The following is a 112460-nucleotide window of genomic DNA, read 5'->3' on the forward strand; positions in this document are numbered from 1 at the left end:
GCGTACGGTGCAGCGCAGCCCGAGGGCGGCGCCGATGCAGGCCATCGCGTACGACAGCACGGGTGTCAGCCAGCCGAAGGTGGCGTGGTCCAGGTGTCCCATGACTCGGGGACGCTAGTGCGCACCAGGGGGCGCATCGGGGGCGCATTTCGAAAGCTGTTGGAATATGACGGAGAGAAGTTCCGGATCGATCGGACATCGTTCGAACGTGCCCACAGAACGTTCACACTCACGGGTGGGCGATCATGAGTGCATGAGCGATGACCCCACAGATGTCCGAGCATTCTTCGCCATCCGCGCGGCCGACTGGGACCGCCGCTTCCCCGACGACGGCCCCGCCTACGCCGCCGCCGTGGCCGACCTGGGGCTGCGTCCCGGGGACGCCGTGCTCGACGCGGGGTGCGGCACCGGCCGCGCGCTGCCCCCGCTCCGCACCGCCGTCGGCCCTGCGGGCACCGTGCTCGGCGCCGACCTCACCCCGGAGATGCTGGCCGAGGCGGTACGCAGCGGCCGACGCGGCCCGCAGGGCGCTTCCGCGCTGCTCCTCGCCGACGTCGGCCGGCTGCCGCTGCGGGACGGCGCGCTCGACGCGGTCTTCGGCGCGGGGCTCGTCTCCCACCTCGCCGATCCCGTCGCCGACCTGCGCGAACTCGCCCGCGTGGTACGGCCCGGAGGGCGGCTCGCGCTCTTCCACCCCATCGGCCGTGCCGCCCTCGCGGCCCGCCACGGCCGGCAGATCACCCCGGACGACCTGCGGGCCGAACCCCGACTGCGCACCGTGCTCGCCGAGGCCGGCTGGCGGCTCGACTCGTACGTGGACGAGGACACCCGCTACCTCGCCCTGGCGGTACGGGCGGGTTGACACCTGGATCGTGAAGGGCGGATCGCGGATCCGAACTCCGGGATCTTGGATCCCCGATCCAGACGACCGTATCCAGGATCCTGGATACCGGATCCTGGATACCGGATCCAGACGACCGGATCCTGGATGCCTGCCGACGAGCCTGATGGGCCCTCAACGCCCCCTTCTGTCGCGGCACTTCACTGTCTACCGTGGTCGTGCCGGGCAGCCGTGCCCGGGGAAAGGCGGCCGGCCGTGGCACGGATAGCGGAACGCATGCGCAAGCTCCTCCCCTCCGCCCGACGCGCGTCCGGGAGCGGGGCCGCCCCTCCCCCGGCTCGCTCCGGGCGCCAGGGCCGCAACCTCTTCGAGGCGGCGGCGGTCTATGTGGCCGCCTGCGCCGAGGACGACCAGGAGCGGATGGACGAGGCCGCGACCTGGGTCTCACCGGGGCAGCTCAGCTTCGGCGTCAACGAGCTGGCCTGCCGCGCCCTGCTCACCCTCGCCCGGGAACGCGACCAGACCCCCGAGACCGTGGCCCGCGCGCTGCTCGGGATCAAGGGGCGCTGAGTCTCACACTCCACAGGCCCTCGACGCATGGATTACTCGGTAGTAGGGTGCGCCGACGATCCGATGGCGAGCGAGTGAGGGAGCGTGTGGTGGCGGCTACGGAACCGGCGGCGGGCGACGACGCGCTGTACGTGCTGACCGCGTGTCTGCTGACGCCCGCGCGCTTCCCGAGCGTGCTCGGCGACGACTATCCGGCGGCCTGCGCGGCCCTCGGCCTCGAACCGTACGAGCAGGGGTACGGGCTGATCTTCGGCCAGGACGGGCTCGGCGCGCGCTGGACGGTCGTCATCGACGACGTCTCGCTGGTCGCGGTGGCCATCGCCTCCTGGGACTGCGGCATGGCCTACGACCTGTCCCCCGACGAGGAGTCGGTCGTCGCCGGGCTGCCCGGCTGGCCGCTGCCCGTCGCCACCCAGGCCCCCGGCGTCCCTGACCCGCACGACCCCGAGCCGGAGGAGGGCGACCCCGCCCCGCTGGCCCCGCCCGCCGAGGACGCGTGGACCCCCGCCCACCGGCGGCTCGGCGCCGACGAGGTGGCGCTGCACTGGAACGCGTGGCGGGAGCAGATCGGGCCCCGGCCGACCGCGGAGCGGTCGGCCACCGCCGACGCGGCCCCGGGGGCCGCGCCTTCCGACGGCGCGGCGCCCGACGCGTACGCCGGTGTGCGCCGGGCCATGGACGAGCTGCACGGCTATCTGGAGGCGCCGCCGCCGGTGGGCCGGGTGCGGTCCGACGCGAGCGGCGAGGGCGTGCGGACGCTCCGCGCCGACGGCCCCGGCTGGTCGCTGGTGGCCCGCACCGACGACATGGCCTTCTTCCTCCTCGACGAGCTTCCCCGCGAGGTCCTCCCGGTGGCCCCGGGCCCCCGGCTGCCCGCGCTGCTCGAAGGGCTCGACGCCATCGCCGTACGCCCTTCCTGAGTCACCCGCCCCCGCCCCACCTCGAAGGGGAGGGCGTCAGACGCGCTCCAGCGGGCGGTGCGGCTCGGCCGGGAGTCCGACGCGGATCGGGTCGCCGGGGCGCACCTCGCCGCCGGTCAGGACGATGCCCATGATCCCGGCCTTGCGGACGAGCGCGCCGTCGGCGTCGCGGCCCACGACCTGCTTGAGGAGTCCGTGGCGGAAGCCGTCGATCTGGGCGCAGGGGTTGCGCAGTCCGGTGATCTCGACGACGGCCTCCGCGCCGAGGTGGAGTCGGGTGCCGGTGGGCAGGGCGAGCAGGTCGACGCCGCGGGTGGTGACGTTCTCGCCGAGGTCGCCGGGGGCCACCGCGAAGCCGGCCTCGGCGACCTCGTCGAAGAGTTCGGCGTGGATGAGGTGGACCTGGCGGAGGTTCGGCTGGGTCGGGTCCTGGGCGACGCGCGAGCGGTGCTTGACCGTGACGCCGGCGTGGACGTCCCCGTCGACGCCGAGCCCGGCGAGGAGCGTGATGCTCTCCCGGTTGGGCTTGGTGAAGGAGTAGGTGCCGTTGCTGCTGACCGTGGTGACGGTGCCGTCGTCCATGTGCGACCCCCCTGGTGCGCGCTGCTGACCGGATTCGCGTTCGACCCTACTCCGGCCGGCCCGCGTGCTCCTCGCGGAGGGTGGCGCCGACGTCGTGGAGGTGGCCGAGGGCCTGCCGGTAGGAGTCGACGAAGCCGGTCTCGGTGTACGGGATGCCCAGGGCCCGGCAGTGGGCGCGGACGGCGGGCTGGACGAGGCGCAGGTGGGGGCGGGGCATCGACGGGAAGAGGTGGTGCTCGACCTGGTAGTTGAGGCCGCCGAGGAACCAGTCGGTGAGGGCGCCGCCCCGGATGTTGCGGGAGGTGAGGACCTGGCGGCGCAGGTGGCCCCAGCTGTCGCCGTCCTCGTGCTCGTCGGGCCGCTCCATGCCCTTGTGGTTGGGGGCGAAGGCGAGGCCGAGGTGGACGCCGAAGAGCATCTGGTGGACGAGCGCGAAGACCAGCGCCTGGGCGGGCGTGAGGGCGGTGAGGAGCAGCGCCGCGTATCCGGCGAAGTGGAGGACGAGCAGGGCGGCTTCGGTGAGGCGTGCGCGGCGGGTGCGGTACGGGCCCTCCTTCGCGAGCAGGGCCTGCACGCCGTACAGCTTGAGCGCGAGGCCCTCCAGGGTGGTCAGCGGGAAGAACAGCAGGGCCTGGTGGCGGGTGAGGAAGCCGCGCAGGCCGGTCCGGCCGGCGGTCTGGTGCTCGGCGAAGACGAGGACGTCGGCGGCGACGTCGGGATCCTTGTCGAGGTGGTTGGGGTGGGCGTGGTGGCGGTTGTGCTTGTCGTTCCACCATTCGCGGCTCATGCCGAGGAGGAGGTTGGCGTGGACGAGCTGGATGACGCGGCCGGCCCGGCGGTCGGCGGTGATCTGGGCGTGGCCGGCGTCGTGGGCGAGGAAGGCGGCGCGGGCGGAGAGCAGTGCGAGGGGCACGGCGAGCAGGACGGACCACCAGGCGGGGCCGGTGAGGAGGAGGGTTCCGGCGACGGCGGCGAAGCCGAGGAGGGTGACGGCGATGTCCCGGGCGTACCAGCCGGGCCTGTGGTCGAGGAGTTTCTGGCTCCGTACCAGGCGCAGGAGCGGGGAGAACTCGCTGCCGGCGGCCCGGTTCCGTGCGGCGGGCGGCGCCGGGGCGGGTGCGAGGGCGGTGGCCTGGGACATGGGAGGGCTCCGGCTTCTGTGAGGTGGGCTGCCGCCGTCCGCGCCGAGGGCCGTCCGCGCCGGGGCCGGTGACAGGTCTTCACCGTAGGAATCGGTGACGGGGCGGAGCCATGGCGTCACCACCCGGCCGTGGGCGGGGGCGGACCGGGGGCGGGGGGTGGGGTGTTCCCCACCCCCGCCCCCAGAGCGCCGGATCCCACCCGCCGAGGCACGGGTTCCCGCTCCGGCCAAGGCGGTGCGCATGTGTCGGGTGTCACGCACGGATGTGCGCGGTCGGGGGCAAGGGTGGGGTAGGGTCGGCCGCTCCGTCTCGCAGGTAGTCATATGTGGGGAATGTGTTGACGTCGTCGCTCCGCTCGTCCGGCCCCGGTTCCGAATCCTCCGTCCCGCCCGTCACACCCCTCCCGCCGCCCGGTGCCGGTGCTCCGGCCGCCGTCTTCCTCCCCGCCGACCCGCCCCGGGCCGGCCGGATCGCGCTCTGGTCGCCCGCCGGCGAGCCGCTGTACGCGCCGCCGGGGGCGGTGGAGGACGTGCTCACGGTGGTGGACGACGCGGACCTCCGGCCCGTGTCCGTCCCCGCGGCGCTGCTGCCGGTACGGGACGCGCTGCCGTTCCTCGCCGGTGCCCGGCTCTCCGGCGGGGCCGATCCGGCGGCCGCGTTCTGGGGCGGTGCGGCGCTCCTCGCCCTGGACCTCGTCGCGCGCGGCCTGCTGCTGCCCGGGGTGACGGCGGACGGTCACGACGCGTGGCGGGCCGGGCCGTTGGGGCCCGAGGACCTGGAGCGGCTGCGGACGCTCGCCGCGTCGATGCCGCCCACCGCGCACGCCGTCCCGCTCGCCCCCGTGGAGGGGGCTCAGGGGGCGGAGGACTGGCTGCTGCCCGAGCCGGAGGAGCTGCTGCGGGCCTTCCTCGACGCGGTCGCCGACGCCCTCCCCCGTACCCCGGCCGCCGCACTCGCGGCCGGCGGCCCGGCGTTCGCCGCCGAGGAGGCGCAGTCCGTGCCCGAACAGCGGGCGTGGGCCGCCGATCTGGCGGCCGGTCACGACGCGGGCGTACGGCTGTCGCTCCGCCTCGAACTGGTCGGCGGCGACGCGGCCGGGGCGGAGGCGCCGGGCTTCGCGCGGTGCTCCAACTGCAATCCGCCGCCGATCCCGCGGTGGTCGTGGACGCGGCCGACGCCTGGTCGGGCGTCGGACCCGCGGCGGCAGCGCTCGGCCCGCGCGCCCGGATGGACGCGCTGCTCGCGCTGCGGCGGGCCGCCCGCGCCTGGCCCGCGCTCACCCCGCTGCTGACGGCCGCCGTGCCCGACTCGATGGAACTGGCCGACGAGGAGCTCGTGGAGCTGCTCGGCCCGGCGTCCCGGGCGCTGGCCGCGACCGGCATGCGGGTGCACTGGCCGCGTGACCTGACGGACCGGCTGACCGCGCGCGCGGAGATCGGGCCGATGGAGGCGGCGCCGGGAGCCGGTGTCGCGACCGGACCCGGGACCGGTCCGGGGGTCGGTGCCGTGACCGGTCCGGAGGCCGGTGCCGTGGCCTTCGCCCCGTACAACGAGGACGCGGACGGGAGCGGGGGCGCGGGAGCAGGCGCGGGCGGTGTGCCGTCGTTCCTCTCCGCCGACGCGCTGCTCGCCTTCAACTGGCGTTTCTCCCTGGGTGATCGGGAGCTGACCCGGGAGGAGCTCGACCGGCTCGCCGAGGCCGGGCGGCCGCTGGTGCGGCTGCATGACCGGTGGGTGCTGGTCGATCCGGCGGAGGTGCGGCGCGCCCGGGAGCGGCAGGACCGCAAGGTGACGCCGGTCGACGCGCTCGCGGCCGTGCTCACCGGCACGACCGAGGTCGACGGCCATCGGTTCGAGGTGGTCGCGAGCGAGGCCCTGGAGCGGCTGCGCGAGCGGCTCGCCGACCCCGAGGGAGGGGCCCGTGAGGTGGCGCAGCCGGCCGCGCTCGCCGCCACCCTGCGCGACTACCAGCTGCGCGGCCTGAACTGGCTGCACCGGATGACCTCGCTCGGTCTCGGCGGCTGTCTCGCCGACGACATGGGGCTCGGCAAGACCATCACCGTCATCGCGCTCCATCTGCACCGGCAGGACGAGCCCGCCACCGCGGGGCCCACGCTGGTCGTCTGCCCGACCTCGCTGATGGGCAACTGGCAGCGGGAGTTCGAGCGGTTCGCCCCCGGCACGCGGGTGCGCCGCTTCCACGGCGCCGGCCGCGACCTGGACGGGCTGGGTGCCGGGGACGTCGTCCTCACCACGTACGGCACGATGCGGCTCGACGCCGAGCGGCTCGCCGCCCGGGCGTGGGGGCTGCTGGTGGCGGACGAGGCCCAGCACGTGAAGAATCCTTACTCCGCCACCGCCCGCCGGCTGCGCACGATCGATGCACGCGCGCGTGTGGCGCTGACCGGCACGCCGGTGGAGAACAACCTCTCCGAGCTGTGGGCGATCCTCGACTGGACGACGCCGGGGCTGCTCGGCGGGCTCGGTGCCTTCCGGCGCCGGTACGCGGCCGCCGTCGAGGGCGGCGGCGACCCGGCCTCCGTGGAGCGGCTCGGCGCCCTCGTCCGCCCGTTCCTGCTGCGCCGCCGCAAGTCCGACCCGGGCATCGCGCCGGAGCTGCCGCCGAAGACCGAGACCGACCGGGCCGTCTCCCTGACGCCGGAACAGGCCGGCCTGTACGAGGCGGTGGTGCGCGAGAACCTCCTGGCCATCTCGGCGGCCGAGGGGATGGCGCGGCGCGGTCTCGTGGTGAAGCTGCTGACCTCGCTCAAGCAGATCTGCAACCACCCCGCCCAGTACCTGAAGGAGGAGCGGCCCCGGATCGCCGGCCGTTCGGGGAAGCTCGAACTCCTCGACGAGCTGCTCGACACGATCCTCTCCGAGGGGGCGAGCACCCTGGTCTTCACCCAGTACGTGGGGATGGCCAGGATCCTGGAGGCGCATCTGGCGGCGCGCGGGGTGCGGACGCAGTTCCTGCACGGCGGCACCCCGGTGGCGGCGCGGGAGGCGATGGTCGCGCGCTTCCAGGAGGGCGAGGTGCCGGTCTTCCTGCTGTCGCTGAAGGCGGCCGGGACGGGGCTCAACCTCACCCGGGCCGAGCACGTGGTGCACTACGACCGCTGGTGGAACCCGGCGGTGGAGGCGCAGGCCACCGACCGGGCGTACCGGATCGGGCAGACGCGTCCGGTGCAGGTGCACCGGCTCGTCGCCGAGGGGACGGTCGAGGACCGGATCGCGGCGCTCCTCGCACGCAAGCGGGCGCTGGCCGACGCGGTGCTCGGCGCGTCCGGTGACACGCCGGCGGAGCTGACCGAACTGACCGACGCGGAACTGGCGGAACTGGTCTCCCTGCGCGGGGACGACGTCGCGAACGGGGACGGACGATGAGCGGGTACGGGACGACGGACGGGTACGGGACGACCGGCGGGTACGGGACGACCGGCGGGTACGAGGCAGAAGACGGGTACGAGGCGAACGGCGGGTACCGGGCGGCGGGCCAGGGCCAGGGCCGGGACCGGGGCCGGGACCGGGGCCGGGGCTCCGAGGAGCTCACCTTCGCGGCGGCGCCGCCGGTGCGCGGCGGGGCGTTCACCCGCACCTGGTGGGGCCGGGCATGGCTCAAGGCGCTGGAGGACACGGCGCTCGACGGCCGGCAGGTGAAGGAGGGCCGGAGGCACGCGCGCGCGGGGGCCGTCGGCGCCGTGTCGGTGCGGCCCGGGCGGATCACCGCCGTCGTGCAGGACCCCGACGGCACGGCGTACCGCAGCGACGTGCTGGTGCGCACCCTGACCGACGAGGAGTGGGACCGGCTGCTCGACCTCGCCGTCGACAGCGCCGGGCACATCGCCGCGCTCCTCGACCGCGAGATGCCGCCGCACCTGGTGGAGGACGCCGCGGGGGTCGGCGTCGACCTGCTGCCGGGCATCGGGGACCTGGAGCCGGAGTGCGGCTGCGAGGCGTGGGACCACTGCCCGCACACGGCGGCGCTCTGCCACCAGGTGGCGCGGATCCTGGACGAGGACCCCTTCGCGCTGCTGCTCCTGCGGGGGCGGGGTCAGGAGGCGGTCGTGGACGCGCTCCAGGCCCGCAGCGCCGCCCGCGCGGGCGGCGGGACGGAGGCGGGGGCGCCCGGGGACGCGGAGGCCGGGGCCGGGACGGGGGCCGGGGGCGTCGGCGGGCCGCGGGGCGTGTCGGCGGCGGAGGCGTACGCGCTGCGGGACATCCTGCCGCCGCTGCCCGCCGTGCCGGTGCCGGACGCGGCGCCCGGGGAGCCGCCGGCCCTCGACACGGAGACGGATCCGGAGCCGGGGGTGGAGCCCGCGGCCCTGGAGTTCCTGGCCGCGGACACCGCGGCCCGCGCCCACCGGCTGCTGACCGAGCTGCTCGCCGACCGCCCTATCGCCCCGGCGGGGGGTCTTTCGGTCGCCGAGGACGCGGTGCGGCTCGCGGCCGGCGGGCCGCCGGCGTGGGTGGCGGGGCGGCTCGCCTCGGGCACCGGGCGTTCGCGCGCGGAGCTCGACGTGGCCACGCGCGCGTGGCGGTGGGGCGGGGCCGCGGCCCTCGCCGTACTGGAGGGGTCGTGGACGCCGGACGGGGCGGCCGTGGCCCTGGCGGAGGCCCGGCTCGCCGAGGCGTGGGAGGACGGCGACGCTCCGGAGCTGGGCCGGTCGGGGACGCGGTGGACGGTGGCGGGCGGACGGGCGCAGCTGCGGCTCGGTGACGACGGCCGCTGGTGGCCCTACCGCCGAACCGACGGCAGCTGGGTTCCGGTGGGTCCCGCGGACCGGGATCCGGCGGCGGCGCTCACGACGGCGACGGTCGAGGGCGATCGGGACGACGAGCCGGAGGGCGCGGACTCCGGCTCGCGCGGCCTTTCGGAATGACCGGTAAAACCCTCGCAGTCTGATCATTTATTGTCATTTTCGATACGCATTCCCGCCCTCTTATAGGGCCAGTTTGATTGATAGAACCCTTCCTTCCATCGAGGTCACACGCCAATCGCGAACTGACTATGCTCCGCAGATGTGTTGCGCCGCGCTCACAGCGAGTCATGAACGCTGGGAGCGGGCGCCGACGGAGCACGGCCGCGAGGGGATGTTCGAGCACCTGTGCGTGATCGATCGCATGTCCGCTCTTTTTCCTGACGGTACGTCGCCCCACTTCAGTCCTTTCCCATTTCCGGACGTCGAGGGAAACCGTTGATGGTACGCGCAGGTTCAACTTCCAGAGCCAGGCCGGGTGCGATGGCTCCGGTGTGGCTCGTCCCACCGGGGGTGCTGGCCGCCCTCTTCGCCATAGGGCTGCTCTTCGCGCCTGCGCAGATACGGACTCCGGTGGCCTGGTACGGCTTCGCGGCGGTCTCCCTCACGCTCGGCAGCACCGCCCTGACCGTACGCCTCACCCGGTCGGCCGAGGAGGCCCGGCACACGGGGGCGCTCCGGGCGGCCCGGCAGGCCCACGCGGAGAGCGAGGCCGCGCTGCTCGCGCGCCTCGCCGACCAGCGGACGGCCACGGTGTGGATGGCCGAGCAGCTGCTCCCCGCGGCCGTCGCCCGGCTCCAGAAGGGCGACTCCACCTCGGAGATCGTGAACTCCATCCGAGTCGGCGAGCATCTCGACGAAGGCTTCACCCAGGCGCTCAAGGGAGCGCTGAGGACCCTCCTCCTCGCCGTCGAGGCCGAGGAGAACACCCGGGACTCCTCCCAGCGCGCCCTGGTGGCCGTCGCCCGCCGCGTCCAGGCGATCGTCCACCAGCTCGCCAAGGACCTCCGCGAGATGCAGATGGTCCACGGCACGGACCTCGTGCTCGCCCGCGGCCTGCAGGACGTCGACCACCGCAACGCCCTGATCGGCCGTCTCGCCGCCAGCATCGCCGTCCTCGGCGACGCCCGCCCGGGACGCCAGTGGTCGAAGCCCATCCCCCTCTACGACGTGCTGCGCGGCGCCATGTCGCGCATCGTCGACTACCCCCGGGTCAAGCTCCAGTCGGTCACCGAGGCCGCGGTCATCGGCCCCGGCGCCGAGCCGCTGATCCACCTCCTCGCCGAACTCCTCGACAACGCGACGACGTTCTCGCCCCCGCACTCCCCCGTGGAGGTGAGCGCCGTCGAGGTGCCCTCGGGCATCGCGATCGAGATCGAGGACCGCGGCGTCGGCCTCACCGAGGAGGTCCGCCAGCGCATCAACCGCGTGATGACGGACTCGACCTCGGGCCTCTTCCTCGCCGGCCTGGGCGAGGTGACCCAGCTCGGTCTGCCGGTGGTGAGCCGACTGGCCCGCGAGTACGGCTGCGACGTCGACCTGCGCCCCTCCGCCTACGGAGGCGTACGGGCCGTGATCCTCGTCCCCCGGCGCCTGATCACCACGGTGGAGAAGCCCGTCGTGAGAACCCCCGAACCCGCCCGGAAACGCGCGACCGGGCCCGTCCGGCCCCTGCCGTCGCGCGGCGGCGCCGCGGTGCCGTCGCCGGCTCCCGAGCCGCTGCCGGTCCCGCCGCCCACCCCCATGCTCCCCACCTCCTTCGACGAGGGCGCGGCGCCCTACATCGACGGGACGACCCTCAACGGGCTGCCCCGCCGCCGCCGCGACTCCCCCGTCCCGACGCCGGTCCTCCGCACCGGCCCCGAGCCCGCCCCCGCCCCCACCTCCACACGCCAGCCCGGGCTGATGTGGGAGGCCTTCAACGGCACCAAGCGACCGGACTCGGACTCCGCATCCCCCAACCCGCACAGCCAGCCGTCTGATGAGGTCGAATAACATGCAGCCACTGCCCAACATCGACTGGATGCTCACCGAGCTCGTGGGCGGCGTTCCGCACGTACGACACGTCGTCGTCCTCTCCGCGGACGGCCTCAGCATCGGCCAGGCCAACACCGCTCCCGACACCGCCGACGCCATCGCCGCCGCCTGTTCCGGCATCCAGAGCCTCGCCCGGGCGATCGCGCAGATGTTCCCGCACGGGAACGGCACCACCCACATGGTCGGGATCGAGGCCGACGGCGGCTACTTCTCCCTGATGGCGGCCGGCCCCGGCGCGTACCTCGCCGTCCTCGCCGACGCGGAGGTCGACGCGGGACTCCTCGGCGACCGTATGCGGACGCTCGTCACCAGGATCGGCCGGCACATGACGAGTCCGCCGCGTGAAGACGTCCGGCAGGCGATGTGACCTCGGAGAATCCGAAGCCCTGGGAGGAGGGCACCCCCGTCCCGCTGTACGTCATCACCGGCGGCGAGGGGTCCTCGGCCAAGACCTTCGACCTGGTCACGCTGATCGCGACGAGGTCGGCGCCGGACCCCTCCATGCAGCCCGAACAGGCATCCATCCTCACCATGTGCGAGTACCCGCTGTCGGTGGCCGAGGTGTCGGCCTACCTCAGCCTTCCGTTCAGCGTCGTCACCGTGCTGCTGTCCCAGCTCGTCGACGACCAGCGCGTCGAGGCGATTGCACCCGTCCCCGTCGCGGCCTTCCCCGACCGGGGCCTTCTGGAGGCGGTGATCCATGGACTACGCAGACTCTGACACGCTCAGGGCACCAGGCCGGCGCGAGACCGACCTGCTTCTTCCGCACGGCGCCCGGGGCGTCAAGGTCGTGGTCGTCGGCGGCTTCGGCGTCGGCAAGACCACGATGGTCGGCGCGGTGAGCGACATCCCGCCGCTGACCACCGAGGAACGCATGACGCAGGCCGGCGTCGGGATCGACCACAACCCCGGCGTCACCGGCAAGAACACGACGACCGTCGCGATGGACTTCGGCCGCATCAGCATCAACGAGGAACTGATCCTCTATCTGTTCGGCACACCGGGACAGGAGCGCTTCTGGTTCCTGTGGAACGGCATCTTCGAGGGCGCGCTCGGCGCCGTCGTCCTCGTCGACACCCGCAGGATCGAGGTCTGCTTCGAGATCATCACGCGCCTGGAGGACCGCCGCGTCCCCTTCGTGGTGGCCGTCAACACCTTCCCCGAGGCCCCCCAGTACCCGCTACCAGAACTGCGCACGGCCCTGGCCCTCAGCGACTCCGTCCCCCTGGTCACCTGTGACGCCCGCGACCGGGCGTCCTGCCGGGACGCCCTCCTCTCGCTGATGGTCTACCTGTGCACCCTCGCCGCCCAGGAGACCGCATGACCCTCCCCGCCCACGAGCACACGACACCGGCCGCGGGGCTCGTCCCGCCGCCCGGCTGCCCCGCCCACGTGGCCGACGGCCCCGGCGGAGCGACCCGGCTGTACGGCCCCGCCGCCGAGACCGACCCCATGGGCCTGTACGAGGAACTGCGCGCCGTCCACGGTCCGGTGGCGCCCGTCCTCCTCGACGGCGACGTCCGCGCGTGGCTCGTCCTCGGCTACAACGAGAACCGTGACGTGGCGACCCGCGCCACCCAGTACTCCCGCGACCCGCGGGTCTGGCACGGCTGGAGCACCGGGGAGATCGACCCCGCCACCTCCCCGCTGATGCCGATGATCGGCTGGCGCCCCGACTGCGTCTGCGCGGACGGCGAGGAGCACCAGCGGCTGCGCAGCGCGGTCACCGCCTCGCTCGACCAGTTCGACCACCGGGGCATCCGGCGCCGCATCAACCGCTTCGCCCACGAGCTGATCGACACCTTCTGCGAGGACGGCGAGGCGGAGCTGGTCGACCGCTTCACCGAGCACCTGCCGATGCTCACCCTCATCCACCTGCTCGGCATGTCCGACGAGGCGGCGCCGAAGCTGGTGCAGGCCGCGCGCGACCTCTTCAAGGCGACCGAGACCTCGCTCGCGAGCAACGCCTTCGTGGTCGAGAGCCTGGAGGGGCTGGTCCGCGAGAAGCGGCTGCGCCCGGGCATGGACATCGCCTCCGCGCTGATGTCGCACCCGGCGGGGCTCACCGACGAGGAGGTCGTGCACCACCTGCGGCTGATCCTCCTGGCCGGCTACGAGACCACCGCCAACCTGATGTCGAACGTGCTGCGCATGGTGGTCACCGACCCGCGGTTCCGCGGTTCGCTGGCCGGCGGTCAGATGACGCTGCCCGAGGCGGTCGAGCAGGTCCTGTGGGACGAGCCGCCGCTGATGGTCTGCCCCTCCCGCTACGCCAACGGGGACACCACGCTCGGCGGGCAGCGGATCATGGCCGGCGACATGCTGCTGCTCGGTCTGGCGGCCGGGAACATGGACCAGGTGGTACGCCCCGATCCCGCGGCGCCGGTGCACCACAACCGCGCGCACCTCTCCTTCAGCGCCGGCAGCCACGAGTGCCCCGGGCAGGACGTCGGCCGCATCATCGCCGACACCGGCATCGACATCCTGCTCACCCGGCTGCCCGACATCGCCCTGTCGATCCCGGAGGAGGAACTCACCTGGCGCTCGTCCACCTGGGCGCGGCACCTGACGGCGCTCCCGGTCGTGTTCGCGCCGCGGGCGCCGAGGGGCACGCAGTACGAGGAGCCGCTGCCGGAGGCCCCGGCGCCGCACGCCGCCGCGGTGCCCGGACCGGCCGCGGCGCCGGAGTCGGAGACCGTGACGGAGACCGCGACCGGGACGACGGCCCAGGGCGGGCCCTCCGATCCCGGGCCCGCCGCCCGGCCCGGGGCGTCGCCGTCCTGGTGGGAGCGGCTGCTGCGGCTGGTGCGGCTGCGGTAGTCCTGTCATGGCTCGGCGTCGAGGCCGAGCCCGACGGCGGAGGGGGGTGTGGCCGCGTGCCGGCCGGACCCCCCTCCGTACCACTCCCCGGGAGGCTCGGCGGGCAGCCGCTGGTCCGGGAAGGCCGGGTCGGTGGGGACGTACCGGGGGGCACCGGTGTACCAGGCGTGGAGGCCGGAGAGGAAGCTGCACGCCCCGCCGAGCCAGGTGTCGAGGCCGGACTGCTCCTCGGGGGTCAGTCCGGCCCTGCGGGCGAGCAGCGGGACGTCGTCCTCGCGGAGCTGCTCGAAGTCGCGCATGCGGGAGTTGACGAGGTGGACGGAGGCCGGGACGGCCTCGCGGAGGGGGATCCCCAGGGAGGTGCCGAGGACGACGACGAGGTTGTTCACGTCGTGCTCCTCGTGGACCTCCCGCTCGTAGGAGGCGATGTCGTTCGCCAGCCCCATGACGTCCATGAACGCGGCGACGAGTCCGCGGACGGTCCGATGGTGGCGGATCCGCTCCGGTATTCGGGCGCCCGTGGCGAGCTCCACCGAGTAGGGCGCGGTGTGGGCGGCGAAGCTCTCGCGGCGGAAGGGGGCGTAGTCGATGAGGTGGGGGACGCGTCCGGTGCGGCTGTTGGCGAGCTCCTCGACGCCGGCGTCGACGTAGCGGGCGAGGGCCCGGCTGAACTCCTGGCGCCAGTGGGCGAGTCGGGGCGGGAAGAGGTGCCGCTGGAGGTCGGCCATGCCGCGCTCGACGGCGTTGACGGGCTCGGGGAAGCGGGCGCCCTCGTCGGTGCGCAGGAAGCCGTGGAGGCGGACGGTGAAGTCGTGGGCGCCCTGGAGGTCGCTGGTCCGCTTGAAGGAGTGGGCGAAGTAGTCGTCCCAGGCGAGCGCCCAGATGTTGAAGCGGTGGTTGAGCCGGAGGGCGGCGGGCGAGGCGTCGGGCAGGGTCCAGGCGGTGAGCAGGTCCACCGTCATGGCTCGGAACTGGGTCGGGGTCCAGATCGGGCGGCCGTCGGCCCGTCCGTCGCCGTCGTCCAGCATGCCCATCTCGCGGGCCCAGGTCTCGCTCTCGGCGCGCAGGCCCGGCAGGTGCGGATTGACCTTGAGCGGATGAGGCATCCACAACTCGGGGATCTCGACGGCATGCAGGGGCATGGTCGCTCCACCTCCTTCAGTCCTCGGAATCCGTTTGTATGTTGCCGCTGTCACTGACGGCCGACAATTCCCGCCACGCAACGCTGCAAACCTGCCCGCCCGAACCGGCCCACAACCCCCGGACCGGACGGGTCCGGATCACGGTAACCCTGGCGTCTTGCTGGGCAGTTGTGTTCTCCTGAAGTCCCGGGGTCGTTCGCTGACCGCTGACGCGCGGTCGTCGACGGTCCTGACGACCATGGCCAGTTCCGGCTGGGCGGGAGACCCCGGCGCGGGGTCAGGCGACGCCGCGCGGGCGGAACTGGACGCTGATGCGGGGCCCGACGGCCCGGCCGGTCTTCGGCACCGCGTGGTCCCAGGTGCGCTGGCAGGAGCCGCCCATCACGACGAGGTCGCCGTGGCCGAGCGGGAGGCGGAGGGCGACGGGGCCGCCGCCGCGCGGGCGGAGCGCGAGGTCGCGCGGATCGCCGAGGGAGAGGATGGCGACGATCGTGTCGTGGGCGGCGGAGCGGCCGGTCCGGTCGCCGTGCCAGGCGACGCTGTCCCGCCCGTCCCGGTAGAGGCAGAGACCGGCGGTGGCGAAGCCCTCGCCGAGCTCGGCGGCGTAGTGCGCGCCGAGGGCGTCGCGGGCCTCGGTGAGTGCGGGGTGCGGGAGGGGCTCGCCCTCGCGGTAGTACGCGAGGAGGCGCGGTACGGCGACGACGTCGTCGTACATCCTCCGGCGCTCGGCCCGCCAGGGCACCCGTCGCGCCAGCTCTTCGAACAGCGCGTCGGCCCCCTGGAACCATCCGGGCAGGTGATCCACCCAGGCCCCGCCGGCCAGCGGCGTCCGCCGCAGGTCGCCCAGGGCCCCGGGCCCGGGCTCGTCGCCCTGGTCGAACAGGGAGCCCTGGAGGCCGGGGAGGTCCGGTGGTGCCGTGGTCATGGATCCAGGATAACCACGAAACCGAACAGATGAGCGATTCTATGGTCGGGGAGGAACGGGGCCCGGGAAGGCCGGGGAGGGCCGGGGATGATGGGGGCATGATGACGCTCGCCGAGGTGGACGCGCTGGCCGACCGCGCGCACGCCGGACAGGTCGACAAGATCGGGGTCCCCTACGTGGCACACGTACGGGCCGTCGCCGCGGGACTCGCGCCGCTCGGGACCGAGCTGGAGATGGCGGGGCTGCTCCACGACGTCGTCGAGGACACGGAGTGGACGGCGGAGGAGCTCCGGGCGGCCGGGGCGCCCGAGCGGGTCGTCCGGGCCGTCCTCGCGGTCACCAACGAGCCCGGCTGCCCGTACGAGGAGAAGATCCGGCGCGTCGCCCGGGACCCCGACGCCACCCTGGTGAAGATCGCCGACAACGCGCACAACAGCCGCGCGGACCGGGCGGCGGGGCTCGCGCCGGAGCAGCGCGAACGGCTCGCCGCCAAGTACCGGGCGGCGCGGCGGGTCCTGTGGGCCGCCGCGGAGCCGGAGCGGATCGCGACGATCCTGCGGATCGTCAACCCCGACCTGCTGCCGGAACTGACGGGGCCGTAGGGCCCGGGAGGGTCGCGGCACGGTCCCGGCGGGGGCGGGCGGCGCATCGGGGTGGTGCGGGGCGCGGGGCGGCGCATGGGGGGCGCGGCGCGACCGGAAGCCGCCGGTGCGGACCGGCGGCGCGAGCCGCGGGACGGTGGTGGACGGCAGCGCCACCACCGTCCCGGACCGGCGGGGAAGACGACGCGGCCCCCGCTCGGCCGGTCCACGGGCGCCCGGGGCGCCGGCGGCGCGGGGGCTTCGCGGCGGGTTTCGAGGCGGTCAGGCCCGGCAGCGGAGGAGTTCCAGCGGGGGATGGGCGAGGAGGTCGGCCCAGAAGTCCTCGCCGTAGGCCTCGTACCCCTCCGCGGAGATCGTCATCGGCACCCACTCGACGTCGGTGAAGCCGGCCTTGGCCAGGGCGTCCTCGTAGACCTCGCGGCGCGGGGCGGAGCCCACGATGGTGAGGGGGTGCGGGTCGAGGAGGGCGGTGACGCGGACGCGCGGGCCCGTCTCGATCTCCTCGCCGGTCGGTTCGCAGCGGAAGCCGTACGTCTCCAGGGAGGCGCAGTCGAAGGCGTAGTCGGGCTTCTGCGCGAAGACGTAGAGCCGGCCGCCGGGGACGAGGCCGCGGTGGATGTGGGCGCACATCCGCTCCAGCTCGGCGATGGATCCGGCGTAGTTGAGGCACTGCACGGCGAGCGCGAGGTCGAACGGCTCGGCCGGCGCGGCCAGTTCGGCGACGTCGCCGACCTCGTAGCGCAGACCGAGGGGGTCGCGGGCCTCGATGGAGCGGGCGGCGGCGATCATCTCGGAGGAGATGTCGACGCCGAGGACGTCGGAGGCGCCGCGCCGCTTGAGTTCGCGGCTGTAGAAGCCCGTGCCGCAGGCGAGGTCGAGGACGGACTTGCCGGTGACGTCCCCGACGAGTTCCAGAACGCTGGGCACCTCTCCGTAACGGCTGAGCGGCAGGGCCTTGAATCCCTCGAACGCCTCGCCGATCCCGTCGTACTGCTGCACCGTCATCGTGCGCCTCCCCCTCGTGGTCCTCGGGTGGTGGTTCCGTCAGGCACCGAGTCTGCGTCGCCCGCGCCCGCCCGTCGTACTGTCGGATGCCACGAGAAGCGGGGTCGCGCGCGCTCGTATCACCCAAGTGAATGCCCTGATCAGGGAGTTGATCAGAGAGTTGATCAGGGTGAGGTGGTGAGACGTCCGGCGTCGAGGGCGGCGGTGCGGTCGGCGAGGGTGTCGGCGGCGGCGCGGTCGTGGGTGATGAGGACGAGGCCGAGGCCGCGGCGGTCGCGGAGTTCGGCGAGGTGGGCGAGGAGGGTGTCGCGGGTGGCGGGGTCGAGGCCGGAGGTGATCTCGTCGCAGACGAGGATGGCGGGCTCGGCGAGCAACGACCGCGCGACGGCCGCCCGTTGGAGTTCTCCGCCGGAGAGGGCGCCGGGTCGGTGCCGGGCCGTCGCCTCGGCCAGGCCGAGCCGTTCCAGGGTGCGTACGGCGGCGCGGTGGGCGGTGTGGCGGTCGGCGCCGCGCAGGCGCACGGCGGTGCGGGCCACCTGGTCGAGGACCGGGCGGTGTTCGTCGAAGGCGGCCTTCGGGTCCTGGAAGACGTACTGGACGGCGGCGAGCTGGGAGCGGCTGCGGGCGCGCAGGCCGCGCGGGAGCGGGGTGCCGTCGAGCAGGAGGGTGCCGTCGTGGGCGGAGTGGAGGCCGGCCAGGCAGCGGCCCAGGGTGGTCTTGCCGCTGCCGGAGCGGCCGGTGACGGCGAGGCACTCCCCCGGTTCGACGGCGAGGCCGAGCCCGTGGAGGACGGGGAGCGGGCCGTGCCGGGCGGTGAGGTCGCGGACGACGAGCCGGGCCGCGGCCGCCGGTCCCCTCGGCCGGCGGGGCGCGGGGGCCGGGGCGGCGGGCAGGACCTCGGCGGTGGGGCCGCGGCGGGTCACGCGGCCGGCCGTGAGGACGACCGTCTCGTCGGCCAACTGGCGGACGACGTCGTGGTCGTGGCTCAGGAGCACGACGGCGACGCCCTGGGCGGCGACGTGGGCGAGGGTGTCGACGAGGCCCTGCCGGGTCGCCGGGTCCTGGCCGGTGGTGGGTTCGTCGGCGACGATCAGGCGGGCGCCGAGCAGCAGGGCCTGGGCGAGGACGACCCGCTGCTGCTGGCCGCCGGAGAGCTGGTGCGGGTAGCGGCGCAGGACGAGGTCGGGGTCGGGCAACTGGGCGTCTCGCAGGGCCTGTTCGACGCGGGCGCGGCGCTCCGCGCGGGTGCCGGGGCGGAGGGCGGCGATGTCGGCGAGGAGGGCGCCGGCCCGCCGGACCGGGTGGAGGACGGCGGCGGGGTGCTGGGGCACGTATCCGACGGCTCCGGGGCCCGGGGTGCGGATCGTGCCGGTGACGCGGGCACCGGGCGGGAAGGTGCCGAGGAGGGCGAGCCCGGTGGTGGTCTTGCCGCTGCCGGAGGGGCCGACGAGGGCGGTGATCCGGCCGGCGCGGGCCGTGAGGTCCACGCCGTCGAGGAGGCGGCGGCCGTGCACCTCGACGGTCAGTCCGGCGGTCTCGGCGACGGGGTTCATGTCCGGTCCTCCCCGCCCGGGCCGGGCGTCGGGGTGCGCAGGGCGGCGTCGAAGAGCAGGTTGGTGCCCATGGACAGGGCGGCGACGAGGAGGGCGGGCACGACGACGGCCCACGGCTGGAGGAAGAGGCCGGTGCGGTTGCGGTCCACCATCACGGCCCAGTCGGCGGCGTCGGGTGCGACTCCGGCGCCGAGGAAGGCGGCGGTGGCGACCAGGTAGAGGGCGCCGGTGAGCCGGATCCCGGCGTCGGCGGCCAGGGTGCGGCGCATCGACCGGGCCACGTACCCGAGGGCGGTGCGGGCCCAGGACTCGCCCTGCATACGCAGGGCTTCGACGGCGGGCCGGGCGGCGATCTCGGTGGCCGTGGCGTGGACGACGCGGGCCGCGTCGGGGGCGGCGGCCGCGCCGACGAGGACGGTCAGTCCGGCCGGGCCCGGGGCGAGGGTAGCCGCCACCAGGAGGACGAGGAGCAGGGAGGGGACGGCGAGCAGGACGTCGAGGGGGCGCATCAGGGCCTCCTCCAGCCAGGCGCGGCGGGTGAGCGCGGCGGCCAGGCCGAGCGGGACGGCGATCAGGTAGGCGAGGGCGGTGGCGGAGAGGGCGACGAGGACGACGGAGCGGCCGCCGAGGAGGACCTGTCGCAGGACGTCCCGGCCGGCGAAGTCGCTGCCGAGCGGCCCGGCGGCCGGGTCGAAGGAGACCGTGCGCGGCCCGGCGGGACCGGCGGCGTACGGCCCGAGGACGGCGAGCAGCAGGGGTACGGCGACGAGCGCGGCGCCCAGGGCGTAGCGGGCGGCCGGGGTGGGGCGGTTCACGCGGCGACCTCCGCGCGGGGTGCGAGGCGGCGGGCGACGAGGTCGGCGCCGAGGTTGACGAGGACGGTGACGGTGCCGAAGACGACGGCCGCGCCCTGGAGGACGGGCAGGTCGCGGGCGGCGACGGCGTCGACGGTGACGGTGCCGAGGCCGGGGATCACGAAGAGGGCCTCGACGACGATGACGCCGCCGAGCAGCCAGTCGCAGGTGCGGGCGAGCTGCTGGGCGGCGGGCGCGAGGGCGCCCGGCAGGGCGTGGGTCCAGCGGACGCGGGCGCCGGGGACGCCGTACCGGATCGCCTGGGCGACGTACGGGGAGGCGAGCGCGTCCACCATCCCGGCGCGGACCAGGCGGCTGAGGGTGCAGACGGGGCGGGCGGCGAGCACGAGGACGGGCAGGACGAGGACGGCGGGCGCGGCGAGCGGGTCGACGCCGACGGCGGTGGGCGGCAGCCAGCCGAGCCACAGGCCGAAGGCGGTGGCGAGGAGGACGCCGAGGGCGAACTCGGGGACGGAGTGGACGGCGAGGGTCAGGGCGCTGAGGGTCCGGTCGAGCGGTCCGCCCTCGCGCCGGGCGCAGGCGACGCCGAGCCCGACGGAGAGCGGCACGAGGAGGACGAGGGTGGCGGCGGCGAGGAGCGCGGTGGGGCCGAGCGCCCCGGCGAGGAGTCCGGCGACGGGCCGGCCGCTGACGAGGGAGGTGCCGAGGTCGCCGTGGAGGAGGGCGGTGAGGCGGTCGAGGAGGCGGTCGGTCAGGGGCCGGTCGAGGCCCAGTCCGGCGCGGATCGCGGCGATGCGGTCCGGGTCGGGCTGGTCGCCGGCGAGGGCGACGGCCGCGTCGCCGGGCAGGGCCTCGGTGAGGAGGAGGACGAGGAGGACGACGGCCGCCGTCTGCGCCCCTCCGAGGAGCAGACGGCGGCCGATCCAGGGGAGGTGTCGGGTCACGTCAGCCAGGTCTTGTCGAAGCGCGCCCAGTCGAGGGTGTTGGCGGGGGCCTCGGTGTCGACGCCGTGGAGGCCGGGGGCGGTGCCGACGATCCAGTCGGAGAAGCCCCAGATCAGGAAGCCGCCCTCGTCGTGGAGGCGGCGCTGCATCCGCTCGTAGAGGGCGGTCCTGCGGGCCTCGTCGGGGGTGGACTGGGCCTCGCGGTAGAGGGCGTCGAAGTCGGCGTGGCGCCAGTGGGTGGCGTTGGTGGTGGAGCCGGTGAGGAGGCGCTGGGAGATGTGGGACTCGATGGGCATGGCGCCGGAGCGGTAGGAGGCGAAGGTGCCGCCGTCGAGGATGTCCTTCCAGTACGTGTCCTTGTTGCCGACCTTGACCTCGACGGTGACGCCGGCCTTGGCGGCCTGTTCCTTGAAGATGCCGGCCGCCTCGACGAAGCCGGGGGCGGCGGGGGCGGTGTCGAGGGTGACCTTGAGGTGTTCCTGGCCGGCGGCCTTGAGGAGGGCGCGGGCCCGGTCGAGGTCCTGGGTGCGCTGCGGGATGCCGGACGCGTAGTACTTGTAGCCCTTGCCGAAGAGGTCGTTGCCGATCTCTCCGGCGCCGGAGAGGGCGCCGTCGACGAGTTCGCGCCGGTCGGCGATGAGCTGGAAGGCCTGGCGGACCCGCTTGTCGTCGAAGGGCGGCCGGTCGGTCTTCATGGCGAAGCCCTGGAGGGAGCTGCCGGGCAGCCGGACGATCCGGATCCGGCCGCCGTGTTCGTGGGTGCGGGCGGTGGCGGGGGCGAGTTCGTGGGCGTACTGGACCTGGCCGGCGAGGAGGGCGGAGCTGCGGGCGGACTCCTCGGAGGCGACGACGAACTCGACCCGGTCGAGGTGGGGCGCGCCGTCCCAGTAGGCGTCGTTGCGGGTGACGACGAGGGAGCGGCCGGGGGTGAAGGAGGCGAAGCGGAAGGGGCCGGAGCCGACGGGTCGGTCGAAGGCGGTGGTGCCGGCGGGGATGATGCTGGTGCCGAACGCGGCGAGGACGTTGGGGAATTCGGCGTAGGGGCGCTTGAGGCGGAATTCGACGGTGCTCGCGTCGAGGGCGCGGCTGGCGGCGAGGTCGATGGGTTCCAGGGAGGCCTTGGCGCGGAAGGCGGCCTTCGGGTCGGCGATGCGGCGGTAGCTGGCGAGGACGTCGCCGGCGGTGACGGGCCGGCCGTCGTGGAAGCGGGCCGGGCGGAGGGTGATCTTCCAGGTGTCGAGGGTGCGGTTGGGTTCCCAGCGGGCGGCGAGCCGGGGCACGGGGGCGAGGTCGGAGCCGAAGTCGGCGAGCTTGTCGTAGAGGGCCTTGGCGCGGGCGGCGTCGACGAAGAGGTTGGCGGCGTGCGGGTCGAGGGTCTCGGCCGCGCCGCCGCCGGCGAAGGCGGCGCGCAGGGTGCCGCCGCGCTGCGGGCCTTCGGCGGCGGCGCGGCCGTCGGCGGTGCCGGGTCCGGTTCCGGTGGCGCAGCCGGCGGTGAGGGCGAGGGCGGCGGTGGCGAGGAGGAGGCGCCGGCGGGTGCGGGCGACGAGGAGGCGGGGGCTGGTCACGGTGTGCTTTCTCCCGGGGTGGGGCGGTGGAGGCGGGCGACGAGGTGGAGGCGGTCGGCGCTCAGGCGGGTGCCGGGCGGGTCGTCCTCGCGCCAGGGGGGTTCGGTGCGGGGGCCGGGGCCGTCGTACAGGGCGAGGACGTCGAAGCCGGCGACGGCGAGGAAGTACCGCAGCTCCTGCGGGAAGAGGAGCCGCCAGGCGGTGTGCTCCTCGTGCGGCGGGGAGCCGTCGTCGGCGGTCCAGGCGCGGTGGCGGCGCAGGAGTTGGGCGGGGTGGTCGATCCGGAGGGTGGTCGTGGAGGTGTGGGTGGTGGGGCCGCGCCGGAAGGTGGCGGTGACGGGTCCTTCGAGGAGGGAGGGGTCGCCGAGGAGGTGGGCGCCGTTGCGCATCTCGGCGACGAGGAGGCCGCCGGGGGCGAGGTGGCGGGCGCAGACGGCGAGGGTGGCGGCGAGGTCGGTGTTGGTGTGGCAGTGGAGGAGGGCGCTGTCGAGGCAGAGGACGGCGTCGAAGACGCGGCCGAGCTCGGCGTCGCGCATGTCGGCGTGGCGGTAGTCGGGGCCGGGGTGGTGGCGGCGGGCGTGGGCGAGCATGGGCGCGGCGGTGTCGACGGCGGTGACCCGGCGCCCGGCCCGGTGGAGCCAGGCGGCGTCGCGGCCCGTGCCGCAGCCGAGGTCGAGGACGCGGGGGCCGGATCCGTACCGGCGGAGGGTGGCCTCGGCCCAGCGGGCGGCGAGGCGTTCGGGGTCGGGGAACCGCTCCTCGTACAGCTCGGGGTGGTCGGTGAGGAGGTTGCCGGTGGTCATCGGGTCTCGCTGCGGGGTCGGGGCGCTTCGTGGGCCGGGGCGGGGGGTTCGGGCAGGGCTCCGCGGCGGTGGAGCAGGGCGACGGCCAGGGCCGAGGCGAGGCCGAGGGCGGTGCAGCAGGCGTACGGGAGCCAGGCCGGGCCGCCGCGGGCGGCGGCGTCCATGGCGGCGCCGACGCCGACTCCGATGGCGGCGGCGGCCACTCCGGAGACGGCGTGGAAGAGGCCGTAGCGGGTGCCGGTGAGGTCCGCCCTGCCGAAGGCGGGGACGAGTTCCATGACGAACGGCTGGGCCGTCATCAGCCCCGCGTACAGCAGCAGGACGCCCACGAGGACGGGGAGGAGGCGGGCCGGGTGCGGCTCGCCCGCGCCGGCGACGAGCAGCGGGGGCAGGAAGCCCAGCCCGGCGAGGGCGATTCCGGCGGCGACCCAGCGGCCCCGGCCGCCGCCCCGCGCGGTGAGCCGGCGGGTGAGCCGGAGCTGGCCGAGGAGTCCGGCGAGGGTGCCGACGACGAAGAGGAGTCCGACGGCGCCGGGCAGCCCGGTGACCTCCCGGACGGTGTGCGGCAGCAGCAGGTAGAGCTGGCTCTCCAGGCCGTAGAGTCCGGCGGTGGCGAGGGCGAAGGCGGCGAAGCGCGGGTCGGCGGCGGCCTCCCGCCAGTCGCCGAGGACGGTGCCGGCCGGCGGCGGCACGGGCCGGGCGGGCAGCACGGCGGCCTGGGCGACGGTCAGCAGCGCGAAGACGGCGGCGGCGGTCACGGCGGCGGTGCGGAAGCCGCCGAGGAGCAGCAGGCTGCCGAGGAGCGGTCCGAGGAGGGCGCCGGTGGTGGCGAAGACCTGGAAGAGGGCGAAGGCCTCGGCCTTGCGGTCGCCGGCCTCCTGGGCGAGGTAGGTGCGCACGGCCGGGTTGAAGAGGGCGCCGGCGAGGCCGCTGAGCACCGAGGCGGCGACGAGGACGGGCAGTCCGTCGCCGAGGGCGAAGAGGCCGAAGCCGAGGGTGCGCAGCGCGCAGCCGGCGATGATGACGCCGCGGGCGCCGAGGCGGTCGGCGGCGGAGCCTCCGATGAGGAAGAGGCCCTGCTGGCTGAGGTTGCGCAGGCCGAGGACGAGGCCGACGGCGACGGCGGAGAGGCCGAGGTCGTCGGTGAGGTGGACGGCGAGGTAGGGGACGAGCAGGTAGAAGCCGGTGTTGACGCCGAGCTGGTTGACGAGCAGGAGCCGTACGGCGGGCGGGAAGCCCTGGACGGCTGCGGGGAGGCCGTGGACGGCGGCGGGGAGCCTCACTTCGGCGCCTCCCCGGGTATCGGTTCGCCCGGGGTGCGGGGCCGTACGCCGAGGCCGGGTCGCTCGGTGGTGCGGACGGTGCCGTCGGTGCCGCCGATGCCGGTCCAGGGGTCTTCGGCGAGGAGGAGGTGGCCGTCGAGGTCGACCCAGCGGGCCCGGTCGGCGAGGTGGACGGCGGGCGCGAGGCCGAGCGAACTCGCCGTGAGGCAGCCGAGCATGAGCGCGGTGCCGCTGCCGCGCAGCGCCTCGTGGATGCGGAGGGCGGCGCGGACGCCGCCGCACTTGGCGAGTTTGACGTTGACGCCGTGGACGCGGCCGGCGAGGGCGACGGCGTCGGTGTGGGTGACGGCGTCCTCGTCGGCGATGACGGGGACGGGGGACGCGGCGGCGATCCGGGCGAGGCCGTCGGGCCGGCCGGGCGGGACGGGTTGTTCGACGGCGGTGACGCCGAGGGCGGCGAAGTGGGGCAGCAGGGCGAGGGTCCGCTCCTCGGTCCAGGCGCCGTTGGGGTCGAGCAGCAGGCTCGCGCCGGGGGCCGCGTCGTGGACGGCGGCGACGCGGTCGAGGTCGTCGGCGGGGTCGGGGGAACCGGCCTTGACCTTCAGGACGGTGAACCCGGCGGCGGCGAGGCGGGCGGCCTCGGCGGCGGCCCGGTCGGGCGGCATGATGCCGAGGGTGCGGGCGGTGGGCGCGGTGGGCGGGCGGGGGCTGCCGAGGAGGCGGTGGGCGGGTCGGCCGGCTCGGCGGGCGGTGAGGTCGAGGACGGCGGACTCGACGGCGGTGAGGACCCCGGCGGGCAGTCCGGCGCCGACGGGGCCCTCGGGGGCGAGTTCGGTCCAGGCGGTCTCGGGGTCCGGGAGCCGTTCGACGGCGGGGCGGACGGCGGCCAGGTGGCGCAGGAGTGCCTCGGTGGGCAGTCCGAGGTAGTCGCTGCTGACGGCTTCGCCCCAGCCGTCGAGTCCGTCGTGCGCGAGGCGGACGTGGACGGCGTCGCGGCGGGCCGTCACGGAGCGGGAGATGCGGAGCGGTTCGGCGAGGTGGAGGGTGGTGGTGGTCCAGGTCAGTCTCATACGGCGCCTCCGGGGGCCGACGGCCGGGCGGCGGGAACGGGGGCGGGGGCGGGCCCGTGGATCGGTGCGGGGGTGCGGCAGCGGGTCCAGCCGACGGCCTCGGCGGCGCGCGGGTGCGGGATCTCCAGCGGCCGGGCGGCCGGGGTGGTGCCGGTGAGTCCGTGGGCGTGGCAGAAGTCGTCGTCGTAGACGGTCCCGAGGTAGCGGTGGGGTCCGTCGGGGAAGACGGTGGCGACGGCGGCGCCGGGCTCGGCGCGGGCGGCCCAGGCGGCGACCAGGGCGACGGCGCCGGTGCTCCAGCCGCCGGAGACGAAGCTGCCGCGGGCCAGGCGGCGGCAGGCGTCGACGGCCTCGGCGGGGCCCACCCAGTGGATTTCGTCGAAGAGTTCGGGGTGGACGTTGCGGGGGCTGATGCTGCTGCCGAGGCCGCGCATCAGCCGGGGCCTGGCGGGCTGGCCGAAGAGGGCGGAGCCGACGGAGTCGACGCCGACGACCCGGAGGCGGGGCCAGCGGCGGCGCAGCGGGCCGATGAGTCCGGCGCTGTGGCCGCCGGTGCCGACGCTGCACACGAGGACGTCGACGTGGTCGAGCTGGGCGACGAGTTCGGCGGCCATGGAGCGGTAACCGGCGGGGTTGTCGGGGTTGTTGTACTGGTCGGGCCAGTAGGCGTCCGGGGTTCCGTCGAGGAGTTCGCGGAGCCGGGCGAGGCGGGCGGCCTGCCAGCCGCCGCGCGGTGCGGGCCGGTCGACGAGTTCGAGGCGGGCGCCGTGGCTGCGGAGCAACTGCCGCATGGACGGTTCGAGTTCGGTGTCGCCGACGAGGACGACGGGGTGGCCGAGGGCCTGTCCGGCGTAGGCGAGTCCGAGGCCGAGGGTGCCGGAGGTGGACTCCACCACGGGGGCGCCGGGGCGCAGTTCGCCGCGCCGGCGGGCGCCGGTGAGCATGGAGACGGCGGCGCGGGCCTTCATCCCGCCGGCGCCGAGGCCTTCGAGTTTGGCCCAGAAGCCGGGGTGGGGGTGGGGCAGCGGGGTGTGGATCCGGGCGACGGGCGTGCGGCCCACCAGGGAGAGCAGCCCGGGTTCGGCGGGCGGCGGGCCGGAGCGGGACAGGGGTGGGGCGGGGGCGAGCGTCATGCGCGGTCTCCGTAGCGGTGGAGGGTGCCGGGGCCGCCGTCGAGCCAGAAGAAGGGGTACGGCTCCGCCGACACGGCGGTCACGCCGGCGCCGAGGAAGCGGGGCAGGACGGCGCTGCCGGTCTGGGCGAACATCACCAGGGGCTTGCCGGTGCGGGCGGCGTGGTCGAGGAGGCCCTGGAAGGTGCCGTTGCCGAGGGTCATCCCGGAGGCGAGGACCGCGCCGCAGCGGTCGAGCAGTCCCGTGGCGTCGGTGTGGACGGCTTCGCCCCACTCGGTGGTGCCGCCCTTGAGGTCGCAGGGCAGATAGCCGAGGCCGCGGGCGCGGAGCCGTTCGAGGAGCGAGTTGACGACGCCGACGACGAGGACGGGACGGCCGGGTGCCGGGTCGGGCAGCAGGTCGACGACGGCGCGGGCGCGGGCCCGGGAGCGGGTGAGGCTGTCGCCGGCCGGCAGCGGGTGGGGCCGGGCGCCGTGCGCGGCGCTGTGGGGGCGCGCGTGGGCGAGGTACGCGTCGAGGGCGGCGATCCGCACGGGGGCGTACGGGTGGTCGAGGAGGTCGGCGACGGTGGCGCCGACGCACTCGTCGAGGGCGCCGGGCGGCAGCGTCCCGGGTTCGACGGCGCAGGATCCGACGGCGGCGTCGAGCCGCAGGCTGAGCACCTCGTTGCGGTAGCCCCGGGCCCGGCCTTCGTGGCGGACGGCCTGGGAGGTGGTGAAGGCGAGCGCGATCCGGGTGCGGGCGGGGTCGGGGCCGTACGCGCCGGCGCGGACCAGGTGGACGAGGTCGGCGAGGGTCCGGACGACGGGGTCGCCGTGGGGGCGGGTGGAGGGGCCGGTTCCCTGTGGGTGCAGGCGCGCGGTCACGCGGGCACCGCCGCCGTGGTCGGGGTGTAGCGGGGGCGCAGGGCGGCGAGCAGGCTCTCGGCGGCGGCGCGGGCGCCGGGGCCTCGGGTGTCGGCGGTCATGACGTGCCCGAGGTAGGCGTTGTTGCTGGTGGCGGCGGAGACGGCCCGGCCGGGTGCGGCGAGGGTGAGCTCCAGGACCTCGGGCCGGTCCCGTACGGCGTCGGCGCCGTCGATGCCGGCGAGGACGCCGTCGGTGTCGGGCAGCAGGAAGGAGATGGCAGCGCTGCGCACGCCGGTCGGGCGGGGCGCGAGGTCGGGCGTGCGGCCGAGGGCGACGTCCACGCAGGCGGCGGCGAGGTCGACGCCGGTGACGTGGCGGACGAGTTCGGTGATGCGGTTGCCCGCCGGGCGGGGGTTGACCTCGACGACGCGGGGGCCTCCGGGGGTGAGCTTGAGCTCGGTGTGGCAGACGACCTGGTCGAGTCCGAGGGCCTCGACGGCCCGCCGGGCGGTGGCGGCGGCCGCGGCGGCGGCGCTCGCGTCGAGGGCGGCGGGGTACATGTGGCCGGTCTCGACGAAGGCGGGGGCTCCGCCGATGCTCTTGTCGGTGACGCCGACGACGTGGGTGGTGCCGCCGGCGGTGACGGTCTCGACGCTGACCTCGGGGCCGTGGAGGAGTTCTTCGAGGAGGACGGCCGGGTTGCGGGCCTGGCCGCGGGCGTTGACGGGGAAGTCGGCGAGGTCCTGGCAGGCACGCTCCAGCTCGTGCTCGTCGCGCACCGCGCGGACGAGCATGCCGGCGCACAGGTCCACGGGCTTCACGACGAGCGGGTAGCCGAGCCGGCGGGCGGCGGCCGTGGCGGCCGCGGCGTCGTCGCAGAGCGCGTACCGGGGTCCGGCGACGCCGGCGGCGGCGAGCGTACGGCGTGTCAGGTCCTTGCGGCAGGCGGCCTCGACGGCATCGGGGGCGGGGCCCGGAAGGCCGAGGCGGTGGGCGGCCCGGGCCACCGCCGGCAGGTAGTAGTCGCAGGAGGAGACCACGCCGTCGAAGCGGAGGACGGCGTGCAGGGCCTCCAGGCGCGGGAGGAGCGCGTCGGGGTCGTTGGTCTCCGCCGTGACGACGTTGCGGGCGGTGAGGAGCGGGTGCGGTCCCTCGTCGGCGGGGGTGGCGCGGAGGTAGTGGTGCAGGTCGCGGGTGACGAAGGTGAATTCGTGTCCGTCCTGGCGGATGGCGGCGGGCAGGAGTCGGCTCATCGACCCCACCCAGCTCTCGATCACCAGCAGATGGGCCACCGGAGTTCCTCTCGGATTGCCGTCGGGTGTGTGCGCCGCAGACGTTATCGGAAATCATTTTCATTTCCAACAGCGGGGTGCGTGCGGGCATGCGGAGGCAGGGCGGAGAGAGACGGATGGAAGTGGGGGGTGGAAGTGGGGGGTGGAAGTGGGGCGGGGTTCAGCCGGCGTCGAGGGCGCCGACGAGGCTCGCCACGGTCACGGTGTTGAAGACGAAGGCGATGACCGCGTTCGCCGAGACGGTCCTGCGCATCTCGCGGGAGGTCACGTCCACGTCGGTGGTGCCGAAGGTGGTCATGACGGAGAGGGCGAAGTAGACGTAGTCCGCCCAGAGCGCGGGGCCGTCGCCGGGGAAGTCGAGCGCCCGCTCGTCCTCCACGAGGTTGTCGGCGTGGAAGGAGACCGCGAAGGCGGTCAGGACGCACACCCAGGCGGTGACGACGAGCGTGAGCGCCACCGCGACGCGGACGCCCGGGGGGAGGTGGGAGCCGAGGTGGCCGGGGCGCCAGACCACCGCGACCAGCAGGGCGGCCGCGGCGATGGAGAGGGAGACGCCGGGTCCGGGGGCGGTGCCGAGCACGTACCGCTGGAGCACCGTGCCGCGCTCCTCGCGGCGCCCGGCCCAGGCGCGGATGGCCTCGGGCGTGGCGGTGGAGAAGGCGGTGAGGGTGACGGCCAGGTAGGTGAGCAGGTACGAGAGGAGGACGAGAACGCCGACGTCGACGGCGGAGAAGCGCTCCGCGTCGTCGAGGACCAGGAGCAGCAGGGCCGCGGTGCAGCCCGCGACGATCCAGCTCACCGCCGAACGGGGGCGCTCGGGGAGCCAGGACTGCACCAGGGGCACGACGGGAGCCTCTCGCCGCGGCGACGGACGACAGGCCACAAGGTACGACATTTCGGGCCCGGAAACGCGAAAGGTCGCGCGGGGGAGGGTGCCACTCCCCCGCGCGACCTCTCCGAGCTCCGCGGCGTCCGCGGGCCTCGGGTCAGGCCTTCTTGACCACGCTCGACTTGAGCTGCATGGGACCGAAGCCGTCCACCTTGCAGTCGATGTCGTGACCGTCGACGCCGTCCACGAGGCGGATGTTGCGGACCTTGGTGCCGGCCTTGATGCCGGTGGGGCTGCCCTTGACCTTGAGCGTCTTGACGACGGTGACCGTGTCGCCGTCGGCGAGCACGTTGCCCACGGCGTCCTTGATCACCTTGGGGCCGCCGGCCTCGGCCTCGGCCTCGGCGGCGGCCTCACCGCCCGCGGGCCACTCGTGGCCGCATTCGGGGCAGACGTACAGCGCACCCATCTCGTAGGTGTAGACGCCGGAGCATTCGGGGCACGGGGGCAGGTTCTCGTTCACCCCTCGATCCTACTGAGCGTTGTGACCAATTGCGAAAATACGCAACCCCCGGGGGCTGGACGCCCTCAGCTCCGGAGGTACGAGGCCCCATTGAGGTCCAGGATCGTGCCGGAGGCCCATTCGGCGGCGGGCGAGGCGAGCCAGAGCACCGCGGCCGCGATCTCGTCCGGGTCCGCGACCCGGCCGAAGGGGCTCTGGGCACGGATCGCGTCGCCCTCGGCTCCGGTGAGGCGGGGCGCGACCCGCTCCGTGGCGAAGAAGCCGGGGGCGACCGAGGCGACGCCGATGCCGTGCGGCCCGAGGGAGACGGCGAGGGACTGGCCGAGGGCGTGCACGGCGGCCTTGGTCGCGCCGTAGGCGGGGTGGTCGGGCTCGCCCCGGAAGGCTCCCCGGGAGCCGATGTTGACGATCCGGCCGGGTGTCCCCCGGTCGATCAGCCGGCGGGCGACGAGGTGGCTCAGGTTGGCCGTGGCGAGCAGGTTCACGGAGACGTGCCGCTGCCAGAGCGCCGCCCACTCCTCGTACGGGGTCTCCGCGAGGGGGTGCAGGAGGTTCACGGCGGCGTTGTTCACGAGGACGTCGATGCCGCCGCCGGCCGCGCCGAGGGCCTCCGCCGCCTCGTCGACGACCCGGGCCGCGTCCGCGGGGTCCGCGAGGTCGCCGCCGACCAGGACGTGGCCGCTCCCCTCCAGGGAGGCGAGGGTGGCGCGGGCCTCGTCGGCGCGGGTGCCGTAGTGGACGGCGACCCGGTCGCCGTTGGCCGCGAACGCCCGGGCGACCGCCCGGCCGAGCCCTCGGGAGGCGCCGCTGACGAGGACGCCGCGGCCGGATTCGGGGAGCTTCACAGGGGACCTTCCAGGTGGGGGACATACCGCACGGACCAGACGGACCGTCATTCTGCCGATACGGCACAGGGCATGGACCCGACGCGGAATCAGCGACTGTCATTTGGAAGGGTTTGTGTCACTCCGGATACCGATCCGATCAGGGTGAGTTTCGAACCGATCAACAACGCATCTATAGTGCGGTCGTTCCGAACGTCCCCTGTGCTTGCCTCTCGAGAGTCCGGTTGATGTCGGCGTCGCCCACCCCGTTCCGCCCTGCCCTGATCACCTCGCTGCTGACCCTCGCCGCGGGCGGTGCGCTCACCGCCGCCGCGACGAGCGCCGCACCGGCCGAAGTCCGGTCCTCGCTGGCCTGGTTCGCGGCCTGCGGCGTGCTGCTGCTCGCGGCCGCCGCCTTCGCCGTCACCTGGTACGCGCGCACCGCCCGCGGACTCGCCCGGCAGACCGAGCGACTGACCGCGCAGGTCGCCTCCCAGGACACCTACGCCGCCCAGCGCCAGGCCGCCGCCGAGCGCGAGGCCGCGGCCCTGAAGGAGCGTCACGAGGCCCAGGCCGCGGCGGAGACGGCCGCCCACGCGGCCCGCGCCGACGAGCTGGCGCGCGCCCAGCGGGCCGAGGCCGAGCGGCTCGCCGCCCGTCACGCGGCCGCGGTCGCCGGCCTGGAGCAGCGGCTGCGCCGCGCCGAGTCCGCCCGCTCCGCCGCCCTCGCCGCCGCCGCCAACGCGGCCGGCCGCATGCAGGCGCTGGCCACGAGCATGATGGCCGACCTGCGGGAGATGGAGCACCGGCACGCCGACGAGGACGTCCTCGCCGACCTCCTCCACCTCGACCACCGCACCGCGCAGGCGGGCCGCCTGGCCGACTCCGTCGCCGTGCTCACCGGCGCCCGGTCCGGCCGCCGCTGGGCCCGGCCCATCGTCATGGAGTCGATCCTGCGCGGCGCCATGGGCCGCATCGCCGGGTACCAGCGGGTCCGGCTGCACTCCAAGTGCGAGGCGGCCGTCGCCGGGCACGCCGCCGAGGGCGTGATGCACGCGCTCGCCGAACTCCTCGACAACGCCGCGAACTTCTCCCCGCCGAGCGCCGAGGTCCACGTCTACGTGGAGGAGGTCCCGGCCGGTGTCGTCGTCACCGTCGAGGACAGCGGTCTGACCATGAGCGACGTCCAGCTGCGGCGCGCCGAGGCCGCCGTCGACGCGAGCACCCAGGACCTGGCGGGCCTCTCCGGCACCCGCCTCGGCCTCCACGTCGTCGGCCGGCTGGCCCGCAAGCACAACCTGTCGGTCTCCTTCCGGCCCTCCGCCCGCGGCGGCACCGGCGTCGTCCTGATGATCCCCCAGGAGATCGTCAGCCGCGGTGCCGAGACGGCGGCGCAGACCGCCAGGGCCGCCGCGCCGCTCCCCGTGCCCGCCCCCCGCACCGCCCCCGACGCCACGCCGGCCGCCGCCCCCGAGTCTCCGGCCGTCGGCGACGGCGACGGAGGCGGCGACGGGACCCTGCTGCCGCGCCGCCGGCGCGGCCGGACCCTCGCCGCCCACCAGGACAGGACCCCGGCCGAGCCGCCCCGCCCGGCCGCGCCCCGCACCGGCGAGGCGTCCCGCGCCTCGGCCCGCTTCGGCGGCTTCCAGAGCGCCCTGCGCGGCACCGAGCCGAAGCCGGGCGACACCCCCGCCGCGGGCACCCCCACCACGGGCACCGGCGCACCGGCAGGCCCCTCGGCGGAACCGGCGGCGCCGTCCTCGAACGACCCCCATTCGGAAGGCAATCCGCGATGACCGGCACGACCACCGACGACAAGCTCAGCTGGCTCCTGGAGGGCCTGCTCGAACGGACCCCGGGCACCCGGCACGCCCTGGTGCTCTCCCGGGACGGCCTGAAGCTCTGCCGCACCTCCGGGCTCTCCGTCGACCAGGCCGACCAGCTCTCCGCCATCGCCGCGGGCATCCAGAGCCTGTCCCACGGCGCGTCCGTGGAGTTCGGCGACGGCACCGGCGGGGTCCGCTCCGCGATGGCCGAGTTCTACGGCGGGATCCTCTTCATCGTCGAGGCCGGGGAGGGCGCCCACCTCGCGCTTGTCGCCGACGAGGACGCCGACGCCGGGCTCGTGGGGCACAACATGACCGAGCTGGTCGAGCAGCTGGGCGAGCACCTCGTCGCGAGGCCGCGGGGATGAGCCGCGTCAGGCCGGGTCGCGACGACTCCCCCGACCGGCTCTACACCCTGACCGGCGGCCGCAGCAGCTCCGGGTCCACCGCCTTCGACGTGGTCACGCTCGTGGTGGCGGAGAGCGATCCGGTGCCCGGCATGCAGTCGGAGCACGCCGCCATCCTGCGGATGTGCCGCTTCCCCACCGCCGTGGTGGAGGTCGCCGCCGGGCTCGGGCTGCCCGTGTCGATCACCAGGATCCTGCTGGCCGATCTGCACGACACCGGCCGGATCAGCGCGCGGCACCCGCGCCCCGCCTCGTACCGCCTTCCCGATCACGACATCCTGGAGCAGGTGCTCGTTGGACTCCGCAATCTCTGAGCAGCCCCCGGCCCTGAGCAGCACCGCCGACAACGGACTGAAGATCGTCGTCGTCGGCGGCTTCGGAGTCGGCAAGACGACCCTGGTCCGCTCGGTCAGCGAGATCCGTCCGCTGAACACCGAGGAGACCATGTCGCAGGCGGGCGAGGGCATCGACGACACCGTCGGCGTCGCCGCCAAGACGGCCACGACGGTCGCCTTCGACTTCGGCCGGATCTCGCTCGACGCGCGCAACGTGCTCTACCTGTTCGGCGCGCCCGGGCAGGAGCGGTTCTGGTTCCTGTGGGACCGGCTCTTCTCCGGGACGCTCGGGGCGGTCGTCCTCGTCGACACCCGGCGGATCTCGGACTCCTGGTACGCCGTGGACCGCCTGGAGCACCACGGCACCCCGTTCGTCGTCGCCTGCAACGACTTCGGCGGGCCCGCGCACACCGCCGCCGAGATCCGCGACGCCCTCGACCTCGCCGACGAGGTCCCGCTGGTCTTCTGCGACGCCCGGTCCCGGGAGTCCAGCAAGCAGGTCCTCATCGCGCTCGTCGAACACCTGAAGCACGTCGTCGCCGCCGACCCCGCGCACGGTCGGCGGCCCGTCCCGGAGCCCGCCCCGTGAACCCTGCCGAGCCCGCGCCGGTCCCGCTGAGCGGGCCGCGCTTCCACACCGACCCGGTCGAGCTGTACCGGCGCATCCGGCGGGACCACGGGGCGGTCGCCCCGGTCGTCCTCGACGGCGACGTGCCCGCCTGGCTGGTCCTCGGCTACCGCGAGCTGCACCAGGTCACCAGCGACCCGGTGCTCTTCTCGCGCGACTCCGAGCTGTGGAACCAGTGGGACGCGGTCCCCGCCGACTGGCCGCTGCTGCCCATGATCGGCCGCAGGCAGCCGTCGATCCTGTACACGGTGGGCGAGCGCCACCGCGAGCGGGCGGAGGTGATCTCGTCCGCCCTCGAGTCCGTCGACCCGTTCGAACTGCGGCGGCGTGCCGAGCGGTTCGCCGACGAGCTCATCGACGGGCTGTGCGGCAAGGGCGAGTGCGACATCATCGCCGAGTACGCCATGCTCCTTCCGGTCCGGGTGCTCGCCAGCGTCTACGGCTTCGCCGACGAGCAGGGCCCGGGCCTCGTGACCGCCATGAACGACATGATCAACGGCGGTCCCGGCGCGCTGGCCGGGCAGCGGCACCTCGCCGAGTCGATGGTGGCGCTGCTCACCGCCAAGGCGGCGGCGCCCGGGGACGACGTCGCCTCGCGGATGCTCGGCAACACCGCCGGATTCACCGTCGAGGAGGTCGCCCAGGACCTCATGGTGATGATGGCCGCCGGCCACCAGCCGACCGCCGACTGGATCGGGAACTCGCTGCGCCTGATGCTGACCGACGACCGCTTCGCCGCCTCGCTCTCCGGCGGCCGGCACAGCGTCGGCGAGGCGATGAACGAGGTGCTGTGGGAGGACACGCCCACGCAGAACGTCGCCGGCCGCTGGGCCTCGCGCGACACGAACCTCGGCGGGCGGCACATCGCCCGCGGCGACCTGGTGCTGCTCGGGCTCGCCGCCGCCAACGCCGACCCGCACGTCCGGGCCGACGCCGGCGCCCTCACCGGCGGCAACAACGCGCACCTCTCCTTCGGCCACGGCGAGCACCGCTGCCCGTTCCCCGCGCAGGAGGTCGCCGAGACCGTCGCCAGGACCGGCATCGAGGTGCTGCTCGACCGGCTGCCGGACGTCGACCTCGCCGTCGCCGAGACGTCCCTGACACGTCGCCCCTCCCCCTGGCTGCGCGGCCTCACCGCGCTGCCGGTGACGTACACCCCGACCCCCGCCCTTGGAGGGACCGCATGACCTGCCCCATCGACCACACCGCGGGCGGCGAGCCCGTCGTCCTCGACCCGTTCGTGACAGACCTCGACGGCGAGAGCGCCCGGCTCCGCGCGGCGGGCCCGCTGGCCCGCGTGGTCCTGCCCGGCGGCGTGCCCTGCTACGCCGTCACCCGGCACGACGAGGCCCGGGCGCTCCTCACCGACGCCCGGCTCGTCAAGGACATCGAGCAGTGGGGGGCCTGGCAGCGCGGCGAGATACCGCTCGACTGGCCGCTGATCGGCCTCGCCAACCCGGGCAGGTCGATGCTGACGGTGGACGGCGAGGAGCACCGGCGGCTGCGCACGCTGGTCGCCCAGGCGCTCACCGCACGCCGGGTGGAGCGGCTGCGGGCCGGCATCGAGGCGCTGACGACGGGGCTGCTCGACCGGCTCGCGGAGCGCCCGGCGGGCGAGACGGTGGACCTGAAGGCGGAGTTCGCCTACCCGCTGCCGATGAACGTGGTCGGCGAGCTGATGGGCGTGGACGCGGCGGACCACCCGCGGATGAAGGCGCTGTTCGAGAAGTTCTTCTCGACGCAGACGCCGCCGGAGGAGGTGCCGCAGATGATGGCGGACCTCGGGACGCTCTTCGCCGGGATCGTGGCGGGCAAGCAGGAGTCGCCCGGCGACGACCTGACGAGCGCGCTGATCGAGGCCTCGGAGGGCGGCGACCGGCTGACCACCGAGGAGATCACCAACACCCTCCAGCTGATGGTCGCGGCCGGCCACGAGACGACGATCAGCCTCATCGTGAACGCCGTGGTCGCCCTGGAGACCCACCCGGAGCAGCGTGCCCTGGTGCTCAAGGGCGAGGTGCCGTGGGAGAACGTGATCGAGGAGACCCTGCGCTGGTCGACGCCCACCTCGCACGTGCTGATCCGCTTCGCGAGCGAGGACATCCAGGTCGGCGACCGGGTCCTGCCGAAGGGCGAGGGGCTGATCGTGTCGCACGGCGCGATCGGCCGGGACGAGCTCCGGCACGGTCCGACGGCGGGCGACTTCGACGTCACCCGCGAGTCGATCCGGCACATCGCCTTCGGCCACGGCCCGCACGTCTGCCCGGGCGCGGCGCTCTCCCGCCTGGAGGCCTCGGTGGCGCTCCCGGCGCTGTACGCCCGCTTCCCCGGGCTGCGGCTGGCCGTGCCGCGCGAGGAGCTGCGGAACAAGCCGGTCGTCACGCAGAACGACCTCTTCGAGCTCCCGGTCGTCCTCGCCTGACGCCGAACGCCCGTGCCGCGGTGGCCCGTTCCCCTCGGGGAGCGGGCCACCGCGCGTTTCCACACCCTCCCCTCTGCAAGTTTCCGCAAGATCTTGCGGAGCCGGAGGCGGGGCTGGTTGACTCGCCCGGGATCCGCGAGCGAGAGGGGAAGCATGAGCCACGCGTACGACGTCCTCGTCCTGGGAGGGGCGGGCGTCGACACCATCGTGTACGTCCCCGAGCTCCCGCTCCCGTACGCGGACAGCTACATGATCCGCCCCGGCATCGAGGCCCGCGCGGGCCAGACCGGCGACTTCGTGGCGCTCGGCGTCAGCTCCCTGGGCCTGCGCACCCACCACGTCGACCTGCTCGGCGACGACCACGCCGGAGACCTGGTCCGCGCCTTCCACCGCGACCGGGGCATCGACTTCACGGAGGTCCCGCAGCCCGGCGGCACCAAACGGGCCGTCAACCTCGTGAGCCCCGACGGCCGCCGGCTCTCCCTCTACGACGACAGCCGCTCCCGGGAGTCCGACCGCCTCCCGGAGGACCTGGTCCGCAAGCTCGCCGCGGCCAGCCGGCACGCCCACGTGTCGATCACGTACCCCTGCGCCTTCACCCTGCCGCTGCTGCGCGAGGCGGGCCTCACCGTCTCGACGGACCTGCACGACTGGGACGGCGAGAACCCGTACCACGAGCCGTTCGCGTACGGCTCCGAGGTCGTCTTCGTCTCGACGACGGCGCTGCCCGACCCGGCGGCGGCGATGCGGCGGATCCTGGAGCGCGGCCGGGCGGAGGTGGTCGTGGCCACGGCCGGCGCGGAGGGCTCGTACCTGCTGACGCGCGCGGGCGGCGAGCCGCTGCACGTCCCGGCGGTCGCCCCGCGCGGCCCGGTCGTCGACTCCAACGGCGCGGGCGACGCCTACGCGGCCGGTTTCCTCTTCGGCCGGCTCACCGGCGAACCCCCGGAACGCTGCGCCCTGTACGGGGCGGTGGCCGGGGCCCACGCCTGTACGGTCCCCGCCACCACGAGCGACGCGATCGACCGGGCGACGCTGCTCGCCGAGGTCGCGGCCCTCAGCTGACGCCGGGTGCGGGCAGCGCGGCGCCGACGGCCGCGTGGACGGCCCGGGCGAGCCGGGCGCCCCAGAGCGAGCGGGGGCCCGCGAAGGGTTCGGCGGGGCCGCCGGGCCGGGGTGCGCGGGCGAGGACGCAGACCGCGTCGGTCGGGGTCCCCGAGCAGTCGTGGCCGGCGTCGAGCAGCGCCTGCACCTTCGCCTCGGTGGCGGTGGCCACCGCGTTGACGAGGGCGGCGTCGGTGAGCGGCGCGGGCACGGTGACGACGATGTTGATCGTGCCGGGGGCCTGGGGTCCGGGGACCCCCGCTCCCGGTGCCGCCGCCCAGCCGCGTACCTCTATGCCGGCGGTGGCGACCGCGTCGACGCCGCCGTCGGCGGCGGTCCCGCGCCGGGTGACCTCGGCGGCGGTCATCAGGCCGACGCCGGGCCCCTGCAGTCCGGCGCGGCGGGCGAGCGCGGCGAGGTGCGCCTCGGGGTCGGTGCGGGTGTAGCCGTGGGCGACCTGGACGTTCATCACCCAGGCCCGTTCCCCGATGCCGCCGCCGAGGACGGCGCTGCTGACGGCCCGCCAGCCGGGGCCGTGGCGCCAGAGCAGGGCGCCGAGCCGCCGCCCGTCCTCGTCCCGTTCGAGCAGCTCCGGCGGGGCCGCACGGTTCGGTTCCACCACGACGGTCACTGCCACCCGCTCCTCGCTCACCCGGACGTCCCGGTGATCCTACGGGCCCGACCGTGAGGGTGAAGAAGCCCGGCGGGGCTCACCACCGGAGCCCCCGGACCCGCCGTCAGGCGCTGACGGACCGTACGGCACCGGCCCTCACGGGGTGTCCGGGGCCGTGCGCACCGGGAAGCTGAAGGTGCGGCCCTGCGCCTTCAGCCACGGCAGCACCTCCCGCAGCGCCGTCACGCTCTGCGCGCGGTCGCCGCCGCCGTCGTGGAAGAGGATCGTCGGCCCGTTGGGCAGCTCGTTCTTGACGGTCGCCACGATGGCGGCGGCGCCCGGCCGCTCGAAGTCCTTGGTGTCCACGTTCCACCCGAGCGGCCGCATGCCCGCGGCCGCGGCTATCTTCCGGCTGTCCGGCGTGAACGCCCCGCCCGGCGCCCGGTAGTACTGCACCTCGGCCCCGCCCGCGGCCTCCTCGATCAGTTTCCGCGCGTCGAGGATCTGCTGCTTCTGGTACGCGACGGACTTGTGGTCCATGGCCGTGTCGTGGGTCATGGTGTGGTCGCACAGCCGGTGCCCCTCGGCCACCACCCGCTTCACCAGGTCCGGGTGGCGCTCGGCCTGCGGGCCGATCATGCAGAAGACGGCCTTGACGTCGTTCTCCTTCAGGATGTCGAGCATCTTCGGCGTCCAGCGCGGGTCGGGGCCGTCGTCGATGGTGATGTTGACGGCCCGTCCGCCCGCCTCGGCGGCGTGCGCGATCCCCTCCGGCACCCGGGCCGTCGGCGCCGCGGGCTTGTCCGACCCTCCGGCCCGCTGCGCCGGGAGCTTCGGCGCGGCGGCGCCGCCCGCCCCCGGCGTGGCCGGCTCGTCCTCGCCCACCAGTGCCGTCGCCCCCCACGCGGCCAGGCTGATGCCGACCGCCGACGCCAACACGGCCACGTGCGCGGTGTACTTGCCCATCCGGCGCATGCGCCCTCCGATCCTCACGTTCCCGATGCGACCCCGCGCCTGCGGGCGCGCTCCCGGGGGAGAGGACGTACGACGACCCGAACGGGTTTCACCTGTTCGGCGGATGTGACAGAGCTACCGTTCGACTCCGATTCCGCTGCTGTTCGGATGGTGCGCCGGACGGGGTTCCGGTGCAGACTGTGCACCACACCTGGTCGAGTTCCCCTGGAGGCCGGAAGAGTGAGCGGCGGCAGCGGCGGACGGCGCCTGCCCGGAAGGGTCTCGCCCGTGCGGACCTCGACCGTGTACCGGTCCGCGGCTCTCCGCGCCCGACGCCGCCGTGCCGACGGCGCGATCCCGCTCGACGCGCCCGGCGCCGAGGAACGGCTCGCCTGGCTCAACGCCGCGAGCACCCGCATCGGCACCACCCTCGACCTGGAGAGCACCGCCCGGGAGCTGGCCGACTTCACCGTCCCCGGCTTCGCCGACGGGGCCGCGGTCGACATCCTGGAGAGCGTCCTGCACGGTGAGGAGGGCTCCCGCTGGACCGGCACCGGCGTCCCCCCGATGCGGGCGGTCGCGCTCTCCGCCGTCGACACCATGACCACCCTGGAGGCCGTCCCGGTCGGCGAGACCTATGTGCGCGACCAGAAGCGGCACGAGACCCTGCTCCACCGGCACTGTCTGCGGCGCGGCGAGCCCGTCCTGGTGGCACGGATGCGCGACGAGGACTTCGCCCGCGTCGCGCCGACCGCGAGCGGTGCGGCGAAGATGCGCGCCCTGGGCGTGCACAGCTATCTCGCGGTGCCGCTGATCGCCCGGGGGCTGCTCCTCGGCAGCGCCGACTTCGTCCGCGGCGCCGGCAGCCCGCCCTTCTCCTCCACCGACCTCGCCCTCGCCGAGCAGCTCGCGTCCCGCGCGGCCGTCTTCATCGACAACGCCCGGCTGTACGGCCGGGAGCGCGAGCGGGTCGTCTCGCTCCAGCGCAGCCTCCTCCCCCGCGCCACGCCCGTCACCCCCGGCCTGCGGGTGCACGCCGAGTACACGCCGTCGGCGGCCCGCCACCCGGTGGGCGGCGACTGGTACGACGTGATGTCCCTGCCCGGAGGGCGTACGGCCCTGATGGCCGGCGACGTCATGGGCCAGGGGCTGCCGGCCGCCGCCACCATGGGCCGGCTCCGGGCGGTCGCCCGCACCCTGATGACCCTCGACATGGCGCCCGAGCGGGTCCTCGCCCGGCTCGACCTCGCCACCCGCGACCTGGAGGACGACCAGGTCGCCACCTTCCTGTGCGCGGTCTACGATCCGGCGGACTCCCGCTGCACCCTGGCCGGTGCCGGACTCCTGCCGCCGCTGATCCTCGACGGGCGCGGCGGGGCCGAGTTCGTGCCGCTGCCGGTCGGGGCGCCGCTGGGCGCCGGGGTGATCCCGTACGACCCGGTGACGGTGACGGTCCCCGAGGGCGGCGGGCTCGTGCTGTACACCGACGGCCTGGTGAAGGCGCGGGGGGCCGACCTGGAGGAGCAGCTGGAGCTGCTGCGCTCCGCGGCGCTCGCCCTGCCGCCCGGCGCCCTGGAGGAGGGCGGGCTCATCGCGGCGGCCCCGGCCGGGCCCGGCCGCTTCGACGAGGCCGTGCTGCTGACGGCGCGCGCCGTGCCGCTGGACGCGGGGACCTCGCTGCGGGTGTGGCCGCTCTCCGCCGACGGCAGGGCCGCCTCCGAGGCGCGGCGCCTGGTCACCCGCCAGCTCGCCGAGTGGGGCCTGGACGACCTCGCCGACGTCTGCGAGCTGGTCGTCTCCGAGCTGGTCGGCAACGCCCTGCGGTACGGGAACGGGCCGGGCGAGCTGCGGCTGCTGCGCGGCGAACGGCTGGTCGTCGAGGTCTCCGACACCGGCCCCGACCTGCCGCAGATCCAGCACGCCGACCTCAGCGACGAGGGCGGCCGAGGCCTCCAGCTCGTCAACATGCTGTGCCGCCGCTGGGGCTCCTGCCGGACCTCCGGCGGCAAGGTCGTCTGGGCCGAGCAGAACCTCCCCTCCTGACGCCTCGCCCCCCCCAGGGCCGTACGTCCCGGCGCCGGGTGACGTCCGTCCCTGCCCGTGGGGGCGGAGGCGGGCGCATCCTGGCCGTCGAAAGGGCGCCGCGGACAGCCGTGGCGCGGGGACGCGACCGAGGGAGGACCAGCCATGCGGGCGGAGACGGCCGACCGCTTCTCGACGGTGCTGCTCGCCGAGATCCCCGACGACCGGCCGGTGATCCGGCTGCTGAGCTGGGGGCACCCGGCGCCGGTGGTGCGGCGGGGCGGGACGGTGGAGACGGTCGAGCTCTCCGCGCCGTCGGTGCCGGTCGACGCGCCGTTCGCGGTGGAGGAGGTGCCCTTCGGCCCCGGCGACCGGCTGCCGATGTTCACCGACGGCGTCACCGACATCCGCGACGCGAGCGGCGCGTTCTACCCGCTGGAGCGGCGGCTGCGGGCCTGGGCGGACGAGCCCGCCGACCGGATCCCCGCGCTGCTCGGGGAGGATCTGGACCGGTTCGGCGCCCACGGCCTGGAGGACGACACCACGGCGCTCCTGGTGGTGCGGGCCGGGGGCGACGGGGCCCTCGTCCCGGCCGGTGGCGGCCGTGCTATGAAGGCCGGATGACGCTCACACAGGGCCTGCGGGTGCGCCTCGCGGCCGATCTGAGGGTGGCCGGCGCGGTCACGGCGGCCGACGACCCGGCCGAGGAGCCCGCGGCGGTCGCCGGCGCCCTGCTGCTCGGGGCGGGGACGGAGGGGGTCGTCGAGCGGGTCGACGCGCCGGAGGAGCCCCGGCCGGACCCGGAGGCGGCCGAGTACGAACGGCTCGTCTCGCTGCTCGAATCGTTCGGCGCCCAGATGCCGCCGGCGAGCCGGGAGCGGGCGGAGGAGCAGGCGCGCGCGCTGGAACCGGCGTGGAACGCGTACCGGAACCGGCGTCCGGTCGTCACGGCGCGGGTGCGGCTCGACGGCGGCCTCGTCCTGGAGCGGGTGCGCGAGGACGTCCTGACCGCGCTGTGAGGGGCGGGAGCCGGGCACCATACCAGGACGGACCCCTCGCTCCGGCGAAGTTCGAACACTCTCCACAGTCGGGCGGCTCCGTACGGTAGTCCTGGGACCAGGGAGGAAACACCTTGGTCTTCAGTCTGATCCGTCGCCGCTCCGCCGCCCCCGCCGGTGCCGCGTGCCCGTACTCGGCCGCCGTCGCGGCCCCCGCCCCCGCCGTGGTCCCGCCCGCCCCGCGCGCGCCGGACCGGGTGGACCGGCGGCAGGCGGAGGAGTTCGTCCGGCAGTTCCACGACGAGTGCCCCGGCGCCGGGGACGTCGAGGCCCGGGTCCGTCGGGTGCGGGCCGAGATCGCCCGTACCGGCAGCTACGAGCACACCCCGGAGGAGCTGGCCTTCGGCGCCCGGGTCGCCTGGCGCAACGCGGCCCGCTGCATCGGCCGGCTCTACTGGAACAGCCTCGTCGTGCGGGACCTGCGCGGGGTGTCGTCCGCCGACGGGATCGCCGCCGCCTGCGCCGAGCACCTGCGGCTCGCGGACAACGGCGGGCGGATCCGCCCGGTCCTCACCGTCTTCGCCCCGGACCGGCCGGGCCGCCCCGCGCCCCGGATCGTCAACGACCAGCTCGTCCGGTACGCCGGTCACCGCGCCGCCGACGGCCGCTGGACCGGCGACCCGCGCGCGGCGGCGGCCACGGCCCTCGCCCGCGAGCTGGGCTGGAAGCGGGAGGAGGAGCCCTTCCAGGTGCTGCCGCTGATGGTGCGGGAGCGGCCCGGCGCCCGCCCGGAGTGGTACGAGCTGCCGGACGGGACCGTGCGGGAGGTGGCGCTGCGCCATCCCGAGCACGCGTGGTTCGCCGGCCTCGGGCTGCGCTGGTACGCGGTGCCCGCGATCAGCGACATGGTGCTGGAGATCGGCGGGGTGCGGTATCCGGCGGCGCCGTTCAACGGCTGGTACATGGGCACCGAGATAGGCGCCCGCAACCTCGCCGACGCCGACCGGTACGACCTGCTGCCGCTGGTCGCGGAGAAGCTGGGCCTGGACCGCTCCTCGGAGCGGACGCTGTGGCGGGACCGGGCCCTGGTGGAGCTGAACGTGGCGGTCCTGCACTCCTTCCAGGAGGACGGGGTGACGATGGCGGACCACCACACCGAGTCCGAGCGCTTCCTGCGCCACATCGCGCGGGAGCGGCGGCACGGCCGGCCGACGCCGGCCGACTGGAGCTGGATCGTCCCGCCGCTGTCGGGCGCGGCCACGCCGGTCTTCCACCGCTACTACGACGCCGTCGACCCGGCCCTGCGCCCGGCGTTCCTCCCCCGGCAGGGGTAGCCGCGCCGAGGCAGGAGCCGTACCGGCGGGGCCGGGGCCGTACCGCCGACGTCAGTACCGGCCGCCGCCCGCGCGGTTGCCGCGGCCGCCCCGGCGGGGCCGCCGGCCCTGGCGGGGGCCGGCTGGGTCGGTGGCGCCGCCGGCGGCCTCCGGGGAGGAGAACAGGACGGGGACGCCCGGGCCGCCGGTGACGGCCGGGGCGGCCGGGGCCGCAGAGCGCGGCTCCGGGACCCGCTCCGGTCTCCGGGTCTCGGCCGGGCTCGCGGCGCGGGCCACGATCCGGGCGTGGGTGATCAGCGGGGCGCACGCCTCGCAGATCTCGGCGAGCGTCCACACCTCGCCGACGGCCGGGTTGTGGATGAGGACGAGGAGGGTGCGGCCCGAGCAGAGCGCCCGGGCCTGGTGGTGACGGCAGCCGGCCCCGCCGCAGGCGCACGCGGCGTTCGGGCGCGGGGTCGCGAGGCGGGCGTGCGCCCGGACGTGCTCGGCGGCGAAGGCGCGCAGCGCGCGGACGTCCTTGGAGCGGTCGGGCATGCGGCAGCCCGCGGTGGTGCAGCTGACCCGCGCCGAGTGGTCGTGGTGGCCGGTGAGGCGAATCGTCCAGGTCCTGCCTGGCACACGGGATCCGAGTGGCATGCTCAACGCGCACAAGTCCGTTCGGGAGAGGAGGCGTTCGGTCTCTGTTTACCCCGAAGTCGGGACCTCGACGCGTCCCCCGCGGCGTGTCAGCCGGTGTCGTCGTCCTTCTTGTCGCCCGGACGGAGCGCTGCGGCGACGAGGACCGCCGCCCAGATGGAGAGCGGGGTCACCGGCCAGTAGAAGTCGAGTTCGCCGTCGCGCAGGCAGTTCACGCCCCAGATCGCGGACATGACGACGAGGCCGCCGAGCCAGTAGCGCCACTCGGCGTACCACTCGGCGAGTTCCTTGCGCCTGCGCTCCTCGGGGCCCGGCCGGGGCGCGGGCAGGTCGGCGGTGAGGACGGCGAGTTCACCGGCCGTGCGGGCGGCGAGGGCGGCGCCGACGCGCTCGGCGTGCTCGTGCGCGTCGAGCCGTCCCTCGGTCAGGGCGACGGCGAGGAGGGCGACGACGGCGTCGCGTTCGCGGTCGGAGACGCGTACGCCGGGGACGGCGTCCTGCTTGCGCGTCACATCGGGCCGTGCGGGCTGCTCTTCCATGTGTTCCCCCGTTGGTTAGAATACGACCGTATCTCAGAACGGGGGGCGGGACGAGACCGAGGGACGTGACGATGCCGAGGACGGTCGACCGGTCGGAACAGCGACGGCTGATCGGCGAGGCGCTGCTGCGCCTGGCCGGCGAGGAGGGTCTCGACCGGGTCAGCGTGCGCACCGTGGCGGCGGCGAGCGGCCGTTCCCCTGGCGCGGTCCAGAAGTACTTCCGCTCCAAGGAGGACCTGCTCCTCTTCGCCTCCGAACTCTCCGGGGAGCGGATCGAGGCCCGGCTGCGGACGGTCGACCCGGCCCTGCCGCTGCGGCGGGCGCTGCGTGAACTCATCGGCGCCACCCTGCCGCTGGACGAGGAGCGGCGCGCCGAGGCCGCCGCGCAGCTGGCCTTCGCCGTGCACGCGGCCCGCCACCCCCGCCTCGCCGAGGTCCGCCGGCACGTCGACCGCGAGGTCCGCGACGCGCTCGCCCGGCGCCTCGCCGCCGCCGGCACCGTCCTGCCGACGGCCACCGCCGACGCCCTCATCGCCGTCTCCGACGGCCTCGCCCTGCGCATGCTCTACGCCCCCGGGGAGACGGACGCCCTGCTGGCGGCGCTCGACCGGGCCGTCGAGTCCCTCACGCCCCCGGAGTGACGGCCCCGGTGCCCCCGGTCCCGCTCAGAGGGAGGCGAGGAGCCCGTCGAGCGGGGCCGGTACGCGGGTGAGGTCGAGGCCGTCGACGAGGATCCGGCCGTAGCGGATCTTCCGGCCCGAGGTCGTGCCGAGGAAGCGGCGCATCCGCAGCAGGGGGCTGCGGTCGCGCTGGGCGGGCTGGTTGAGGAAGGTGCGCAGGGCCCGCCCCTCCCCCTCGGCGACCACCAGCTCGCCGACCCGGTCCACGCCGAGGGCGCGGATCAGCTCGTCCTCCAGGTCGGCGACGCAGACGAAGAAGGCCTCCGGGTCGGCCCCGGCGGCGGCCAGGCCCCGGGCGTAGTGGGCGCGTTCGGCGTCGTCGCAGAGGCCGGTGAGGCGCAGTCCGAGGCCGGGCGGGCCGAGGAGCCGGGCGTGGCGGGCGGCATTGGTGACACCGTTCATGGAGAGCGCGCAGACGCCCTCGGCGGCCAGGTCGCGGCCCCGCCGGGCGGCGAGCGCCTCGACGGCGGCGACGTCGCTGCGTCCTTCGAGGAGCACCACGGTGTGCACGGGCAGGCGCGCGGCGAGCTCGCGCGCGGCGTCGCCGGTTCCTCCGGCCGCCCACGCGGCGACGGCGGACCGGAAGGCGTCCATGTCGGTCATGGGAGGAGTCTGGGCGCCGGGCGGGCGGGACGGTACCGGTTTTCCGCCGCCGCTTCCGACCGGGGACCGGTCAGTACCGCAGGGCGGAGGCGACGGACGGGGTCACGGTGCCGGAGAGCCTGTGCGTGGAGCGGGCGGTGCCGTCGCCGGGCTTTCCGGCGGGGACGTCCGAGATGGTGACGACGACGGCGTCGAGCAGCTTGCCGTCGCCGTCCTTGAACTGCACCTGGACCGCGAAGGACCGCGTCGCGTCGCCGGTGTTCCGCACGGTGAGCGGGACGGTGGTGCGGCCGTCGGCGTCGGTGGCGGGGTCGCCGAGCGTCACCTCGTCCTTGGCGTCGACGCCGTCCTTGATCTCCGCCATCTGCTCCTCGGCCTTCTTCACCGCCTGGGAGGCGGCCTCCGAGAGGCCCTCGGCGGCGGAGGCCACCGCGGAGGCGGCCTCGCTGACCGCTCCCGACACGGCGTTGTCGCCGTCGTCGGAGCAGCCGGCCGTGCCCATCAGGACGGCTCCGGCGAGGAGGCCGCCGGCGGCGCCCCGTACCCAGCGTGCGGTCATGTCGTGGTCTCCCTCGGGTCGCACGTGCGCGTCGGCCCCAGTCAACGGCAGCGCCGGGCGCGCCGCATCCCGGGACCGGCGTCCGGCTCGCGGGTGCGCCCGGGGCCGAGCTCCAGCGGTGCCGGTCATCGGCAGGACCTCCTCCTAGGTCATGTCGATGACCTCGGGCTGTGCGGCTGCGGCCCGGACCGGGCCCACGACGGTGAGGGGGATGCGGACGTTCTCGCAGAAGCGGCGGACGCGGGAGAGGACGCTCAGCGAGGCGGGCGAGGGGTCGGCGGTGGAGAGCTGGACCCGGACGAGCCGGGGCCGGTGCGCGTGGGCCAGGGCCTGGGCCTCCAGGTCGGCGGCGGATCGGCTGGTGAGGGTGAGGTCGCCCGGGAGCGACAGGTGCAGGACGCCCTCTTCGAAGGCGTGGCCGATGAGCATGACCGCCTCCTTCCGTCGTACGCCGTCCCACCGACCGGAGGCGGTGGGACGGACGGTTTCCGTCAAGGCGTTGTGCCGGGCACGCTGGCACCAGGCTGGCAGACGCGGACCGTGTCCGCACCCGCACCGCCCGCAGCCCCCGGACCGCGCGGAGGGGACGAACCCGCTGGTGGGAGCGGCGGGAGGCGGCCCGCGGCTCAGCGGGACACGGGCGCCTCCGGGCCGGTGCGGTCGGCGGTGGCGGTGGCGGCGTCGTCGTCGAGGAAGCCGCCCGACTGATGCCGCCACAGCTTCGCGTACGCGCCCTCCGCGGCGAGCAGTTCGCGGTGGCCGCCCTGCTCGACGATCCGGCCGCGGTCGAGGACGACGAGCCGGTCCATCCCGGCGACGGTGGAGAGCCGGTGGGCGACGACGAGCGCCGTCCGGCCCTCCATCAGCCGCCACAGCGCGTCCTGGACGAGGAGTTCGCTCTCGGAGTCCAGGGCGCTGGTCGCCTCGTCGAGGAGGAGGACCGGCGCGTCGCGCAGGATCGCCCGGGCGAGCGCGACACGCTGCCGCTGGCCGCCGGAGAGCTTCACGCCGCGCTCCCCGACCAGGGTGTCGAAGCCCTCGGGCAGCGCGTCGGCGAACTCCGTGACGTGGGCCGCCTCCGCGGCCCTGCGGACCTCGGCCTCGGTGGCCCCGGGCCGGGCGAAGGCGATGTTCTCCCTGAGGGAGCGGTGGAACATCGCCGGGTCCTGCGGTACGGAGGCGATGAGGCTCCGCAGGTCCGACTGGCGCATCCGGCTGATGTCCTGACCGCCGATCAGGATCCGGCCCGCGTCGACGTCGGTCATCCGCAGAAGCAGCCGGGTGAGCGTGGTCTTGCCGCCGCCGGAGCGGCCGACGAAGCCGACCTTGGTACCGTTCGGCACGTCCAGGTCGAGCCCCTCGAAGAGGGGCTTGGCGCCCTTGTGGGCGAAGTGCACCCGCTCGAAGCGGATCTCCCCCGAGCGGCCCCGGAGGGGTTCGGGCGCGGGCGGGTCGACGACGGTCGGCGGCTCCAGGAGGAGTTCGGTGAACTGGGCGGCCTCCGTCATGGAGCTCTCCATGCGCCGATAGATCTGGTTGAACTCGAACATGATCCGGGTGGCGTTGGCGTAGTACGTGAAGGCCACGATGATCGCCTCCACACCCCGCTCCCCCGCGCCCAGCATCAGCGCGAGCACCAGGCCGATCACGTTGGTGACGACCGAGAGGGGCGCGACGAGCGTGTCGATGCGCAGGTTGCCGTAGTCCCAGGAGCGCAGGGTGATCCGGCGCGACTCGGCGACCCGGGAGCGGTGCTCGGCCGCTTCCCGGTCCTCGGCGGCGAAGGAGCGGACGCTGTCCATGTTGGTGAGCACGTCGGCGACGTGCCCGGACACCCGGGCGATGGCCTGCTCCCGGTCGGCGACGATCCGCTGGCGGCGGCGGACCAGCGGGAAGACGCAGACGCCGGTGAGGACGATCATCACCAGGAGGCCGACGACGAGCAGCGGGTCGTACTGCCAGAGCACGACGGAGGCGAACAGCAGCGGGACGAGGCTGCCCATGACCTGGAAGGTCAGGGTGTCGACGAAGTCCTCGAAGCGGCCGGCGAAGCTGATGACCCGTTTGGTGAGGGAGCCGGCGAAGTTGTCGTGGAAGAACGCCGCGTCCTTGGCGAGGAGTTCGTCCATGCCCACGACGTAGAGGTGCTCGATGCCGCGGGCGTCGAGCCGGTTGAGGCAGTGGAAGCCGACCCGCCACAGCGCCTCGCCGAGCAGCAGGACGGCGGCGAACCCGAGGGCGTAGGGCAGGACCGAGTCGAAGGTGACCGGGCCGCCGTCGGCGACCCGGCCGACGAGCTTGGCGACCACCAGGGGGGCGAGGTACTGGATCCCGATGTTGCCGAGCGCGGGCAGCAGCAGCGCGGGCACGGCCACCTTCCGGAGCCGCACCATCTCTCCCCCGTAATGGCGGAGCGCGAGGCGGACGGAGCCCTTGCCCGGTCCGCCGCCGCGTTGTTCTGACGTTCCCATCACGACCTTCCGTCACTGTTCCGACACGTTCGGTGACGGAGTGTGGCGGAGGGCGGGCGCGGCGGTCCACGGGTTTTTCCGCGCGGTGGGGCGCGGTGGGGGCGCGGGCGGGGGCGTACGGCTCAGCGCCAGTCTCTCGGCGGCTCCGCGCCTCAGCGGCGCAGTCCGGCGGCGAAGGCGGCGAGTTCGCGCACGACCCGTTCCGGGTCCTCCCAGTACACGACGTGCCCGGCGCCCTCGTGGACGACGAGCCGGGAGTCGGGGATCGCGTCGAGGATCAGCTGCTGGTCCGAACGGGTGAGCACCGGGTCCCGGTCGCCCCAGACGACGAGGGTGGGGACGAGGATCCCGGTGAGCGTGGCGGCGAGGTCGGTCTCCAGGAGTCCGCGCAGGGTCTCGCGCCAGACGCGGGCGGGCGCCTTCAGGCTCTCGTCGACGGCGGTCTCCAGGAAGCCGGGCGCCACCCGGCCCACGGCGAGCCCCCGCACGAACTCGGCGACGAACGCCCGGTCCACCGGGTCCTCCAGGGCCCGGACGGTCTCCATGACCGCGGCGACCCCGGGTTTGTCGGCGAGCACGGCGGGCGTGCCGAGCAGGACGAGTCCGGCGACCCGGTCGGGCCGCCGGCCGGCGACGATCCGGGCCTGGACGCCGCCGCTGGAGCCGCCGACGAGGACGGCCCGTTCGAGGCCGAGGTGGTCGAGGAAGGCGACGAGGTCGTCGGCGAAGTCCTCCGGGAGGTAGCCCTCCGCCGGATTGTCGGCGTCGCCGTGGCCGCGCTGGGTGGGCGCGTAGGCGTGCATGACGGCGGGCATGGCCCGCAGCATCGGCTCGAAGGTCCACCAGGAGTCGACGTAGCCGTGGACGAGGACGAGCGGCGGTCCGCTCCCGGGCCGCCCGGTCTCCGCGTACGGGAGCGTGGGGCGCCCGTCGCCGAGGACGGCGCGGTGCACGGCGACGGTGGCCATCGGCGCCCTCCTGTCTCTCTCGCCCAGCGTAGGAACGGTTCCCAGAGCCTTCAACACGGGACCGGCCCCCCTGCCGGTGATCCCCCGGAAAGGCCCGGAACCGCCCGGCCCTTTCCGGGGGATTTCCGGTCCGCCGCCTTCCGCGCCGCCGCGCCCTGCGTGTTCGCATGACCGGAAGGACGCGTGTGCGCGACCATACGGACGCGCCGTCGTGAGAATCCCGGCCGGCGGCGGAAAGGCACACGCACAGGAAGAAGGCCGTACGTGACCGGCAGCGACAGCGAGAACCCGGCAATTTCCGCCCCCAGCCCCAAGGACACCCGCCCCCGCACCAATCGGGACTGGTGGCCGAACCAGCTGGACCTCTCCGTACTCCATCGGAACGATCCGCAGGCCGACCCCCTTGACCAGGGATTCGACTACGCCAAGGAGTTCGCGGGCCTCGACGTCGAGGAGCTGAGGCGGGACGTCATCGCCCTGATGACGGATTCGCAGGAATGGTGGCCGGCGGACTACGGGCATTACGGTCCGCTTTTCATCCGGATGAGCTGGCACGCGGCCGGCACGTACCGCATCGCCGACGGTCGGGGCGGCGCCGGAAGCGGCGCCCAGCGATTCGCCCCGCTGAACAGCTGGCCGGACAACGCCAGCCTCGACAAGGCACGCCGTCTGCTGTGGCCGGTCAAGCAGAAGTACGGACAGAAGATCTCCTGGGCCGATCTTCTGGTTCTCGCCGGAAACTGCGCGATGGAATCCATGGGGTTCAAGACCTTCGGTTTCGGATTCGGCCGCGAGGACATCTGGGAGCCCGAGGAGATCTTCTGGGGGCCGGAGGACACCTGGCTCGGCGACGAGCGCTACAGCGGCGACCGGGAGCTGAAGGGCCCGCTCGGCGCCGTCCAGATGGGCCTCATCTACGTCAACCCCGAGGGCCCGAACGGCAACCCCGACCCGCTGGCCGCCGCCCGCGACATCCGGGAGACCTTCGCCCGGATGGCGATGAACGACGAGGAGACGGTCGCGCTCATCGTCGGCGGCCACACCTTCGGCAAGTGCCACGGCGCCGTGAACCCCGAGTACATCGGCCCGGAGCCGGAGGCCGCCCCGGTCGAGCAGCAGGGTCTCGGCTGGAAGAACACGTACGGCACCGGCTCCGGCTCCGACGCCCTCACCAGCGGTCTGGAGGGCGCCTGGACCAACTCCCCGACCACCTGGGACAACGGCTTCCTCGACAACCTCTTCCGGTACGAGTGGGAGCTCACCACCAGTCCCGCCGGCGCCCAGCAGTGGAAGCCCACCGACCCGGCCGCCCAGGGCACCGTCCCCGACGCGCACGACCGGTCGAAGTCGCACGCGCCGATGATGCTGACGACCGACCTCTCGCTGCGCATGGACCCGGTGTACGGCCCGATCGCCCGCCGCTACCACGAGAACCCGGAACTGCTGGCGGAGGCGTACGCCAAGGCCTGGTACAAGCTCCTGCACCGTGACATGGGCCCGGTCTCCCGCTACCTCGGCCCGTGGGTGCCCGAGCCTCAGCTGTGGCAGGACCCGGTACCGCCGGTCGACCACGACCTCGTGTCGGACGAGGACATCGCCGCTCTCAAGGAGCGGATCCTCTCCTCCGGCCTGACCGTGCCCCAGCTGGTCACCACCGCCTGGGCGTCGGCGGCGAGCTTCCGCGGCACCGACAAGCGGGGCGGCGCCAACGGCGCGCGGATCCGGCTCGCGCCGCAGAAGGACTGGGCGGTCAACGACCTGCCCGAGATCGCCGAGGCGCTGCGGACCCTGGGCACGATCCGGGAGGAGTTCGCCGCCGGGCGGAGCGACGGCACCCGGATCTCGCTGGCCGACCTGATCGTGCTCGGCGGCTGCGCGGCCGTCGAGAAGGCCGCGAAGGACGCCGGCCACCCGGTGACCGTGCCGTTCGCGCCCGGCCGCACGGACGCCACGCAGGAGCAGACGGACGTGGAGTCCTTCGCGGTCCTCGAACCGCGCGCCGACGGCTTCCGCAACTACCTGGGCGCCGGCGAGAAGCTCTCCCCGGAGACGCTCCTCCTCGACCGGGCCTGCATGCTGACGCTGACGGCGCCGGAGATGACGGTGCTCCTCGGCGGCATGCGGGCGCTCGACACCGGGCACGGCGGGGCCCGCCACGGCGTCCTCACCGACCGCCCCGGCACCCTGACCAACGACTTCTTCGTCAACGTCCTGGACATGGGGACGGAGTGGAAGGTCTCCGAGGCGGACGAGAACGTCTACGAGGGACGGGACCGGGCCACCGGCGAACTGAAGTGGACGGGCACGGCCGTGGACCTGGTCTTCGGCTCGCACGCCCAGCTGCGGGCCCTGTCGGAGGTGTACGCGGCACGGGACGCGGGCGAGAAGTTCGTCCGCGACTTCGCCGCCGCCTGGTCGAAGGTGATGGAGCTGGACCGCTTCGACCTGCGCTGACGGTCGCCCTCGGGCGTCCGGCGCGTTCCCGCGTACGAGGGGGAACGCGCCGGCGCCCGGACGGTCGTGTCCACGGCCGTCCGGGCGCCGGGTTCGTACGGGGTCGTGCGGGGTCGTACGGGGACGCGCGGGGTCGTACGGGGTCGTGCGGAATGTCAGGTGGAGTGTCAGGTGGAGATCGCGGGGAGCAGGCCGGCGACGGGCGCGGCCTGGTCGGTGAGCTGGTGGAGCTGCTGGAGTTCGTTGACCCGGCTCAGGCCGCCGAGCTGCTCGCCGACGCCCGGGTAGGCGGCGCGGGCGTCCTCCGGCATGCCGGTGGTGGCGAGGGAGTCGAGTTCGGCGATCGGGCTGATCGGCGGTCCGAGCGGGCCGGCGGGCGCGGCGGCGGCCTGGGAGGCGGCGGCGCCGCCGAGGCAGGTGAACGCCGCGGCGACGGCGAGGACCGAGGAGATGCGTCGGGAAGAGGTCACACCCTGACAACGGAACGTTCCGCCGGGGGACACGCGACCGACCCCGAGCGTCCTCCTAACGGGCCACGACCGCCCCCGGAACGCGGCGCTGTAGGCTGTGCGCTCGCGCGTTCGCTGATCATGCGGACGAACCGGGCCGGACCTGCGTGGCGGAGGGCAAGTGACGGAGCTCGTCCGCGGGACACCGGGACTCGTGCGGGCGGTGAACGACCGCGCCGCCCTCCATCTGCTGCTCCGTCAGGGGCCGCTCACCCGCCCCGAGGTCAGCCGTCTCACCGGCCTCTCCAAGCCCACCGCCTCCCAGGTCCTCGCCCGCCTGGTGGACGCCGGACTCGTCGTCGGCAACGGCCTGCGGACCGGCCTGCCGGGGCGGGTCCCGGAGACGTACCGGGTCAACCCGGAAGCGGCCTACGCGACCGCCGTGGACGTGTCGCCGGAGCGCGTCGCCGTCCGGACCGCGGACATCACCGGCACGGTGCTCGGCGAGACCGAGGCGCCCGTGCCCGCGCGCCCGGACCGGGAGGCCCTGGTGACGGCGCTGCGCACGGCCCTCGGCCGGGTCCCGGCGCCGCGGCCCCCTCGGAGCGTCGTGGTCGGCGTGCAGGGCGCGGTGGACCCGACGACCGGCCGCCTCGCCTACGCGAGCGAGGAGGACATGGCGGCCTGGCTCTTCCCCGACGTCGAACGGACGCTGGGCGAGGCGCTCGGCCTCCCCGTCCGCATCGAGAACGACGTCAACCTCGCCGCCGTCGCCGAACGCGCCCACGCCGCCGCCGACTGCCCGGACCTCGTCCTCCTGTGGGCCGACGAGGGCCTGGGCGCGGCGCTGGTGATCGGCGGCCGCCTCCACCGCGGCCACTTCGGCGGCGCCGGCGAGGTCGGCTACCTCCCCCTCCCCGGGGCGCCGACCGCCCGCGAGGCAGGCGACCACTACGGCCGGCACGGCTACCAGGAACTGGCGGGCGGCGACGCGGTCCGGGACCTGCTGCACGCCCACGGGGTGCCGGGCGCGGACTTCGCGGAGGCGGTGACGGAGGCGGTACGTCGGGCGGGGACGTCCGGGGAGGACGCGGAGGCGGCGCGGGCGGGCCTCGTCGCGGTGGCGGCGCGGCTCGCCGCCGGGCTCGCCTCGATCGTGACCGTCGTCGACCCGGGCCTGGTCGTCCTCGCGGGCCGACTGTGCGCGGCGGGGGGCGAGGCGCTGCGCGCCCTGGTCGAACGCGAGCTCCGCGTCCTCGCGCACTCCCGGGCGCGGGTCCGCCTCTCGTCCGTGCCGGGGAACCCGGTCCTCGCGGGCGCCCTCGCCCTGGCCCTGACCGAAACCCGAGAACAAACCTTCGGCGGCCCGTCCCCCCTACCTCCACCCCTGTGACGTGACGCCACCGGGGCGGGCACACCCGCCGTCCCCGTGGGCATACGCCCCGCAAGGGCGGGACGGGTGGGCACAGGGACGGCGCCCCCTGCCGGGCCAAGGCTTCCCGCGCCTGAACCCGCACCGGCTGTACGGCGCTCTACGGGTGCGGGTCCAGGCCCGGAAGCGGAGGCACCCGCAAACGGTGCCGTTCCGTTGTGCCCACAAGGGAACGGCGGTGGCGGCGGACAATGGAGGTACGGGCGGCTCAGGAGGTGGCGACGTGGTGGAAGCGACGATCACGGTCGACGCGCCGGTGCGGCGGGTGTACGACCAGTGGACCCAGTTCGAGGAGTTCCCGCGCTTCATGCACGGCGTCGTGGCGGTCGAGCAGACCGACCCACGGCACCTCCGCTGGCGCACCGGCATCGCCGGCTTCCGCCGCGCCTTCGAAACCGAGATCGTCGACCAGCTCCCGGACGAACGCATCGCCTGGCGGACGGTCGGCGGCGACGTCCGCCAGCGCGGGGTCGTGACGTTCACGCCCGTCGACGACCGCCACACCCGCGTGCGCCTGGCGATGGAGGTGGAGCCGGAGGGCGCCACGGAGCGCGCCGCCGTCGCGCTGGGCATCGTGTCGAGCCGGGTCTCGGGCGACCTCCGGCGGTTCAAGGACTTCGTGGAGGACCGCCACGCCGCGACGGGCGCCTGGCGCGGCCGCCTTCGCCCGGAGGAGGCCCGCCGCCGCACCGACCTCAAGTAGTTTGATTTTCAACATACCTTCGGGGGAAGATGGCCGAGAAGATGGCCCCATGCCCGCGCCCCACCCCCGCGCGGGACCACCCCGAAGGAGCGGACAGTGAGCGACGGCGTCACCACGGCATCCACCCGTCGGCGGATCTTCCTCGACAAGCAGACCCCGGACGCCTACAAGGCCTTCGTGCGGGCCTCGCAGACGGTGAAGACCGCCGCCGCCGACGCCGGGCTCGACCGGATCCTGGTCGAGCTGGTCAACCTCCGCGTGTCCCAGCTCAACGGCTGCGCCTACTGCCTCGACACGCACACCCGCGCCGCCCTCCTCGCCGGCGAGACCCCCCGCCGGCTCGGCCTGCTCGCCGCCTGGCGGGACACCGAGGTCTTCACCGCGCGCGAGCGCGCCGCCCTCGCGCTCGCCGAGGCGACCACCCACCCGGCGGACGCCGACGCCCAGGAGAAGGCCTACGCCGAGGCGCGCCGGGTCCTGGACGACGCCGAGCTCTCCGCCGTCGTCTGGGTGGCCATCACCATCAACGCCTTCAACCGCGTCTCCATCCTCAGCAAGCACCCGGTGCGCCCGAGCTGATCACCGGCCGAACGCGCGCGACCTCCGGCCTCCGAGCACCACGCCGAGCAGCACCATCGCGGCGCCGAGGCCCAGGTGCAGCCAGTTGTCGGCGGTGTCGAACGGGACGAAGTTCGCGTCGCCGTCGAGGTCGACGAGCACGCCGTACAGCCACAGCAGGAGGTAGACGAACCCGCCGCCGACGAGGAAGGCTCGGGCCGTCCCCGCCGTGCGGGACATGACGACGCCCGCGGCGCCGAACAGCAGGTGCACGGCGTTGTGGAGCACGGAGACCTGGAAGACGCCGAAGAGCTCGGCGCCGGACTCGTGCCCGGCGAAGGCCATCTCGTCGACGCCGGTCGTCACGCCGGGTACGAAGCCCAGCACGGCGACGACGAGGAGGACCAGGCCGACCAGGCCCGCCGCCGACCGCACGGGCCGCGCCGACCGCGCCGGACGGGACAGGGAATGTCGGGGAGCCATCATGACTGTTCCTCCCTCACGCGTGACGGTCGGTCGCCCCGCGTCTACCCCGGGCGGCGGCGACCAAGGCACTGATCGGAGCCCGGGCCGTCTCCGGCTAGGGCGCCGGGGCCTCCACCCCCTCCCGGTCCGGGTCCGGGTCCGGGTCCGGCAGCGAGCGTTCCGCCACCCGTCGCAGGTGGCGGGCGAAGACCTCGGGGGCGTCCGGGGTCAGGGTGCGCAGGGCGACCATGGCGGTGATGACGACGTCGCAGAGCTCGGCCTCGACATCGCCCCACGTGTGGCTGGTGCCCTTGCGGGGGTTCAGTCCTGTGGCCCCGATCACCGCCTGCGCAGCCTCCCCGACCTCCTCGGAGAGCTTGAGGACGCGCACCAGGACCTCCTGGGCGGGCGGCAGTTCCTGATGGTCCGCGAGCCAGTCGCGGAGGCGGGTGATGGTGGTCCAGGTGTCGTCGGTCATGACGTCAGCCTGTCAGGCCGGCGCGTGCCGCCGGCCCGACGGGCTGCCTGGACCGCTACTCCCCGGCCGGGAGGTCCTGGGGGTACCAGCGGAGCTCGACGGTGTTGCCGTCCGGGTCCTTCACGTAGACGGACTGGGCCGAACCGCGGGCGCCCCAGCGCGGGACGGGGCCCTCGATGACGTCGAGGGTGCCGGAGGCGATGACCTCCTGCCAGTCGAGCGGGTCGACGACGAGACAGATGTGGTCCACGTTCGACTCGCCCCGGGGCCGGGAGAACAGGTCGATGACGGAGCCCTCGTCGATCCGCACGGACGGGAACGGCACCTTGCCCGCCCGCCACTCCTCGACCCGCTCCGGCGCGAGGCCGAGGGGGCCGGTGTAGAAGGCGAGGGCGCGCTCGACGTCGGTGACGTTGAGGACGAGGTGGTCGAAGGCTTTCACGCGCATGCGGGTCTCCCGTTGTTCCGTTCGGTGGTGCCGGTCGTACGGGAGCGATGGCGGGCGCGCCGCCGCGACGCGCGCCCGCGCCCGCCGGTCTCCCGTACGCGCGCAGGCGCGCACGCGTGCCGCGGCCGGTCCGCACCTCCCCCGTGCAGGTAGTGCCTATCACGGCCGATCATCCGTCACCCACCGGTTTGGCAGCGGGAGTCACCCGGCCCGACCTGCCGCTTTCCCTCCGGCCGGGGGACCGCGAGCCCCCACGTCCACGGGAGCGCTCCCATCCGCACACCGGACCCGCGCGTCCCGACCTCGCGCGAAGTCTTGTCAGGCACTCGACGCCACCCCTATCGTCACCCGCCAGAAAGCGCTTTCTAGCGCTTCGGCCCAGGGACGGGACTCACGACGACAACGTCCCGCGCCGCCGTCGGGCGGTGCGGGCGCCAACGAAAGGGCAGGCGAGCATGGGACGACGCTCCCCCTCCACGCGACTCCAGGCGGGCTTGGCCGCCATGGCGGTCGCGGCCGCCACCGGCGTGATCCTGACCATGCCGGAGGCCTCCGCCGCCGTCGCCGCCGGGGCGACCGGCTACGCGAGCCAGAACGGCGGGACGACCGGCGGCGCCGGCGGGCAGACCGTCCGGGCGACCACCGGCACCCAGATCCACGCGGCCCTCTGCGGCCGCGCCTCCAGCAGCACCCCGATCGTCATCCAGGTCGAGGGCACCATCAACCACGCCAACACCGCCAAGGTGTCCGGTTCCAGCTGCAACACCGCCGACGGCGTCATCGAGCTCAAGCAGATCAGCAACGTCACGCTCGTCGGCGTCGGCGCGGGCGCCGTCTTCGACCAGGTCGGCATCCACATCCGCGAGTCGAGCAACATCATCGTCCAGAACGTCACCGTCAAGAACGTCAAGAAGTCCGGCTCGCCCACCTCCAACGGCGGCGACGCCATCGGCATGGAGAGGGACGTCCGCAACGTCTGGGTGGACCACAGCACCCTGGAGGCCTCCGGCGGCGAGTCCGAGGGCTTCGACGGGCTCTTCGACATGAAGGACAACACGCAGTACGTGACGCTCTCCTACAGCGTGCTGCGCGACTCCGGCCGCGGCGGCCTGGTCGGCTCCAGCGAGACCGAGCTGAGCAACGGCTTCATCACCTACCACCACAACCTGTACGAGAACATCGACTCGCGCGCCCCGCTGCTGCGCGGCGGCGTCGCCCACATGTACGACAACCACTACCGGCAGCTGAACGAGTCGGGCATCAACTCCCGCGCCGGCGCCCGCGCCAAGGTGGAGAACAACTACTTCGAGGACTCCAAGGACGTCCTCGGCACGTTCTACACCGACGCGGCCGGCTCCTGGCAGGTCGCCGGGAACGTCTTCGACAACGTGACCTGGTCGCCCGCCGGCACCGACTACAAGCCCGCCGGTCCGAACCCGACCTCCAACACGACGGTGTCCATCCCTTACGGCTACGCCCTGGACAGCGCCTCCTGCGTCCCGGACGTCGTCGCCCGCACGGCCGGCGCGAACAAGGGCCTGCTGGTCTCGGACGGCTCCTGCACCCCGCAGACCCCGAGCCCGACGCCCACCCCCACCCCCACCCCCACCCCGACCGCCACCGCCACCACCGCCCCGCCGGCCGGCACCAACCTCAGCATCGGCGCCGGTTCGGACGGCTCCGGCAAGGCCGACGGGACCAGCTACGCCAACGTCCGCGACGGCGATCTCGCCACCTACTGGTCGCCCACCGGCACCACCGGCTCGGTCTCGGTCAAGTGGGGCTCCCCCACGACGATCCGGTCCGTCCGCATCCGCGAGGCCTCCGGGGCGGGCACCGTCACCGGCTGGCGGCTGCTGAACGCCGACACCGGAGCCGTACTCTCCACCGGGAGCGCGGCCGGCACGGTCTCCCTCCCGGCGACCTCGCTGAGCAAGGTCACCTTCGAGATCACCTCCGCCACCGGCACCCCGCGGATCGCCGAGTTCGAGACGTACGCGTAGCGGTCCGGAGCGCGCTCAGAAGTCGACCGGGTCGCGGACGAGGGGGCAGGTCATGCAGTGGCCGCCGCCTCGTCCGCGGCCCAGTTCCGCGCCCACGATGGTGATGACCTCGATGCCCGCCTTCCGCAGCAGCGTGTTGGTCTGGGTGTTGCGGTCGTAGGTGAAGACCACGCCCGGCTCCAGGGCGACGGCGTTGTTGCCGCTGTCCCACTGCTGGCGCTCGGAGGCGTAGTCGTCGCCGCCGGTCTCGATGACCCGGAGCCCCGGCAGGCCGAGGGCCTTGGCGACGACGTCCGTGAAGGGGGTGTCGCCCTCGTCGGTGATCTCGACGCCGGGGGCGCGGTCGGAGGGGCGCAGCGAGAAGCTGTGGATCGCGTCCACGATCCTGGGGTAGAGGGTGACGACGTCCCGGTCGGCGAAGGTGAAGACGGTGTCGAGGTGCATGGCCGAGCGGAGCCTGGGCATGCCGGCGACGACGACGTGTTCGGCGGCGCCGCGTGCGAAGAGCGCCTGGGCCACCTGGGTGACGGCCTGCCGGGAGGTGCGCTCGCTCATGCCCATGAGGACGACGCCGTTGCCGACGGGCATGATGTCGCCGCCCTCGAAGGTGGCCTGTCCCCAGTCCCGTTCGGGGTCGCCCCACCAGACGGTGGCGTCCCGGTAGCCGGGGTGGAAGGTGTAGACGGCCTTCATGAGCAGGGTCTCGCCGTGCCGGGCGGGCCAGTAGAGCGGGTTGAGGGTGACGCCGCCGTACAGCCAGCAGGTGGTGTCGCGGGTGTAGAGGGTGTTGGGGAGGGGCGGCATCAGGTACTCGCGGGCGCCGGTGGCCTCGCGGGCGAGCGCGACGTACGGGGAGCGGAACGCGTCCGGGAGGTCGGCGGTGGACAGCCCGCCGATGAGGTACTCGGCCAGCTCCCGGGGCGCGATCGAGTCGAGGAAGGCGCGGGTGTCGTCGATGAGTCCGAGGCCGACCTCGTTGGCGACGATCTTCCGGTCGAGCAGCCAGGCCCTGGCCTCGGGGATCGCCATGGTCTCGGAGAGCAGGTTGTGCAGCTCGACGACCTCGACGCCGCGCTGGACCAGTTTGTTGACGAAGTCGGCGTGGTCGCGCTGGGCGTTCTCCACCCACATGACGTCGTCGAAGAGGAGGTCGTCGGAGTTGGTCGGGGTCAGCCGGCGGTGGGCGAGGCCGGGCGAGCAGACGAGGACCTTGTGGAGCCGGCCGACCTCGGAGTGGACGCCGAGGGGCCGGGCGGCCTGGGGGGTTTCGGGGTTCATCGCCGGCCTTTCCTGAGGGGGCGGGGTGCGGGGGTCTTCACAGCTCGATCCAGCCGGCGGCGAGGGCGATGACGCCGACGACGGCTCCGGCGACCGAGAGGGCGCAGACGACCGCCTCCCGGGGCGAGAAGAGGCGCCGGCCCTGCTCACGGCGGGCCTTCACGAAGAGCAGGGTGGCGGGGGCGTAGAGGATGAGGGAGACGAGGACGAACGTGAGGCCGGCCGCGAACAGCAGGAAGGCCGTGTAGAGGGTGGCGACGGCCGCGACGGCGAGTTCGCGCCGGGTGCTCGTCCCGGCCACCCGGTGCTCCCGTGGCCGCCGCGCGATCTTGAAGGCGAAGGCGGCGGCGAGGAGGAAGGGGATGAGGCTGAGGGCGCTGGTCAGGTCGAGGGCGAAGTTGAAGGCGTCGTCGGAGAAGGCGGTGACGACGAGGACGACCTGGCTGAGCGCGGTGGTCATGAGCAGGGCGGGGACGGGGACGTCGTTCGCGTTGGAGCGGCCGAGGAAGCGGGGCATGTCGTCGTCCTTGGCGGCGACGAAGAGGACCTCGGCGGCCATCAGGGTCCAGGCGAGGTAGGCGCCGAGGACGGAGACGATGAGGCCGACGCTGACGAAGGCCTTGCCCCAGGTGCCGACGGCGGCCTCCAGGACGCCGGCCATGGACGGCTGGCGCAGCTCGGCGATCTCGCTCATGGGCAGGATGCCGTACGACACGATGGTGACGGAGGCGAAGACGGCGAAGACGCTGAGGAAGCCCAGGACCGTGGCCCGGCCGACGTCCTCGCGCCGCCTGGCGTGCCGGGAGTAGACGCTGGCGCCCTCGACGCCGAGGAAGACGAAGACGGTGGCGAGCATGGTGCCGCGGACCTGGTCGAAGAGGGAGCCGGCGTAGTCGGCGCCGCCGAAGTTCTCGGCGAAGACGGAGGGTTCGAAGCAGTAGACCGCGAGGAGGACGAAGACCAGGATGGGCACGAGCTTGGCGACCGTGACGATCCGGTTGATCGCCGCCGCCTCCTTGACCCCGCGCCGGACGAGCAGGAAGAAGCCCCACAGGCCGGCCGAGGAGAGGACGATCGCGAGGGCGGTGTCGCCGTCGCCGAGGGCGGGCGCCACGGCGCCGACCGTCGACATGATGAGGACCCAGTAGGTGACGTTGCCGACGCAGGCGCTGGCCCAGTAGCCGAAGGCCGAGAAGAAGCCGAGGTACTCGCCGAAGCCGGCCTTGGCGTACGCGTACACGCCGGCGTCCAGGTCGGGGCGGCGTACGGCGAGCGTCTGGAAGACGAACGCGAGCATGAGCATGCCGACGCCGGCGACGGCCCAGGCGATGAGCGCGCCCGCGACGCCGGTCTCCTGCGCGAAGCGCCGGGGCAGCGAGAAGACGCCGGCTCCGACCATGGAGCCGACGACCATCGCGGTCAGGGTGAGGAGGCTGAGCTTGACCGCGGGCGGCGTGCCGGTGGCGGTCGGAGCACTGGGTTCCGCTGCGGTCATGGTCCTACCTCGCCCGCGCTCGCGCACCGCGGTTCGGCACGAGGGCGAGGGGCTTCGGGGCGATCAGACTCTAGCCCGGCTCAGAGGCTTTCGCCCTTTATATCCGATCTTGTCTGTGCGTAGGCGAGGGCGCCCGGCACCCAATGGACGGGTGCCGGGCGCCCGGGTGTCCGGGTCAGCGGCCCGGGGTCGCGTGCGCCGACTCGAAGGCGGCGAAGGCGGCTTCCTGGCGCCATTCGAGGGAGGCCTTGGGGCTGCCCTCGACGAGGCGCCGGCAGGCGGCGGAGCGGACCGGCGTGCCGGGGCGCTCACCGCGGCAGGCCGGGACGGTCCGGTAGCCCTCGGCGGTCGGGTTGCCGCGCCACAGACTCGGGCCGGGGAGGAAGGCGTACTCCAGGGAGGCGCGGGCGAGGTCCTTCAGCTCCGGGTACGAGAGGCCGTAGGTGCGGGCCGCGTACTGGTACTCGTGGCTGATGTCGATGCGGGACACGCCGGGGTCGTCGGTGGCGAGCACCACCGGCACGCCGTAGGCGCGGTACGTCTCGAAGGGGTGGTCGGCGCCGCGGACGCCGAGGATCTGGGCGTTGCTGCTGAAGGGCACCTCGACGGCGACCTCACGGGCGGCCATGGTCCGGGCGGTGGACTGCCAGTCGTCCTCGTGCACCAGGTCCACGCCGTGGCCGACGCGCTCGGTGCGGGCCACGTCGACGGCCTCGGCGATGTGGAAGGCGAGGTCCTCGGGCTTGACCAGGCCGGGCCACAGCTCGCCGGCATGCAGGGTCACATGGGCCTCGGGGTGGACGCCGCGGAGGTGGGCGAGCATCCGCATCTGGAGCCGGTAGTTCGCGAGCGAGCTGTCCCAGTCCTCCGGCTGGACGAGGTTGACGGCGACGAAGCGCTCGTCCCGCTCGGCCAGCGCCATGCCGAGCGCCATCTGGGTGAAGACCCGCTGGGGCGTGGAGCCGCGCGAGACCTGGGAGATCCAGCGGACGGTGACCCCACAGGCGGGCCGCTCGCGCTCGGTGCCGCAGCGGGCCGCCGCGCGGAACTCGGCGTCGCCGGCGTCGGCCTCCTTCACCGCCTCCTTCACGAGGGCGTCGAGCCGGCCGCCCGCGGTGAGCTTCTTGTACAGGGCGGCGAGGTCCGGGTCCCAGCCGACCTCGTTCGCGAGCTTCTTCGCACCCTCGGAGGCCGGGCTGACCATGGTCTCCAGGTACCACTGGTTCTGCGCGGCGACGTCGTCGGCGAACTCCGCGAGCATCTTGCCCCGGTGACGCCACGTCACCTCGCCGAACTTGCCGAAGGTGTCGAAGAAGTGGTCGTGGCCGTTGCCGCCCGGCGGGAAGTCCTCCATGGACCAGGCGCGCACGATGGCGTCGCGGAAGGCGCGGTCGGTGCGGGCGTCGGCGGCCGGGCGGGTGCCGGGTCCGCAGGGCGGGACGACGGCGGTCATGGTGGCCGTGTCGATGCAGAGCCCGTCCTCGGCGGCGAGGGTGATCAGGTACTCGGTGGAGACGGCGCCGGAGAGGTGGTTGTGAAGCTCCCCGCCCTTGGGCAGCGACCGGAAGAACTCCGCGAGCCGGGCGGGCTGTTCCCGTACGGACTCCAGGTAGGCGCCGGTCCGCGCCTCGGCGGGGGTCGGGACGCGGGGCACGGCGGCGGGGGCGCCTGCGGCGGGAAGAGGCGAGGCGGGACGGGCGGCGGCGGGCAGGGCGGCGGCGGTCAGCGGCAGCAGGCCGAGCACGGCCACGGCGGCCGGGACGAGGAGGCGGCGGCGCGCGGCGGATCGGCGGGGCGCGTCGGAGCGCCGGGGCGTCACGGATCGGTGGGGCGTAGTCACCCGGGCATGATCGTGAACGTCGGCCGCCCGCCGCCCCCGGCGAAACACGGTGGCGGCCGCGACCACCCGACCGGGTGACACTCCGACCCTCGAACGAGTGATCCCGGGCTCCACGTTCGAGTGCCCGTAGGGGGCGTGGGCAGGGGCCGAGGGGTCACAGACGGCGGAGGGCTCCCGGCTCCCGGAGGGCGGCGAGGGTGGGGTAGCCGTCCACGGCCATGATGAGGTCGGCCTCGGCGAGGAGGGAGCGCAGGACGTGGACGATGCCGTCCTCGCCGCCCGCCGCCAGGCCGTACGCGTACGGGCGGCCGACGCCCACCGCGGTGGCGCCCAGCGCCAGGGCCTTGACGACGTCCGCGCCGGTGCGGACGCCCGAGTCGAAGAGGACGGGGAGGCCGTCCGCGGCCTCGACGACGTCGGGGAGGGCGTCGAGGGCGGGCAGGCCGCCGTTGGCCTGGCGGCCGCCGTGGTTGGAGCAGTACACCGCGTCCACGCCGCCGTCCCGGGCGCGGCGCACGTCCTCGGGGTGGCAGAGGCCCTTGAGGATCAGCGGGAGGTCGGTGAGGGAGCGCAGCCAGGGCAGGTCGGCCCAGGTGAGGGGGTTTCCGAAGACGCCGACCCATTCGAGGATCGCCGCGCCGGGGTCCTCCTCGGGAGCCTTGGCGAGCCGGGCCCGGAAGACGGGGTCGGAGGTGTAGTTGGCGAGGCAGTGGCCGCGCAGCTGGGGGAAGTTGCTCCCGGCGAGGTCGCGCGGGCGCCAGCCGGTGACCCAGGTGTCGAGGGTGACGACGATCCCCTTGAACCCGGCGGCCTCGGCGCGCCGCACCAGGCTCTCCGCGAGCTCCCGGTCGGTGGGCGTGTAGAGCTGGAAGAAGCCCGGGGTGTCGCCGAACTCGGCGGCGACCTCCTCCATCGGGTCCACCGTGAGGGTGGAGGCGACCATGGGCACGCCGGTGCGGCGGGCCGCGCGGGCGGTGGCCAGGTCGCCGTGCCCGTCCTGGGCGCAGAGCCCGACGACGCCGACCGGTGCCATGAAGAGCGGGGAGGGCAGCCGGAGGCCGAAGAGGTCGACGGCCAGGTCGCGTCGGGCGGCGCCGACCATCATCCGGGGCACCAGGCCCCACCGTTCGAAGGCCGTCACGTTCGCCCGCTGGGTGAACTCGTCGCCCGCGCCGCCCGCCACGTACGACACCACCGACGGCGGCAGCGCGGCGGCCGCCCGCTCCTCCAGCTCGGCGTAGGTCATGGGGAGGCCGGGGAGCACTCCGCCGAGACCGGCGAGGTAGATCTCGTTCTGGTAGTCGCCGTACCGCCCGTCGAACGCGCCGCTCATCGTGGCCCCGCCCTTCCCTCGCCGTCCCGGACCGGGCCCGCGCCGGCCGCCGGTGGCGCCCACGGTGCCAGCCGCCGCGCCGTAACGCCATGGTGCGGGGGCGGGGCGGCTCCGGTGCCATATTCCGGTGCGGGCGGGTGCGGGCCGGTGGTGGAATCGCCCGATGCACGGGAACGAAGGACGGACGGACGGCGGCGGCAGCGGCAGCGGCAGCGGCAGCGGCTACGGCGACGAGCGGGGCGCGGTGGTGGACCGGGGCCGGTTCGCCGACTCGACGACTCCTTGGGACGACGCGAGGTGGCGGCGCGAGGTGTTCGGCTGGGCCGAGCCGGTCCTGGCCTCGCACGGACTCGTGGAGGCCGGCGTACGCGAGGTGCGGGTGCGACCCTGGTCGGTCCTCGTCCGGTTCCGCACGGGAGGCGGCCCGCGCGACGCCGTCTGGCTGAAGGCGGGCGCCCCCTCCAACGCCTTCGAGGCCGGTCTCGCCGGCGCGCTCGCCGCGTGGACGCCCGAGCACGTGATGACCCCGCTGGCGGTGGACGCGGAGCGCGGCTGGTCGCTGCTCCCCGACGGCGGACCGCTCTTCCGGGACGTCCTGGACGCGGGCGCGGCAGGACCGGAGGCCTGGGCGACGGCGCTGGGCCGGTACGGCGAGATGCAGCGGCGGCTGGTCCCGTACGCGAACGGAGTCGGGGACCGGGAGCGCGGCGGGCTCGGTCGGTTGGGTGTGTTGGGTGGGTTGGGGGTGCCGGGGGCTCGGACGCGGGAGTTGCCGGAGGTGTTCGACGCGCTCGTCGCCGGGAACCCGCTCTTCGACGGGGACGAGCGGGCCGCCCTGCTGCGGCGACGGCCCCGGCTCGTCGACCTGTGCGCCGAACTCGACGCGTACGGGCTGCCCGACTCGCTCGACCACTGCGACCTGCACGACGGGCAGATCCTCGCCCCGGCCCCGGGCCGCTTCACCTTCTTCGACTGGGGTGACGCCTGCGTCGCCCACCCCTTCGGCAGCCTCCTGGTCCCGGTCCGGGAGGTGCGGGAGCGGTACGGCCCCGAGCACGTGGCCCCGATGGTGGACGCGTATCTGGAGCACTGGACCGGCCTCGGCCCGTCACGGGCGGAGCTCCGACGGGCGGCCGTCCTGGCGGTCCGCCTCGCGGCGCTCGGCCGGGCGGGCTCCTGGTTCCGGCTCTTCCCCGGCACCCCGACCGGCGACAGCGAGGAGGCGAGCGCGTCCTGGGTGCGGCAGCTCTTCGCCGCCACCGACGAAGAGCTCTGACACCACCGGGCGGGGTGCGGTCCGCCCCCGCACGGCTACAGGCCGACGTCCCGGGCCCGCAGGTCCTCCAGGGTCTCCCGCCTGACCAGCAGCCGGGCCGCGCCGTCGCGGACGGCGACGACCGGCGGGCGGCCGACGAGGTTGTACGAGGAGGCCATGGAGAGGTGGTACGCGCCGGCCACCGGCACCGCGAGCAGGTCGCCCGGCCGGATGTCGGCGGGCAGCTCGACGTCCTCCGCGAGGAGGTCGCCCGCCTCGCAGTGGCGCCCGGCGACGGTGGTGCGGACGGCCGGGGCGGTGGAGCGGCGGCCGATCAGGCGGGGCGCGTACCGGACGCCGTAGAGGGCGGGGCGCGGGTTGTCGCTCATGCCGCCGTCGACGGCGACGAAGGCGCGCCCGCCGGTCGTCTTGACGGCGAGGACCCGGTAGACGGCGACGCCGGCCGGTCCGACGACGGCCCGGCCCGGCTCGACGAGCAGCCGGGGGACGGGCAGTCCGGCGGCGGCGCAGCTCTCGGCGAGGGCGGCGCGGAGCCTGTGGGCGAGGGCGGTCGGGTCGAGGACCGGGTCGCCGGGCCGGTAGGCGATGCCGTGGCCGCCGCCGAGGTCGAGCTCCGGCAGGACGACGCCGTGGGCGTCCCGGATCCGGGCCATCAGGCCGACGAGCCGGCGCAGGGCGGTGAGGTAGGGCTTGGTCTCGGTGATCTGGGAGCCGAGGTGGCAGTGCAGGCCGGTGAGTTCGAGCTGCGGCTGGTCGAGGATCCGGGCGACGGCGTGCTGGGCGTGCCCGTCGCGCAGGGAGAGCCCGAACTTCTGGTCGTCGGTCCCGGTACGCACCTTGGCGTGGCCGCCGGCGCCGACGCCGGGCGTGACGCGCAGCATGACCTTCTGGTGGCCGCGCGGCCCGACGGCGGCGGCGAGCCGGGCGATCTCGGCGGGGCTGTCGATGACGATCCGGCCGACGCCGAGGCGCAGCGCGGTGGCGAGGTCGGCCGGGGACTTGGCGTTGCCGTGGAGGAGGATCCGCTCGGGCGGGAATCCCGCGGTGACGGCCAGTTCGAGCTCGCCCGCGGAGCAGACGTCGAGGCCGAGCCCTTCCTCGTCGACGAGCCGGACGAGTCCGCGGCAGAGGAACGCCTTGGCCGCGTAGTGCACGTCGGCGTGGGCCTCGGGGAACGCGGCCCGGTAGGTGCGGCAGCGGTCGCGGATCTCGGCCTCGTCGAGCACGTACACCGGCGTGCCGTGCGCGTCCGCGATGTCGGCGAGCGGCACCCCGGCGAGCAGGACGCGCCCGCCGGGCTCCTCGGCGGCGGTGGCGGGCCAGACGGAGAACTCGGGGACGGCGGCGCGCGTGGGCGGGACGGGGGCCGTCAGGTCGGTGGTGGTCATGCGGCGGTCCCCCTCGCGGCCGGGTCGAAGCGACGGGCGCACGGGGTGCCGGGGCGGACGGGGGTGGGGGTGAGGGTGGAGGTGGGGGTGGAGGTGGCGACGGGAGCGGGGGCGGGGGTGGGGGTGGGAGCAGGGGTGTCGGCGGGCATCGCACCCGGGGCCGGTTCCGGCACGCGCTCCGGCACCGACTCGGGCGCGGGGGTGAAGGGGGCCGTGAGGGCCGGGTCGACGGTGAGGGTGTGGACGCCGAGCGGGTGGGTGAGGGCGCGGAGGGCGGCCTCGGCGAGCGGGATCCAGGGCTGTTCGGTCCCGAGGGTGGCATGGAGCCGTTCGGGGGTGGTGAAGGCGACGGCCGTGCGGGCGCCGACGGGCGTGCGGTACAGGCGGGTCGTGACGCCGTGTCGACCCGGCCGGACGGGCACGCAGAGGCGTCCGGCCGGGGCGGGTTCGACGGGTTCCGGGTCCGAGGGCTCGGGTGCCGGGGCCGCGGCCGTCCGGTCGTCTGCGTGCGGGGTACGGGGCATGGGGTCCTCCCGGGTGGGTGCGGCCCCGCGGCTGTTCCCCGGGGCGCGTCCTCGCAGCCTTGCCCGCCGCGCGCCCCGAAGTCCCCCTCCCTGACGCGGTCCTGACGCGGTCCTGACGCCGGACCGGGCGACTCTTGACGCTATGGTCACGCGCGCGGACCGCCCGGGTGGGAGCGGAGGCCGCGCCTCCGATGTGCCGCTCGCGCCGGGCTCGTACTGGCACTTGGTGTCTCCCTGCCGAACGGTGGCGGGCCGCACCTGCCGAGCACACATACCCGGAAGGGGTATATGCTCCCCGGGAACGCGGGGGCCGCCGTGGATCATCGTCGCCCGCAGGCTCGTATGGCACGGAGTGCCTGGTGGGAGGGGACCGGGAAGTCGGCTGGACGGAGAGCACGGGGAGCTGAAAACCTCGGCGATTGAGGACCCGATCACCGGTCCCGTACGTGCGCCGCCGCGAGGGGAGCGTGGCGCGGGCCCGTGATCGTCGCGTCCTCGCAGGCGCGTCCGCCGCACCCGTACGCGCCGGTACCGCGAGGAGGAGGACCACCGATGACCGCCGCCCGGGAAGAACGGCTCCGGCTCGACGCCGCGAGTGTCGACAACGCGAGGACGACGCTGCTCCAGCTCCTCGCGCGGGCGGGGGTGTACTCCGGCGACGCCGAGGAACTGATCGGCCTCGTCGAGGCGGGTGCGCTCGCCGTCGCCCACGAGGAACTGGCCGGCGCCGGCCGGCAGGCCCCGCCCGGAAGCGACGAGCCGTACTCGGCGGGCTGGCGCGACGGTTCACGGGCCGTCACCGAGGGGCTCGCGGGCCTCGCCGACCGGGCGCTGGGCGCGGCCGTCGCCGAGGACGCCGAGGCGGAGGCGGAGGCCCGGCCCCGGGTCGGCCGGATGGAGGTCGAGCGGGCCAAGGTGGCGGTCGTACCGCTGTACCTCTCCTTCTCCGAGGAGTCCGACCTCGACCCCGAGGTCACCGAGCAGGTGCTCGCGTCGGCGCTCGCCACGATGGGAGCGCGGCAGCGGGCGGCCTATCCGGGACGACTGACGTCGTTCGCCGCGGACAACCGGACGCACCTGGAGCGGCTGTACGCCACGTACGGCCCGGGCAGCGCGATCGCCATCCACGGCCGCTACACCCTGGTCCACTCCCCCACGAGCCTCGCCGTCCTCGAACGGCTCGCCGCCCGCCCGGCGGAGCTGCGCGAGGAGTGGGACGCGGCCGAACTCCCGCCCGCCTGGCTGGACGGCCTGACGCGCGCCTGGGACGCGACGGCCTGAGCCCCCTCCTGGGGCGGCCCTTGAGGCCCCCTGGGTGCCCGGGCCTGGGCCTGGGCCCCCGCGCTCGCGGGCGGAGGGCAGAGATACGGGGGCGGGCGTGCCATGGGTGCCGGAAGCCGGGCTCGGCCGGGGCGACCCGGTGGCGCGGGGGGCGGGGGGCGCACATAAGGTGGCGGCATGCCCAGAACCTCTCCGGCCCTCGCCCTCGACGCGCTGCTCGACGGCAACCGTCGCTTCGTCTCGGGCACGCCCGAGCACCCGAACCAGGACGCCGCCCGCCGTACGGAGCTGGCGCCCGGCCAGGACCCGTTCGCCGTCATCCTCGGCTGCTCCGACTCCCGGCTCGCGGCCGAGATCATCTTCGACCGGGGGCTCGGCGACCTCTTCGTCGTCCGCACCGCCGGGCACGTCCTCGGCCCGGAGGTCCTGGGCAGCGTGGAGTACGCGACGAGCATCCTCGGCGCGCGGCTCGTGGTCGTCCTCGGCCACGACTCCTGCGGCGCCGTCGCCGCGGCCCGCGCGGCCGTGGAGGACGGCTTCGCGGCGCGCGGTTTCGTGCGGGACGTCGTCGAGCGGGTGACGCCGAGCGTCCTGGCGGCCCGGACCGCGGGCCTGACCTCGGACAGCGACATCATCGACGAGCACATCCGGCACACCGTGGACCTGCTCCTGGACCGCTCCCGGCTGCTGTCCGAGCAGGTCGCGGCCGGCGAGATCGCCGTCGTCGGCCTCGGCTACGAGCTGGCCGGCGGCAGCGCCCGCCTCGTGACCACGCGCGGGGCCGTGGTGGAGGAGGGCACTCCGGCGTGACGTCCCGCTTCGACTGCTCCGATCCGGCGGCCCGCGCGGCCGGCCTCGCCGAGGCCACGGCCGCGGTGCGCCGCGGGGACCTCGTCGTCCTGCCCACGGACACCGTGTACGGGGTCGGGGCGGACGCCTTCGACCCGAAGGCGGTCGCCTCGCTGCTCGCCGCGAAGGGCCGCGGCCGCCACAAGCCCTCCCCCGTCCTGGTCGACTCGGCCGCCGCGCTCGGCGAGCTGACCGACGAACTCCCCGACGCCGCGCGGTCGTTGATCGAGGCGTTCTGGCCGGGCGGGCTGACCCTGGTGGTCCGCCACCGCGCGTCCCTCGACTGGGACCTGGGCGAGACGGGCGGCACGGTGGCGGTCCGGATGCCGGACCACCCCCTCACGCTGGAACTGCTCGCGGCCACGGGCCCGTTGGCGGTCTCCAGTGCCAACCTCACGGACCACCCGTCCCCTCAGGACTGCGACGCCGCTCAGGCGATGCTCGGCGAGTCCGTGGCGGTGTACCTGGACGGCGGACGCACCGCCGGCGCGATCTCGTCGTCGATCGTCGACCTCAGCGGCGGGACGCCGGTCCTCGTCCGCGACGGCGTGCTGCCCGTGGCGGAACTCCGCGCGCTCGTACCGGACCTGATCGTCCCCTGACCCCACCGCCCACGCTGCGCACGCCTGCCACCCGGCTCCGGCTCCGGCTCCGGCTCCGGCTCCGGCGCGACGGAATCTCCGTTGCCCGGGGCCGGGGCGGTCACTAGGGTCTCGTCCCATCGACGTGTAGCTCAGCAGCAGAGCGCCGGGCTCCGGTCCCGGAGGGCGCGGGGGCGGCACCCGCCACGTCGGCTCATGAACACGCACGCTGATCAGCAGCCTCCGACGTCCGCGCCTCACACGGCCGCACCTCCCACGTCCACGTCACCCACGTCCGCGTCTCCCACGGTGCCCGCCGCTCTTCTCACCGCTTCTCCCGGCTACGCCCGACGGCAGCTGGCGCGGGCCTTCGCCACCGCGCTCGGCCACGAGGACCCCGCCACCCGGCAGCGGGCCGGGGAGCGGGCGCGCGGCTGGCGGGACGTGCTGGCGGGGATGGCGTCCGGCACGCTGCGGGTCGGTTCGCGCACGCCGGTGGCCGAGCTGCCCGCCTGGGTGACGCCCGACGTCCTGCACGGCGGCTTCGCGACCGGTTCGGCGCGGGCCGGCGGTCCGCTCCGGGAGTTCGAGCGGGAGGCCGCGTACCACGCCGGGGTGCCCGCCGAGCGGGCGGCGCTCTTCGCCTACCACCTCACCGAGCCGGGTCTCGCCGACCTGTGGGAACTGCTCGACTCGGGTCGCTACGAGGTGGGCCTGCCGGAGGAGTCGGCCCTCCTGACGGTGGCCTGGCTGGTGCGGGCGGGCGAGACGGACGCGGCGGTCGAACTGGTCGACTCCCTGCGGCCGTTCGCGGACCGGCTGCGCTTCCTCCCCCGCCCGACGGAACGCCCCTCGACACGGCGGGAGGCGCGACGCGAGGCCCGGCGCGAGGCGGAGCACGGCGGGGAGCACGGCGGGGAGGGACTCGCCGGGCTTCCGGTGCCGGAGGCGGGCGCGGTGCACCGCACCACCGTGGAGCAGGCGCGTGCCGCGCTGGCCGCCAGGGCACCGAAGCGGGCCGTGGAGGCGCAGCGCGAGGCGCTGAGCGTCTGGCGCCCGTTCGCCGACGAACTCCTCTCCCACTGGCTGGAGTTCACGGGCCCCGAGGGTGCGGTGCGACCGGGCGCCGTACCGGAGGAGGCCTGGCGGAAGCGGGGACGGGTCCTGCTCGACCGGTACGAACGGCTGCTCGCCGTCCATCCGCTCACCGGCCGGCACCGGAAGCCGGGGAGCAACGAGGGGATCCTGCGCGGCGCGCTGGCGGAACTGGTGAGCGGACGTGAGCTGGACGCCCGGCGGGCCGGACTCGTGCGGGTGGCGGTCACGGGGATGGTACGGAAGCGGGGCCTGCCGGGTTCCGAGCGGCACGCGGCGCTCCGGGACGGGCAGGCCGTGCAGGCGGCGCTGCCCGCGCATCACACGGTGGCGCACCTGGTCGCGGAGCGACTGGCCGGCCTGCCGCAGGAGTCGGGCCTCGTCGACGTGGCGCCGTTCGTGGCGCCGGTGACGGCGGCCGAGGAGGGGCGCACCGGACTTCCCGAGGGCGTCGAAGTGCCGCCGTCGGTACGGCGGGTGGTCGACGGGACGCGGAGCGCGCCGCTCGGCGCGCTCGTCGCGTCCGGGATCGTCCCCTCGGCGGAGGCGATGGCCGAGCTGGTGCCCCAGCTGGTCGCCGCCGAGCGGGCCGCGGTCTACCGGGACCCCGCGCTGCGCGTCCTGATGGCGGCGAACTACCGCGCCTTCCGCAACCGCCGCTCCCTCCTGCTCCTCCACCTCGCACACCAGGTGACTCCGGAGGAACTGCCGTGGGTACGGGCGGTCCAGGGGTACGCGGACGGCGACGCCACCACCCGCGGCTCGGCGATCGCCGCGGCCCGCACCCTGGCGGAGACGGCGGTGGAGCACTTCCCCGGCACCCTGCTGCCGAACCCGCTGGTGCGCGAACTCGGCGCCCTGCTCGGCCCGTCGGAGCTGCACGCGCCGCTGACGGAGGAGCTGGCCGCGGACATCTTCATGGGCCGGTTCAGCGGCAAGTTCCTCGCCTCGGCGGGAATCGCGGCCGAACTCCTGGGCGGGGGCTCCCTGTACGAGCGGTACTACGGCATCGACTACGCGGAGCTGGGCGCCCTGTCCGCCCAGGCCGACGGGGCGGCCGCCAGGGCCGGCAGGGCGGCGAACGGAGACCATCGCGACGCGCTCGCGGAGTTCGCCCGGCTGTGCCACGCCCGCGCAGGCCGGACGCCGGGCCATGACTCCGTCGCCGGCAACGGCATGGTGATCGAGCAGGCGCAGATCCTCACCACCCACAACCTGGCCACCCTGGTCCAGCGGGTCGGGATCGCACCGGAACCGGGCTGGGCCGAGGCGGCCCGCCGCTCCTTCGGAACGGTCTGCCGCCTGACGGAACGCGCGCGGCGGGGCCCGTACCCCCTCACGGGCCTGAAGGACGCCGCATACGCCTGGCGCCAGATGCTCTTCCACCTGTCGCTGTGCGAGGAGGCCGAACGCGCCGAGGTGCTCGCGTGGCTGCCGGCGGAAGCAGCACGCCGACCGCTGGTGGCCTCCCGACTCGCGCCCGCGCTCCTGGGCCTGCGGCACGTGGCCGAGGGCGGACTCTTCGACACGGACGGGACGGCCCGGTCGGGTCGGGCTCGCCGGCTGACCGGCTGGTCGGTGACGGGGCACTGGCTGCGGCCCGACCCCTGGAAGTGAGGCGACTGCGCCCCGGCGTCCCTGTGGTGGGGGTGCCGGGGGCGCAGTCGACCTGCTGGATCCAAAATCCGACATCCAAGGCCCTGGATCCATGACCCTGGATACAAAGTCCTGGATCCAAAGTCCTGGATCCAAAATCTGGGATCCAAAATCCGGGAGAGAGGCTGCGCGAACGCCTCCTGGCCGCACCGGTCGTCCCCGCGCCCTCTCCGTGGCGGAGCGTGCTCGGGGGCCACGCGGCCGTCAGCGGGCTCACCGACATCGGCTTCGGCGGCGGGCTGCACAGTACGAACGGTGACAGCTGGTCGGTGGACGTCGAGGCCCCCGACCGGCCGCACCACCGGATCCCGCTCTCGGACCACGGCGGCGGCCGGCACGTCCTCCACTCCACCTGGTCGACGCTGCGCGCCGCCGGTTTCTCCCCGTCCGGGCAGACCCTCGCCGTCACCACGTCCAGCGATCTGACGCTGGGGACGCGCCGCCCCGTGTGAGGGGCGGTCAGGCGTCGAGTACGGCGGCGACGGCCTCGATCTCGACGAGCTGGTCGCTGTATCCGAGCACGGTGACGCCCATCAGGGTGCTGGGCACGTCGTGGTCGCCGAAGGCGTCCCGTACGACCTGCCAGGCGGCCACCAGGTCGGCCTGACGTGCCGTCGCGACGAGCACCCGGGTGCTGATGACGTCCTCGATCCCGGCGCCGGCGTCCTTCAGGGCCGTCCGCAGGTTCGCGACGCAGGCGGCGGCCTGTCCGGGGACGTCCCCGACGGCGACGGTGGCCCCGTCGGCGTCGAGCGGGCAGGCGCCGGCGAGGAAGATCAGCCGGGCCTCGGCGGGCGCGGTGGCAGCGTACGCGTACTCGGCGACGTCGGACAGGGACGCGGAACGGATGAGGCTGACGGCGCGGGGCACGAAGGTTCCCTTCGAAGGCTGCGGCGGAACCGCGCCAGTCTTCCAGGGGTTCCGCGCCGGCTCGACCGGATTTCCCTCACCCCACGGGGGTGGGCCAGTGGCGGTGGAGGGCGTCGATGCGGAAGGCATGGACGTGCGCGCGTACGGGTCCGCCGGCGGGCGCGTCGGCCATGTGCGGGTGGCCGGCGGGAAGTTCGGGGTGGGTGTGCGCGAGCTCCTCGGGGTCGCGGCGCGGCCAGAGGCGTACGGCGGCGAGCGCGGCGGCCAGGGCCACGGCGCCGAGGGCGGCGGCGGAGGCGGCGAGTCCCGCGCGGGCGGCGAGCCAGCCGGCCAGGGGGTAGGTGAGCAGCCAGCAGCCGTGCGAGAGGGAGAAGTGGGCGGCGAAGACCCCGGGCAGGTCGGCGGGGACGGCGGACCTGCGCAGCAGCCGCCCGCCGGGGGTGAGGACGGCGGAGGTGGCGGCGCCCAGCCAGAGCCAGAGGAGCAGCAGCGCGGGCCAGGCGGCCGCCGGGTGGGCGTCGGCCCAGCCGGAGGCGAGTCCGGCGGTCAGCAGGCCGAGGGCGGCGGCGAGGGCACCGGCGGCGGGAAGCATGAGGGCGCGGTCACCGGTACGGCCGAGGACGCGCGGGAGCAGCAGGGCGACGGTCATCGACCCGGCGCCGTACGCGGCGAGGGCGAGGGACACGTCTCCGGCCGACCGCCCGAGGCCGTCCTGGACGAGGACGACGGTGTCGACGAGCACCAGCGCCCCGGCGGCGGCGACCGCCAGGTCGAGCGCGAGCAGAGCACGCAGCCGAGGGGTCGCGAGGAACACCCGAGCGCCCAGGACCCGGGCGGACGCCGCCGGACCACGCGCCTGCCCGTGACCGGCGGTGGGGGTGGGGGTCGGCGTGGGTGTGGGGGCGTGCCCGGAGGCGTCCGCGTCCGCCGGGAGTCGCAGGGGCAGGACGAGGAGCGCCGAGAGGAGGAACCCGGCGGCGGTGCCGGCGAACAGCCATCCGTACGGCATGAGCGTGAGGAGGGCGGCGGCGAGGACCGGGCTGGCGAGGCTCTCCAGGTCGTAGGCGAGCCGCGAGAGGGTGAGGGCCCGGGTGTAGTCGCCCTCGTGGGGCAGGACGCGCGGGATCGTGGCCTGGAAGGCGGGGGTGAAGACCGCAGAGGCGGCCTGGAGCAGCAGCACCAGCGCGTACACCTGCCAGACCTGGTCCACGAACGGCAGGACCAGCGCGGCGAGCAGCCGTACGAGGTCGGCCCCGACGAGCAGTGTCCGGCGCGGCATCCGGCGGGCCAGGACGCCGGCGAGCGGCGCCAGACCGACGTACGCCGCCATCTTGAGCGCGAGCGCGGTGCCGAGCACGGCGGCGGCCTGGCCCCCGGCGAGGTCGTACGCGAGGAGCGCGAGCGCGACGGTGGCGAGGCCGGTGCCGGTGAGGGCGACGACCTGGGCGAGGAAGAGGTGCCGGTAGGTGCGGTCGCGCAGGACGGACGGCATGGGGTCACCCTTGTTCGGCGGCGGGTGCGGTCCTCTTCACGGTAGCCGACGCGTGCATGAGTGCGCACATGTATGCGCGAAGGTGGGTGCCTCCGATACGTGACGGGCCTGTGCTCTCAGTCGTGCCAGGGTTCGCCCGTCACCATGTGATCGGCACGGTTCAGCGCCTCGACCACCAGTCGTTTCAGGTGCCCGTCCGGCAGCGCGTACACCACCCGGCGCCCGTCCTTGCGCGCCTGCACCAGCCCGCCGAGCCGCAGCTTCGCGAGATGCTGGCTGACCGCGGGCCGCGCCGCCCCGCACGCCTCGGTCAGGGCGGTGACGTCGGCCTCCCCGCGCGTCAGCACCCACAGCAGCTGGAGCCGCGTCGGGTCGCTGAGCAGCCCGAAGACCTCCGCCGCCGCCGCGAGCTCCGGCTCCCCCGGGGTTCGTGGATGGACGGGGGACACGGCCTGCGCGCGCTCGTCGCCTGCTTCACGGACGCCACGAACTTCACGCGCGTCACGTGCGTCACGTGCGTCACGGACTGGATCCACCATGTGCCCATCGTAGGGAGTGGGACGCGGGGAGTGGGGAGCGCGGACGGGCGTCCCGGGACGGGTGACCGATCCGTGGACCGTCGTGCACGGGAACAGACCTTCGGGTGAGGATGCTGCGGACGGCCGGGACATGGCCGGGAGCGAGGAGAGACGACGATGACCATCGAGTGGCGCTACACCATCCACCCCGGCCTCGGTGTGCTCTCCCTGGCCGGCTTCCTGGGTCAGGAGGCCGTGGGACGGTTCCAGGGAGCCGTCGGCTGGGCACTCGCCCGGGGCACCGGGCCGGTCGTGCTGGACCTGACCGGGCTGCGCGGATGGTCCGACGGGGGCCGCCTCGCCGTGTCGGAGGCCGCGCTGCGGCTCGCCGCGGAGGGCCGGGGGCTCGAACTCGCCGCCGTGCCGCAGAGCGGGGCGTCCGCGACCGGCGGCGGTTTCGGGGACGGAAGGGTCGCCGTCACGGTCCACGGAGATCTCGCCGCCGCGCTCTCCGCCCACCGGGACCGGGGTGTGGAAGAACGCGAATGGCGCAGCGACGCCTGGCCGGAAGACGCCTGAGTCCGACGGGTACGGGCCGGCCTGGGGGCGTGACCGCTTGACGACCCCACCCCCAGGCCCCCCGGCTCCCGCCCCCGCCCCCGTGCGTCCTCAGAACCAGTTCAGGCAGTGCGGCGGGCGCTCCGCGCGGAAGAGCGCGTCCGCCTGGCGGATCGCCGCGGGGTGGTGGGCGCGGATGTGGCCGGCTCGGACCAGGGTGCTCGGGGTCGTACCGCCTAGATAGAGGGAGCCGAGGTCGCTCACGTCCAGGGAGAGGTCGGGGCGGCGGTCCGTGGTGGTGCAGTCGGCCTTGCCGTCCCGGACGGTGAGGAGGTAGCCGGTCCGCTCGCCGAGGAAGGGGTCGTCGACGTCCAGGACGAGTTCACCGTCCGTGGCCCACGCGCGCGTGGCCAGCGCGCGCGGGATGTCGAGGAGGCGCACCCAGAGCCAGTCGGTATCGTGGCTGACGTCCCCCGCCCGGAAGTCCGCGAGCTGGTAGCGCAGCGGATGGTCGCGCGGGACCTGCTTGAAGACGACCTCGGTGACGAGGTCGTGGCCGAGCGCGTACCGCGCCAGGTCCGCGAAGACCGCGTCGTCGGTCGTGATGATCTCGTCGACGGTGAGGGTTCCGGCGTCGACGGAGTACGAGGCGTAGCCGTCCGGGGTCCCGTCGGCGTCCCGGTGCAGCGCCACGTACCGGGGTGCCCGCGCGACCGGCGGCTGCCCGGCGCCCAGCGTCCACCAGCGGTGCGGGCGCGTGAGCGCGCCGGGCTGGGCGCGGCGGTAGCGGTCGTAGACCTCTTCGAGGATCGCGCCGCAGTCCGCGCGGCGCAGCAGTTCGACGGAGCCCGGCCGGGTGTCCCCTGCGGTGGCGGCGCCGCGCGACCGGGGCGGCGCGAAGGCCGCCCGCGGCCGCTGTACGGTCATCCGGGTCGTGTAGGTCGCGGGACCGTAGCCGAACCTGCCGTAGATGAGCGCCTCGGAGGCGAGCAGCACGGAGAGGATCTCGCCCCGCTCGCGCAGATCGGCGAGTTGACGGCGCATCAGGGCGCTGAGGACGCCCTGCCGCCGATGCGTGGGCAGGACGCCGACGGCCGTCACGCCGGAGACCGGGACGACGGCCTCACCGGGCAGGGTGAGCTCGAAGGAGTACGCGCCGGCGGTGCCGATCGGCCGTCCGTCCGCGGTCAGCGCGAGCAGGTTCCTGTCCATCTCGATCGCCGACCACCAGAGCCCGCCGCCGTCCTCGCCCGGCGTCTCCCGGCCGAGCCCGAAGGCGGCGTGCAGCGTGTCGACGAAGACATCGAGGTCCTCGCCTGTAGTGGAACGGATCTCCATCGCTTGCCGCAGCCTCCCCACACGACACCACGCCCCGTGGTGTCCGGGCCCCAGTCCAGCGCCGACCCCGAACCCCGGTCAAACGGATTTGCGCGGCTCGCACCTCCGTCCGCCGCTCGGAGCGGGTAGCGTCATGATCATGGAATCGTCGACACCTCAGCCCCAGGCCCACACCCCCCGACCGACCACCGACCAGGCACCGGCCGATCCGGCCGCCGCCGACGAGGCGCTCGCCACCCAGCCGATCGGCTACTGGAGCGGGCTCGTCCACGCGGCCGTCACGCGGCGGCTGCGTGACGAGATGGCCCGGATCGATGTGACACAGCCTCAGTACTGGGTGCTCAACCAGGTCAAGTACCGCCCGGAGGCCCCGAGTCGGCGGGAGGTGGACGAGGCGCTCACGCCGCTCGCCGACGGGCCGCACGAGATCCCGCGGGTCGTCGACCAGTTGCTCCACCGCGCGTGGCTGCGCACGGACGCCGCCGACCGCCTCCACCTCACCGACGCGGGCGAGGCGGCCCGGGTGCGCCTGCGTGAACTGGCCACCGGGCTGCGCGCCGTGGTCCACGAGGGCGTCAGCGACGAGGAGTACGTCGCCGCGCTGAAGGTGCTGCGACGGATGGCCGCCAATGCCGGGGCCGACGTCGGGGCTCCCCGCACCGCCTGACGGAAGCCTCGGAGGCGACGGAGAAGATGACCACGCAACCCGGCGACCCCACAGCCGAGAACCCCGTCGACGACGCGCTCGTCCAGGCCGCGGCGCACGTCGCGCGCACCCGCTGCCGGGGTGACAACCACACCATGGCGGCGGCCGGCCGCGCCCGGGACGGCCGGATCGTCACCGCCGTGAACGCGTACCACTTCACGGGCGGCCCGTGCGCCGAACTGGTCCTCCTCGGCGCGGCAGCCGCCCAGGGCGTGTACGACCTGACGACGATCGTCGCGGTGGGCGACCGGGACCGGGGAGTCGTGCCGCCCTGCGGCCGGTGCCGTCAGGTCCTCCTCGACTACTTCCCGGCCGTCGACGTCATCGTCGGCCGGGGCGACCGCCTCCGAACCGTCCCCATCACCGCCCTGCTGCCCGAGAGTTACGTCTGGGCGGACCACCAGCTCGACGCCGAGTGAACCCGCCCTGACCGCCCCGACGCGGCCCCGCCGGCTGGGAGGCGGCGCGCTCCTTCGAGGTGGTGACGGAGCTACTGGAACGAGCGCCGCGCCCGGTGCCGCGCGCAGGACAGGAAGGGTGCCGGGCGGGCCAGGCACGCGGGGTTCCGGCCGAGGATGACCGACAGGAGGAGGAGTAGGAGAAGCAGGCGGAGCCGGGTACCGATCACGCCCGTTCCCCAGCGGCGGCCGTCCTCCAGGACCGGCGAGTCCGGGCGCACGTCGCCGGGCGCGTAGGGGACGTCGATCCCTCGCGCCCGCCTTCGGCAGGTCGTAGCGGGTGCGCAAGCCGGGAACCGTCACCGCGCGCGGACCGCTGTCGCACGGGAGGCGCTGGACCAGCTCGGTCTCGAAGTACGCCGGTTCGTCGGAGGCGTTGCCCCCGCGGACCGGGTCCACGGCGAGCCGCTCCAGGCGACGGCGAAGAGCACGGTGAGCGCGGCCAGGCCCGACTCGGTGAACAGCGGCGGGTATTGGACCGGCGTCCCACGGCCTCCGTCATCCGGCCGCCGGCCGCCGCGCGTGCTCAGTCGAGGCAGAACTCGTTGCCCTCGATGTCCTGCATCACGATGCACGACTCGTTGACCCCGTCCGCCTCCAGCAGGCGGAAGCGTACGGCTCCGAGTGCGACCAGGCGGGCGCACTCCGCCTCCAGGGCGGCGAGGCGCTCCTCGCCGACGAGGCCGGTGCCGACGCGGACGCAGAGGTGGACGCGGTTCTTGACGACCTTGCCCTCGGGGACGCGCTGGAAGTACATGCGCGGGCTGTCGTCCTTCGGGCTGATGACGGCGTGCGCGGAGCCCACGTGGTCGGGGTGCGCCTGCTCGAAGTCGGCCCAGGTGGCGAAGCCCTCCGGCGGCGGGGGTGCGTCGTGGCCCAGGACCTCGCACCAGAAGCGGGCGACGCGCTCGGGTTCCGCGCAGTCGAAGGTGACTTGGAATTTCTTGATCGCAGACATCGGGGCATCATAGGCCGGGCCCCTCCGCGCCCGGCGACCCGATTTCCGTATGGAGTCCCCCGGAGCCACCCGGGGCCCCGGAGCCACCCGGCGGCATCCCCCTCTCCCGTTCATACTCATGAACTTCAATCACGTACCCGCATATTGACGCGTCTCCGGCGCTCCCCCTAGCCTCGCCCCCAGCATTGAGAAAGCGCTTTCCCCAGTGTCCGAGCCGCTCCCCCACCAGGAGACACCGATGCGCACCACTCCCCTCGCCGTCAGCGTGGGCCTCGTCGCCGGCACCCTCGTCGCGCTGGGCGCCGCCGGTGGCGCCCAGGCCGCGACCGGGCGGTACGAGGCCGAGGTCTCGCCCGCCGTCTGCACCGGCACGATCGACTCCGACTGGACCGGGTTCTCCGGCAGCGGGTTCTGCAACGGCACCAACGCCGTAGGCGCGTATGCCCAGTTCACCGTCACCGCGCCCGCCGCCGGGACGGCGACGCTCAGCGTGCGGTTCGCCAACGGGACGACCACGGCCCGCCCCGCCGACGTCGTCGTCAACGGCGCGACCGTCGCGGCGGAGGCGTCCTTCGCGTCCACCGGCGTGTGGACCGGGTGGACGACGAAGACCTTCACCGTGCCGGTCGTGGCCGGCGCCAACACCGTCCGGCTGAACCCGACGACGGCGGCCGGGCTGCCGAACGTCGACCACGTCGATCTGGCGACCGCCGACTCGCCCGCGCCCTCCGGGCCCGCCCTCTACGTGTCGCCCGCCGGGTCCGCGGGCGCCTCCGGCACCGAGTCCGACCCGACGACGCTCGCCTCCGCGATCACCCGGATCGGCGCCGGCGGCACCATCTACCTGCGCGGTGGCACGTACGCGCACGCCCAGACGATCACCGTCGCGGCGGGCAACAACGGCACCTCCGCCGCCCGGAAGACGATCGCCGCCTACCCGGGCGAGACGCCGGTCCTCGACTTCTCCGCGATGACCGAGTCGTCCTCCCACCGAGGGCTCGCCCTCAACGGCGACTTCTGGCACGTGAAGGGGCTGATCGTCCAGCGGGCCGGCGACAACGGCATCTACGTCGGCGGCAGCGACAACGTCATCGAGCGCACGGTCACCCGCTTCAACCGCGACACCGGCCTCCAGCTCGGGCGGATCGGCTCCACCACCCCGCGCGACCGGTGGCCGGCGCGCAACCTCATGGTGAGCGTCGAGTCGCACGACAACGCCGACGCGGCCGGCGAGAACGCCGACGGCTTCGCCGCCAAGCTGACCACCGGGCCGGGGAACGTCTTCCGGTACGCGGTCGCCCACCACAACATCGACGACGGCTGGGACCTCTACACCAAGCCGGACACCGGCCCGATCGCCCCGGTGACGATCGAGAACTCCCTCGCCTACACCAACGGCACCCTCTCCGACGGCACCGTGAACGCCAACGGCGACCGCAACGGCTACAAACTCGGCGGGGAGTCCATCGCCGTCGACCACGTCGTGCGGCGCAGCATCGCCTACCGCAACGGCAAGCACGGCTTCACGTACAACAGCAACCCCGGTTCACTGAAGGTCTCCGAGAACATCTCGGTGGACAACGCGCAGCGCAACTACACCTTCGAGGCGGGCACTTCGGTCTTCCGGGGCAACACCTCCTGCCGCAGCACGAGTTCCGGCACCAACGACAAGCTCGTGGGCGACGTCGACGCCACCAACCAGTTCTGGTCCGGCGCGAACGGCTCGCGGTGCGTGAACTACAGCGGTGCCCTCGGCTGGTCCTTCGCAGCGAACGGCTCGCTCGCCGTGACGTTCGGGGGCAGGGCCGTCACCTGGTGATGGCCGTACGCGGATGAACCGCGCGCCCGCGCCTGCCCGTTCAGGCGCGGGCGCGCAGCCGTCTGCCCAGGGCGTACGCGGCCCACAGGTCGTCGCCCTCGTATCCGGCGGCGGCCAGGGCGCGGAGGCCCGGGGCGGCGTTGACGGCCACCGTGTGGCGGAGGACGGAGAAGAGGGGCACGTCGGAGCCGGAGTCGCCGTAGGCGACGCAGGCGTCGCGGTCGAGGCCGAGGGCGCCGCGGAGGCGGTCGACGGCGGTCACCTTGTCCTGGGGGACGAGGATCCGCGCCGGGTCGGGCGCCGCCCTGAAGGGCGGGGGCGGGAAGCCGGAGGCGACCACGTCGTCGACGCCGAGGCCGCGGAGCCGGTCGGCGAAGAAGTCCGGCGACATGGTGACGACGACGGCCCGGTCGCCACGGGCCCGGATGTCCGCGAGGACCTCCGCGAGGCCGCCGATCCACGGCGCCCCGTCGAAGGCCTCGGCGACGACGCCGGGCGTCAGCTCGCGCCACAGCCCGTACAGGGCGGCGGCGAAGCCGCGGGTGTCGACGGCTCCCGCCGCGAACTCGGCCTCCAGCGCGTGGAGTTCCTCCAGGCAGCCGAGGAGGGCGGCGATCTCCAGGCTGGCCGAGGTGCCCCTCAGCAGCGTCCCGTCCATGTCGAAGACGTGCAGCAGCCGTCCGTCCTTCACCGCGCCCTCCGAGTACCGCGCCCTCCCGAGTCCGGAGGCCAGCCGAGTCCGGAGGCCAGCCTACGTCGCGGCCGGGTGGTCAGCTGCCGAAGCCGAGGCCGAGGCGGTCGAGGGTGCGGAGCCACAGGTCGCGTCGGCCCTCGTTGCGGTCGGAGCGGGTGAGCGAGCGCTGGGTGATGCCGATGCCGACCGAGCGGACGGGCTCGGGCGGGAAGGGCAGCGGCTTGCGGCGGACGAGTTCGAGGGCGGTGCGCTCGGTGCGCTCGCCGGCCAGGAGGTCGAGCATCACCTCGGCGCCGAAGCGGGTGGCGCCGACGCCGAGACCGGTGAAGCCGGCGGCGTACGCGACCCTGCCCCGGTGGCTCGTGTCGAAGAAGACGCAGAAGCGGGTGCTGGTGTCGATGGCACCGCCCCAGGCGTGGCTGAAGCGGACGCCCTCCAGCTGCGGGAAGGTGCGGAAGAAGGTGCGGGCGAGGGTGGCGAAGGTCTCGGGCCGCCGATCGTGCTCGGCGCGGACGCGGCCGGCGTAGCGGTAGACGACGTCGTAACCGCCCCACAGGATGCGGTCGTCGGCGGAGATCCGGACGTAGGTGAAGTGGTTGGCGGGGTCGGACCAGCCCTGGCGGTTCCGCCAGCCGACGGCGGCGAGTTGCTCCCGGCTCAGCGGTTCGGTCATCAGCGCGTAGTCGTAGACGGGGACCGTGTAGAGGCGGTGGCGGCGCAGCAGCGACGGGTAGGCGTTGGTGGCGAGGGCGACGCGGCCGGCGGTGACGCGGCCGTAGGGGGTGCGGACGGCGACGGCGGCGCCGTGCTCGTCGAGGGAGAGGGCCGGGGTGTGTTCGTGGACGCGCACGCCGAGGTCGAGGCAGGCCCGCTTGAGGCCCCAGGCGAGGCGGGCCGGGTTGACCATGGCCGTGTCGCTCTTGTTCCACAGGCCGCCGAGGAAGGTCGGCGAGTCGATCTCGGCGCGGACCGCGTCGGCGTCGAGGAGGGCGGTGGTGGCGCCGTACCGCTCGGCGGTCCCGGCCTCCTCGGCGAGCCAGGGGACCTGGTGGGGTTCGGTGGCGATGGTGAGGGAGCCGGTCCGTTCCCAGTCGCAGTCGATGCCGTACCGCTCGATGGTGTCCTCCATGGCCTGGAGGTTCTCGCGGCCCAGGCGTTCGAGGGTGGCGATCTCGTCGGGCCAGCGGTCCAGGCCGTTGCCGAGGCCGTGGGTGAGGCTCGACTCGCAGAAGCCGCCGTTGCGGCCGGAGGCGGCGTGGCCGATCTCCTCGCCCTCGACGAGGACGACGTCGGCGGAGGGGTCGCGTTCCTTGGCGAGGAGCGCGGTCCACAGGCCGGTGTAGCCGCCGCCGACGACCAGGAGGTCGCAGGCGGTGGCTCCGACGAGGGCGGGGGTGGCCCGGGGGCGGCGGGCGTCGTCGAGCCAGAACGGGGTCGGCGCGGCGTCCCGCAGCGCGTGCAGGTGGTCCATGGGGGTGTCCTCCGGATCGCGGAGGAGCCCGGTCGCGGGGCTCCTTCCGAGGTGCCGCCCATGAGACCCGGCCGCGTACGACAAGGTCAATGGTGTTGACGTAAGGCGCGCGGGCGGTGCCCCTGCCGGGTGTGCGGGGCCTCAGGTCCGCGGGTCCCAGCGGTCGAGGAGGCCTTCCGCGATGCGGCGGGCGCCGGGGTCGTACCGCTCCGAGAGCGCCCGGAAGGTGTGCTCGGCGGCCTCGGCGGGCCACTGTTCGGGGAGGTGTTCGGCGGGCAGGTACGGGTCGCGGCGGACGAGTTCCAGCCAGTCGGTGTGCAGCAGCAGCTGGCGTCCGAGGTCGTCGCGGGCGTCGGCGGAGGCGGGTCCGTCGGCGCCCCAACGGGCCAGGAAGGCACGGTAGTCGGCGGCGATGGCGTCGAGGTCGAAGGCGGTACGCAGCAGGGGGCCGGCCTCGGTCGGCGCGGCGGCCTGGCCGTGGAAGGCCCTGATACGGTCGCCGAGCCCGAGCTCCGCGGCGATCGGTGCGACGTCGACGCGGCCGGGCGCCGCCCACAGGCCGCTCTGGAGCGGGCCGAAGCCGGCCCAGACGAGCCGGGAGCGCAGGTCGTGGCGCTCCCGCCGCCAGGACTCGGGGAGCGAGAAGCCGACGAGGGTCCAGGTGCCGTCCCAGGCGTGGTTGACGGCGCCGGTGCGCCGGACGCGTTCCTCGCCGTCGGCGAGGACGGCGGCGGCGCGTTCCGTCAGCGAGAAGTACATGCGGCGGCCGCGCCGGTGCCGGTCCAGGAGTCCTCGGCCGACCATGCGGGTCAGGGTGGAGCGGACGGCGTCCTCGCCGACGTCGGCGCGGGCGAGGGCGTCGATGACGCTCGCCGAGGAGAGCGCGGTGCCGGTGCCGAGCACGTGGATGCCGAAGAAGCTCAGCATCAGGGACTGGGGGCGGGGCGCGGAGCCGCGTTCGGGGGCGTCGTCGGGCCCGGTGTCCGGGGTGCGCTGTGGGGCGGGTGGGGTCACGGGGACAGCGTAGGCGGGTGGGGTCGGGGCGAGGGGGCCGGTCGACGAATATTCGGCACTTTGTTGACCGTAGACGAGAACTTGCCTAACTTTGGCGCCGCCGGTGCGTGAGCGAGGCGGCGATCCCGCGCCCCGCCCCCGGCGACCCTCGACCCACGGGAAGGACCCCGTCCATGACTGCTCCCCACAGGCCCTCGTCCCCTTCTCCCCAGGTGAACCCGGCGCCCCCGGTGGACCTCACCGGCAAGGTGGCCGTCGTCACCGGCAGCGGCCGCGGCCTCGGCCTCGCCTACGCCCGCTCCCTCGCCGCCGCCGGCGCGGCCGTCGTCGTCAACGACGTCGACGCGGAGGCCGCCGCCGCGGCCGTGAAGGAGATCACCGAGGCGGGCGGCCGGGCCGTCGCCGAGGTCGTCCCGGTCGGCTCGACGGAGGCCGCCGAGGCGCTCGTCGCCCGCGCCGTCGACGCCTTCGGCCGCATCGACACGATGGTCACCAACGCCGGAGTGCTCCGCGACCGCGTGCTGTGGAAGATGACCGACGAGGACTTCGACACCGTCGTCCAGGTCCATCTGCGCGGCACCTTCACCTGCGTCCGCGCCGCCGTGGAGCGCATGCGCGAGCAGGGCGACGGCGGCCGGATCGTGGTCGCCGGCTCCCCCGCCGGGCAGCGCGGCAACTTCGGCCAGACCAACTACGCGGCCGCCAAGGCCGGCATCGCCGCCATGGTCCGCACCTGGGCGATGGAGCTGGGCCGCGCGGGCATCACCGCCAACGCCGTCATCCCGGTCGCCGCCACCGCCATGACCAAGACGATCCCGGTCTTCGCCCCGCACGTCGAGGCCCTGGAGCAGGACGGCACGCCGTTCCCCGACAGCCTGCGCAAGGGCGAGGGCTTCGGCACGCCGGAGGATGTCGCCGGCCTGGTGACCTTCCTGGCCTCGGACGCCTCCGCCGGCGTCACCGGCCAGTGCATCGGCATCGGCGGCGACAAGCTCGCCCTGTGGTCGCACCCGCAGGAGATCTCGGTGGCGTACGCGGACGGCGGCTGGAGCGCGGACGCGATCGCCGCCGCCTGGCCGGTCTCGGTCGGCCGCGCCCCGGAGACCTACGGCATCCCCGCCCCGGTCCTGTGAGCGGCGCCGTGCTGGACCTCGACGCGCTCGTCGCCATCGACATGCACGCCCACGCGGAGGTGTCCGCGAAGGGCGGGGCGTCGCTGTCGGCGGAGCTGGACGCCGCCGCCGGCGCGTACTTCAAGGCGGAGCACCGGCATCCGACGCTGCCGGAGATCGCCGCGTACTACCGCGATCGGTCGATGGCCTGTGTGGTCTTCACGGTGGACGCGGAGTCCGCCACCGGCACCCCGCCGGTGCCGAACGAGGAGATCGCCGAGGCGGCCGCCGCGAACCCGGACGTGATCGTGCCCTTCGCCGGTGTCGACCCGTACAAGGGGAAGGCGGCGGCCCGTCAGATCCGGCGTCTCGTCGAGGAGTTCGGGGTCAAGGGCTTCAAGTTCCACCCGAACATCCAGGCGTTCCACCCCAACGACCGGATGGCGTACGCCCTGTACGAGGCCATCGAGGACGCGGGCGCGATCGCGGTCTTCCACACCGGGCAGACCGGCATCGGCGCGGGCGCGCCGGGCGGCGGCGGCATCCGGCTGAAGTACTCGAACCCGATGGACGTGGACGACGTCGCCGCCGACTTCCCCGGCATGCGGATCGTCCTCGCCCACCCGTCCTTCCCCTGGCAGGACGAGGCGCTCGCGGTGGCGACGCACAAGCCGAACGTGTACATCGACCTGTCCGGCTGGTCGCCGAAGTACTTCCCGCCGCAGCTCGTCCGCTACGCGAACAGCCTGCTCCAGGACAAGGTCCTCTTCGGCTCGGACTATCCGCTGCTGACGCCGGACCGCTGGCTCGCCGACTTCGCCGGGCTGCCGATCAAGGACGAGGTCCGGCCGAAGATCCTCAAGGAGAACGCGGCCCGGCTCCTCGGCCTCACCACCACCTGAGGGAGACGCCATGCGCAACCAGGGCATCGGTTCCTGGCCGGCCCGCCGGAACCGGAGGACTCCCCACCGCACCGCCGTCCTCCACGAGGGCCGCTCGCTCGACTACGCGACGCTGTACGAGCGCTGCACCCGTCTCGCGCACGCCCTGCGGGGCGCGGGCGTGGCGCGCGGGGACCGGGTCGCCTTCCTGGGCCCGAACCATCCGGCGTATCTGGAGACGCTGTTCGCCGCCGGAATCCTGGGGGCGGTCTTCGTCCCGCTCAACAACCGCCTCACCGTCTCCGAGCTCGCCTTCCAACTCACCGACTCCGGCAGCCGGTTCCTCGTGCACGCGCGCCAGCCCGACGGCAAGGTCGACGAACTGGCGTCGGCGGCCGGGCTCTTGACCCTCCTCACCGTCGAGGGCGAGGGGCCGGGCCAGGCGTACGAAGACCTCCTCGCGGCCTCCTCCGCGGAGGAGATCGACGAGGAGGTCGACCACGACGACCTCTGCCTCATCATGTACACCTCGGGCACCACGGGCCGGGCCAAGGGCGCCGTCCTCACCCACGGGAACGTCGTCTGGAACAGCCTCAACGTCGTCGTGGACACGGACCTCGCCGGGGACGAGGTCGCCCTCGTCGGCGCCCCGCTCTTCCACACCGGCGCCCTCAACATGAGCTGCCTGCCGACGCTCCTCAAGGGCGGCACGGTCCTCCTGGAGTCCGCCTTCGACCCGGAGCGGGCCCTGCGCCTGATCGAACTCCACGGCGTCACCGCCCTGTTCGGCGTGCCGACGATGTACGACGCGATGGCGGCGGCCCCCTGCTGGCGGGAGGCGGACCTCACCAGCCTGAGGCTCCTCCTGTGCGGCGGCGCGCCCGTCCCGACCCGGACCGCGCGGACGTATCTGGAACGCGGGCTCGCCTTCGTCCAGGGGTACGGGATGACCGAGGCGTCGCCCGGTGCACTCGTCCTGGACCGCGCCGACTCGGCCCGCAAGGCCGGCTCTGCGGGCGTGCCGCACTTCTTCACCGACGTGACCGTGCTCCGCCCCGACGGCACCGAGACGGCGCCCGGCGAGAAGGGCGAGGTCGTGGTCGCGGGTCCGAACGTGACCCCGGGCTACTGGCAACTCCCCGAGGCGACCGCCGCCGCCTTCCCCGACGGGGGCGGCTTCCGCTCCGGCGACGTCGCCACCGTCGACGCCGAGGGCTACGTCACGCTTGTCGACCGCCTCAAGGACATGATCATCTCGGGCGGGGAGAACATCTACCCGGCCGAGGTGGAGGACGCCCTCCTGCGCCACCCCGACGTCGCCGAGGCCGCCGTCATCGGCGTCCCCGACGCCCGCTGGGGCGAGGTCGGCCGCGCGGTCGTCGTCCCCCGCCCCGGCACCGCGCCCACCGCAGAGGAGCTCCTCGCCCACCTCGGGGGCCTGCTGGCCCGCTACAAGCTCCCGCGGAGCGTCGTCCTCGCTCCCGAACTGCCCCGCAACGCCACCGGAAAGCTGCTCAAGGGCCCCATCCGGGACCACTACGGCAGCGCCCCGACCTCCTGACCACCGCCCCTTTCCCCCCGACTTCCTGGAGAACGCATGTCCCTCACCGTCCACGGCGTCGACGAGATCCGCGCCCGGGCAGGCGCCGACCTCGGCCACAGCTCCTGGGTGGAGATCGCCCAGTCCCGCGTCGACACCTTCGCCGACGCCACCGACGACCACCAGTGGATCCACGTCGACGTGGAGCGGGCCGCGACCGGTCCGTTCGGCGGCACCATCGCCCACGGCTACCTCACCCTCTCCCTCCTCATCCCCATGTGGAGCGAGCTCCTTCAGGTCGAGGGCGTGTCGATGGCCGTCAACTACGGCCTGAACAAGGTCCGTTTCCCCTCCCCCGTCCGCGTCGGCTCGAAGATCCGCACCCACGGCCGCATCGCCTCCGTCGAGGACGTCCGCGGCGGCGTCGAGGTCACCGTCGACCTCACCGTGGAGATCGACGGCGCCGACAAGCCGGCCTGCGTCGCCCAGGCGGTCTACCGCTTCTACGCCTGACCGCCTCCGCACCCGCCCGAGGGGCGGGCGTCCACGTGGACGCCCGCCCCTCGGGCGTGCCCGCTTGCCGGGTACGGTGCTCCCGCGCGCTGCGGAGGGAGGCGAGAGGGCATGACGACGACGAGGCCGGTCGAGGTGGTCGGGCCGTTGGAGCGGGGGCTCGCGGTGGTGCGGGCGGTGGTCGCCGGGGACGGCGGGCGGCGCGGGGTCGGGGAGGTGGCGCGGGAGACGGGGCTCGCGCGGGCGACCGTGGACCGGGTCGCGTCCACGCTGACCGTCCTCGGGGTGCTGCGGGCCGAGGGCCGCGATCTGCTCCTCGCGCCCGGGGCGGCCGAGCTCGGGAACGCCTATCTGGACTTCTGCGGGCTGCCCGCGCTCCTCGGGCCGCACGCCGCCGCGCTCGCCGAGCGGCTCGACGAGCCGGTCTCACTGGCCGTGCCCGACAGGGACGGGGTCCGTTTCCTGGCGCAGGCGAACCGGCGGCGGGCCCTGGCGTTCGCCTTCCGGCCCGGTGACCTGCTGCCGGCCGAACGGTGCGCGCCCGGCGCCCTGTTCGCCGCCGAGGAGGGCGTCCAGGGCGGGGACGGCGGGTTCCCGGAGCGGGTGCGGGAGGCCCGTGCGCGGGGCGTGGCCGTCGACGACCAGCTGATCGAGCCGGGGCTCGTCTCCGTCGCCCTGCCCGTGCGGGATCCGGCGGGGGCCGTCGTGTGCGCGGTGAGCGTCGTCAGCCACACCAGCCGGCACGACGCGGCCGCCCTGGAGGCGCTCGCCCTGTCGCCCTTGCGGGAGTCGGTCACGGCGATGGAGGCGGCGCTCGCCCTCGGAGCCGTACCACCGGAGGCGGAGCCGCGGGCCGTGGCGCCCGTCGGGGGCGCGCTGAAGGAGGAGTTGGGGGCCGGCTTCCTCCAGTCGCTGGCCCGGGGGCTCGACGTGCTGCGCGCCTTCGGTGCCGTCCGCGGGCCCGCCCGGCTCACGGATCTCGCACGGCTCGCCGGACTGCCCCGGGCGACCGCCCGCCGGTCGCTGATCACCCTGTGCCATCTGGGGTACGTACGCGAGGACGCCGGCGGCCACGTGCTCCTGCCCCGCGTCCTGGAACTCGGCCACGCCCGGCTCGCCGCGCTCACCCTCCCCGAGATCGCCACCCCGCACCTGGTCCGACTGGTGCGGACGGTACGGGAGTCGGCGTCGGTGGCGGTGCTGGACGGGGACGACATCCGGTACGTGGCGCGGGTGGCGGGCAGCCGGATCATGCGCATCGACATCGTGGTGGGCACCCGGCTGCCCGCGTACGCCACCTCGATGGGGCGGGTGCTGCTCGCCGCCCTGCCGGAGGCCGAGCGGGACGGGCGGCTCGGCCGGATCACGCCGGAGGCGCTGACGCCCCGGACGCTGACAGGGTCGGGTGAGCTGCGGGAGGCCGTGGCGGTGACCGCCGAGCGGGGCTTCGGCTGGGTGGAGGAGGAGCTGGAGGAGGGGCTGCGGTCGATCGCGGTGCCGGTGCGCGACGGCGCCGGCCGGGTGGTCGCCGCGCTCAACATCGCTCTGAACGCGGGCCGTTGCGCCCCGGAGGAGAGCCTCGCGGCGGTCCTTCCGCACCTGCGGGAGACGGCGGGACTGATCTCGGCGGACCTGGCGGCGGTGGGCTGGCACGCACCCGTTCCGGCTTCCTGAGGAGGGGTCAGGAACGGTTCCTCCGGGCTCGTTTCGGGGATGCCGCCGCGTCCGGGTGCAGTGATTCCAGGGCCGTCAGCATGAGTTCCAGGGCGAACGGGTAGCCGCTGTCGCGCATGTCGGCGGCGAGGAGGGGGAACGTCGCCGCGATGTGCGGATGGGTCTCGGCCGGGAGGCGGCCGTAGACCTGCCCCCAGACCTCGGCGTCCGCCTCGCCCGCCGCCCGCGGCAGCGCGGCGGCGGCAGCGTCCTGGGCGGCGAAGGCCAGCGCCTGGTCCACGAAGGCGTGGTAGACGCGGACGGCCAGCGGGTCGGGGAAGCCGCCGTCCCGCAGGATGCCGAGGATCTTCTCGACCGCCCGCGTCTCGTGCGGGCGGCCGGTGGTGCGGTGCGCGGCCAGCAGGGCGGCCTGCGGCTGGGCGAGGTAGGAGCGGTGGATGCGCAGGCCCATCGCCCGCAGGTCGGTCCGCCAGTCGCCGCTCGCCTCCCAGCCGTCCTGGGCCCGCCCGATGAGCTCGTCGGCGATCGCGAGGAGCAGGGCGTCGGTGTTGCGGAAGTAGCGGTAGAGGGCGCTGGGGTCGGCGCCGAGGGCCGCGCCCAGCCTGCGTACGGAGAGGGCTTCGGCGCCGTGCTGGGCCACCAGGCGCAGCGCGGTGTCGACGATGAGCCGTTCGGAGAGGACGGCACCCTGCTTGGTGGGGCGGCGGCGCTGCCGGCTGCCTTCGGGGACGACGCGTGCGGACATGGCCGGGACCTTACGTCAACACCATTGACGTGTAAACGGCTCGCGGGCTTCCATGGCGCCCGTCAGCCGTGCGGCGGCGCCGGTGCGATCCGGCGGCCGCGGCCGGCCGGACTCCGTCCGACGGCTGCCGCGCGGCACCCCTCGCCCGCCGGCCGTCGTCGTCCGCCCCGCGCCCTCCCCGGCGCGGCCGCACGCAAGGGAGCTGGTATGCCCCAGGCCGATCTGGTCTTCACCGGAGGCCCCGTCCTCACCCTGGATCCGGCGCGGAGCCGGGCCACGTCGCTCGCCGTCACCGGCGACCGGATCACGGCCGTCGGCCACGACGAGGTGCGCGAGCTGATCGGGCCCGGCACCGAGGTGGTGGACCTGGCCGGCCGGCTGCTGCTGCCCGGATTCCAGGACGCCCACGTCCACGCGGTGGGCGGTGGCGCCGAGCTCGCCGAGTGCGACCTCACCGCGAGCGCCGACGTGGCGGAGTACCTGGCGAGGATCCGCGCGTACGCCGAGGCCCACCCCGACCGGGAGTGGGTCACCGGCGGCGGCTGGTCGATGGAGAGCTTCGCCGGCGGGCTGCCGACCCGTCAGCTGCTGGACTCGGTCGTCCCCGACCGTCCCGTCCTGCTGTCGAACCGGGACCACCACGGCGCCTGGGCGAACACCCGGGCCCTGGAGCTGGCCGGGCTCACCGCCGGCACCCCGGACCCGGCGGACGGCAGGATCGAACGGGAGGCCGACGGCACCCCGAGCGGCATGCTCCAGGAGGGCGCGACCGGCCTGGTCTCCCGGCTGGTGCCGGCGAGCACCGCGGAGGACCGGCTCGCGGGGCTGCTGCGGGCGCAGCGGCTGCTGCACTCGCTGGGCGTGACGGGCTGGCAGGACGCCCTGCTCGGTTCGTTCAACGGCATGGCGGACCCGTCGGACGCCTACCTGACGGCGGCGAAGGACGGTTCGCTGACCGCCCGGGTGACGGGTGCGCTGTGGTGGGACCGCGAGCGCGGGGCCGAGCAGATCGCCGAACTGGTGGACCGCCGCGAGCAGTTGACCTCGGGGCTGTTCCGGGCCGGCTCGGTCAAGATCATGCAGGACGGGATCGCGGAGAACTTCACGGCCGCGATGACCGCCCCGTACCTCGACGGCTGCGGCTGTGCGACCGGCAACACCGGGCTCAGCTTCGTCGACCCCGAGGCGCTGCGCGGATACGTCACCGAGCTCGACGCGCTCGACTTCCAGGTCCACTTCCACGCGCTCGGCGACCGCGCGGTGCGGGAGGCGCTCGACGCGATCGAGGCGGCCGTCGCGGCCAACGGCCGGCGCGGGAACCGTCACCACCTCGCCCACCTCCAGGTCGTGCACCCCACCGACCTGCCCCGGTTCGCCGCGCTCGGCGCCATCGCCAACATCCAGCCGCTGTGGGCCGCGCACGAGCCGCAGATGGACGAACTCACCATCCCCTTCCTCGGCGAGGAGCGGGCGGCCTGGCAGTACCCGTTCGGCTCGCTGCTGCGGTCGGGGGCGACCCTGGCGGCCGGCAGCGACTGGCCCGTCTCCAGCCCGAACCCGCTGGAAGGCATCCACGTGGCCGTGAACCGGCGCGACCCGGAGTCCCCCGACGGCAAGGTCTTCTGCCCGGAGGAGCGCATCGACCTGCTGTCCGCGCTCACCGCGTACACGGCCGGCGCGGCGCACGTGAACGGCCACGACGACGCGGGCAGCCTGGCCTCCGGCCACCTCGCCGACCTCGTCGTCCTCGACCGGGACGTACTGACCGCGCCGGCCGACGAGATCGCCGAGGCCCGGGTGGAGCGCACGTACGTCGGCGGCCGGCTGGTGTACGAGGCCTGACAGGCCAGGCGCGTACGGCTCCGGCTACGGGCGGGCCCTGTATCCGATATCCCTGACGTTGGATCCAGCATTTTGGATCCAGGATCTTGGATCCAAGACATCGAACCCCGGATCCAGGACATTGGATCCAGGATCCCGCACGGCCCCTACCCCTCCCGCACCGACGACCCCCGCACCTCCAGCCTCACCGGTACGAGCGCCCCGCCCGTCTCCCGCAGCCCCTGTTCCAGTACGGCGACGAGGTGGGCGATCCCCGCCTCGGCGACCGCGTCGGGGCGCAGGCTCAGGGTCGTCACCGGCGGCTGGGTGTGGACGGCGGTCTCGTCCTCGCTGACGCAGACGAGGAGGAGGTCGCCGGGCACGTCGTAGCCGTGGCGTCGGGCCGCGTCCAGGACGAGCGGCGGGCTGGCCTCGGCGACCACCAGGAGGGCGTCGGGGCGGTCGGGTCCGGTGGCCAGGGCGGTCTCCACGGCCTGGATGACCGGTCCGTTGCCGGGTTCGGCAACGTGTACGGTCCGCTCCGGCAGCCCGTGGGCGGCGCACCACGTCCGGTGCGCGGCCTCCACCTCGCGGTGGAAGCGGGTGGTGCTGTCCGGGACGACGAGGACCGGGCGGCGGGCGCCCTGGGCGTGGAGGTGGTCCAGGGTCTCCCGGACGGCGGCGTCCGCGTCGACGTCCACCCAGTGGGCGCCGGGCCGGCCCTCGACGGACCGGTCGCTGAAGACCGGGATGCGGGCGGCCAGCAGGTCCTCGACGATGCGGTCGTCGGCGACGGGGTCGGCGACGACCACGGCGTCGAGGGGCAGCGCCGCCCACTCGCTCTGCAGCGAGCCGGCGGGCAGCAGCACCACCGCGTACCCGCGCGCGAGCGCGGTGGCGGCGGTGGCCCCGGTGAGCCGGGCGAAGTACGGCGACTCCAGGAAGGTCCACGGGGTGTCGGCCAGTTCGCCGACCACGTAGCCGATGAGCCGGGCCCGTCCCGCGCGCAGCTGGCGCGCGGTGGCGTTGGGCCGGTAGCCCATGCGGCGCGCGGTCTCGCGGGCCTTCTCCCGGACCTCGGGGGAGAGCCGGCCGGTGCCGTTGAGGGCCGCCGACACGGTGGTCTTGGAGAGGCCGGCCTCGCGGGCGACGTCGACGAGCCGGACGCGCGGCGCGGCCGGCGCGACCGGTGAGGCCGGCGCGGCCGCCCGGCCGCTTCCCTGACGCCGTTCGCCGGTTCCGCCGCCACTCCACCCCGCGGCCTGCCCGCCACGCTCCGGGGTCGCTCCGTCATGCTCTGAGGCTTCGGTCATGGTGCTGATGCTGCCACCCCTCTGACCTTTGGAAAACCGTTCCCGCAAACTCGCTGGAACCCTTGTGCGGGAACGTTCCCGCATCAATACTCGCTCCATCCCCCCAGCGCCCGTCACTACACCCGTAAAGGGGTGGGTCTGCATGCGCACGCCCAGATTCATCGCATTCGTCTGTACCGCCGCCGTCGCGGCCTCCCTCACCGCCTGCTCCGGTGCCGCACAGCCGCGCCAGGGCACCGGCGGCGGAGCCGACTACAAGGTCTCCCCCACCTCGCCGGCCGCCAAGGGCCCGCTCGACTCCTTCACGTGGTCGCTGTACGCGGAGCCGTACACGCTCGACTACGCCCTGGCGTACGACTACCCGCCGAACACCGTCCTCGCCAACGTCTGCGAGCAGTTGCTGCGGGTCACCCCCGACCTCAGGATCGAACCCGGTCTGGCCGTGAAGTGGGAGCGGCCCGACCCGCGCACCCTCGTCTACACCCTGCGGTCCGGCGTGAAGTTCCACGACGGCACGGTGATGACCGCGGACGACGTCGTCGCCTCTCTGAAGCGGCAGATGGACCCGGCCACCGGCTCCCCGTGGGGCTCCGCCTTCAAGACCGTCGACGCCATCGAGAAGACGGGCCCGCTGGAGGTGACGATCAAGCTCGGCAAGGCCGACGCGCTCTTCCACGAGCTGCTCGCCGCCTCCCCCGGCACCGTCGTCAGCGCCGCCTCCCTCGCGAAGGAGGGGAAGGACTACGGCACCCCCAAGGGCAAGCTGAACTGCACCGGCCCCTTCTCCCTGGAGAAGTGGGCGCAGGGCGACAGCATCACCCTGAAGAGGAACGCCGACTACTGGGACGAGAAGCTCGCCCCGAAGTCGGAGTCGGTGAAGTTCACCTTCATCGAGGACGCCGCGGCCCGCGCCAACGCCTTCCTCTCCGGCACCGCCGACGGCGGCTACATGGTGCCGTCCTCCTCCTTCGCGCAGCTGCGCACCAGCGGCAAGGGCTCGCTCCTCTTCGGCCCCAACACGGCCGCCGCCGACCTCGCGGTCACGAACTTCAAGGGCACCCTCGGCGACCTGCGGGTCCGCCGGGCGCTGTCGATGGCGCTCGACCGGAAGAACATCGTCAAGGCCGCCGCCGGCGGCGTCGGCGTGCCGGCCAAGGCGCCCGCCGCGCGCGGCGCCTGGTCGCTCGTCCCGGAGAAGACGGCCACGCTGTACGACACGCTGCCCGAGCCCGACTACGACGTGGCGGCGGCGAAGAAGCTGGTCGAGGAGGCCGGTGCCACCGGCAAGAGGGTGACGATCGCGACCAGTTCGATGGCCCCCGAGATCAGTGTCGTCGCCAACGCCGTGCAGGCCGCCGGCCGCCAGATCGGCCTGGACGTGAAGCTCCAGCCGGTCTCCCCGGACGCGTACGGCAACATCTTCGTGGACCCGGCCGCCCGCGACGGGCTCGACCTGGTCATCACCAACGGCTACGACAACACCCCGGACCCGCTGGAGTTCTACCAGTACCTGCGCACCGGCGACTTCGGGAACTACGGCAACTGGTCCAACGCCGAGTACGACCTCGCCTTCGACCGCGCCAACACCGAGTACGATCCCGCCAAGCGCACCCAACTGACCGCCGAGGTCCAGGAGATCGCGCTGCGCGAGCTGCCGATCATCCCGGTGTACGAGGCGCCCTACTCGGTCTTCCTCGGCAAGCGGATCACCGGCGCGCCGACGGGCATCTCCCAGCTGTACTACCCATGGGCCGCGACGATCGGGGCCGCGCAGTCATGACCCGCTTCCTCGTCGGCCGGCTCCTCGGCCTGGTGGCGGTCCTGTTCGTGACCTCGGTCGTCGTCTTCGGCACCGTGCACCTCGCCCCCGGCGACCCGGTCACCTTCCTGCTGCACGGCCGCCCCGCGACCCCCGAGGCCGTGGCGGCCCTGCGCGCCGAACACCACCTGGACGACCCGCTGGTGGTCCAGTACGGCACGTGGCTCGGGGGCGTCCTCACCGGCGACCTCGGCCGCTCGGCCCAGTACCACCAGGACGTCACCGCGCTCCTCGGTTCGCGGCTGCCCGGCACCGCCCTCCTCGTCGGGTACGCGGCGCTGCTCGTCGCCGTCGTCGGCGTCGGCGCCGGAATCCTCGCCGCGCTCCGCCCCGGCCTCGTCGACAGGACCGTGCTCATCGGCACGGGCGTGGCCACCGCCACCCCGTCCTTCGTCACCGCGATCGCCCTGGTCTCGGTCTTCTCCGTGCAGCTGGGCTGGTTCCCGGGGCCGGGCGGCGGGGCCGCCGAGGGCCTGGGGCCGCGGCTCCACCAGCTGACCCTGCCGGCCTTCGCGCTCGCCCTCACCTTCGCGGGCCTGCTCGCCCGGGTCACCCGCTCGGCGATGCTGGACGAACTGGGCCGCGAGCACGTGGAGGTGGCCCGTGCGCGGGGCGTCGCCGGCCGGAGCGTGGTCCGCCGGCACGTGCTGCGGAACGCGCTCGGACCGGTCGTCACCGTCGGCGGCACCATGCTCGCCGGCCTGCTGATCAGCACCGCGATCGTGGAGACCGCCTTCGACGTGCCCGGCCTCGGCTCGCTGCTCGTGCAGTCGGTGACGTCCCAGGACTTCGCGGTCGTGCAGGCGGTCACCCTGCTCAGCGTGGCGGCGTTCGTCCTCGTCAACCTCGCGGTCGACCTCCTCGCCCCCCTCATCGACCCCCGTCTCTCCCCCGGGGAAGGCTCCTCATGACCACCACCCTCACCACGGTGCCGTACCGCAGGCCCGGCCTGCGGAGGCTGCGCCTCCTCGGGCAGGGTCCGCTGTTCACGGCCTCGGTCGCGGTGCTCGCCGCGCTCGTCCTCGTCGCCGTGTGCGCGCCGCTGCTCGCCCCGTACGACCCCGAGGCCCTGGACCTGGGAGCCAGCCTGGTCGGCACCTCCGGCGACCACCTCCTCGGCACCGACCAGTCCGGGCGCGACGTCCTGTCCCGGCTGCTGTACGGCGCCCGCACGGGACTCCTCGGACCGCTCCTCGTGGTCGCCGTCTCCACCCTGCTCGGGACCCTCCTCGGCGTGGTGGCGGCCTGGCGCGGCGGCTGGGCCGACACGCTCCTGTCCCGGGCGATGGACCTGGTGTTCTCCGTCCCCGGGCTGATGCTGGCGATCCTGCTGGTCGCCGTCACCGGCCCCGGCATGACCGCCCCGGTGATCGCCATGGCCGTCGCGTACACGCCGTACGTGGGACGGCTCGTGCGCGGCATCGCCCGGCAGGAGAAGGCGCGGCCGTACATCGAGGCGTACGTGGTGCAGGGCTGGTCGGGCTGGACGGTCTGCGTACGGCACCTGCTGCCGAACATCGCGCCGACGGTCTTCGCGCAGTCGGCGATGAACTTCGGCTACGCGCTGATGGACCTGGCGGCCCTGTCGTTCCTCGGCTTCGGCGTGCAGCCGCCGACGGCCGACTGGGGTGCCATGATCAACGAGGGCCAGGGCGCCGTCCTCCAAGGGGCGATGCTGCCGGCGCTCGCGCCGTCCGTGTGCGTCGTGCTCGCGGTGGTCGCCTTCGGCATCGTCGGCGAGGGCCTCGCCGACCGCATCGCCCGTCGGGAGAAGTGAACCCATGACCCACCAGACACACCCGCCCGTCCTGGAGATCGACGGCCTCGAACTCCGGCTCCCCGACGACCGGGCCGCCCGGCCGATCCTCGACTGCGTCAGCCTGACCGTGCGCGCCGGGGAGACCGTCGGCCTGGTCGGCGAGTCCGGCTCCGGCAAGTCCGTCGCCTGCCGCAGCGTCCTCGGCCTGCTGCCCAAGGGCTCCCGCACCACCGGGCAGGTCCGGGTGAACGGCGCCGACGTCCTCACCATGGACCGGGGGCGGCTCGCCGCGCTGCGCGCCCGGGAGGTCGCGATGGTCTTCCAGGACCCGCGCGCCTCCGTGAATCCGCTGCGCCGGGTCGGCGACTTCCTCACCGAGGGCCTGCGGGCGTCGGGCACACCGGCGGCGAAGGCCACCGCCCGCGCCGAGGAGCTCCTGGCCGCGGTCGGCATCCGGGACCCGCGCGGGGCGCTGCGCCGCCACCCGCACCAGCTCTCCGGCGGCATGCTGCAGCGGGTCGTGATCGCCGCCGCGCTCGCCGCCGAGCCGGCGCTGCTCGTCGCCGACGAGCCGACCACCGCCCTGGACGTCACCACCCAGGCCGAGGTCATCTCGATCCTGGCGCGGCTGCGGGCCGAGCGGGGCACCGGCATGCTCTTCGTCACCCACGACCTGGAGCTGGCCTCGGCGATCTGCGACCGGGTGTACGTGATGTACGCGGGCCGGATCGTGGAGACCCGGTCCACCGGCGAGCTGTTCGACCGCCCCCGCCACCCGTACACGGCCGGTCTGCTGGCCTGTACGCCCCGGATCGAGGCCGGTGCGCCCGCGCCGCGTCCGATCCCGGGCCGTCCGGTGTCGCTGGCGGAGTCGCCGCCCGGCTGCGCCTTCGCGTCCCGCTGCGCGCACGCGGTGGCGCGGTGCGACGAGGAGAAGCCCGAACTGGCACGCCACGGCGAGGGGTTCGCCGCGTGCCTCCGCGCCGACGAAGGGATCGACCTGTGACGAAGCCGAGGGAGCGGGGCCTCGTCGTCGAGGGCCTGCGGAAGCGGTACGGCGGTCATCTCGCGGTCGACGGCGTGTCGTTCACGCTGCCGGCCGGAGGCTCGCTGGCGATCGTCGGCGAGTCCGGCAGCGGCAAGACGACGACGGTGCGGATGCTGGTCGGTCTGGAGCGGGCCGACGCCGGCACGGTCCGGCTCGACGGCCGGGACCGTTCGGCACGGGCGCGGGGACGGGCCGAACGGCTCGCCCGGGCACGGGAGATCCAGATGGTCTTCCAGGACCCGTACCTCTCGCTCGACCCGCGGATCCCGGTGCGCGGCTGCCTCGACGAGGTGCTGCGCCTGCACACCTCCCTGGACGCCGCCGCCCGCGAGGCCCGGGTCGCCGACCTCCTGGACCAGGTCGGGCTCGGCGCCCGGGAGGCGGCGGCGCTGCCGCGCGGGCTCTCCGGCGGCCAGCGCCAGCGCGTCGCGATCGCCCGCGCGCTGGCGGTGGAGCCCCGGGTGCTCGTGCTCGACGAGGCGGTCGCCGCGCTCGACGTGTCGATCCAGGCGCAGATCCTGGAGCTGCTGCGGGAGATCCGCCGCGAGGCGGGCATCGGCTACCTCTTCGTCACCCACGACCTGGCGGTGGTGCGGCACGTCGCGGACGAGGTGCTCGTGCTCAGGTCGGGCCGGGTGGTGGAGGCGGGTTCGGTCGACCGTGTCCTCGGCGAGCCCGAACACCCCTACACTCGGCTCCTGTTGGGCTCGGTGCCGCGCAGGGGCTGGGACCCGGCCCAGGTGGTCGGCCGCTCATGAACTCGTGGTGCCGTCGGGGGGCGGCACCACGATCCCGGCCCGCCGTTCAGCCGGTCACCCCGGTCACATCGGTCACCCCGGCCACCCCGGCCACCTGCTGACTCGCTCACCGGTCACCGGTCACCCGGTCACCCGGTGCAGTACCGCCCGGACGGCGCGGCCGACGGCGTCCCGTGAGGCGTCGGTGCGGTCGAGGGCCTCGAAGCCGTGCCGGCCGTCGGGCACGTCGACGATCTCGACGTCCGTGCCGTGCTTCCCGGCGGCGGCGAGGAACTCCTCCACCGTCACCGCGAAGGCCGGGTGTTCCCGCCCGGCGCGCACCAGGACCACGGGCAGCCGTCCCGCGCCCGCGAGCGCTTCGGCGGGGCGGAAGCGCGACTCGACGGTCTCCCAGCCGGGCGGGGTGGCGAGGACGGGGTACGAGAGGGCGAGGCAGCGCAGCCACGGCGGGGGTGACGCCAGCCAGTGCGCGGCGAGCAGGCCGCCGCCGGAGAAGATCCAGAGCGCGACGCGGTCCGGGTCGACCCGGGGGTGGGCGCGGAGCCTTTCGAGGGCCTCGGTGACGTCGTCGGCGGCGCGGGCGTAGTCGGTGAGGGCGTACAGCCGGTGGTCGACGGTGGCGCCGACGACGCCGAGGCCGGCGAGGTGGCGGGCGTAGCCCCGGTAGAAGGGGGTGTCGCGCGGAGTGGGGACGCGGTCGGCGTCGACGGGCCCGCCGTGGACGAGGAGCACGGCCGGCCACCGTCCCTCCGCGTCGGGGGCGTACACGTCGAGGCGGTCGTACCGCTCGTACGGCAGCTCCGGCACGGGGAGCAGGAACTCCTGCTGTTCGTAGGGGGGTTGCTCGTCGCCGAGGGTGATGCGGCGGCCCTCGCCCGAGGCCGCCCGCAGGAGCAGGTCGGCGAGTTCGGCCGGGTGCGAGAGCATCGGCCAGTGTCCGGCGGCGAGTTCGAAAAAGGCGTAGCCGGGTCCGGCCAGTTTCCGGAAGCGCGGGGGGCCGGTGCGGACCAGCATCTCGACGACGTCGACGCCCGGCCCGTCGCCCGTGCACATCACGGCGGCGGACGGCACCCGGTCGAGGCCGCCGCCGAGCCGGAGGGGTTCGGTGAGGGTGCGGGCCGGCTGCGGCACCGCGAGCCGGTCCAGGCGGTCCAGGTCCTCGGCGGAGAGCCCGTCGAGGCTCCCCCAGCGCGCCCACTCCGGCCCCCGGGGCGGCGGCAGCGGCGAGGGGTCGTGGCCGAGCCGGGCGCGGACCTCCTCGTCGCGGACGAGGAGCAGGGCGGGGTCCCCGTCGGAGGGGAGCCCTGCGGCGACGTACACCACCCGGGAGACGCGGTCCGCCCGCCGGTCGGCGGCGCCGAGGACGGGGTGGATGCCGTAGTCGTGTCCGACGAGGACGACGTCCGGCTCGTCGATCCGGTCGAGGAGTGCGATCAACTCCCCCACGTGCGTGCCGAGTCCGGCGTCCGGTCGGCCGTCCAGGGTCACCGGATACGCCAGGCTCCCGGCTTCCCGCAGCTTCTCCGCGACCCCGTCCCACACCCATCCGCCGGTGAACGCGCCCCCCACCAGTACGAACGCCGTCATCGTCGCCTCCTCGCGTCTCGTGGCCCCAGCGGCCTCCGGCAGACTAGGAACTCCCCCAGGGGGAGATTCCACCCCGGACGCGGGGACCGGGGCAGGCGGTGGAGGTGCGGGGTGACGGGCGCGGGCGACGGGACGTGGAGCATCGGCGAGCTGGCCGGGCGGGCCGGCGTGACGGTGAAGACCGTCCGGTACTACTCGGACCGGGGGCTGCTGCCGGAGGCCGGGCGCAGCGGCGGCGGTCACCGCCGGTACGGCCCCGGCGCGCTGGCCCGGCTGCGGGAGATCCGCTCGCTGCGCGCCCTGGGCCTCGCCGTGCCGGAGGTGGCGCGGGCCCTTGAGGACGAGGGCCGGCTCGCGGACGTGGTGGCCGGGGAGCTGCGGGGCGTGGCGCGCGAGCGGGCGGCCCTGGCGTGGCGGGAGGCGTCGCTGCTGCTCCTCGCGGAGTGCGAGGGGCCCGAACGCGCCGAGCTGCTGCCCCTGTTGGGAGCCGGTCCGCTGCCGCCGGACACGGACGCGGTGGTCCGCTTCTGGCGGCGCTCGCTCCCGGTGCGCCTGCCGTCGCCCCTGGTGGCCCGGGTCCTGGACGAGGTGGTGCCGCTGCCGCCGGACGACCCGACGCCCGCGCAGGTGCGGGCCTTCGCCCTGCTGCGCGGCCTGGTCTCGGATCCGCGGCCTGAGCGGGCGCCGGGCCCGCCGCTGCCGGGCGAGCGCTACCGCCCGGCCGTCCTGTACGAGGGTCTGGCGGAGGCGTACGACCTGGCGGGCGCGGAGGTGCGGGCGGGTCGGCCGCCCGCCGGCCGCGGCGTCCTGGACTGCTTCGCCGAGGCGTACGCGCGGGCCCTCGGGGAGCCCGACTCGCCCGCGTTCCGCCGGCGCCTCGCCGGCCTGCTGGCCCGGGAGGAGACGACGGTGATGGCCCGCTACTGGAAGCTGGCCGCGCTCCTCCTCCCGCCGGACCGGCCGGCCCTCGGCCTTCTGCACCACCACCTCACGCAGGCCCTGGCGGCGCCCCGGGCCGCGGCCTGAGGGGAGGGGGCCGTCAGGGTGACGTGGGGTGTGCGGGGTCCCGGGCCGGGGAAGGCGCGCGGGGTGGCGTCCGGGCGGCGGGCGCTCGCTAGAGGAGGTGGTCCGGTGACGGGGCCGACGACGGCGGAGGCGCTGGGCGCGCCGTGCTGGCTGAGTCTGGCGACGCGGGATCTGGGCGCGGCGGAGCGGTTCTACGGCGCGGTGCTGGGCTGGACGTTCCGGCCGGGCAGGCTGGAAGCGGGCTCGGCGTACGCGGTGGGCGAGCGGGACGGGGTGCCGGTCGCGGGGATCGCCGCCGTCGCGGCCGAGCTGGCGGTGCCGGTGGCGTGGACGGTGTTCTTCGCGGTGGACGACGCGGACGCGGCGGTGGCGCGGATCAGGGAGCGGGGCGGCACGGTGGGCGTGGGCCCGGTGGCGTACCCGCCGCAGGGGCGGGTGGCGCTGGCCACGGACCGGGACGGGGCCGCGTTCGCGGTGTGGGAGGGTCGCCTGGTGTCGCGCTGGCACGTGGGCGAGCGGGGCGCCCCGGCGTGGGTGGAGCTGCACGCCCGGGACGCCCTCGACGCGGCCGTGTTCTACGGCGGGGTGCTGCGCTGGGCGGAGGACACGCCCGGCTGCTGCGAGACCTCGTACGAGGAGGACCGGGTGGTGCTGCGCCGGGGCGGGGTGCCGGTGGCGCGCCTCGACAGCGGTCCGGTGGAGGCCGCCTCGCCCCGGCCGCAGCTGCGGCCGCGCTGGCTGGTGCGGTTCCGGGTGCCGGACCTGACGGCCTCGGTGGCGGCGGTGACGGAGCACGGCGGTCTGGTGGTGCCGGGCGGCGAGTGGGGCGGCGCCCGGGAGCCGGAGACCGGCGGGGACGAACGCCGGGTGGTGGTCCGGGACCCGGACGGGGCGCTGTTCACACTGGAGGCGGACGGGACGGAGTGAGCGGTACGGGCAGGGGTACGGGTACGGGGCCGGCGTCCTCGTACCCGTACCCCTGCCCGTACCGGCTCCGCACCCGCCGCCCTGGCTCAGGCGGCGCGGGCGGTCCGCGGCGCGGGGGCCTCGGCGGGGGCGTCGTCGGCGGGGGTGTGCCGGGCCGGGATGAGGGCGGCGATGAGCGCGGCGAGGAGGGCGACGCCGGCGCCGATGAGCAGGGCGGCCCGGAAGCCGTCCTCGGACGGCAGGGTGTGGGCGCCGAGCGTGGTGGTCATCTGGGCGAGGACGACGCCGATGACGGCCGCGGAGACCGAGGTGCCGATGGACCGCATCAGGGTGTTGAAGCTGTTGGCGGAGGCGGTCTCCTCCGCGGGCACGGAGCCCATGATGAGCGCGGGCATCGCCCCGTACGCCAGGCCGACGCCGGTGTTGCAGATCAGGGTGACGACGAGCAGGCCCCAGGTGGAGCCCATCAGGGCGAGCGAGGAGGCGTAGCCGGCGGAGATGACGAGGGCGCCGACGGAGAGGGTGACCTTGGGGCCGCGGGCGGCGGACAGCTTGGCGCCGAGCGGGGCGAGCGCCATCATCGCGAGGCCCGCCGGGGCCATCCACAGGCCCATCTCCATCATCGACCGGCCCAGACCGTAGCCGGTGGCCTCGGGGAGCTGGAGGAGCTGCGGGACGACCAGCGACTGGGCGTACATGGAGAAGCCGACGAGCACCGAGGCGAGGTTGGTCAGCAGGACGACAGGGCGGGCGGTGACCCGCAGGTCGACGAGCGGGTCGCGGGTGCGCAGCTCCCAGAGGCCCCAGGCGAGCAGGACGACCGCGGCGGCGGCGAAGAGGCCGAGGGTGGTGGCGCTGCCCCAGCCCCAGGTCGCGCCCTTGGAGACGGCGAGCAGCAGGGAGACGAGACCGGCGCCGAGGCCGAGGGCGCCGGGCAGGTCGAAGCGGCCGGGGTTCGGGTGGCGGCGGCCGGCCGGGACGAGCCGGTGCACGAGGACGGCGACGGCGGCGCTGAGGCCGGCGGCGACCCAGAAGAGGACGCGCCAGCTGGCGTGTTCGGCGACGGCGGCGGAGAACGGCAGGCCCAGGGCGCCGCCGACGCCCATGGAGGCGCTCATGAGGGCGATGGAGCCGCCGAGCCGCTCGGGCGGCAGGACGTCCCTGAGCAGGCTGATGCCGACGGGGACGACGCCCATGCCGAGGCCCTGGAGTCCGCGGCCGACGATCATCGGGACGACGGAGTCGGCGAGGGCGCAGACGACGGAGCCCGCGATCAGCGGGACGGTGGAGGCGAGCAGCACGGTCCGCTTGCCGAGGGTGTCGCCGAGGCGGCCGGCGACGGGGGTGGCGACGGCGGCGGCGAGGAGGGTGGCGGTGATCACCCACGAGGCGTCGTCGGCGCCGGTGTGCAGGAGCCGTGGCAGGTCGCCGATGAGCGGCACCACGAGCGTCTGCATGAGTGCCGCCACGATGCCGGCGAAGGCGAGGACGCCGACGACGCCTCCGGGGCGTACGTCGGTCTGGGCGCGGTCCACGGGTGTCTCCCTGAGGTCGGTCATGGAAGCGAGCGAAGCTTGTGCATCATGCACACTCGATGCATGATGCATAGCAAGTGCATGATGCACAAGTTATGCATGCCGCACACCATTCCCTCGCAGGGGAGAATGACCCCATGGACAAGCCCGTGGACAAGCCCGTGGAGAAGCCCACCGACCGCGTCGAGTTCGAGACGATGCTGCTGAGCCGGCACTCGCACCTCCACGCGCCGCGCACCCGGGTCGGCGCCGGCGGCCTCGACCGCAGCGCGTACGTGCTCCTCACCCGGATCCGGATGCACGGGCCCATGTCCATCGGCCAGCTCACGGACGCCTTCGGGCTCGACGCCTCCACCCTCAACCGGCAGACGGCGGCGATGCTCCGCGCCGGGGTCGTGGAGCGCATCCCCGACCCGGACGGCGGCATCGCCCGCAAGTTCCGCATCACGGAGGAGGGCGAGCGCCGCCTGGAGGCCGACCGCTCCTTCAACGTCGGCGGGCTCGAACGGATCATGGAGCACTGGTCCCCGGAGGACGTCACCGTCTTCGCCGGGTTCCTGGAGCGCTTCAACCGGGACATCGAGCGGCTGGAGGGCCGCCCCTGGCCCCGCTCCTGAGGCCCCGGCGCCCGCCGCCCGGCTCACCCGGACGGCGCCGCGGGCTCGCCGACGGCGCCGGCTGCGGCCAGGCTCGTCGGCAGGGACGCCCACGAGACGAGGTGCCGCCGATGCCCGCCGCCGCCCGCGTCCACCGCCCGCCCCTCGCCCCGACCGCGGCAACCCTGACCACGGCGGCCCTGACCGCGCTCGCCCTGACCGCGACGGCCCTGCTCACCGGCTGCGCCGCGACCCCGGCGACCCCCTCCCCGGGCACGGGCCGGCTCGTCGTCGGGTACGAGGAGCCGCGCACCCCCGAGGAGCGCACCGCCCTCGCCTTCCTGCGCGAGCGGCGGATCCTGGAGGACGCCGCCGCCTACGCCGGCGCGCGGATCGCGCTCCCCCACGACGTGCCACTGCGCGGCACCCAACCCCTTCTGGGACGAGGCCACCGGGCGCATCACCTACTGCTACGGCTTCGTGGCCGACGCCCGCCGGGTCTTCACCCGCGCCGCCGGCGACGGAACCCCGGCCGAGCGGGCGGCCGCCCGCGGGTCCATCGACGAGGACGTCGTCGGCCTCTCCCACGGCGTGCTCCTCCACGAGCTCGGCCACGCCCTCGTCGACCTCTACGACCTGCCCGTCACCGGCCGCGAGGAGGACGCGGTCGACCAGCTGGCCGTCCTCCTGCTCGCCTCCGGCGACGAGCGCCACGCCGACTACGCGGTCTCCACCGTCAACGCCTGGGGCGCGCTCTGGGCGGCGTCCGAGGGCGGCGACCCGGGGGTGGCCGCGTACTCCGACGTCCACTCCCTCGACGCGCAGCGCTTCTTCGACTGGGCGTGCTGGCTGTACGGCTCCGATCCCGGGCGGTTCGCCGACGCGGTGGACGCGGAGGGCAACCCGGACGGGGTGCTGCCCCGCGACCGCGCCGCGCTCTGCCCGGCGGAGTACCGGCGCATCGACGCGTCCTGGCGCACCCTCCTGGCGCCGTACCTGAAGCAGGACTGAGCCCCGCGCGCTGAACGCGGCAGCCGTCCCAGCATTCGAACCGCTTCGACGCGGACTCTTTACGCGCGCGTCCCACAGGGGTAACTTCCGGCCGACGCAAGAACTTTCCGCAATTTTCCGCACGCGCTTCCATGGGGGCCGATCCCCAGTTCGCCACCGGCCCTCCACCCCGGCGCGCCCCCGTCTGGAGATCCGCATGACCCCCACCCGCACACGGCGGCGCGGGCGCGCGCTCGCGCTGCTCGGCGCCGCGGCCGGCCTCGCCGGCCTGGTGGCCGCGCCGCCCGGCGCCGCCGGCACCGCCGCCCCGCCCCTCGACGCCGCCCCGGCGGCGGCCGTCGCCGAGAACACGGCCACCGTCTACTACTGGACCAGGACGAAGAACTGGTCGGCCTACAACCTCCATTGGGCGCCCGACGGCGGATCCTGGACCACCGTCCCCGGCACCGCGATGGAGCCCGCCTGTACCGACTGGGTGAAGAGGACCGTCAGCCTCGGCTCCGCCGCCGGGTTCCAGGCCACCTTCAACAACGGCACCGGCACCTGGGACAACAACGGCGGCGAGAACTACGCGCTGGGCACGGGGAACATCACCGTGAAGGACGGCGTCGTCGCCCACTCCGACCCCTGCGCCGACACGCCCCCGCCGACCGCGAACAAGGCGACGGTGTACTACTCCTCGGCCTCCCTCGGCTGGTCGACGGTGAACGTCCACTACCAGCCGGCCGGCGGCGCGTGGACGGCCGTGCCCGGTCTCGGCATGACGGCCGCCTGCACCGGCTGGTGGAAGCGGGAGCTGGACCTCGGCTCCGCCACCTCCCTCAAGGCCGCCTTCAACAACGGCAACGGCGTGTGGGACAACAACGGCGGCGCCGACTACGCGATCGGCACCGGCACCTCCACCGTCCGGGACCGGGTGGTGACCGCGAACGCCACCGACCCCTGCGCCGCCACCCCGCCCGACACCCAGGCGCCCACCGCCCCGGCCGGCCTCACCGCGACCGCCGACGGCGTCTCCGTACTGCTCGCCTGGGACGCCGCCACCGACGACAGGGGCGTGACGAAGTACCAGGTCACCCGGGTCGGCGGCACGACCGGCACGGTCGTCACGGACGTCGGCTCGACGGTCTTCTCCGACACGAACCTCGCCGAACGCACCGCGTACACCTACACGGTGAAGGCGGTGGACGCCGCCGGGAACGTCTCGGCCGCCTCCGCGCCGGCCACCGCCACCACCGGCGACAGGCCCACCGCTCCGGCGAACGGCAAGCCGCTCGGCACCGATCCGCGCAAGGACCCGATCTACTTCGTCCTCACCGCCCGCTTCTACGACGGCGACGCCTCCAACAACCGGGGCGGCAGCCAGCACGTGAAGTCGGGGAACGCCGCGAACGACGACCCCATGTTCCGGGGCGACTTCAAGGGCCTGGTCCAGAAGCTCGACTACATCAAGGGCCTCGGCTTCTCCGCCGTCTGGGTCACCCCGGTGGTGCTGGGCCGCTCGGACTACGACTACCACGGCTACGACTTCTACAAGGTCGACCCGCGCCTGGAGTCGGCCGGCGCCTCCTACCAGGACCTCATCGACGCCGCCCACGCCAAGGGCATGAAGATCTACCAGGACGTCGTCTACAACCACTCCTCGCGCTGGGGCGCCAAGGGCCTGTTCACGCCGACCGTGTACGGCGTCCGGGACAGCCAGTGGAGCTGGTACTACGACGAGAAGCAGCCCGGCTTCGAGTACGACGGCCTGACGATCGACCCGAAGACCGGCAAGTCGTACTACAACGGCGACCTGTGGTCGACGGCCGAGCCCACCGGCAACACCTGCGTCAACTGGGGCAAGCCCACCGGCGGGAAGAGCGCCGAGGGCTACACCCTCTACAACTGCCAGTGGCCGAGCCCCACTTCGGGCATGTTCCCGAAGGAGCTCTTCCACCAGTGCTGGATCGGCAACTGGGAGGGCGAGGACTCGCGCTCCTGCTGGCTGCACGAGGACCTGGCGGACTTCGACACCGAGAACGCGACCGTCCAGAACTACCTGATCGGCGCGTACGACAAGTACATCGACATGGGGGTGGACGGCTTCCGCGTCGACACCGCCGTGCACATCCCGCGCACCACCTGGAACCGCCGCTTCCTCCCCGCGATCCAGGAGCGGGTCGCCCAGCGGCACGGCGCCGAGGCGGCGAAGAACTTCTTCGTCTTCGGCGAGGTCGCGGCCTTCGTCAACGACAAGTGGAACCGCGGCTCGGTGAACCACTCCGCGCAGTTCTTCACCTGGAAGGAGCGCAAGGAGTACGACGCCGACGACACCAGGGCCGCCCTGGAGATGTACGACTACGAGCAGCAGCAGGGCACCGGCAACCAGCCCACCTCCACCAACGCCTTCCTGAACGGCAACAGCTACCACGCGCCCGACCACAGCCGCTTCTCCGGCATGAACGTCATCGACATGCGGATGCACATGAACTTCGGTGACGCGTACAACGCCTTCTCCAACGGCAAGGACTCGGACGACAGTTACAACGACGCCACCTACAACGTCGTGTACGTCGACAGCCACGACTACGGCCCGAACAAGTCGAGCGAGCGGTACACCGGCGGCACCGACGCCTGGGCCGAGAACATGTCCCTGATGTGGACCTTCCGAGGCATCCCGACGCTCTACTACGGCTCCGAGATCGAGTTCCAGAAGGGCAAGAAGATCGACTGCGGGCCCACCTGCCCGCTGGCCACCACCGGCCGCGCCTACTACGGCGACCACGTCGCCGGCACCGTCACCGCCTCCGACTTCTCGAAGGTCTCCGAGGCGAGCGGCCAGGTCGCGACCACCCTCCAGCAGCCCCTGGTCAAGCACGTCCAGCGGCTCAACGAGATCCGCCGGGCGATCCCCGCGCTCCAGATGGGCCAGTACTCCACCGAGGGCATCTCGGGCGGCATGGCGTTCAAGCGCCGCTACACCAGCGGCTCGACGGACAGCTTCGCCCTCGTCACCGTCTCGGGCGGCGCCACGTACAACGGCATCCCGAACGGCACGTACACCGACGCCGTCACCGGCGACGTGAAGACGGTCTCCGACGGCACCCTCACGGTCGGCGCGCCCGGCAAGGGCAACCTCCGGGTGTACGTCCTGAACGGGCCCGGGAAGATCGGCACTGCGGGCCCCTACCTGAAGTAGGCGCACGCGCACGGAAGGGGGCGGAGACGGAAATCCGCCCCTTTTCGCCATGTTCAAATCAAGATTTTGTTACATGAACGGGCTTGTCGGACAGAAGACTTCCCTCCGCGCCGCCCGTCTGGGATCTTGCGTCCACCCCACACATCACAGGGCCCGGCCGGCGCCACCCGCGCCACCGGGCCATCGGAGGACGCTTTGCTTTCCCACATATCCGGCCGGATGAGACTCGCGGCGACCGCCCTCGGCACGACCCTGGCGCTCACGGGCCCGGTCTCGCTCGCCCAGGCCGCCCCGATCGACAACGAGCCGCTCGCGACGTTCACCGCGAACGCGCGGGCCACGCAGCAGGCTCCCGCCGCGGCCCCCGCGGCGTCCGCCGCCTGGGCCGCCGGCACCCGCGCCTACCTGGTGATCACCACCCCCGGTGACACCACCGCGGTCCGCAACGCCGTGGCCGCGAACGGCGGTTCGGTCTTCTCCTCCTTCGACGCCATCGGTGTGATCGTCGCCCACTCGACCTCCGCCTCCTTCGCCACCACCATGCGTGGCGTCGCGGGCGTGCAGAAGGTCGGCGCGACCCGCACCTCGGACGTCCCGGCCGACGCGTACAACCCGGCCCTCCCGGCCAACCCGTCGCAGGCCGCGGCCCCGTCCACGGAGCCCCTCCGCTCGGACATGACCCAGATCAAGGCCGACCAGGCCTGGGCCGTCAACCCGGGCTCCGCCTCGGTCAAGGTCGGCATCCTGGACACCGGCGTCGACGACCAGCACCAGGACCTGGCGCCGAACTTCAACGCCGCCGACTCGGTCTCCTGCGCCTACGGCAAGGCGGACACCCGCGTCGGCGCCTGGCGCGACGTCGACAAGCACGGCACCCACGTGGCCGGCACGGTCGCGGCGGCCAAGAACGGCAAGGGCGCCATCGGCGTCGCGCCGGGCGTGAAGATCTCCTCGGTGCGCATCGCCGAGCCCGGCAGCACCCTCTTCTTCGCCGAGAACACCATCTGCGGCCTGGTGTGGTCCGGTGACCACGGCTTCAAGGTCACCAACAACAGCTACTACACCGACCCGTGGCAGTTCAACTGCCCGAACAACCTCGACCAGGCGGCCATCCTGGAGGGCGTGGGCCGCGCCCAGGCCTACGCCGAGGGCAAGGGCTCGCTCCAGGTCGCGGCGGCCGGCAACTCCAACGTCGACCTCGCCAACAAGACCACCGACTCGTCGAGCCCCAACGACTCGACCCCGGTGACCCGGACGATCACCAACGACTGCCTCGACATCCCGGCCGAGCTGCCGGGCGTGGTCACGGTCGCCGCCAACGGCACCAGCGGCACGTCCAAGGCGTCCTTCTCCAACTACGGCCGTGACGTCATCGAGGTCTCGGCGCCCGGCGAGTCGGTCTACAGCACCGTCCCCGGCGGCAAGTACTCCTCGCTGAGCGGTACGTCGATGGCCTCCCCGCACGTCGCGGGCGTCGCCGCCCTGATGGCGAGCGCCAACCCGGCGTACACCCCGGCGGACCTGCGGGCCAAGCTCGGCGAGCAGGCCACCGACCTGGCCTGCCCCTCGGACTCCCGCTGCACCGGCACCACGGCGAAGAACAGCTTCTTCGGCGAGGGCCGCGTGGACGCCCTGAAGGCCGTCGGAGGCTCGACCCCGCCCCCGCCCGGGAAGTACTTCGAGAACCTCACCGACGTGACGATCTCCGACAACACCACGGTCGAGAGCCCGGTCACCGTCAGCGGCGTCACCGGCAACGCCCCGGCCACCCTCAAGGTGGGCGTGGACATCAAGCACACCTACATCGGTGACCTGAAGGTGGACCTGATCGCCCCCGACGGCTCGGTCTACACCCTGCACAACCGGACCGGCGGCTCCGCCGACAACATCGCCCAGACGTACACCGTCAACGCCTCCTCCGAGGTCGCGAACGGGACCTGGAAGCTCCGCGTCAACGACAACGCCAACGCGGACACCGGGAAGATCGACGCCTGGAACCTGACCTTCTGACGGTCGGACCGAAGGGGCCGGAGCAGATCGCGCTCCGGCCCCTTCGGCATGTCCGGACGAGAAATCCCGTACCGAGGGGTAGCCCGCGCGACACCCTTGCTATACGTTCCGTCTAACAAGCTTGCTAGACGCATTGTCTAACAAGCCATGGAACGACCACGAGCCGACCGCGTGACCCAAGGAGCCGCAACGATG

The 112460-nt window shown here is 74.5% G+C and carries 105 protein-coding genes, 1 tRNA gene and 1 pseudogene (2 of these 107 cut by a window edge); 57 read left to right on the top strand and 50 right to left on the bottom strand.

The genetic code is table 11. The features are described 5' to 3' along the window. Positions 1-102, bottom strand: the beginning of a protein-coding gene (locus HHL19_RS23595; RefSeq protein WP_169092287.1) for an MHYT domain-containing protein. It extends 735 nt beyond the left edge of the window; the window shows 102 of its 837 coding nt (coding positions 1-102); it begins with the start codon at positions 100-102; its stop codon lies off the left edge, out of view. 151 nt (positions 103-253) lie between these two features. On the opposite strand from HHL19_RS23595, the gene HHL19_RS23600 reads away from it, so the two are divergent. The 3 genes from HHL19_RS23600 (at position 254) to HHL19_RS23610 (ending at position 2331) form a co-directional block, all read left to right on the top strand. Further along, complete coding sequence (locus HHL19_RS23600; RefSeq protein WP_169092288.1) at positions 254-862, top strand: methyltransferase domain-containing protein; 609 nt, start codon at positions 254-256, stop codon at positions 860-862. A gap of 255 nt (positions 863-1117) precedes the next feature. Then, positions 1118-1411 carry a hypothetical protein gene (locus HHL19_RS23605; RefSeq protein WP_206325105.1) on the top strand — a complete coding sequence of 98 codons (294 nt, stop codon included), beginning with the start codon at positions 1118-1120 and terminating at the stop codon, positions 1409-1411. A gap of 89 nt (positions 1412-1500) precedes the next feature. Further along, on the top strand, positions 1501-2331 hold the full coding sequence (locus HHL19_RS23610; protein WP_169092290.1) for a hypothetical protein: 831 nt from the start codon (positions 1501-1503) through the stop codon (positions 2329-2331). A 36-nt stretch (positions 2332-2367) separates the two neighbouring features. On the opposite strand, the gene HHL19_RS23615 is transcribed toward HHL19_RS23610, so the two are convergent. Then, complete coding sequence (locus HHL19_RS23615; protein ID WP_169092291.1) at positions 2368-2913, bottom strand: MOSC domain-containing protein; 546 nt, start codon at positions 2911-2913, stop codon at positions 2368-2370. Between the two features lie 46 nt (positions 2914-2959). Next, positions 2960-4054 (bottom strand): acyl-CoA desaturase, encoded by a 1095-nt coding sequence (locus HHL19_RS23620; RefSeq protein ID WP_169092292.1) that lies wholly within the window; start codon positions 4052-4054, stop codon positions 2960-2962. 470 nt (positions 4055-4524) lie between these two features. On the opposite strand from HHL19_RS23620, the pseudogene HHL19_RS23625 reads away from it, so the two are divergent. The 7 genes and pseudogenes from HHL19_RS23625 (at position 4525) to HHL19_RS23655 (ending at position 13672) form a co-directional block, all read left to right on the top strand. Next, positions 4525-7442, top strand: a pseudogene (locus HHL19_RS23625) (DEAD/DEAH box helicase). Further along, positions 7439-8938 carry an SWF or SNF family helicase gene (locus HHL19_RS23630; RefSeq protein ID WP_206325106.1) on the top strand — a complete coding sequence of 500 codons (1500 nt, stop codon included), beginning with the start codon at positions 7439-7441 and terminating at the stop codon, positions 8936-8938. The pseudogene HHL19_RS23625 and the gene HHL19_RS23630 overlap by 4 nt, the downstream one beginning before the upstream one ends. A 360-nt stretch (positions 8939-9298) precedes the next feature. Further along, on the top strand, positions 9299-10810 hold the full coding sequence (locus tag HHL19_RS38205; protein WP_169092293.1) for an ATP-binding protein: 1512 nt from the start codon (positions 9299-9301) through the stop codon (positions 10808-10810). A gap of 1 nt (position 10811) precedes the next feature. Further along, positions 10812-11219: a roadblock/LC7 domain-containing protein gene (locus tag HHL19_RS23640; protein ID WP_169092294.1), complete on the top strand. Its 408-nt coding sequence runs from the start codon at positions 10812-10814 to the stop codon at positions 11217-11219. Further along, entirely contained in the window at positions 11216-11572 is a 357-nt protein-coding gene (locus HHL19_RS23645; RefSeq protein ID WP_169092295.1) for a DUF742 domain-containing protein, read from the top strand. The genes HHL19_RS23640 and HHL19_RS23645 overlap by 4 nt, the downstream gene beginning before the upstream one ends. Next, on the top strand, positions 11553-12176 hold the full coding sequence (locus HHL19_RS23650) for an ATP/GTP-binding protein (RefSeq protein ID WP_169092296.1): 624 nt from the start codon (positions 11553-11555) through the stop codon (positions 12174-12176). Before HHL19_RS23645 ends, HHL19_RS23650 begins: the two co-directional genes overlap by 20 nt. Then, a complete protein-coding gene (locus HHL19_RS23655) occupies positions 12173-13672 on the top strand; it encodes a cytochrome P450 (protein ID WP_169092297.1) in 1500 nt (499 codons plus the stop codon). The genes HHL19_RS23650 and HHL19_RS23655 overlap by 4 nt, the downstream gene beginning before the upstream one ends. A 5-nt stretch (positions 13673-13677) precedes the next feature. Here HHL19_RS23655 and HHL19_RS23660 read toward each other — a convergent pair whose 3' ends face one another. Both HHL19_RS23660 and HHL19_RS23665 read right to left on the bottom strand, forming a co-directional pair. Continuing rightward, positions 13678-14814, bottom strand: coding sequence for a hypothetical protein (locus tag HHL19_RS23660; protein ID WP_169092298.1), 1137 nt, complete (start codon positions 14812-14814; stop codon positions 13678-13680). Between the two features lie 277 nt (positions 14815-15091). Continuing rightward, a complete protein-coding gene (locus tag HHL19_RS23665) occupies positions 15092-15739 on the bottom strand; it encodes an alpha-ketoglutarate-dependent dioxygenase AlkB (RefSeq protein WP_169092299.1) in 648 nt (215 codons plus the stop codon). A gap of 98 nt (positions 15740-15837) precedes the next feature. Between HHL19_RS23665 and HHL19_RS23670 the strand changes: the two genes are divergently transcribed. Next, positions 15838-16341 (top strand): HD domain-containing protein, encoded by a 504-nt coding sequence (locus HHL19_RS23670; protein WP_169092300.1) that lies wholly within the window; start codon positions 15838-15840, stop codon positions 16339-16341. Positions 16342-16602: 261 nt separating this feature from the next. On the opposite strand, the gene HHL19_RS23675 is transcribed toward HHL19_RS23670, so the two are convergent. The 14 genes from HHL19_RS23675 to HHL19_RS23740 form a co-directional block, all read right to left on the bottom strand. After that, positions 16603-17346, bottom strand: coding sequence for a class I SAM-dependent methyltransferase (locus tag HHL19_RS23675; protein ID WP_169092301.1), 744 nt, complete (start codon positions 17344-17346; stop codon positions 16603-16605). Between the two features lie 164 nt (positions 17347-17510). Then, positions 17511-18899: an ATP-binding cassette domain-containing protein gene (locus tag HHL19_RS23680; RefSeq protein ID WP_169092302.1), complete on the bottom strand. Its 1389-nt coding sequence runs from the start codon at positions 18897-18899 to the stop codon at positions 17511-17513. Next, a complete protein-coding gene (locus HHL19_RS23685; RefSeq protein WP_169092303.1) occupies positions 18896-19714 on the bottom strand; it encodes an ABC transporter permease subunit in 819 nt (272 codons plus the stop codon). Before HHL19_RS23685 ends, HHL19_RS23680 begins: the two co-directional genes overlap by 4 nt. Next, complete coding sequence (locus tag HHL19_RS23690; RefSeq protein WP_206325151.1) at positions 19711-20667, bottom strand: ABC transporter permease; 957 nt, start codon at positions 20665-20667, stop codon at positions 19711-19713. The genes HHL19_RS23685 and HHL19_RS23690 overlap by 4 nt, the downstream gene beginning before the upstream one ends. Continuing rightward, positions 20655-22223 (bottom strand): ABC transporter substrate-binding protein, encoded by a 1569-nt coding sequence (locus HHL19_RS23695; protein WP_169092304.1) that lies wholly within the window; start codon positions 22221-22223, stop codon positions 20655-20657. The genes HHL19_RS23690 and HHL19_RS23695 overlap by 13 nt, the downstream gene beginning before the upstream one ends. Next, positions 22220-23026, bottom strand: coding sequence for a class I SAM-dependent methyltransferase (locus HHL19_RS23700; protein WP_169092305.1), 807 nt, complete (start codon positions 23024-23026; stop codon positions 22220-22222). The genes HHL19_RS23695 and HHL19_RS23700 overlap by 4 nt, the downstream gene beginning before the upstream one ends. Next, complete coding sequence (locus tag HHL19_RS23705) at positions 23023-24309, bottom strand: MFS transporter (RefSeq protein WP_169092306.1); 1287 nt, start codon at positions 24307-24309, stop codon at positions 23023-23025. Before HHL19_RS23705 ends, HHL19_RS23700 begins: the two co-directional genes overlap by 4 nt. Further along, a complete protein-coding gene (locus HHL19_RS23710) occupies positions 24306-25379 on the bottom strand; it encodes a dipeptide epimerase (protein WP_169092307.1) in 1074 nt (357 codons plus the stop codon). Before HHL19_RS23710 ends, HHL19_RS23705 begins: the two co-directional genes overlap by 4 nt. Continuing rightward, the gene (locus tag HHL19_RS23715; RefSeq protein WP_169092308.1) at positions 25376-26512 is read right to left on the bottom strand and encodes a pyridoxal-phosphate dependent enzyme; all 1137 of its coding nucleotides are present in this window, start codon (positions 26510-26512) and stop codon (positions 25376-25378) included. Before HHL19_RS23715 ends, HHL19_RS23710 begins: the two co-directional genes overlap by 4 nt. Then, a complete protein-coding gene (locus tag HHL19_RS23720; RefSeq protein ID WP_240981845.1) occupies positions 26509-27288 on the bottom strand; it encodes a DUF364 domain-containing protein in 780 nt (259 codons plus the stop codon). The genes HHL19_RS23715 and HHL19_RS23720 overlap by 4 nt, the downstream gene beginning before the upstream one ends. An 86-nt stretch (positions 27289-27374) precedes the next feature. Continuing rightward, complete coding sequence (locus HHL19_RS23725) at positions 27375-28652, bottom strand: ATP-grasp domain-containing protein (RefSeq protein WP_169092309.1); 1278 nt, start codon at positions 28650-28652, stop codon at positions 27375-27377. A 160-nt stretch (positions 28653-28812) separates the two neighbouring features. After that, positions 28813-29487 carry a DUF1345 domain-containing protein gene (locus HHL19_RS23730; RefSeq protein ID WP_346768401.1) on the bottom strand — a complete coding sequence of 225 codons (675 nt, stop codon included), beginning with the start codon at positions 29485-29487 and terminating at the stop codon, positions 28813-28815. 151 nt (positions 29488-29638) lie between these two features. Then, the gene (locus HHL19_RS23735) at positions 29639-30004 is read right to left on the bottom strand and encodes a zinc ribbon domain-containing protein YjdM (RefSeq protein ID WP_169092311.1); all 366 of its coding nucleotides are present in this window, start codon (positions 30002-30004) and stop codon (positions 29639-29641) included. A 65-nt stretch (positions 30005-30069) separates the two neighbouring features. Beyond that, on the bottom strand, positions 30070-30900 hold the full coding sequence (locus HHL19_RS23740; RefSeq protein WP_169092312.1) for an SDR family oxidoreductase: 831 nt from the start codon (positions 30898-30900) through the stop codon (positions 30070-30072). Between the two features lie 176 nt (positions 30901-31076). Between HHL19_RS23740 and HHL19_RS23745 the strand changes: the two genes are divergently transcribed. The 7 genes from HHL19_RS23745 to HHL19_RS23775 all read left to right on the top strand — a co-directional run bounded on the left by HHL19_RS23745 (position 31077) and on the right by HHL19_RS23775 (position 37511). Further along, on the top strand, positions 31077-32624 hold the full coding sequence (locus HHL19_RS23745; protein WP_169092313.1) for an ATP-binding protein: 1548 nt from the start codon (positions 31077-31079) through the stop codon (positions 32622-32624). Then, positions 32621-33022, top strand: a complete 402-nt coding sequence (locus tag HHL19_RS23750; RefSeq protein ID WP_043225763.1) for a roadblock/LC7 domain-containing protein — start codon at positions 32621-32623, stop codon at positions 33020-33022. Before HHL19_RS23745 ends, HHL19_RS23750 begins: the two co-directional genes overlap by 4 nt. Continuing rightward, positions 33019-33375, top strand: coding sequence for a DUF742 domain-containing protein (locus tag HHL19_RS23755; RefSeq protein WP_169092314.1), 357 nt, complete (start codon positions 33019-33021; stop codon positions 33373-33375). The genes HHL19_RS23750 and HHL19_RS23755 overlap by 4 nt, the downstream gene beginning before the upstream one ends. Further along, on the top strand, positions 33356-33985 hold the full coding sequence (locus HHL19_RS23760) for an ATP/GTP-binding protein (RefSeq protein ID WP_169092315.1): 630 nt from the start codon (positions 33356-33358) through the stop codon (positions 33983-33985). Before HHL19_RS23755 ends, HHL19_RS23760 begins: the two co-directional genes overlap by 20 nt. Then, entirely contained in the window at positions 33982-35211 is a 1230-nt protein-coding gene (locus HHL19_RS23765) for a cytochrome P450 (protein WP_169092316.1), read from the top strand. Before HHL19_RS23760 ends, HHL19_RS23765 begins: the two co-directional genes overlap by 4 nt. After that, entirely contained in the window at positions 35208-36446 is a 1239-nt protein-coding gene (locus HHL19_RS23770) for a cytochrome P450 (protein WP_169092317.1), read from the top strand. The genes HHL19_RS23765 and HHL19_RS23770 overlap by 4 nt, the downstream gene beginning before the upstream one ends. Positions 36447-36599: 153 nt before the next feature. After that, on the top strand, positions 36600-37511 hold the full coding sequence (locus HHL19_RS23775) for an adenosine kinase (RefSeq protein ID WP_169092318.1): 912 nt from the start codon (positions 36600-36602) through the stop codon (positions 37509-37511). Here HHL19_RS23775 and HHL19_RS23780 read toward each other — a convergent pair. Next, on the bottom strand, positions 37504-38181 hold the full coding sequence (locus HHL19_RS23780; protein ID WP_346768393.1) for an adenosylcobinamide amidohydrolase: 678 nt from the start codon (positions 38179-38181) through the stop codon (positions 37504-37506). The two genes, HHL19_RS23775 and HHL19_RS23780, sit on opposite strands and share 8 nt — an antisense overlap. 138 nt (positions 38182-38319) lie before the next feature. Beyond that, a complete protein-coding gene (locus HHL19_RS23785; RefSeq protein WP_169092320.1) occupies positions 38320-39138 on the bottom strand; it encodes a polysaccharide deacetylase family protein in 819 nt (272 codons plus the stop codon). 219 nt (positions 39139-39357) lie between these two features. Here HHL19_RS23785 and HHL19_RS23790 point away from each other — a divergent pair, with 219 nt between their 5' ends. The 4 genes from HHL19_RS23790 (at position 39358) to HHL19_RS23805 (ending at position 43471) form a co-directional block, all read left to right on the top strand. Then, the gene (locus tag HHL19_RS23790; RefSeq protein WP_169092321.1) at positions 39358-41160 is read left to right on the top strand and encodes a SpoIIE family protein phosphatase; all 1803 of its coding nucleotides are present in this window, start codon (positions 39358-39360) and stop codon (positions 41158-41160) included. A 144-nt stretch (positions 41161-41304) separates the two neighbouring features. Next, the gene (locus HHL19_RS23795; RefSeq protein ID WP_169092322.1) at positions 41305-41763 is read left to right on the top strand and encodes a PP2C family protein-serine/threonine phosphatase; all 459 of its coding nucleotides are present in this window, start codon (positions 41305-41307) and stop codon (positions 41761-41763) included. Continuing rightward, a complete protein-coding gene (locus HHL19_RS23800; RefSeq protein WP_169092323.1) occupies positions 41760-42158 on the top strand; it encodes a hypothetical protein in 399 nt (132 codons plus the stop codon). Before HHL19_RS23795 ends, HHL19_RS23800 begins: the two co-directional genes overlap by 4 nt. A gap of 236 nt (positions 42159-42394) precedes the next feature. Beyond that, the gene (locus HHL19_RS23805) at positions 42395-43471 is read left to right on the top strand and encodes a nitric oxide synthase oxygenase (RefSeq protein WP_346768402.1); all 1077 of its coding nucleotides are present in this window, start codon (positions 42395-42397) and stop codon (positions 43469-43471) included. 51 nt (positions 43472-43522) lie between these two features. Here HHL19_RS23805 and HHL19_RS23810 read toward each other — a convergent pair whose 3' ends face one another. Both HHL19_RS23810 and HHL19_RS23815 read right to left on the bottom strand, forming a co-directional pair. Beyond that, positions 43523-44089: a hypothetical protein gene (locus HHL19_RS23810; protein ID WP_346768394.1), complete on the bottom strand. Its 567-nt coding sequence runs from the start codon at positions 44087-44089 to the stop codon at positions 43523-43525. A 107-nt stretch (positions 44090-44196) separates the two neighbouring features. Next, positions 44197-44646: a DUF1707 domain-containing protein gene (locus HHL19_RS23815; RefSeq protein ID WP_169092326.1), complete on the bottom strand. Its 450-nt coding sequence runs from the start codon at positions 44644-44646 to the stop codon at positions 44197-44199. A 71-nt stretch (positions 44647-44717) separates the two neighbouring features. Between HHL19_RS23815 and HHL19_RS23820 the strand changes: the two genes are divergently transcribed. Further along, positions 44718-45287, top strand: a complete 570-nt coding sequence (locus HHL19_RS23820; protein WP_169092327.1) for a TetR/AcrR family transcriptional regulator — start codon at positions 44718-44720, stop codon at positions 45285-45287. A gap of 24 nt (positions 45288-45311) precedes the next feature. Here HHL19_RS23820 and HHL19_RS23825 read toward each other — a convergent pair whose 3' ends face one another. The 5 genes from HHL19_RS23825 to HHL19_RS23845 form a co-directional block, all read right to left on the bottom strand. Continuing rightward, a complete protein-coding gene (locus HHL19_RS23825; protein WP_169092328.1) occupies positions 45312-45929 on the bottom strand; it encodes a TOPRIM nucleotidyl transferase/hydrolase domain-containing protein in 618 nt (205 codons plus the stop codon). 70 nt (positions 45930-45999) lie between these two features. Continuing rightward, complete coding sequence (locus tag HHL19_RS23830) at positions 46000-46488, bottom strand: hypothetical protein (protein WP_169092329.1); 489 nt, start codon at positions 46486-46488, stop codon at positions 46000-46002. 144 nt (positions 46489-46632) lie between these two features. Next, complete coding sequence (locus tag HHL19_RS23835; RefSeq protein WP_169092330.1) at positions 46633-46917, bottom strand: hypothetical protein; 285 nt, start codon at positions 46915-46917, stop codon at positions 46633-46635. 197 nt (positions 46918-47114) lie between these two features. Further along, complete coding sequence (locus HHL19_RS23840) at positions 47115-48959, bottom strand: ABC transporter ATP-binding protein (protein WP_169092331.1); 1845 nt, start codon at positions 48957-48959, stop codon at positions 47115-47117. 152 nt (positions 48960-49111) lie between these two features. Then, positions 49112-49927 (bottom strand): alpha/beta fold hydrolase, encoded by an 816-nt coding sequence (locus HHL19_RS23845; protein ID WP_169092332.1) that lies wholly within the window; start codon positions 49925-49927, stop codon positions 49112-49114. Positions 49928-50191: 264 nt separating this feature from the next. Between HHL19_RS23845 and katG the strand changes: the two genes are divergently transcribed. Beyond that, a complete protein-coding gene (gene katG, locus HHL19_RS23850; protein WP_169092333.1) occupies positions 50192-52381 on the top strand; it encodes a catalase/peroxidase HPI in 2190 nt (729 codons plus the stop codon). Between the two features lie 167 nt (positions 52382-52548). On the opposite strand, the gene HHL19_RS23855 is transcribed toward katG, so the two are convergent. Then, complete coding sequence (locus tag HHL19_RS23855) at positions 52549-52851, bottom strand: hypothetical protein (protein ID WP_169092334.1); 303 nt, start codon at positions 52849-52851, stop codon at positions 52549-52551. A gap of 160 nt (positions 52852-53011) precedes the next feature. On the opposite strand from HHL19_RS23855, the gene HHL19_RS23860 reads away from it, so the two are divergent. The 3 genes from HHL19_RS23860 to HHL19_RS23870 all read left to right on the top strand — a co-directional run bounded on the left by HHL19_RS23860 (position 53012) and on the right by HHL19_RS23870 (position 55544). Continuing rightward, entirely contained in the window at positions 53012-54223 is a 1212-nt protein-coding gene (locus HHL19_RS23860) for an ROK family transcriptional regulator (RefSeq protein ID WP_169092335.1), read from the top strand. A 262-nt stretch (positions 54224-54485) separates the two neighbouring features. Next, positions 54486-54965 (top strand): SRPBCC family protein, encoded by a 480-nt coding sequence (locus HHL19_RS23865; RefSeq protein WP_169092336.1) that lies wholly within the window; start codon positions 54486-54488, stop codon positions 54963-54965. Between the two features lie 96 nt (positions 54966-55061). Continuing rightward, complete coding sequence (locus tag HHL19_RS23870; protein ID WP_169092337.1) at positions 55062-55544, top strand: carboxymuconolactone decarboxylase family protein; 483 nt, start codon at positions 55062-55064, stop codon at positions 55542-55544. On the opposite strand, the gene HHL19_RS23875 is transcribed toward HHL19_RS23870, so the two are convergent. The 3 genes from HHL19_RS23875 to HHL19_RS23885 all read right to left on the bottom strand — a co-directional run bounded on the left by HHL19_RS23875 (position 55545) and on the right by HHL19_RS23885 (position 56914). Continuing rightward, entirely contained in the window at positions 55545-56009 is a 465-nt protein-coding gene (locus tag HHL19_RS23875) for a DUF4383 domain-containing protein (protein ID WP_240981819.1), read from the bottom strand. Between the two features lie 94 nt (positions 56010-56103). Continuing rightward, positions 56104-56466, bottom strand: coding sequence for a MazG-like family protein (locus tag HHL19_RS23880; RefSeq protein WP_169092338.1), 363 nt, complete (start codon positions 56464-56466; stop codon positions 56104-56106). Between the two features lie 55 nt (positions 56467-56521). Then, positions 56522-56914: a VOC family protein gene (locus HHL19_RS23885; protein ID WP_169092339.1), complete on the bottom strand. Its 393-nt coding sequence runs from the start codon at positions 56912-56914 to the stop codon at positions 56522-56524. 455 nt (positions 56915-57369) lie between these two features. On the opposite strand from HHL19_RS23885, the gene HHL19_RS23890 reads away from it, so the two are divergent. Then, positions 57370-58917, top strand: coding sequence for a pectate lyase (locus tag HHL19_RS23890; RefSeq protein WP_240981820.1), 1548 nt, complete (start codon positions 57370-57372; stop codon positions 58915-58917). Positions 58918-58932: 15 nt separating this feature from the next. On the opposite strand, the gene HHL19_RS23895 is transcribed toward HHL19_RS23890, so the two are convergent. From HHL19_RS23895 to HHL19_RS23910, 4 genes are all read right to left on the bottom strand, one after another. Next, entirely contained in the window at positions 58933-60195 is a 1263-nt protein-coding gene (locus tag HHL19_RS23895; protein WP_169092340.1) for an arginine deiminase, read from the bottom strand. A gap of 37 nt (positions 60196-60232) precedes the next feature. Then, the gene (locus HHL19_RS23900) at positions 60233-61690 is read right to left on the bottom strand and encodes a basic amino acid/polyamine antiporter (RefSeq protein ID WP_169092341.1); all 1458 of its coding nucleotides are present in this window, start codon (positions 61688-61690) and stop codon (positions 60233-60235) included. Positions 61691-61865: 175 nt separating this feature from the next. After that, complete coding sequence (locus tag HHL19_RS23905; protein WP_169092442.1) at positions 61866-63440, bottom strand: adenosine deaminase; 1575 nt, start codon at positions 63438-63440, stop codon at positions 61866-61868. Positions 63441-63684: 244 nt separating this feature from the next. Next, positions 63685-64863 (bottom strand): alpha-hydroxy-acid oxidizing protein, encoded by a 1179-nt coding sequence (locus tag HHL19_RS23910; protein ID WP_169092342.1) that lies wholly within the window; start codon positions 64861-64863, stop codon positions 63685-63687. A gap of 163 nt (positions 64864-65026) precedes the next feature. Here HHL19_RS23910 and HHL19_RS23915 point away from each other — a divergent pair, with 163 nt between their 5' ends. Further along, a complete protein-coding gene (locus HHL19_RS23915) occupies positions 65027-66139 on the top strand; it encodes a phosphotransferase (protein ID WP_206325108.1) in 1113 nt (370 codons plus the stop codon). 35 nt (positions 66140-66174) lie between these two features. Here HHL19_RS23915 and lysA read toward each other — a convergent pair whose 3' ends face one another. Then, a complete protein-coding gene (gene lysA, locus HHL19_RS23920) occupies positions 66175-67527 on the bottom strand; it encodes a diaminopimelate decarboxylase (protein WP_169092343.1) in 1353 nt (450 codons plus the stop codon). Further along, complete coding sequence (locus HHL19_RS38580; RefSeq protein WP_346768395.1) at positions 67524-68051, bottom strand: SAV_915 family protein; 528 nt, start codon at positions 68049-68051, stop codon at positions 67524-67526. Before HHL19_RS38580 ends, lysA begins: the two co-directional genes overlap by 4 nt. A 552-nt stretch (positions 68052-68603) precedes the next feature. On the opposite strand from HHL19_RS38580, the gene HHL19_RS23930 reads away from it, so the two are divergent. The 6 genes from HHL19_RS23930 to HHL19_RS23955 all read left to right on the top strand — a co-directional run bounded on the left by HHL19_RS23930 (position 68604) and on the right by HHL19_RS23955 (position 73965). Beyond that, complete coding sequence (locus tag HHL19_RS23930) at positions 68604-69332, top strand: hypothetical protein (RefSeq protein WP_169092344.1); 729 nt, start codon at positions 68604-68606, stop codon at positions 69330-69332. Positions 69333-69509: 177 nt separating this feature from the next. Continuing rightward, entirely contained in the window at positions 69510-70142 is a 633-nt protein-coding gene (locus HHL19_RS23935; RefSeq protein WP_169092345.1) for a carbonic anhydrase, read from the top strand. Continuing rightward, on the top strand, positions 70139-70783 hold the full coding sequence (locus HHL19_RS23940) for an L-threonylcarbamoyladenylate synthase (RefSeq protein WP_169092346.1): 645 nt from the start codon (positions 70139-70141) through the stop codon (positions 70781-70783). Before HHL19_RS23935 ends, HHL19_RS23940 begins: the two co-directional genes overlap by 4 nt. Before the next feature lie 120 nt (positions 70784-70903). Continuing rightward, positions 70904-70975: transfer RNA gene (locus HHL19_RS23945), tRNA-Arg, on the top strand. 243 nt (positions 70976-71218) lie between these two features. Continuing rightward, the gene (locus HHL19_RS23950) at positions 71219-73474 is read left to right on the top strand and encodes a hypothetical protein (RefSeq protein ID WP_240981849.1); all 2256 of its coding nucleotides are present in this window, start codon (positions 71219-71221) and stop codon (positions 73472-73474) included. A gap of 221 nt (positions 73475-73695) precedes the next feature. Then, positions 73696-73965, top strand: coding sequence for a hypothetical protein (locus HHL19_RS23955; RefSeq protein ID WP_346768396.1), 270 nt, complete (start codon positions 73696-73698; stop codon positions 73963-73965). 7 nt (positions 73966-73972) lie between these two features. On the opposite strand, the gene HHL19_RS23960 is transcribed toward HHL19_RS23955, so the two are convergent. The 3 genes from HHL19_RS23960 to HHL19_RS23970 all read right to left on the bottom strand — a co-directional run bounded on the left by HHL19_RS23960 (position 73973) and on the right by HHL19_RS23970 (position 76324). Continuing rightward, a complete protein-coding gene (locus HHL19_RS23960) occupies positions 73973-74383 on the bottom strand; it encodes a Rid family hydrolase (RefSeq protein ID WP_169092348.1) in 411 nt (136 codons plus the stop codon). Positions 74384-74459: 76 nt separating this feature from the next. Then, complete coding sequence (locus HHL19_RS23965; protein WP_169092349.1) at positions 74460-75875, bottom strand: MFS transporter; 1416 nt, start codon at positions 75873-75875, stop codon at positions 74460-74462. A 116-nt stretch (positions 75876-75991) separates the two neighbouring features. After that, positions 75992-76324: a metalloregulator ArsR/SmtB family transcription factor gene (locus tag HHL19_RS23970; protein ID WP_346768397.1), complete on the bottom strand. Its 333-nt coding sequence runs from the start codon at positions 76322-76324 to the stop codon at positions 75992-75994. Between the two features lie 246 nt (positions 76325-76570). Here HHL19_RS23970 and HHL19_RS23975 point away from each other — a divergent pair, with 246 nt between their 5' ends. Then, positions 76571-76972: an anti-sigma factor antagonist gene (locus tag HHL19_RS23975; protein ID WP_169092351.1), complete on the top strand. Its 402-nt coding sequence runs from the start codon at positions 76571-76573 to the stop codon at positions 76970-76972. A 90-nt stretch (positions 76973-77062) separates the two neighbouring features. On the opposite strand, the gene HHL19_RS23980 is transcribed toward HHL19_RS23975, so the two are convergent. Continuing rightward, complete coding sequence (locus HHL19_RS23980; RefSeq protein ID WP_169092352.1) at positions 77063-78289, bottom strand: GNAT family N-acetyltransferase; 1227 nt, start codon at positions 78287-78289, stop codon at positions 77063-77065. A 139-nt stretch (positions 78290-78428) separates the two neighbouring features. Here HHL19_RS23980 and HHL19_RS23985 point away from each other — a divergent pair, with 139 nt between their 5' ends. Together HHL19_RS23985 and HHL19_RS23990 are read left to right on the top strand one after the other, a co-directional pair. Then, the gene (locus HHL19_RS23985) at positions 78429-78956 is read left to right on the top strand and encodes a MarR family winged helix-turn-helix transcriptional regulator (protein ID WP_169092353.1); all 528 of its coding nucleotides are present in this window, start codon (positions 78429-78431) and stop codon (positions 78954-78956) included. Between the two features lie 26 nt (positions 78957-78982). Further along, on the top strand, positions 78983-79414 hold the full coding sequence (locus HHL19_RS23990) for a cytidine deaminase (RefSeq protein ID WP_169092354.1): 432 nt from the start codon (positions 78983-78985) through the stop codon (positions 79412-79414). A 565-nt stretch (positions 79415-79979) separates the two neighbouring features. On the opposite strand, the gene HHL19_RS23995 is transcribed toward HHL19_RS23990, so the two are convergent. Further along, positions 79980-80411 carry a VOC family protein gene (locus HHL19_RS23995; protein ID WP_169092355.1) on the bottom strand — a complete coding sequence of 144 codons (432 nt, stop codon included), beginning with the start codon at positions 80409-80411 and terminating at the stop codon, positions 79980-79982. 238 nt (positions 80412-80649) lie between these two features. On the opposite strand from HHL19_RS23995, the gene HHL19_RS24000 reads away from it, so the two are divergent. Further along, positions 80650-82230 (top strand): carbohydrate-binding protein, encoded by a 1581-nt coding sequence (locus HHL19_RS24000; protein ID WP_169092356.1) that lies wholly within the window; start codon positions 80650-80652, stop codon positions 82228-82230. Positions 82231-82270: 40 nt separating this feature from the next. On the opposite strand, the gene HHL19_RS24005 is transcribed toward HHL19_RS24000, so the two are convergent. The 3 genes from HHL19_RS24005 to HHL19_RS24015 all read right to left on the bottom strand — a co-directional run bounded on the left by HHL19_RS24005 (position 82271) and on the right by HHL19_RS24015 (position 85409). Continuing rightward, positions 82271-82921: an HAD-IB family phosphatase gene (locus tag HHL19_RS24005; RefSeq protein WP_346768398.1), complete on the bottom strand. Its 651-nt coding sequence runs from the start codon at positions 82919-82921 to the stop codon at positions 82271-82273. Positions 82922-83000: 79 nt separating this feature from the next. Continuing rightward, on the bottom strand, positions 83001-84395 hold the full coding sequence (locus tag HHL19_RS24010; protein ID WP_169092357.1) for an FAD-dependent oxidoreductase: 1395 nt from the start codon (positions 84393-84395) through the stop codon (positions 83001-83003). Between the two features lie 141 nt (positions 84396-84536). Continuing rightward, on the bottom strand, positions 84537-85409 hold the full coding sequence (locus tag HHL19_RS24015; RefSeq protein ID WP_346768399.1) for a PaaX family transcriptional regulator C-terminal domain-containing protein: 873 nt from the start codon (positions 85407-85409) through the stop codon (positions 84537-84539). 173 nt (positions 85410-85582) lie between these two features. Between HHL19_RS24015 and HHL19_RS24020 the strand changes: the two genes are divergently transcribed. The 5 genes from HHL19_RS24020 (at position 85583) to HHL19_RS24040 (ending at position 91129) form a co-directional block, all read left to right on the top strand. Then, positions 85583-86542, top strand: coding sequence for an SDR family oxidoreductase (locus tag HHL19_RS24020; protein WP_169092358.1), 960 nt, complete (start codon positions 85583-85585; stop codon positions 86540-86542). An 11-nt stretch (positions 86543-86553) separates the two neighbouring features. Continuing rightward, entirely contained in the window at positions 86554-87423 is an 870-nt protein-coding gene (locus HHL19_RS24025) for an amidohydrolase family protein (RefSeq protein ID WP_169092447.1), read from the top strand. Positions 87424-87433: 10 nt separating this feature from the next. Then, positions 87434-88963: a long-chain fatty acid--CoA ligase gene (locus HHL19_RS24030; RefSeq protein ID WP_169092359.1), complete on the top strand. Its 1530-nt coding sequence runs from the start codon at positions 87434-87436 to the stop codon at positions 88961-88963. Between the two features lie 36 nt (positions 88964-88999). Then, positions 89000-89455 (top strand): MaoC family dehydratase, encoded by a 456-nt coding sequence (locus HHL19_RS24035; RefSeq protein ID WP_169092360.1) that lies wholly within the window; start codon positions 89000-89002, stop codon positions 89453-89455. Positions 89456-89566: 111 nt separating this feature from the next. Then, a complete protein-coding gene (locus HHL19_RS24040; protein WP_169092361.1) occupies positions 89567-91129 on the top strand; it encodes an IclR family transcriptional regulator C-terminal domain-containing protein in 1563 nt (520 codons plus the stop codon). A 7-nt stretch (positions 91130-91136) separates the two neighbouring features. Here HHL19_RS24040 and HHL19_RS24045 read toward each other — a convergent pair whose 3' ends face one another. Next, on the bottom strand, positions 91137-91874 hold the full coding sequence (locus HHL19_RS24045; RefSeq protein WP_169092362.1) for a helix-turn-helix domain-containing protein: 738 nt from the start codon (positions 91872-91874) through the stop codon (positions 91137-91139). A 207-nt stretch (positions 91875-92081) separates the two neighbouring features. Here HHL19_RS24045 and HHL19_RS24050 point away from each other — a divergent pair, with 207 nt between their 5' ends. Then, positions 92082-93716, top strand: a complete 1635-nt coding sequence (locus HHL19_RS24050) for an amidohydrolase (RefSeq protein ID WP_169092363.1) — start codon at positions 92082-92084, stop codon at positions 93714-93716. A gap of 146 nt (positions 93717-93862) precedes the next feature. Here HHL19_RS24050 and HHL19_RS24055 read toward each other — a convergent pair whose 3' ends face one another. Continuing rightward, positions 93863-95008: a LacI family DNA-binding transcriptional regulator gene (locus HHL19_RS24055; protein WP_169092364.1), complete on the bottom strand. Its 1146-nt coding sequence runs from the start codon at positions 95006-95008 to the stop codon at positions 93863-93865. A gap of 142 nt (positions 95009-95150) precedes the next feature. Between HHL19_RS24055 and HHL19_RS24060 the strand changes: the two genes are divergently transcribed. From HHL19_RS24060 to HHL19_RS24080, 5 genes are read left to right on the top strand one after another with little or no spacing between them, the layout of a single operon-like run. Then, positions 95151-96788 carry an ABC transporter substrate-binding protein gene (locus tag HHL19_RS24060; protein ID WP_169092365.1) on the top strand — a complete coding sequence of 546 codons (1638 nt, stop codon included), beginning with the start codon at positions 95151-95153 and terminating at the stop codon, positions 96786-96788. Next, entirely contained in the window at positions 96785-97738 is a 954-nt protein-coding gene (locus HHL19_RS24065; protein WP_169092366.1) for an ABC transporter permease, read from the top strand. The genes HHL19_RS24060 and HHL19_RS24065 overlap by 4 nt, the downstream gene beginning before the upstream one ends. Further along, on the top strand, positions 97735-98604 hold the full coding sequence (locus HHL19_RS24070; RefSeq protein WP_169092367.1) for an ABC transporter permease: 870 nt from the start codon (positions 97735-97737) through the stop codon (positions 98602-98604). Before HHL19_RS24065 ends, HHL19_RS24070 begins: the two co-directional genes overlap by 4 nt. A gap of 4 nt (positions 98605-98608) precedes the next feature. Then, the gene (locus HHL19_RS24075) at positions 98609-99592 is read left to right on the top strand and encodes an ABC transporter ATP-binding protein (RefSeq protein ID WP_169092368.1); all 984 of its coding nucleotides are present in this window, start codon (positions 98609-98611) and stop codon (positions 99590-99592) included. A gap of 35 nt (positions 99593-99627) precedes the next feature. After that, positions 99628-100392: an ATP-binding cassette domain-containing protein gene (locus HHL19_RS24080; RefSeq protein ID WP_240981851.1), complete on the top strand. Its 765-nt coding sequence runs from the start codon at positions 99628-99630 to the stop codon at positions 100390-100392. A gap of 120 nt (positions 100393-100512) precedes the next feature. Here HHL19_RS24080 and HHL19_RS24085 read toward each other — a convergent pair whose 3' ends face one another. Beyond that, entirely contained in the window at positions 100513-101979 is a 1467-nt protein-coding gene (locus tag HHL19_RS24085; RefSeq protein ID WP_169092370.1) for an alpha/beta fold hydrolase, read from the bottom strand. A gap of 111 nt (positions 101980-102090) precedes the next feature. On the opposite strand from HHL19_RS24085, the gene HHL19_RS24090 reads away from it, so the two are divergent. Both HHL19_RS24090 and HHL19_RS24095 read left to right on the top strand, forming a co-directional pair. Beyond that, positions 102091-103005 carry a MerR family transcriptional regulator gene (locus HHL19_RS24090; protein WP_169092371.1) on the top strand — a complete coding sequence of 305 codons (915 nt, stop codon included), beginning with the start codon at positions 102091-102093 and terminating at the stop codon, positions 103003-103005. A 105-nt stretch (positions 103006-103110) separates the two neighbouring features. After that, positions 103111-103932: a VOC family protein gene (locus tag HHL19_RS24095; protein WP_169092372.1), complete on the top strand. Its 822-nt coding sequence runs from the start codon at positions 103111-103113 to the stop codon at positions 103930-103932. Positions 103933-104018: 86 nt separating this feature from the next. Here HHL19_RS24095 and HHL19_RS24100 read toward each other — a convergent pair whose 3' ends face one another. After that, positions 104019-105491 carry an MFS transporter gene (locus HHL19_RS24100; protein ID WP_169092373.1) on the bottom strand — a complete coding sequence of 491 codons (1473 nt, stop codon included), beginning with the start codon at positions 105489-105491 and terminating at the stop codon, positions 104019-104021. A 137-nt stretch (positions 105492-105628) separates the two neighbouring features. Between HHL19_RS24100 and HHL19_RS24105 the strand changes: the two genes are divergently transcribed. The 5 genes from HHL19_RS24105 to HHL19_RS24125 form a co-directional block, all read left to right on the top strand. Then, the gene (locus tag HHL19_RS24105; RefSeq protein WP_346768403.1) at positions 105629-106084 is read left to right on the top strand and encodes a MarR family transcriptional regulator; all 456 of its coding nucleotides are present in this window, start codon (positions 105629-105631) and stop codon (positions 106082-106084) included. A gap of 438 nt (positions 106085-106522) precedes the next feature. Beyond that, positions 106523-107074, top strand: a complete 552-nt coding sequence (locus HHL19_RS37650; protein WP_346768404.1) for a DUF4344 domain-containing metallopeptidase — start codon at positions 106523-106525, stop codon at positions 107072-107074. Between the two features lie 196 nt (positions 107075-107270). Then, complete coding sequence (locus HHL19_RS24115) at positions 107271-110255, top strand: carbohydrate binding domain-containing protein (protein ID WP_169092374.1); 2985 nt, start codon at positions 107271-107273, stop codon at positions 110253-110255. 219 nt (positions 110256-110474) lie between these two features. Beyond that, positions 110475-112265 (top strand): S8 family serine peptidase, encoded by a 1791-nt coding sequence (locus HHL19_RS24120; RefSeq protein ID WP_169092375.1) that lies wholly within the window; start codon positions 110475-110477, stop codon positions 112263-112265. A 192-nt stretch (positions 112266-112457) separates the two neighbouring features. Continuing rightward, a protein-coding gene (locus HHL19_RS24125) for a diiron oxygenase (protein ID WP_169092376.1) crosses the window boundary here: on the top strand, positions 112458-112460 show its beginning. Its footprint extends 903 nt past the window's final position; only the first 3 of its 906 coding nucleotides appear in the window; the start codon lies at positions 112458-112460; its stop codon lies off the right edge, out of view.

The sequence above is a fragment of the Streptomyces sp. R302 genome (assembly GCF_012927245.1).
Lineage (GTDB): Bacteria > Actinomycetota > Actinomycetes > Streptomycetales > Streptomycetaceae > Streptomyces.

What these genes read in the sequence shown, in the direction of transcription:
- HHL19_RS23600 (WP_169092288.1), top strand. Translation starts at nt 254, where the DNA reads ATGAGCGATGACCCCACAGATGTCCGAGCATTCTTCGCCATCCGCGCG.
- HHL19_RS23605 (WP_206325105.1), top strand. Translation starts at nt 1,118, where the DNA reads ATGCGCAAGCTCCTCCCCTCCGCCCGACGCGCGTCCGGGAGCGGGGCC.
- HHL19_RS23615 (WP_169092291.1), bottom strand. Translation starts at nt 2,913, where the DNA reads ATGGACGACGGCACCGTCACCACGGTCAGCAGCAACGGCACCTACTCC.
- HHL19_RS23620 (WP_169092292.1), bottom strand. Translation starts at nt 4,054, where the DNA reads ATGTCCCAGGCCACCGCCCTCGCACCCGCCCCGGCGCCGCCCGCCGCA.
- HHL19_RS23630 (WP_206325106.1), top strand. Translation starts at nt 7,439, where the DNA reads ATGAGCGGGTACGGGACGACGGACGGGTACGGGACGACCGGCGGGTAC.
- HHL19_RS38205 (WP_169092293.1), top strand. Translation starts at nt 9,299, where the DNA reads ATGGCTCCGGTGTGGCTCGTCCCACCGGGGGTGCTGGCCGCCCTCTTC.
- HHL19_RS23640 (WP_169092294.1), top strand. Translation starts at nt 10,812, where the DNA reads ATGCAGCCACTGCCCAACATCGACTGGATGCTCACCGAGCTCGTGGGC.
- HHL19_RS23650 (WP_169092296.1), top strand. Translation starts at nt 11,553, where the DNA reads ATGGACTACGCAGACTCTGACACGCTCAGGGCACCAGGCCGGCGCGAG.
- HHL19_RS23655 (WP_169092297.1), top strand. Translation starts at nt 12,173, where the DNA reads ATGACCCTCCCCGCCCACGAGCACACGACACCGGCCGCGGGGCTCGTC.
- HHL19_RS23660 (WP_169092298.1), bottom strand. Translation starts at nt 14,814, where the DNA reads ATGCCCCTGCATGCCGTCGAGATCCCCGAGTTGTGGATGCCTCATCCG.
- HHL19_RS23665 (WP_169092299.1), bottom strand. Translation starts at nt 15,739, where the DNA reads ATGACCACGGCACCACCGGACCTCCCCGGCCTCCAGGGCTCCCTGTTC.
- HHL19_RS23670 (WP_169092300.1), top strand. Translation starts at nt 15,838, where the DNA reads ATGATGACGCTCGCCGAGGTGGACGCGCTGGCCGACCGCGCGCACGCC.
- HHL19_RS23675 (WP_169092301.1), bottom strand. Translation starts at nt 17,346, where the DNA reads ATGACGGTGCAGCAGTACGACGGGATCGGCGAGGCGTTCGAGGGATTC.
- HHL19_RS23680 (WP_169092302.1), bottom strand. Translation starts at nt 18,899, where the DNA reads ATGAACCCCGTCGCCGAGACCGCCGGACTGACCGTCGAGGTGCACGGC.
- HHL19_RS23700 (WP_169092305.1), bottom strand. Translation starts at nt 23,026, where the DNA reads ATGACCACCGGCAACCTCCTCACCGACCACCCCGAGCTGTACGAGGAG.
- HHL19_RS23710 (WP_169092307.1), bottom strand. Translation starts at nt 25,379, where the DNA reads ATGAGACTGACCTGGACCACCACCACCCTCCACCTCGCCGAACCGCTC.
- HHL19_RS23715 (WP_169092308.1), bottom strand. Translation starts at nt 26,512, where the DNA reads ATGACGCTCGCCCCCGCCCCACCCCTGTCCCGCTCCGGCCCGCCGCCC.
- HHL19_RS23740 (WP_169092312.1), bottom strand. Translation starts at nt 30,900, where the DNA reads ATGACGGTCCGTCTGGTCCGTGCGGTATGTCCCCCACCTGGAAGGTCC.
- HHL19_RS23745 (WP_169092313.1), top strand. Translation starts at nt 31,077, where the DNA reads ATGTCGGCGTCGCCCACCCCGTTCCGCCCTGCCCTGATCACCTCGCTG.
- HHL19_RS23750 (WP_043225763.1), top strand. Translation starts at nt 32,621, where the DNA reads ATGACCGGCACGACCACCGACGACAAGCTCAGCTGGCTCCTGGAGGGC.
- HHL19_RS23755 (WP_169092314.1), top strand. Translation starts at nt 33,019, where the DNA reads ATGAGCCGCGTCAGGCCGGGTCGCGACGACTCCCCCGACCGGCTCTAC.
- HHL19_RS23770 (WP_169092317.1), top strand. Translation starts at nt 35,208, where the DNA reads ATGACCTGCCCCATCGACCACACCGCGGGCGGCGAGCCCGTCGTCCTC.
- HHL19_RS23775 (WP_169092318.1), top strand. Translation starts at nt 36,600, where the DNA reads ATGAGCCACGCGTACGACGTCCTCGTCCTGGGAGGGGCGGGCGTCGAC.
- HHL19_RS23785 (WP_169092320.1), bottom strand. Translation starts at nt 39,138, where the DNA reads ATGCGCCGGATGGGCAAGTACACCGCGCACGTGGCCGTGTTGGCGTCG.
- HHL19_RS23795 (WP_169092322.1), top strand. Translation starts at nt 41,305, where the DNA reads ATGCGGGCGGAGACGGCCGACCGCTTCTCGACGGTGCTGCTCGCCGAG.
- HHL19_RS23800 (WP_169092323.1), top strand. Translation starts at nt 41,760, where the DNA reads ATGACGCTCACACAGGGCCTGCGGGTGCGCCTCGCGGCCGATCTGAGG.
- HHL19_RS23815 (WP_169092326.1), bottom strand. Translation starts at nt 44,646, where the DNA reads ATGGAAGAGCAGCCCGCACGGCCCGATGTGACGCGCAAGCAGGACGCC.
- HHL19_RS23820 (WP_169092327.1), top strand. Translation starts at nt 44,718, where the DNA reads ATGCCGAGGACGGTCGACCGGTCGGAACAGCGACGGCTGATCGGCGAG.
- HHL19_RS23825 (WP_169092328.1), bottom strand. Translation starts at nt 45,929, where the DNA reads ATGACCGACATGGACGCCTTCCGGTCCGCCGTCGCCGCGTGGGCGGCC.
- HHL19_RS23830 (WP_169092329.1), bottom strand. Translation starts at nt 46,488, where the DNA reads ATGACCGCACGCTGGGTACGGGGCGCCGCCGGCGGCCTCCTCGCCGGA.
- HHL19_RS23835 (WP_169092330.1), bottom strand. Translation starts at nt 46,917, where the DNA reads ATGCTCATCGGCCACGCCTTCGAAGAGGGCGTCCTGCACCTGTCGCTC.
- HHL19_RS23840 (WP_169092331.1), bottom strand. Translation starts at nt 48,959, where the DNA reads ATGGGAACGTCAGAACAACGCGGCGGCGGACCGGGCAAGGGCTCCGTC.
- HHL19_RS23845 (WP_169092332.1), bottom strand. Translation starts at nt 49,927, where the DNA reads ATGGCCACCGTCGCCGTGCACCGCGCCGTCCTCGGCGACGGGCGCCCC.
- HHL19_RS23875 (WP_240981819.1), bottom strand. Translation starts at nt 56,009, where the DNA reads ATGATGGCTCCCCGACATTCCCTGTCCCGTCCGGCGCGGTCGGCGCGG.
- HHL19_RS23880 (WP_169092338.1), bottom strand. Translation starts at nt 56,466, where the DNA reads ATGACCGACGACACCTGGACCACCATCACCCGCCTCCGCGACTGGCTC.
- HHL19_RS23885 (WP_169092339.1), bottom strand. Translation starts at nt 56,914, where the DNA reads ATGCGCGTGAAAGCCTTCGACCACCTCGTCCTCAACGTCACCGACGTC.
- HHL19_RS23890 (WP_240981820.1), top strand. Translation starts at nt 57,370, where the DNA reads ATGGGACGACGCTCCCCCTCCACGCGACTCCAGGCGGGCTTGGCCGCC.
- HHL19_RS23895 (WP_169092340.1), bottom strand. Translation starts at nt 60,195, where the DNA reads ATGAACCCCGAAACCCCCCAGGCCGCCCGGCCCCTCGGCGTCCACTCC.
- HHL19_RS23900 (WP_169092341.1), bottom strand. Translation starts at nt 61,690, where the DNA reads ATGACCGCAGCGGAACCCAGTGCTCCGACCGCCACCGGCACGCCGCCC.
- HHL19_RS23910 (WP_169092342.1), bottom strand. Translation starts at nt 64,863, where the DNA reads ATGAGCGGCGCGTTCGACGGGCGGTACGGCGACTACCAGAACGAGATC.
- HHL19_RS23915 (WP_206325108.1), top strand. Translation starts at nt 65,027, where the DNA reads ATGCACGGGAACGAAGGACGGACGGACGGCGGCGGCAGCGGCAGCGGC.
- lysA (WP_169092343.1), bottom strand. Translation starts at nt 67,527, where the DNA reads ATGACCACCACCGACCTGACGGCCCCCGTCCCGCCCACGCGCGCCGCC.
- HHL19_RS38580 (WP_346768395.1), bottom strand. Translation starts at nt 68,051, where the DNA reads ATGCCCCGTACCCCGCACGCAGACGACCGGACGGCCGCGGCCCCGGCA.
- HHL19_RS23930 (WP_169092344.1), top strand. Translation starts at nt 68,604, where the DNA reads ATGACCGCCGCCCGGGAAGAACGGCTCCGGCTCGACGCCGCGAGTGTC.
- HHL19_RS23935 (WP_169092345.1), top strand. Translation starts at nt 69,510, where the DNA reads ATGCCCAGAACCTCTCCGGCCCTCGCCCTCGACGCGCTGCTCGACGGC.
- HHL19_RS23950 (WP_240981849.1), top strand. Translation starts at nt 71,219, where the DNA reads ATGGCGTCCGGCACGCTGCGGGTCGGTTCGCGCACGCCGGTGGCCGAG.
- HHL19_RS23965 (WP_169092349.1), bottom strand. Translation starts at nt 75,875, where the DNA reads ATGCCGTCCGTCCTGCGCGACCGCACCTACCGGCACCTCTTCCTCGCC.
- HHL19_RS23975 (WP_169092351.1), top strand. Translation starts at nt 76,571, where the DNA reads ATGACCATCGAGTGGCGCTACACCATCCACCCCGGCCTCGGTGTGCTC.
- HHL19_RS23980 (WP_169092352.1), bottom strand. Translation starts at nt 78,289, where the DNA reads ATGGAGATCCGTTCCACTACAGGCGAGGACCTCGATGTCTTCGTCGAC.
- HHL19_RS23985 (WP_169092353.1), top strand. Translation starts at nt 78,429, where the DNA reads ATGGAATCGTCGACACCTCAGCCCCAGGCCCACACCCCCCGACCGACC.
- HHL19_RS23990 (WP_169092354.1), top strand. Translation starts at nt 78,983, where the DNA reads ATGACCACGCAACCCGGCGACCCCACAGCCGAGAACCCCGTCGACGAC.
- HHL19_RS23995 (WP_169092355.1), bottom strand. Translation starts at nt 80,411, where the DNA reads ATGTCTGCGATCAAGAAATTCCAAGTCACCTTCGACTGCGCGGAACCC.
- HHL19_RS24000 (WP_169092356.1), top strand. Translation starts at nt 80,650, where the DNA reads ATGCGCACCACTCCCCTCGCCGTCAGCGTGGGCCTCGTCGCCGGCACC.
- HHL19_RS24010 (WP_169092357.1), bottom strand. Translation starts at nt 84,395, where the DNA reads ATGGACCACCTGCACGCGCTGCGGGACGCCGCGCCGACCCCGTTCTGG.
- HHL19_RS24020 (WP_169092358.1), top strand. Translation starts at nt 85,583, where the DNA reads ATGACTGCTCCCCACAGGCCCTCGTCCCCTTCTCCCCAGGTGAACCCG.
- HHL19_RS24030 (WP_169092359.1), top strand. Translation starts at nt 87,434, where the DNA reads ATGCGCAACCAGGGCATCGGTTCCTGGCCGGCCCGCCGGAACCGGAGG.
- HHL19_RS24035 (WP_169092360.1), top strand. Translation starts at nt 89,000, where the DNA reads ATGTCCCTCACCGTCCACGGCGTCGACGAGATCCGCGCCCGGGCAGGC.
- HHL19_RS24040 (WP_169092361.1), top strand. Translation starts at nt 89,567, where the DNA reads ATGACGACGACGAGGCCGGTCGAGGTGGTCGGGCCGTTGGAGCGGGGG.
- HHL19_RS24045 (WP_169092362.1), bottom strand. Translation starts at nt 91,874, where the DNA reads ATGTCCGCACGCGTCGTCCCCGAAGGCAGCCGGCAGCGCCGCCGCCCC.
- HHL19_RS24050 (WP_169092363.1), top strand. Translation starts at nt 92,082, where the DNA reads ATGCCCCAGGCCGATCTGGTCTTCACCGGAGGCCCCGTCCTCACCCTG.
- HHL19_RS24055 (WP_169092364.1), bottom strand. Translation starts at nt 95,008, where the DNA reads ATGACCGAAGCCTCAGAGCATGACGGAGCGACCCCGGAGCGTGGCGGG.
- HHL19_RS24060 (WP_169092365.1), top strand. Translation starts at nt 95,151, where the DNA reads ATGCGCACGCCCAGATTCATCGCATTCGTCTGTACCGCCGCCGTCGCG.
- HHL19_RS24065 (WP_169092366.1), top strand. Translation starts at nt 96,785, where the DNA reads ATGACCCGCTTCCTCGTCGGCCGGCTCCTCGGCCTGGTGGCGGTCCTG.
- HHL19_RS24070 (WP_169092367.1), top strand. Translation starts at nt 97,735, where the DNA reads ATGACCACCACCCTCACCACGGTGCCGTACCGCAGGCCCGGCCTGCGG.
- HHL19_RS24075 (WP_169092368.1), top strand. Translation starts at nt 98,609, where the DNA reads ATGACCCACCAGACACACCCGCCCGTCCTGGAGATCGACGGCCTCGAA.
- HHL19_RS24085 (WP_169092370.1), bottom strand. Translation starts at nt 101,979, where the DNA reads ATGACGGCGTTCGTACTGGTGGGGGGCGCGTTCACCGGCGGATGGGTG.
- HHL19_RS24100 (WP_169092373.1), bottom strand. Translation starts at nt 105,491, where the DNA reads ATGACCGACCTCAGGGAGACACCCGTGGACCGCGCCCAGACCGACGTA.
- HHL19_RS24115 (WP_169092374.1), top strand. Translation starts at nt 107,271, where the DNA reads ATGACCCCCACCCGCACACGGCGGCGCGGGCGCGCGCTCGCGCTGCTC.
- HHL19_RS24120 (WP_169092375.1), top strand. Translation starts at nt 110,475, where the DNA reads ATGAGACTCGCGGCGACCGCCCTCGGCACGACCCTGGCGCTCACGGGC.